Source organism: Spirillospora sp. NPDC052269, from assembly GCF_040679435.1.
Taxonomy (GTDB): domain Bacteria; phylum Actinomycetota; class Actinomycetes; order Streptosporangiales; family Streptosporangiaceae; genus Spirillospora.
This window is the reverse complement of sequence record NZ_JBFAUU010000012.1, coordinates 1-112,187: the sequence shown is the minus strand read 5'-3', so window position 1 is coordinate 112,187 and position 112,187 is coordinate 1. Positions and strand designations below refer to the sequence as shown.

Here is a 112,187-nt window from a genome sequence, read left to right as displayed (position 1 = left end):
GTTCGCCGTGGCTTCGCTGGTCGCCTTGGGTCGTGGATGTTCGCGTTGAGGGTCGACTGTTCGCTATGAGCGGTAGTGCGGAGAGCGGAAACCCCTTGAGCGGATGTGGCGTCCGGGTGATAGCACGGAGACATGAGGCTATTGGTTCTTGGCGGGACGGAATTCGTCGGACGGGCGGTCGTCGAGGAGGGCGTCGCCCGGGGCTGGGAGGTCACGGTCTTCAACCGGGGGACGCACGGCGCGCCCGAGGGGGTGGAGGCGCTGCGCGGCGACCGCAGCGCGCCGGACGGCCTGGACGCCTTGAAGAAGGGCGAATGGGACGTCGTCCTCGACACCTGGTCGTGGGCGCCGTCGGCCGTGCGGGACGCGGCGGAGCTGCTGGCCCCGCGCGCCGGGTCCTATGTGTACGTGTCGAGCAGGTCGGTCTACGAATACCCGGTGGCGGGCGACGGGGACGAGAACGCGCCGGTGGTCGAGGGTTCGCCGGACGAAGACCAGTACCACGACCGGGCCACGGACTATGCGCGGGTCAAGGCCGGGGGCGAGTTGGCCGCGGTCCGCGCGTTCGGTGACCGGGCACTGCTCGCGCGCGCCGGCCTGATCCTCGGCCCGTACGAGAACATCGGCCGGCTGCCGTGGTGGCTGAACCGGGCCGTCCGGGGCGGCGAGGTGCTGGCGCCCGGTCCGGCCGAGCTGAAGCTGCAGCTCATCGACGCGCGGGACCTGGCCAAGTGGGCGCTGGGCGCGGCGGCCCGGCAGGTCGGCGGCGCGTTCAACGTGACCAGTCCGATCGGGCACACGACGATGCGCGAACTGCTGGAGGCGTGCGTCCGGGTGACCGGCGCGGACGCCCGGCTGCGCTGGGCCGACCCGGACCCGATCCTCGCGGCGGGCGTCCAGCCATGGCAGGACCTCCCGATCTGGGTTCCTCCGGGTGAGTTGTACGAGTTCCTGCACCGGACGAACGTGGACAAGGCGCTCGGCGAGGGCCTGACCTGCCGTCCGGTCGAGGAGACCGTCGCCGACACCTGGGCCTGGCTCCAGGGCCTCGGAGGGGACGCGCCGCAGCGGGCCGACCGTCCGCGGGTGGGCCTGGACCCGAAGGTCGAGGAGCAGCTGCTCAGCGGGACGGCTTGAAGAGGTAGCCGCCGTCCCGGACCGCGTCGAACACGGCGTCCGCGGTCCGGTCCGCGCTGAGCCCGGACGAGTCGAGGACGTACTCGTCGTAGTGGCCGTCCAGGGCGTTGAACTGGGCGTGCAGGTCCCGGACGGGGCCCGGATCGGTGAGATGCCGGTCCGGGTCCCGCGCGGTGGCGCGCGCGACGACGGTCTCGACGTCCGGACGCAGGATCACGTAGTGGAACGGCGTTCCGCGCCCGGTGAACTTGTCCAGGAACCACGGCCCCATGACGCCGTCGCAGACCACCGTGTATCCGCCCGCCGCATAACCGAACGCCGCGCCGGCCACGACGTCCATCACGGTCTCGTTCTGCGCCTGCGACTCGGGCAGATACGGCATGATCAGCCCGCGCTTGATGAACGCCCAGAAGTCGTCGGTGTGCAGGTGGACGCTGTGCTCGAACCGCTCGGCGAGCAGTCCCGCGACGGTCGTCTTCCCCGCCCCGGGCGGCCCCGCCAGGATGATCACATTCCCCATCGCCCCATCCTCGCGCTCCCACCACCCACCCTGTCCACTCCGTTTCCCCGAAGCACACGGCCGTGTCAGTCGCGCTGCAGGCCGGCGAGCTTCTCCGGATTCACCTGGAAGCGGAGGTTCTGGATGCGGTCGTCGAGAAGGTCGTAGGTGACGACGCCGACCGGCTGCCCGCCGATCACCGAGAGCACGGCCAGCTCGCCGTTCACGGTCGCCGCCTCCAGCGTGACGCCCGCCGAGACCGGCTTGGCGAGCGTGCCGAGCAGCCAGCGCGCGACGTGGTCGGGCCCGTGCAGCGGACGGCGCGCCGCGGTGATCTTGCCGCCGCCGTCCGACCAGCAGGTCACGTCCGGTGCGAGCAGCTCCATCAGCGCGTTGATGTCGCCGCCGGACGCCGCCTCCATGAACCGCTCGGTGAGGACGCGGCGGCGCTCCGGGTCGTCGTCGTACCGGGGACGGCGGGCCAGCACGTGCTCGCGCGCGCGGTGCGCGACCTGCCGGACGGACGCCTCGGGCCGGTCCACGAACCCGGCGATCTCGGCGTGCGAGAACCCGAACACCTCGCGCAGCACGAACACCGCGCGCTCGACCGGGGACAGCGTTTCCAGGACGACCAGCATCGCGGTCGAGACGGTGTCGGCCAACTCGGTCTCCTCGGCGGCCCGGTCGGGCGCGGTCAGCAGCGGTTCGGGAAGCCACGGCCCGACGTAGGACTCGCGGGTCGCGCGGGCCGACGTCAACCGGTTGAGGGCGATGTTGGTGACCGTCCGCACCAGGTAGGCGCGGGCGTTCGCGATGTCGGAGCGGTCCGCCTTGTTCCAGGCGAGCCACGCGTCCTGGAGGACGTCCTCGGCGTCGGCGACGCTGCCCAGCAGCTGGTACGCGGTGCCGAACAGCAGCCGCCGATGCTCGGTGAACGGGTCGTCCGTCGGTTCGGGGATGGTCATCGGGGTGGCCGCCCTTCCGTCAGCGGGTGGTCCGGCCACCCTTGGAGAGGTAGGGGTAGACATTGAAGCGCCTGCTCATGCGGAAGGTCGGGATGGGGCTGCTGCTGACGGTCTCCTTGTAGCGGGCGGCCGCGCGCCCGGTGAGGATGAACCGGCGGGGCGTGTCGTCCGCGCGAACGAACTGGATGAGCGCGTCGCGGCGTCCGAGGCTGAGCGGCTGGTGGAAGTACCCGAACCGGAACGGCTTCGGGTCGCGACCGCGCAGCACCCGGAAGATGTTGTCCGCGGCATGCGTACCGGTCGGGATCCCGCTCTGGCACGTCCCGTGAATGTCGCCCCACTTCTGCTTGATGGCGGCGGCGTCGCCAATGGCGAACACGTCCGGATGCGACACCGAGCGCAGTTCCGCGTCCACGACGACGCGTCCGCTCTTGTCAGTGGTGATTCCCGCGGCGGCGGCTATGGCGGGCACGCGCACGCCGGTCGTCCACAGGGTCACGTCGGACTGGACGACCGTGCCGTCGGCGAGCTCGACGCCGTCCGGCAGGACCTTGCCGACGGCCTCACCGCTCCGGACGGAGACCCCGAGCCGCTCGAACACCTTCCCCAGGTAGGCGCGCGCCCGGTCACCCGTCATCGCGGCGGGCTCACCCCGGCTGACCAGTGTGACCTTCAGTTCCGGACGGCTCTCGGCGATCTCGGCGGCGGCCTCGACACCGGTCAGCCCGCCCCCGCAGACCGTGACGGTCGCGACGCCGGACTCGGTCAGGCGCGCGGCCAGCCGCTCCGGCTCGTCCAGGGTGAACGCGTGGTCGTCCGCGCCCGGGACAAGGGACGTGTCGGTGCGGCTGCCGAGCGCGAACACGAGCTTGTCGTACTCGAGAACACCCTGGTCATCAAGGGTGACGCGGTGTTCCTCGGTATCGACGGCGGTGACGCGGCCCTGCCGGAACACGACTCCCGAGCCGTCCAGGATGTCCGGGATCCGGTGGACGGGGAGGTCCTGCCCGGCGGCGGTCTGGTGGGTGCGCAGCCGCTCCACGAACCGGTCGGACGGGTTGACCAAGGTGACCGTGACGTCCTGGTCGCGGCGGGTGCGGTGGGCGGTCCGGACGGCGCACATCATGCCCGTGTACCCCGCGCCCACGACGACGATGTTCTTGCGCATCTTCCTCATCTCCCTGAGGACGTTCCCGTTGGACGCCCATGGGACAAACGGATCACGCCGTTCGTGACAGGTTCACAGGTGACCTGCGTCACGCGGGTAGATCGTCGGTCACGCCCCCGGACATATCCGTCCCCCGACGGCGTCGTCCCAGGTCAAAATGGGCCCCGGTATGGCTGGATACCAGCATGATCCGATCGCGACGATGGCGGAGGCACCGCCGTCTGGCCCCGCCGCTCGCCCTCCTCGGCGCCACCTTCGCGATGGGCGCCGCCGCGATCAGCCTGGGCGCCGCCGGAACCGGACGCGCCCCCGCGCCCGTGGCCGTCCCCCCGCCGTCGACCGCGACGCCGGCCGCCCTCGGGTCCGGCCCCCACGCGTCCAGCGTCGGCGTGAACCTGGCCATCCGCGGCATCCCGGCGATCGGCCAACCCGCCTTCTCCGGACGCCTGGGCACCGCGGGCACCCAGGACGCGAGCGACCGCGCCGACTACTCCCACGACCCCGACCACGTGAAATCCCTGGTCACGGTCGCGAAACCGTCGGGTCGCACGTCCGGCGGCGCATGGGCCGCCACGAGCGCTCCCAACGCGTTCGGCATGGCCCTCTCGCCGCGCGGCCCCGAACTGCTCCGGATCGCCACCCTCCACACCGACGCCCGATGCCGTCCCCCGCAGGTGCGGACCACCCTCACCAAGCCGACCGTCGCCGGCGTTCCGATCACCGCCGGCGAGACCCAAGTCCCGGTCACCGGCGCGCAGCTCGGCTACGGCCGCGTCTCGACCGGCCTCCTCATCGTGCGGATGACCCGCGTCCAGCGGACGACCTCGAACACCGCCGAGGCCCGCGCCGAGATCACCATCGACGGAACGCTGTTCGGCGAGAGCACCCGGATCTACTCGGGCCGGATCGCGCGCCTGGTCCTGGGCGACGTCCAGGCGCAGTGCCCCGGAACGGCCTCCTCCCCCGAACCGGCGGACCTGATCGTCCGCAAGACCGTGGACAAGGCCCGCGTGCACGTCGGCGGCCCTGTCCGCTACACCCTGACCGCCCAGAACGACGGCGGAACCTCCATGGACGCCCGCTTCGAGGACGACATGACCAGACTCCTCCGCCACGGCGTCTACAACGCCGACGCGACCGCCAGCAAGGGCCGGCTCACCTACCAAAGACCACGCCTGACCTGGACGGGCCACCTGTCCCCAGGCCAGGAGGCGAAGATCACCTTCACCATCACCGCCCGCCGCGTCGGCAAGATGCGCAACGTCGTCGTCTGGGACACCCCCTCGAACCGAGCGATCACCCAGGTGCTCCCCAAACACGCCAAGTAACCAACCCCACCCGCTCCGATGCCCGACCCGACCCGGGCGAGGCGGGGGACGCTGGCGAGGCCGCGATCCCGCCCGCCTGCCTCCACCCCATGAGGTCACGGATGAACCCAACGGTCTCGCCGAGCGCCGTCGCCGGACCCCTGCCCGTCCCCGCCCAGCTGCGCCGACGCCTCGGACGGCCTGACCAGGGCCGGCCCACCCACTGACCCACCCCAGCCCAAACCGCTCACAAGCACCCACAGCGACCGGCAGCCGGACAGTCCCAGGCCCCCCTTCAGAGCGCGCCCGTCCTCGGAGTTGGTGCGGCGACCACGTTCGACGACTGGGCGACCGCGAGGCCGAGCCTCCTTTAGAGCGCTCCGGTCCCCGGGGGTTGCCCAGAGCACGCTCCCGATCCGACGGCGACCGGGTAGTCGCGACGCCGAGCAGCTTCAGCAACGCGCGGGCCGTCAGGCTCGTCCTTCGCGCGCTCTCGATCGGAAAGCGCCCCCGATCGGCAATTGGGTGGTCGCGACGCCGAGCAGTCCCAGGAGCGCGCGGGCCGTCAGGCTTGTCCTGCGCGCGCGCTCGATCGGAAGGCGACCTCGGTCGGCAATTGGGTGGTGGCGGGGCTGAGCAGCTTCAGGAACGCGGGGCCGTCAGGTTTGTCCTTCGCGCGCTCCCGTCCGGAAGGCGGCCTCGGTCGGCAATTGGGTGGTCGCGAGGCCGTTCAGGCCCGGGAACGCGCGGGCCGTCAGGCTTGTCCTGCGCGCGCGCTCGATCGGACGGCGACCCCGATCGGCGACTGGGGCGTCGCGAGGCCGAGTAGCCCTGGAATGCGCGAGCCATCAGGTTTGTCCCTCGCGCGCTTCCGTCCGGAAGGTGCTTCTGTAGGCGGAGGGGGAGGTGCACATGATCCGGGTGAAGTGATGGCGGAAGGTGGCCGGGCTGTCGAACCCGACCACGGCCGCGATCTTCTCCACCGGGGTCGAGCCCTCCTCCAGCAGAGGCAGGCTGGCCATGATCCGTTGGTGAAGGACCCAGCGCAGCGGACTGGTGCCGGTCTGCCGGCCGAAGTGCCGGATGAAGGTGCGGGGCGCGAGGCAAGCGACCCGCGCGAGTTCGGCGATCGTCAGCGGGCTCGTCAGGTTGGCCAGGGCGTGATCCATGGCACGCGCGACAGCGTCGTCCGCCGCGGGCTCCGGAACGGCGGCCTCGACGAACTGCGCCTGCCCCCCATCCCTGTGCGGCGGAACGACCAGCCGCCGCGCGACCGCGTTGGCGACCCGCGCGCCGTGGTCCTTGCGGACCAGGTGCAGGCACAGATCAAGGACGGCCGCACTCCCCGCGCCGGTGATCACGTCATCGCCGTCCACGTACAGCACGTCCGGCGTGACGTCGATCTTCGGATGACGCCGTCGCAGCAGGTCGGCGTACCGCCAGTGAGTCGTGGCGGCCCGCCCGTCGAGCAACCCGGCGGCGGCCAGCGCGAACGCCCCGGAGCAGTTCGACACCACGCGAGCACCTCGCCCATGCGCCGTCCGCAAGGCGTCCACGAGCGCCCCCGGCACCTCACCCCGGACGTCGGGCACAGCCACCACGATCAAGGTGTCCGCAGTGGCGAACGTCTCCAGCCCCTGATCAGGCGTCATGGAGAACCCGCCGATCATCCGCAGCGGCCCCGGCGTAAGCCCGCAAACCCGCAGGTCGTACCAGGGCACACCCAGCTCAGGCCGCGAAAGTCCGAACACCTCGACGACCGCGCTCAGCTCGAACGGCGCCATCCCGTCAAAGGCCAGCACCGCCACCTCGTGCCCTCGCCCAACTCCGATCATGGCCAGATCTTAACGATCAACGGCATTCACGCCACTGTCCCGCTCCAGCCAAAGCGGCCACCATCGATCAGGACAGCCCGTCCCGAATAGACCTCCCTGCCAATGCGGCCCCCAACAACCCTCGGAACAACCCCAGTCAATGCGGCCCGTCCCCAACAGCCCGTCGGTTAATGCGACCCCTTCCCGGCAACCCCCAGAAGCACCCCCATCCCAACCGGCCCATCCCAACACCTGCGCGCCGCCTCCGCGGCTGCCGACTGCCCAGAAGGCCGCGGCTGCAACGCGTGACCGCCCACGTGCCGCGGCTGCAACGCGTGACCGCCCACGTGCCGCGGCTGCAACGCGTGACCGCCCACGCGCCGCGGCTGCAACGCGTGACCGCCCACGCGGCGCCGCTGCAACGCGTGACCGCCCGCGTGGCGCCGTGCAACACATGTCCACCATGTGCGGCTGCTGCAACGCGTGACCGCCATGTGTGGTCGCTGTGCCACGTGGCAGCCGGGCGCATCGCCGTTGTGGTGGCCGCCCCGAAAACTCCCCCTGGGCGTACAAGGAGCTTCGGGGCTCCGATCTTGCACAAATCAGTTAGGAGTCGATCGTGACCGTTGACGAGATCCAGACCGAGAGCGCCGCTGTGCGGTACTTCACCTCACGGCTGGCCCACGAGACCGACCCGTCGGACCTGTTCGCCCAGATGGAGGACGGGACGGACAAGGTCATCGTGGTGGACTCGCGGGCTCAGGAGGCGTGGGACATGGGGCACGTCGCGGGGGCCGTGCACCTGCCCCGGCCGGAGATCGCCGCTCGGCATGGCCAGGTTCTCGATCGGGACGCGCTCGTGGTCGTCTACTGCTGGGGACCGGGCTGCAACGGCGGGGTGAAGGCCGCCCTGGAACTGGCTCGGCTCGGCTACCGGGTCAAGGAGATGATCGGCGGGTTCGAGTACTGGGCCCGCGAGGGGTACCCGGTCGAGACCGCCGCCGGTGTCAGCCGTCGTTCTCCTGACCCCTTGACCGCTCCGGTGGCCGGCATCACCTGCGCCTGCTGACCCTGGCATCACCTCCTCCCATGGGCCGGACGAAGAGGACAGCCCTTCACCCGGAAATGATTTACCTGTCGCCCAGGAGCTCCCGGCCCCTCCAGGAACCGAAGGGGCCGGGAGCTCCACCGGCCGCGACCTGCGCCCGGGTCCGCCTCCCCCCGGAGCGGGAACCGGGCACAGGCGCGGCGGTGGACATGGACGCCGCCTCCGCACCCTCCGCGGCGGGCTCGGGGCAGGTCCACGTGACCATCGTCGCGGCCGGTCCGGCGCGCTTCCAGCCAGCGCCCAAACTGTGGATAACCTGTCCACAGGGAGGCTTTTCCTCGTGGACAGGCGGTCCGGCCGTCCAGTAGAGGCCCCTCTCCCCGCGGGCTCGCGGGGCGCCAGGCCCCAGACCCGCCCACAGTGGCCGAGGAGATGGGGATCACCTGCGCGCACGTGGGCAGACACCGCCGAAATGGTGCGTGTGACGTGAGCGTCCGTTCGAGATGGGCATAAGCAGGGGGCCTCCCGACGTTAGGATGAACAAATCGCTCTTATGACGCTCGCCCGAACTGCGGCGGCGTCACGACTGGCTCGTCCTTGCAGCGCACGAATCACGGCCGCCTCCCGGCCCCTGTGGTGCCTCCCGAGACGCGCCCCCTCTCGGAAGGTATTGCGTGACCGACGTTTCTGCTGCCCATGCCCCGTCCACCCCTGTGGAGGACGTCGCGGACACCGCGAGGGCCGAGGCACAACCCGGCTTCGCCGAACTCGGCCTGCCGGAGCCGCTCGTCGCGGCGCTCGCCCGCCAGGGCATCGAGTCCCCGTTCCCCATCCAGTCCGCCGCGATCCCGGACGTCATGGCCGGACGGGACGTCCTCGGCCGCGGCAAGACCGGCTCGGGCAAGACCCTGGCCTTCGGCCTGCCGCTGCTCGCACGCCTGGAGGGCCGCCGCGCTGAGCCGCGGCGTCCGCTGGGCCTCATCCTCGTGCCCACGCGCGAGCTCGCCCAGCAGGTCGTGACCAACCTGGAGCCCCTGGGCCGGTCCCTGGGCCTGCACTTCAAGACCGTCATCGGCCAGACGTCGATGTTCAAGCAGATCGACGCGCTGCGCCGCGGCGTCGAGATCGTCGTCGCCACCCCGGGCCGCCTCAAGGACCTCATGCGCCAGGGCGCCGCCGACCTGTCCGACCTCGAGATGGTCGTGCTGGACGAGGCGGACCACATGGCCGACATGGGCTTCCTGCCGGACGTCACCGACATCCTCGACGAGGCCCGCCTGGGCGGTCAGCGCATGCTGTTCTCCGCCACCCTGGACAAGGACGTGGACGTCCTCGTCCGGCGCTACCTGAACGACCCGGTCACCCACGCGATCGGCCCGGTGGACGAGCCCGTCGACACGATGGACCACCACCTCCTCCTGGTCGCGCCCAAGGAGAAGGCGGCCATCACGGCCGAGATCGCCAACCGCGAGGGCCGGACCATCCTGTTCGCGCGCACGAAGCACGGCGTGGACCGGCTCGCCAAGCAGCTCACCGACGCGGGCGTGCGCGCGGCCGGCCTGCACGGCGGCAAGTCCCAGGGTCTCCGCACGCGCACGATCGCCGAGTTCCACGAGGGCACGTTCGACGTCCTCGTGGCCACGGACGTCGCCGCGCGCGGCATCCACGTCGATGGCATCAGCCTCGTCATGCACGTGGATCCGCCGGCCGACCACAAGGACTACATGCACCGTGCCGGACGCACCGCGCGCGCGGGTGAGAAGGGCACCGTCGTCACGCTCGTCCTGCCCCACCAGGTGCGTTCGACCTCTGCGATGACCCGCCGCGCGGGCATCGAGGCCCCCAAGCACCGCGTCGCCTCCGGTGACGAGGAGCTGACCCGTCTCACCGGCGCACGGGAGCCGTCCGGTGTGCCGATCGTGGGTCCGGTCATCCCCGAGCGCCCGCGTCGTGAGCCGGGCCGGGGCCGCCGTGGCGGCCGTTTCAACGGTCAGCGTCGTTACGACGGCCCCCGTGGCGGCGGTCGTCGCGAGTTCGACCGCGAGGGACGCTCCGACGGCTTCCGCCGGGACCGTGACTCCGACGGCGAGCGGCGTGGCGGTGGCCAGGGGGGCTACCGCGGTCGCGACCGTGGCTTCGACGGCAACCGCGGTGGCAACGACGCCCGCGGAGAAGGATTCCGCCGCAACGATGACCGGAGCGAGCGCCCCAACGGGGACGACCGCCGCGACAACGGTTTCCGTAACGACCGTCGTGAGGGCGGCTACCGCGGCGACCGTTCCTTCGGGAACGACCGTCGTGAGGGTGGCTACCGCGGCGACCGCAACTTCGAGGGCGACCGCAGGGGGAACAACTTCTCCGGCGAGCGCCGCGAGTACTCCGGTGAGCGCCGTGATGGCGGCCGGGGTTCCCGTGGCGAGCACGGCTTCTCGGGCGACCGCCGTGGCGCTGGCGCCGGAGCCGGCGCCGGCTCCGGTGCCGGCCGTCGCAGCGGCTCCTACGGTGGCCCCCGCCGTGAGGGCTCCGACCGCAGCCGCGCGCGCTTCAACTAAGCGCCAGAAGGCCTAGACGGGCCGTCGACACTTCGGTGTCGGCGGCCCGTCCGCTATTTGTACTGGGAAAACATCACCTCGGACGGAGTTGTCCACAGTTCGGCGCCCAGTTGGCCCTCACCGTCCACTACCACCGAGGATGGAACCCGTCAGTCGTCGAGGGCCGGCACCCGCCGACCCCGAACCCGACGGGAGGTGATCAAGGCATGGAGATCGGCCCACTGGGGTGCGGTGAGATCGCGGGGCAGCGCCGCCGCCCGGAGCGGCTGGTCGTCCAGCCACTGGATGATCTCTGACTCCGCGGCGGGAGCGGCACGGGTGAGGATCTGCCGGAGGCCACGGCCCTTCCCCGTGAAGATCCGATGCACGAAGGACTGGTAGGACGCGCGCTGTTCCGTCCGGACGAGCGGCCGCGCACGCCGGTCGATCGTCATCAGCCCGCCGTCCACGTCGGGCCGCGGCCTGAACGCGGCGGCCGGGACGCGCTGGACGAGTGAGAACTCGTACCACGGCCACCATTGGGCCGTCATCAGCGTCGCTCCCCCCACGGCCGCCCGCCGCCGCGCGACCTCCCACTGCACCAGGAGAACGGCGTTCGTCCACCCGTCCGCATGCAGGACGCGGCGGAGCACCGAGGTCGTCAGGTGGAACGGAAGGTTGCCGACCAGCACGCATGGCCCGTTCGGCAGCCCGTGACGCAGGAAGTCACCACGGACGACCGTCGTGGCGGGCGAGACGAGCCGTCTGAGCGTGGCCGCGTGCCGCCGGTCGATCTCGACGGCGGTCAGCGGACGCCCGAGCCGCTCGAGCGGAAGGGTGAGCGCCCCATCACCCGCTCCGAACTCGAGCACCGGCCCGTCCGTCCGGGACACGAGATCAACGAAGGAGGCGATGACACGACGATCAACGAGAAAGTTCTGGCCGTACTCGTGACGGCCGGCACCATGAGTGCGCAAGGGGAGACTCCGGGCTTCGCAGGCGACCCGGGCAGCGCTGAACGCCGCCCAGCATGTCCAGTCGGTGCTGAAGCGGCGGAACCCGAAAACAGGTCAACCGCCGCTACGGGCGGCGGATCCTGATGAACGCAGCAAACGCTGCGCCTGCGCAACACATGAACCCAAGGCTATTCATCCTCCTTCCAAAACCGCAAAGCAATAACCCACCCCCAACCCGAGCCACGCCTACCAGGCCCGGGCGCCCCACAAGCCGTCGTTGCCAGGCAGGGCAGCTCGCCGTGGCCGGCCCCGCAGCGCCACACCACGCCGCGTTCGCCGCCGTCCAACCGGGCCCTGACGGACGCTGTTGAGCGTTTGGCGAAGGTCGCTGACGGGATGGTTCTGGCGCTGATCCGGTTCGCGCGGGTTCGTCACCGCGCCCCGGCGTGGCCAGCGCGATCACTGGTCCCTGGACGTTCGACCACCTAGGCTCACAGCTCGCGGTGGCTTGCCCCGCGGCGCCAGGCCGCGCCGTGTTCGCTGCCGTCCAACCGGGCCCAGATGGACGTTGTTGAGCGTTTGGCGATGGTCGCTGACGGGATGGTTCTGGCGCTGATCCAGTTTGCGCGCGGGTTCGTCACCGTGCCCCGGTGTGGCCAGCGCGATCACTGGTTCCCGGACGATCAACCACCTGCGCGCGCAGCCCGCCGTCGACAACACCGCAATCCGACCTGTCTCCGCAATCCGACCCGTCTTTGCACTGCGCCCGTGTCCGCATGGTCCGTGCCGTGTCCGTGCCGCGCCCGCGCCCGCGCCCGTGCTGCGCTGCGCTGTTTGTCTGTGCTGCGCTGTGCCCCTGGCTTGTAGCGCATCGCCCCATGACGTGGTGTTCCACATCGAGATGGGGCATGCCGAGCGTGCTGTGCTGGTCGCGTCGGTCCGGGCCGTACTGGGGTGTGCCGGGTTGGGGTGTGTCGTGCCGGGCGTGCTGGGCCGCACCGGGCCGGGCCGCACCGGGCCGGGCCGCACCGGGCCGGGCCGCACCGGGCCGCGCCGCACCGGGCCGTGCTGCGTTGGGCCGTGCTGCGTTGGGCCGTGCTGGGCTGGGCCGCGCTGGGCTGGGCTGTGCCGGGGCAGGGTGTGCTTGCTGGGTTGGGCGGTGGTGATGGTGGTCAGTGGGTGGGCGGTCGGGCGTGTGTGGGAGGGGCGCCAGGCCGGTGTGGTGGCTGGGGAGGCGTGGGTGAGGGGGTAGAGGGGTCAGCCTGCTTCTTCTTGGAGTTCGGTGGGGGGCGGGGCGGCGGCTTCGCGGAGCTTGTCCTGGAGGATTTGGAGGCCTTCCATGCCGTCCAGGGAGAGGGCGGTCAGTTCGTCCAGGGAGATGAGGGGCTGGTTGCGGAGCGGGGGGCGCCAGCCTTCTTCGGGGGTGTGGCTGCGGAGGACCTTGGCGGGGATGCCGCCGATGACGGAGTGGTCGGGGAACTCGCCGCGGACCACCGCGCCGCCCGCGACGGCGACGTTCCGGCCGAGCCTGGTGCCGGGGAGGATGATCGCGCCGGTGCCGATCCAGCAGCCGGAACCGATGACGACCGGGTTGTTCTCCGGCCACTGGCGGCCCACGGGCATGTCGAGGTCCGCGTAGGTGTGGTTCTGGTCGGTGATGTAGACGTTCGGGCCGGTGAAGACGTCGTCGCCGATCTCGATCGACTGGTGGCCGACGATGTGGGTGCCGCGGCCCAGCGAGCAGCCCCTGCCGATCTTCACGATGACGTCCGGACCGAGGTCCAGGCCGGGGACGAAGCCGGCGGAGATCGTCACGTGGGTGCCGACGAGGGTGTGGGCGCCGATGGAGATCCACGGTTCGCCGTAGATCGCGCCGGACGGGAAGCCGATGCACACGCCCTCGCCCAGGTGGGCGAAGCGGCGGCGGCCCGGGGTCTCGGGGGTGATCTCGCCGTGGCGCTGGATCCACTCCCAGCCCCGATGCACGGCCAGGTGCAGGCCCTGCCGGGCTCTGCGCTTGAGGAGCCCGGTGAGCTGCTGCCCCAGCGGACGCGATGTCGGCGACATGGCGCCACCGTACCGGTTGGTAGTAACCGCAAGGCCCGGCTAGCCCTGCATAGGTGGACGAACGCATCCGTCTGGGGAATTTCCCCACGGGTGGGCATGGAGAAGGACCCGGCTTGGCGGGTCCTTCTTCCGGAGTGGCGGGTTCGCCGGGCTATTTGGTGTGGGACGAGACTCGGTCGATGTGTTGGGAGTCGGCCGGGTCGGCGGCGGACTCGTCGGTCATCATTTCGGCCGTCTGGGCGGCGTTGCGGCGGGTGAGGACGACACCGGCGACACAGGCCGCCGCCGTTCCGGCGAGCAGGGCCACCATGACCGCGCGGGCCCGGCGGGCCGGACGGCGCGGTTCGATGCGGTGGGCCGTCTCGGAGAGCGCGGAGCTCACCTTCGGGCTCAGGTCCGATTCGACGTACTTGGCGGCATCACGCAGCCTCGGGGCGCTCCAGGCCCGGAAGGCCAGCATGCGCTCGGCGGCGGCCTCCCGGCCTTGCTGTGCCGCCGGGCCCATCCGCTCCCGCGCCGTGGAGGCGCCGTCGCGGCAGGCCGACATGCCCTGGCGGAACGACACCTGCGCGCGGCCGAGCCGAGAGTCGGCCTGTCGGCGTCGACGGATACTCATCTTTAGGGACACGCTAACCTCCCTGTTTGCGAGGTCCTGTCAGGCAGCCTTCCCATGCAGCGGGAGGTAAACCCTGAAAGAGTGATCAACGCGTTACTCAGGGTGGACAGGAACGCCGCCGGTGACATGCGCCGTGACCGGCTCAGACGCAAGCATCTCGATGAAGAGGGGGCCCGAGTGGCTGAGGAAATCTTTGCGACGCTGAACACCAACCAGGGCAAGATCGTGGTTCAGCTGTACCCGGAGCAGGCTCCGGAGACGGTGGCGAACTTCGTCGGCCTGGCGGAGGGGACCAAGTCCTGGCGGCACCCCGAGACGGGTGAGGACAAGACCGGCACCTCTCTCTACGCCGGGACGATCTTCCACCGGGTGATCGACGGCTTCATGATCCAGGGCGGTGACCCGCTCGGCAAGGGCATCGGCGGCCCCGGTTATGAGTTCAAGGACGAGTTCCACCCCAGCCTGAAGTTCGACAAGCCGTACCTGCTGGCCATGGCGAACGCCGGACCCGGCACCAACGGCTCGCAGTTCTTCATCACCACCAACGTGGAGCACACCCGCCACCTGACCAACCGCCACACGATCTTCGGCAAGGTGATCGAGGGCACCGGCGTGGTGGACGCGATCGTCAAGGTCCCGACCGGCCGCGGCGACCGTCCCGTCAACGACGTCGTCATCGAGTCGGTGACGATCGAGCGGCGCCAGTCGTAAGACTAGGTAGGGGGAGACGGCTCCGGTCCATCCGGACCGGAGCCCGCCCCCCGGACCTCACCCGGTCCGCGCTCCGGTTCGCCGGCACGCGGACCGGCCCCGCCGCCGCACCACCCCAGGCCCCACGGAGCCGCCACGATGAGCACCGACCAACAGCCCGCACCCGAGACGCCGGTCCCGACCTGTTACCGGCACCCGGGCCGGGAGGCACACCTCCGCTGCAACCGCTGCGACCGGTACATCTGCCCGGACTGCATGCGCGACGCGGCGGTCGGTCACCAGTGCCCGGAATGCGTCGCCGAGGGCAACCGGGGAGTGCGCCGGCCGCGCGCGGCCGCGCCGGGCAGGCGCCCGTCGGACCAGCCCGTGGTGACGTACGCGCTGATCGCGGTGTGCGTGCTGGCCTACATGGGCGAGATCGCCTCGAAGCGGGTCGTCCCGGACTACATGATGCTCGGCGCCTGGACGCGCCCGGACGGCAAGCTCGCCGCCGGCGTCCTGGACGGCGAGTGGTACCGGCTGATCACCTCGATGTTCCTGCACCAGCAGCCCACCGGCACGAGCTTCGGGTTCGCGCACATCCTGCTGAACATGTGGGCGCTGTACGTTCTGGGCCCGCCGCTGGAGATGGCGCTCGGCCGGGCGCGGTACCTGTCCCTGTACCTGCTGGCCGGGCTGGGCGGGAACGTCCTGCTGCTGCTCGTCGCGCCCTACACCGGCGCGGTCGGCGCGTCCGGCGCGATCTTCGGACTGTTCGGCGCGTTCTTCGTGGTCGCGCGGCGGAGCGGAGCGCCCACCGGGCCGATCCTGTTCCTGCTCGCGATCAACCTGATCTTCACCTTCTCGGTGAGCGGGATCTCCTGGGAGGGCCACGTCGGCGGCCTCGTGACCGGCCTCGCCGTCGCGTTCGTCTACGCCTACGCCCCGGCCGTCCGGCAGCGCTGGCTGCACATCGCCGCCCCCCTCGCCGTCCTGGCCCTGTTCGTCATCCTCATCGTCGTCAAGGCCGCCACCTTCACAGCGGCCGCAGGAACCGGCCTCACCTGAGCCCCTGGGCCCGCCGACGGCCCCGCCATGCCCTCATCCACCGCTGCCCGGCCGCCGACAGCCATGACCTGAGCGGACGCCCCGACGCCGGTCGGGACGACGACACGGCCGAGCTCATCTCGGCGGCCGGACGGATGCCCCGTCCAACTGCCGCCCGCACCGATTCGGGCGATCCCAAGGCTCCTGAGCCAGTCGTCGGCGAGCCATCGTCGGTGCCCCGGCCGGCCGCCCTCAGCGCCTCTGCTCAGCCGCTTCCACTGCCCCAGGGCCGCCCCTGCAGCCAGTGCCCCTGGCAGTTGCCGCCAGCGCCTCGCTTCGACCGCCTGGCCCGGCTCAACCGGACCTGGCCTGGCTTGGTCCGGCTCGGCCCCGCGCTGCCTGGGCTTGCCGCGCTGGCGACGCCCTTCGTCTGGACAGCTGTCCCCCGGCGGAGGTGGTGACGGCCTCATGGCTACCGGGGCAGGGGGCGCTCACCCTCCGGAGTCCCCAGCCTGTGGATGACGGAGACCGTTCCAGCCGGACGGCTTCTACGGCATCGGTCATCGGAGGGGGCGTGGCGGCAGGGAGTGAAGGGGTGGATGCGACGCTGCCCGCGCCCCGGACGGCGGGCGCGGGCAGCACTACAGGCCGCGGCTCCTCAGGGGAGACGCGGCTGGACGGGGCGCCGGAGAGGGACTATCCCCAGCCTGTGGATAACTTTCGTGGATTCAGGCCGTGAAGAAGTGGGTACCGGTCAGCGCCACTTGGTGGACAGACCGACACCCAGGATGATCGCCACGAAGCCGATCAGCAGGTTCCAGCTCTTCAGGCCGGTCATCAGCGGGATGTCGACGCCGGTGGCGGCGCTGACGTAGTAGACGGCGATCCAGGCCAGGCCGACCAGCCAGAGAACGACCATCGTCGGCGCGAGCCAACGGGGGCTGACCTCGGGCGCCTTGGACTTCTGCGGCGGCGTGTAGACGGCCTTCTTGCGCACTTTGGACTTGGCCACGGTGGGTTCTGTCTCCTCGGGCGGTCGGCCGGCGGCACCGGTCCGCGCATGGGTGGTTTGTCGGTTAGCGTAGTCGCTGGTGAGCAGCGTACGGCGTCGAGCGTGGGGAAGCATCATCCCAGCTCTCACGGTCCTGGCGGGAGCCTTGTTCGCGGCGAGCGCGAGCACGGCCCGCGGTACCGACCTGCGCGACACCGGGCGGACCCGGATCACCGAGCTGATCACCTCCGAACAGCGCCGCACGCTGGGCGAACGCGCCCACTACGACCGCCTGCGCAAGGACGTGGACGGCCTGTCCCGGGCCGCCGGAAGCGCCGACGCCCGCGTGAACCAGGCCCAGGGCGAAGCCGATCGCCTCGCCGGGCGCGCCGGAATGACCCCGGTCGGCGGGGACGGCGTGCGGGTCGCCCTGGACGACGCGCCGCGCGGCACCCAGGACGCGCCGCCCACCGGATCCAACCCCGACGACCTCGTCGTCCATCAGGCGGACGTGCAGGCCGTCGTGAACGCGCTGTGGGCGGGCGGCGCCCATGGCATGCAAATTATGGACCAACGGGTTATCGGCACCAGCGCCGTCCGGTGTGTGGGCAATACGCTGATCCTGCAGGGGGTGGTGTACTCGCCGCCGTTCCGGATCACCGCCGTCGGCGACCCGGACCGGCTCCGCGCCGCGCTGGACGCCTCCCCCGCGATCTCGGTGTACCAGCGGTACGTGCGCGCCTACGGGCTCGGCTGGTCGGTGCGGACGCTCCGGCGGGTCACGCTGCCCGCCTACACCGGGAACGTGACGATGAAGCACGCCACGGTGCCGCCGGACGCGGGCGACGACGCGGCCGGAGGCCGTCCGCCGGAGTGATCCGGAGGGGACGTCCCGGCCGCGCTGTCCGCCCGGACGTCCGGCGGCGCCCGCGGAGTGGGAAGGGGACGGGCCGGTGCGGGTGCTGATCCGCGGACTGGGCGAGCTGTGCATCACCGCGGGCCTGGTCCTGCTGCTGTTCGTGACCTACGAGCTGTGGGGGACGGGCCGCTACACGCACGAGCAGCAGGACAGGCTCTCCAAGGAGATGATGCGCTCCTGGGCGTCCGGGCGGCCCGCGGGGGCCGGGAAGATCACCACTGAGCGGGTCAGCCTCGGCAAGGGCCTGGCGATGATCAGGATCCCGCGGTTCGGGTCGTCCTACCACTACGTGGTGATCGAGGGCGTGTCGCTGGCCGACCTGCGCAAGGGCCCCGGCCACTACCCCGGCACGCAGCTGCCCGGCGAGGTCGGCAACTTCGTGGTCTCCGGCCACCGGACGACCTACTCCGCGCCGTTCAACCGGGTCGGCGAGCTGAAGCCGGGGGACGAGATCGACATCGACACCCGGGACGGCAAGTACGTCTACAAGGTCACCGAGAAGCAGGTGGTGGACCCGACGGACGTCCAGGTCACCGCGCCCGTGCCGTTCCACCCCGGGGCGCGGCCCAGCAAGCGGATGATCACCCTCACCACCTGCCACCCGATGTACTCGGCGGCCGAGCGCCTGATCGTGTTCGGCCAGCTGTCCGCCGAGTACCCGCGGGTCACCGGAAAGTAGGAGGACGGTCATGTACGCGCTGATCTGGCGGCTGCTCCCCGGCGGATGGCCGATGAAGACGGCGGTCGCGGCCGGGCTGGTGCTCGTGGCGGCCGCGATCCTCTGGTACGCCGTGTTCCCGTGGGTCGAGCCCCAGATCCAGTTCGACCACGGCGTCATGAACGGGACCCCCGCCACCACCCCGCCCACGTCCGGCAAGCCCGCCCCCTAGAAGACGAGCTTCGTGCGCTCAGCGGAGGCGATGCCAGGGACCGGGGTGGTAGGTCCCGCGCCGGTCGATCGTGCCGCCGCGCGCGTACATCCACTCGGCGCCCAGGCTGACCAGGGACGAGCATGAGACCGACCCCACCCCCTGGTGGTTCACGGCGTCCACGTACACCGTCGTCGGCGTTCCGGGCTCCTTCAGGGCGACGGTCATCCGGACGGCGCGCCCGTCCGGCCGGACGTCCCGCGCGCAGACCTTCACCTTGAGGTACTCGTGGCCCGTTCCGCGTGGCGGGCCCCAGTGGCCGTAGCCCGAAAGCCCCCGCACATCGTCGTAGTCGAACGCTCCGTACAAGGGCGTCGCCGGGGCGGGGAACACGAGCGGAACGCCGGAAATCAGGGTGCGAAAGAGCATGGGGGAGCCTTTCTGATCTCGGAGGGGTTCCGAGAGATTACGCTCCGCGCACACGCTCTCACCGCCGTTCGGCGTGTTGTGGGGAATCCGGGGAGAATGGTGGGGTGCGTGTTCTCGTCGTGGACAACCACGACAGCTTCGTCTTCACGATCGTCCAGTACCTGAGGGAGCTGGGCGCGGACTGCCGGGTCGCCGATCGCGACGACGTCTCCGTGGCCGACGCCCGGGACGTGGACGGCGTCCTCATCAGCCCCGGCCCCGGCCATCCCGCGGACGCCGGCGTCGCCCTCGACCTGGTCTGGGACGCCGTGGAGCGCGACGTCCCGCTGCTCGGCGTCTGCCTCGGCCACCAGGCGATCGGGCACGTCTTCGGCGCGACCGTCGACCACGCGCCACAGATCGTCCACGGGGAGACGAGCCCGATCGAGCACGACGGGACCGGGGTGTTCGCGGGCCTGCCGAACCCGTTCGCGGCCACGCGCTACCACTCGCTGGCCGTCCGCCCCGAGACCGTCCCGGAAGGCGTGCTGGACGTGACCGCGCGCACTCCCGACGGCGTCGTGATGGGCCTGCGGCACCGGTCCGCGCCCGTCGAGGGCGTCCAGTTCCACCCCGAGTCCGTGCTGTCCGCATGTGGCCACCGGCTCTTCCGGAACTGGCTCCTCACCTGCGGAGAATCTGCTTGATCAGGCCCCGCGGGGTTTGCGGCGATAATTCTGAGTGGCTCATGTAACGCCGATACCTCCGGGTACGAAGACATAGCGAGAGGGCTTCCGCCATTGCCCCCGAGTGGCGGAAGCCCTCTTCCATGTCCAGGCGCAGTCCAGGCGCAGCCCGGACGAAGGCCCTAGAGCCGAAGACGAGAAGACCCGGTCCCCAACGGGGACCGGGTCTTCGTCGTTCAAGCCGTCACTGCTGCGGCGGCGGCTGGTTCTGGTCGGGCGGCGTGGACGGCTGCTGCGGCGGCGTCACGATGATCGTCACGGACGAACCGGACGGCAGCTTGGTGCCCACCGCAGGGCTGACGTTCCACACCGCGCCCGGCGGGATCGTCGCGTCCGGCGAGGGCTGCTCCTGGACGACGCAGGTCAGGTGCATCCTCACCAGCCGCCGGCACGCCAGGTCCTTCGGCAGGCGCTGCAGGTTCGGCACCGCGACGTCCTGCGCCCCGGAGGAGACGAACAGCGTGACCGAGGAGTTCGGCGCGACCTGCTCGCCGCCCTTCGGGTCCGTCTTGATCGTCATGCCCTGCTGGACCTCGTTGGACGCGATCCGCTGGATGTCGACCTTGAAGCCGCGGCCCTCCAGGGTGCTCTTGGCGTCGGCCTCGGGTGTGCCGGTGACGTCCGGGACGTCCACCTTCTTCGGCGGCTCCGGCCCGCGGGACACCACGAGGGTGACCATCGAGCCCTTCTTCACCGTCGTGCCCTCGGCGGGGTCGGATCGGATGACCTTCCCCTTGTCGACGTCCTTGTTGAACTCCTTCTGCGGATCCGCGGCGACGGTGAAGCCCTGGTCCTTCAGCGCCTTGGTGGCGTCCTCGACGCTCATGTTGGCGACGGCCGCGATCTTGACGTTGTCGTTGCCGCCCTTGGGCGCGACCAGCCAGCCGAGCAGCGCCGCGGCCGCGAGCACGGCCACCGCCGCGCCGATCCACATGGCCGCCTTGCTGCCGCCACCCCCGCCGCCGTTGTTGCCGTGACGGCCGTTGCGGCCGTAGTCGGCGTCCTGCCGGTAGTCGCCGTACTGGACGGGCGGGAGGTCGTAGCCGTCCTGCCGCTGCACCTGCGTCGCACCCATGACCTGGGTGTGCTGCGGCTGGCCCGGCTGGACGGTCGTGGGCGCCGCGCTCAACATCATCGTGGACGCCGCGGTCGACGACACCGGCTGCCCGTGCAGGGCCCGCTGGACCTCCTGCCGGAACTCGCCGGCGTTCTGGTACCGGTCGTCCGCGGACTTCGCCATCGCCTTGAGCACGATCGCGTCCGCCCACTGCGGGATGTCCGGATCGATCTGGGACGGCGGCGTCGGCTCCTCCCGGACGTGCTGGTAGGCGATCGCGACCGGGGAGTCGCCGGTGAACGGCGGCCGCCCGGTCAGGAGTTCGTACAGCACGCAGCCGGTCGAGTAGAGGTCGCTGCGGGCGTCCACCCGCTCGCCGCGCGCCTGCTCGGGCGACAGGTACTGCGCGGTTCCGATCACCTGCGCGGTCTGGGTCATCGTGGACGCCGAGTCGTGCATCGCGCGGGCGATGCCGAAGTCCATGACCTTGACCTCGTGCTGCCGGGTCAGCATCACGTTGGCCGGCTTGATGTCGCGGTGCACGATGCCGCCGCGGTGGCTGTAGTCCAGGGCGCGCAGGATCCCGTCGGTGATCTCCAGCGCCTTCTGGGGCATCAGCGCACGGTTCTCGCGCAGCAGGTCGCGCAGCGTCGAACCGTCCACGTACTCCATGACGATGTACGGGATGTGGGTGTCGCCGATGGAGTCCTCGCCGGTGTCGTACACCGCGATCACCGACGGGTGGTTGAGGGACGCCGCGGACTGGGCCTCGCGCCGGAAGCGCTCCTGGAAGATGGGGTCGCGAGCCAGGTCAGGGCGCAGTGTCTTGACCGCGACCACGCGATCGAGCCGCTGGTCACGGGCGCGGTAGACCTCGGCCATGCCGCCGCGTCCGATCACGGACTCCAGCTCGTAGCGGCCGCCGAGCAGCCGAGGTTGACTCATCTGTGCACATTCCCTCGTACGTCGTCACCCTGTCCCCCGAACCTAGCCTTCCGCCGCGGGGACGCGGCGGAGCCGTGCTCGGAGTTGACGGAGTCGTGGCGCGTCCGGCCATGGCCGGGCCGGAACCCGGCCGGGTGGAGGCGCGCCCCGTCCTGGCTCCCCGAGAGGGTACCCGTGCTCACTTCTTCATCACCGCGCGCATGATGGCGGCGGCGATCGGGCCGGCGCCGTGAGCGCCGTCCCCGTCACCCTCGCTGATCACCGCGAACGCGTAGCGCGGGTGGTCGACCGGGCCGAAACCGACGAACCAGCGGGCGTTCGGGAAGCCCTTGCCCTGCTCGGCGGTGCCGGTCTTGCCCGCGATGTTGTCACCCTGGAGGTTCTTCGCGGTGCCCTCGGACACCACGGCGCGCATCATGTCCCGCAGCTGGCTCGCCGTGTCCGACTTCATGGCCTGGGAGAACACCTTCGGGGACGCCTTGTACACCTCGGACTGGTCCTTGGCGGTGGCGCGGTTCACGAGGTACGGCTGCATGATCTTGCCGTCGTTGGCGACCGCCTCGGCGACCATCGCCATCTGCAGCGGGGTCGCGCGGACGTTCTCCTGGCCGATGCCGGAGCGGGCGGTGGCGTCCTGACCGGTCGGGATGGACTTGCCGGTCGCCAGGTCGGAAATCGAGACCGGGACCTCGCTCTTGGCCGCCTTCACCAGGGGCTCGACCGGAACAGCCTGCCCGAACCCGAACTTGGACGCGCCCGCGTTCAGCTTGTCGATGCCGAGGTCCATCGCCATCTTGCCGAACGTGGTGTTGCAGGATTCGGCGAAGGCGCCCTTCAACGAGGCCTGGCCGGCGCAGCTTCCGCCGTCGTGTGAGTTCGGCAGCTCCTTGCCCGACTCCGGCAGGATCAGATGGCCGGTATTGACCTGCGAGCTCTCGGTCAGCCCGAGCTGCTCCATGCCGATCGCGGCGACGACCGTCTTGAAGGACGAGCCGGGCGGGAACGTCTGGCTCATCCCGTTGTCGAGCAGCGGCTGGTTCGTGCCGCGCATGGCGTCCAACTGTTCGAGCAGCTTGCCGCCCTTCTCACCCTTCTGCGGGGCCACGTCGGTGGGGTCGAACGAGGTGTTGGACGACAGCACCTTGATCGCGCCGGTCTTGATGTCCACCACGGCCGCCCCGGACCGCCGGGACGTCCCGTTCACCAGCTGCTGGTAGGCGATCCGCTGGGCCGCCGGGTCGATGCTCAGGTCGACGTTGCCGCCCTCGGGCTTCTTGCCGATGAACTGGTCGAACCAGCGCTGGTGGGTGATCCGCTTGTCGGTGCCCGAGAGCAGGCCGTTGTAGGCCAGCTCGATCTTGGAGCCGCCGCCGTTGAAGAACCCGGTGACGGGCGCGAAGATCTTGCCGTCCTTGTAGTTGCGGCCGTACTTGGGGTTGTCCTTGCCGGTCGGGGTGGACCAGGCGAGCACCTCGCCGCCCGCGGTGATCTGGCCGCGCGGGTTGTTGAACACGTTGCTGAGCTTGCGAGTGTTGTTCAAGTCGTTCTGCAGCTTGTCGGCCTGGCTGCCCTGCACGTAGTTCACCTGGGCCATCAGCCCGAAGAACAGCAGTCCGGCGAACACGGCGACCCGCCGGACCGGCTTGTCCATGTTCACGACGCGGCTTCTCCTCGCTGGGGGGCTTGGGGGCTACGGGGGAGGTGGGGCCGGGAAGGGGAGTCTGCGCGGCGGGCCCCCGGACGAGCGGACGCCGGGCGCGGGCCCGGCGTCCGGAGGGACCTCGGACAGGAGGTCATCGCAGGCTCACGATCTGCGTCATCCCCTCGTCCTGGATGGCCTGCGGCGCGGGCTTGCGCGCGTCGTGGCTCATCCGGACCAGGATCGCGATCAGGATCCAGTTCGCCATCAGCGACGACCCGCCCTGGGACAGGAACGGCGTGGTCAGACCGGTCAGCGGGATCAGCTTGGTCACCCCGCCGACGATCACGAACACCTGCAGCGCCAGGACGAACGAGACACCGCCCGCGAACAGCTTGAGGTACGGGTCGCGCGCGGCGACCGCGGTCTTCATCCCGCGCTGGACGATCAGCGCGTACATGAGCAGCAGCGTCATCAGGCCGGTGAGGCCGAGCTCCTCGCCCACGGAGTCGAAGATGAAGTCGCTGAACGACAGCGGCGTCAGCCACGGCTTGCCCTGGCCGAGCCCGGTGCCGAGCACCCCGCCTTGGCCGAGTGCGAACATGCCCTTCATCAGCTGGGCGCTGTCGGAGTAGTCGCCGCCCATCTTCGTGCAGGCCCACCAGCCCGGCCCGACGAGCCGGGTCTGCATCGCCGTGGCCTTCTGCCCGGCGGCCTCCTGCTGCACGGCCTTGGCCTCGAGGGTGATCTTGGCCTGCTTGAAGATGTCGGTGTTCGGGTTGACCGGAACGACCTTGCCGTTCTTCATCAGGCAGCCGCCGTCGAAGTACGGCCGGGGGTTCTGCCAGATGTCGATGCGCTGGTTCACGTGCGCCATGAACGGCAGCAGCGTGATCACGAACACCGCGACGGCCAGCAGGCCGACGCCGATCATCACCCAGGACACCCGCTGCGTGGCGATGTACAGCATCGACACGAACAGGCCGAAGTACAGCAGCGCGGTGCCGAGGTCCTTCTGCATGAACAGGACGCCGAGGCACAGGAACCAGATGACCATGACCGGGCCGAGGTCGCGGGCACGCGGCAGCGAGACCGGGCCGAGCTTCTTGCCGATCAGCGACATCGCCTGCCGCTTGTTCACCAGGTACCCGGCGAAGAACGCGACCAGCATCAGCTTGGCGAACTCGCCCGGCTGCACCGAGAACCCGCCGACGTTGATCCACACCCGCGCGCCGTTGATCTCCGCGCCGATGCCCGGCACGATCGGCAGCAGCAGCAGGATGATCGCGCCGAGGCCGATGAGGTAGGTGTAGCGCTGCGCCGTCTTCGGCGTGAACGACAGCTTCGCGTCCGGCTTGCTCACGTCGCGCATGATCGCGATCGCGGCCACGAACAGCGCGATCCCGACGAACGTCCAAATGAGCTGGCCGGGGGCGTTCGCCGCGTCCGGGATGACCTTCTTGCCGGCCTGCAAGGCGACCTTGCGGTCGTGGCTGGTGTCCAGGTCGAGCCGGTAGATCATGGCCAGGCCGATGCCGTTCAGCGCCACCGCGATCGGCAGCAGCAACGGGTCGGCGAACGGCGCGAACCGCAGTTGCGCGGCGTACGCGATCAGCGCCAGGACGACCAAGCCGCCGCCGTAGCCGAACAGGCCGCCCGGGATCATCCCGTCACGCGCGAGGCCGACCTCGGCGAACGCCGCCAGGGTCAGCACCATGGCGAACGCCAGCAGCGCCAGCGAGGCCGCGTTTCGGCGCTGGTACGGGATCTGCGCCTTGATCTGTTCCCCGAGAGCGTGCATATGCGCTACGACCTGCCCCTCGACGCCGTGGGACAGTCCTTGATCGTGCTGTGGCCCGCCCGGCACTGCTCCGCCCGGACGGTCAGCTCGCTGATCTTCTTGTCGGCCAGGGCCTGGCCGATGTAGGAGAACTTCCCGTCACGGATGGAGTTCTGGTCGGACGCCGGCAACTCGGCCACCGTGACCGTGCCCGGCCGGACGGTCGTGGACGGGCAGTCGCCCTGATCGAAGCCCTTCTTGATCGCGACCTTGCCGCCCTCGTCGCGCAGGCTGTACTTGCACACGGCCTTGGCGAGGTCGTCCAGCGCGGCCGGACTCTTCACCGTGTAGGTCGCCTTGACGGCCTGGGCGCGGTCCTGCGGCAGGTCGGACACCTTGATCGGCGGGTTCGGCTGCCGGTCGGCCTTGCTGGACAGGCTGATCAGCGGCATCTTCTGCGTCGTGCCGCGGTACAGCACGACGTTGCCGTTCTGCTCGCCGATGTAGTAGCCGGCGCGGGCGGTCTGGATGAAGAACACCCCGCCGCCGGCGACGGCGACGACGAACACGCCCGCCACCAGCACCAGCCAGAGCCAGCGGCGCGGGCCGCGCTGCGCGCGCTTGGCGGCGCGGCGCTCACGGCGTCCGGCGGGCTGGAACTCCTGCTCGGCGGCGAACTGGGGAGGCTCCTGGTAGCGCGGATCGGGGACGGTCGCCTGCGGACCGGTCCCGCCGGGCCCGCCCTGCGGGCCGCCGGGGTGCTGCATCGGCGGCGGCATCTCGTCCACCGCGACCGGCTGCTGCGGCATCGTGTCGCGCAACTGCGCGGCGCGGCTCGCCGGAGTGTCGCCGGGGCCGCCGGGCACACCCGGGCCTCCGGGCGGCATGCCGGGACCGCCCGGCGCGCTCGGGTCACCGGGGACCTGGGGCGGGGTCGCGCTCGCCGCCGCGCCGACGGCCCGTCCGGGACCGGGCGTCGGCGGCTGGTTGCCCTGCTCCACCACGTCCGCGCAGACACAGGTGATGTTGTCCGGCCCGCCGCCCCGGTTCGCCAGGTCGATCAGCTGCCGGACGGCGTGGTCCGGGTCGTCGGCCTCGGTCAGCACCTGGAAGATCGTCTCGGCGGTGACCACCGTGGACAGGCCGTCCGAGCACAGCAGGTAGCGGTCGCCCGCCTTGGCCTCGCGGAGCGACAGGTCCGGGTCGATCTCGCCGCGGCCGTCCATCGCGCGCAGCAGCAGCGAGCGCTGCGGGTGCGAGGCGGCCTCGTCCGGGCTGATCCGGCCCTCGTCGACCAGCGACTGCACCAGCGTGTGGTCGTGCGTGATCTGGAACAGGCTGCCGTCGCGCAGCAGGTAGGCGCGCGAGTCGCCGATGTGCACCAGGGCGATCTGGTTGCCCGCCCACAGCATCGCGGTGAGCGTGGTGCCCATGCCCTGCAGCGCCGGGTCGGACTCGACGATGCGGTGCAGGTTCTCGTTCGCCGACTTGACCGTGTGCTCGAGCGCGGCGAGCAGCTCGGCCGCCGGCATGGCCTTGTCCAGCTTGCGGATCTCGGAGATCGCGGCCGCGCTGGCGATCTCGCCGCCGACGTGCCCGCCCATCCCGTCGGCGACCGCGAGCAGATGGGCGCCCGCGTAGCCGGAGTCCTCGTTGCCCTCGCGCAGCATGCCCACGTCGGACCGGGCGGAGTAGCGGATTCCCAGAGTCATTTGCGCAGCTCGATCACGGTCTTGCCGATACGGATCGGGACGCCCGGCGGCACCGGCATCGGACGGGTCACCTTCGTGCGGCCCAGGTAGGTCCCATTGGTCGAACCGAGGTCTTCCACGATCCACTGGCCGTCCTGCGCGTAAATCCGGGCATGTCGGCTGGAAGCGTAGTCGTCGGTCACCACGAGCGTGGAGTCATTCGCACGCCCGATGGTGATCGGGACCCCGGTGAGGTCGATGATCGTCCCGGTCCGCTCGCCCTGGACGACCACCAGCCGGGAGGGACCTCCGCCCCCCCGCTGGCCCCCACGTGGCGGCGGCCCCTGCGGAGCTCCCTGGGGCATTCCCGGAGGCGGCCCCTGCGGAGGTCGCGCGGCGGCCTTCGGCGGTCGCGGCTGCGCGGCCCGGGTGGCGCGGTCCGCCGCGCGGGACGCGGCCTTCGTCGCGGCCTTCGACCCGAACAGGTCGGCGCGGATCACTCCGACGGCCGCGATGACGAACAGCCAGAGCACCGCCAGGAACGCCAGCTTGATCAGCGTGAGGGTGAAGTCGGACATCGGAGTCGGGGTTACTCCCTATCGCGGCGGAACACGAGTGTGGTGCGCCCCATCGTCACACGGGAGCCGTCCACGAGGGTGACCCGTCGGATCGGCTGACCGTTGACGAAGGAACCGTTGGTCGACCCTAGATCGACAAGCACGATCTCGGGACCTTCTACACGGATCTCGGCATGGTGCCGCGAAACCCCCGGATCCACCAAACGCAGGTCGCAGTCCGTGCCGCGGCCGAGCAGGGTGACCGGGGTGTTGATCTCGTAAGTGCTCTGGTGAGCCGGGCCGTTGTCCATCGTCGTGGTGACCAGCAGCCGCGGATTCCCGCCGAACGCGCCACCGGGCCCACGCGGGTAGTCCGACGGAGGCCGGCGGATCTCCCCGCCCTCCACCGTGGAACCGCGGATCACCCCGGACCGGATCCGGAACATGCCCGTCGCCAGGTCGTCCGCGTTCTCGAACCGGACGCGCACCGGGCCGACGAAGGAGTACCCCTGCTCCTTCGCGTACTCCCGGGCGAGGTTCGCCAGCTCCTGGCTCAGACTGTCGGCGTACACCTGGAGCCGCTGGCCGTCCTGCTGCGAGATCTCCACGACGAAGTCGTTCGGCACCAGGGTGCGGCCCGCCGCGACGATCGCGGCCCGGTCGTCCATCTCGCGCTGCACGGCGCTGGCCACCTCGACCGGCTGGAGCTCGGACTTGAACGCCCGGGCGAAGGCACCTTCGACCATGCCCTCGAGCCGTCGCTCGAAGCGCTGAATGACGCCCACGGGCACCTCCCTTCCCCACTGGTAGACGATCGTATCGGTGTCAAGGTTCGCTAGAAGTATCCGGTTGCCGAACCACCCCCCTGACCGTGCTAATCTCTTTTTGCACCCGGAAACGGGGCGACACCCAGGGCGGGTGGCGGAACGGCAGACGCGCACGGTTCAGGTCCGTGTGTCCGAAAGGATGTGAGGGTTCAAATCCCTCCTCGCCCACGTAGGGGTAGTGACGCAAGTCCTGCTCTCAGAGTGACGAAATGAGCCCGGTCGCGAAAGCGGCCGGGCTCTTCTTGTTGTCGTGGGTCTTGCGCTCCGATGGATGTATCGGATCAGTCGGGTGTTTTGGGCGCATGAGCTGGTGGGAGCGCGCTGCGTGGTGGCGTGTTGCGGTGTCTGGGCAGGCTGCCGTCGGGGTGGTTTTGGGTGAGGGGTTAGGCGGCGGCTTCGTCGTCGAGGTAGCCGGTTGGGGTCCAGTAGGCGACGGACTTGGTGGTTCGGCGTTTGGCGCGGCGGTGGGGGAGGCCGTCGGGGCCGGGGAGCGTGTTCAGCCAGGTTGTGATCTTGCGTTGGTTGGCGTGGGCGAGTTGGAAGGCCAGTAGGAGGCTTTGGGCGGCGATGCCGCGGATGCGTCGGCCTTGGGCTCGTTCGATGCTTTCGTGGGCGTCGTTCTTGGCGTAGCCGTGGAAGCCTTCGGAGCTGTTGCGTAGACGGGTGTGGACTTTGGTCCAGGTGGGGCTGCCGTAGGTGAGGGGTTGCCAGTGTTTGGCGCCGTGTTCGGGGGCCATGGTGACGCTGGTTTGGGCGCAGATCTTGGGTGGGCCGACCGGGCTGGGCTCGGGGGTGACCAGGGGTAGGCGGGGGTCGGTGCCGATGCTGGCGGGTTTGTGGGGGCATTGGAGGCGTCCGGCGGTGGCGGGGCACATGTAGCGCTGGTCGCCGTCGGGGGTGGGGCGGCCTTTGGGGGCCAGGGCGTAGGGGGTTCGGGCGTCGGCTCGGGTTCGCCAGGTGGTTTGGTCGATGTGGGCGGGGTCGTCGTCGCGGCGGTGGTGGTCGAGGGTGGCGGTCTTGAGTGGTTGGGGCATTTCGGGGCAGTACCAGGTGCCTTCGATGAGTTGGGCGCCGTGGGCTTGGGCTTGGATGCCGAGTTGGTCGGTGCGGTAGCCGTAGGTGGGCTGGAACCCCAGGGCGCGCAGAGGCAGTTGGTAGTCGTCGGGGCGGCAGTTGTTGTAGAGGGCGTCGGCGGCGACGAACCCGGCGGGGTGCCCGCGGCGGCGGACGTCGGCCAGGACGTGGATGCCGTTGGTTCCGGGGTCGTGCCCGGGCTTGGACAACTTCATCCCCATGACCAGGGCGGGGAGCCGGTCAGGGTCGCCGCAGCCGCGTGGTTGTGGGGCCTGCTGGTGGTGGGGGTTGCGGGCGATGGCCAGGGCGGCGTCGTATCCGAAGCCGGTCTTGGCGTCACGGCGTCGTCCCCGTCTCGGTTCCCGTCGTGGTGGACCAGGGCGGGCTGGGGTGCCGGGCAGGTCGGGGTCGCTGTGGTCGCCGGTGCGGACGTACCAGCCGGCGTCAGGGTCGGTGGAGGTGACCGGCCCCCGGGTGGCGGTGCCGCGGGCGAAGGTGGCGGTGAAGGTGGCGTCCAGGCCGAGTGATCCATCCCAGATGTCGTCCAGGCGGTTGCGGACGCAGGAGAGGGAGCCTTCGATGACCTGGTTGGTGATGCGGACCAGCCGCCGCTCGTTGGCCTGCAGCTGCTGTTGGTCGGCGGCGGCGAGGATCTGGTCAGCCTCGGCGCGGGCCAGACGCTGGTTCTTGGGCAGCGGTGAGGGATCGATCGCGGCGAGGATCTGGTGGAACAGGCGGCGGACGACGGCGTAGCCGGCTTCGAAACCGTGCAGGTTGTCGGGCCGTTCGGGGACGCCGAACCGGGTGCGCCAGCGTTCGGAGGTGCCCCAGTGCAGGATGTCGGTGGCCCGGTTGAGGTGGACCGTGCCGCCGGAGTGGCGGCACGCCAGGGTGAGCCCGACGAGAAGGCCCTCCACCGTGCACAGCCGGGGCCGTCCAACCGCGTGGGTGACCAGGTCCTGGAGCTCCTCGGCGATCCCGGTGTCGGCGATGAACTGGGCGGCTTCCTCGACTCGGGGGTCGAAGAAGACGGTTCGGTCGTGGCGGAGACGTGCCCAGCCGTGATCGGCGGTGTCGTCGCCGAATGGAGACGGCGGATCCTGCCCGGACGATCGGGTCATGGGCGTCCTCGCAGCAGCAGGGCCGCGTCGGCGGGCGCGGTGGGGCGGGCGTGGGGCAGCAGTCGGGTGAGGCTGTGCAGGGTCTCCAGTCCGGCGGCGGCGACGATGACGTCCAGGGGGACGCCGTCGTCGATCAGGGTGACCAGCCAGGTGGCGCGCAGGCGGCTGGTCTTCAGCGGCGGGACACCGGGCTGCCAGTGGGCGCGGGCGGTGAAGTTGGTGATCAGGTTCCCGCCCCGCGCGGTGGCGGTGGGCCGGAACAGATGGCCGCCGGTGGCGCTGCGGGTGGCGTGCAGGCGGGTGAGCCTGCCGGTCAGGACGTGTTCCCAGGGGCGGCGGCACACCACCATCCGCGCACGCCGCCCGCGGACGCCCACCACCACGCTGCCCCGCCCGTCCTGGTGTGCACTTTTCATATGCGCACCGTTCTGTTCTTGGTGTTGGTTGACGGTGTGAGGGGCTGGTGGGCGGATGTCGGCGGCGTGCAGCAGGGTGATCTCGCGGGCGTCCAGGCCGCAGCCCAGGCCGAGTGCGAGCAGCGTGATCAGTCCGTGCCGTAGTTCGTCGGTGGGCTGGCCGGTCGCCGCCGACCACAGCGCGGCCTGCTCGGCCGGGGTGTAGGGGCGTTGCGCGGCGGCGGCCGACAGTCTGGCCGCGGGGCCGGTGCGGCAGTCGCCGCCCAGCAGGGCCTCCCGCAGCCGCAGCAGCTTGGAGCGGTAGGTGCCGCGGGTGGCCTGGCCGAGTTCGGCGCAGCCGACCATGACGAACCGTTCGATGAACTCGCGTGTCAGCCACAGATGCACCTGGGCGGGGTGCCCCTCGGCGTCGGCGAACAGCGCCAGTTTGGCCAGCACCCCCAGCAGTTCACCCGGCGGGTAGCTGAGCGCCGGGGCTGCCTGGAGCACGGCGGTGCGGACCGGCCCGGAGACCCGCCGCCATCCGGGCGGGTCACCCGCCGGGGCGTAGGCGGCGACGATCCGCGCGACCGCGTCGGCCCCTCCACGCCCTGCCACCTGGGCACCGGCGCGTGACGAACCGAGCTTGGACGGGTGTCCGGGCCGGTGTGAGGGCTGGCGAGTGGACATGCTGCACCCCTGGGGTGATCGAGGGAGGCAGGGCTGCCTCCGATGATCAACTGCTGCCCATCCCCCAGGGGTGCTAATCAATTCGCCTTGCTGGTTGGGGGTTATCGGGTTGGTGGTTGGTTCACAATGACCGATGTGGCCGGGGATGATTCGCGGGCCAGGCGGCCCCGCGACTATGTGATCGACGGGGACTGGCCGCAGGCGAGGCTGGCCGACCATCACGGTGCGCACGTCGCCCAGTTGCTGGCGCTGCGGTTGGCCGCGGTGATGGCGGCGCAGCGGTGGAGTGCCAAGCGGCTCGGGGCGGTCAGCGGGGTGAACCGGCAGACCGTCGCGAACGTCCTGGCGGGGGCGGTGTGGGCCGATCTGTTGACGATCGCCAACCTCGAGCGCGCCCTGGGCGAGACGTTGTGGCCGGGGGTCGGTGACCAGGCCGGTGCGCCCGTGCTTCCGGCCGCCGCCGACGCCCCCTGACGGGAACACCGGGGAAGACGCTTCAAGGGGCGCTCCCGGAAAGACGCCCGGCCTGTTGTCGATCATGGCTGGTTGCACCGTTTCTTCCCGCGCGGGGACGGGTGTGTTCGGCAGACAACCCCAGGCGCGAACGCGTGCCTACCGCTGCTGCGAGCGGCGGCGGCGGTATCGTCGCAGGCGGACGGGCCTGGCGTATCTGATGTGAAAACGGGTGTGGTGGGTCTTCCGCTGGCCGTCGTCGAGGGTTCAGCTCGACGGCGGCCGTTTGACGTCCCAGGTCGGTGCGCGTGCGGATCGCGATTCCGGATCGACCGCGGGGACGTGCCCGCCGTCGCGTCGGCGATGTCGCCGGTGAGCCGGGACCGGTCGTCGCCCAAGTGAGCGGTGCCTGAGTGGTCTGCGTCGGGTTCGGGTCACGGGGCGCCTCGCAGGGTGCGGGCGGCCTGGTCGGGCTCTGGGACGTGGACGTAGCGGAGCACCCGCTCCAGCGCGGTCCAGGTGTCGTCGGTACCGACGGCCATGATGGTGGTGAGCGGGACCTGATCGTTGACCAGCCCCACCAGCCAGGTCGAACGCAGCCGCGCCATCGACAGTTTCGGAGTGCTGGGCGCGGGATGGGTCCGTGCCAGCAGTCCCGAGACCACACCGCCGGTGCGGCGGTGGCAGCGCGGCTGGAACACGAACACCATCTGCCCTGCCATCTGTTCGGTCTCCTGCCGCAGCGCCCGCTCCCACTCGCGGCGGCACACCACGTCCCGTTCCCGCGATCCCCGGGCCCGCACCACCACCGGATCGGCGACCTGGCTTCCGCGACGCACGTCGTGCCCGCGCACCTGGGCCACCTCGCCCGGCGTCAGGCCGCACCCGGCTCCCAGCGCGATCAGCAGTCGGCAGCCGCTGCGCAGCACCTGGCTCGGCTGGCCGCCCGCCCAGGACCACAGCAACGTCATCTCGGTACGGCTGTAGGGCGCGTGCGGGTCGCGGGAACTGAACTTGATCGGCGGCGCCGTCCCGCCCGAGCCGTCCTCGGCTCCCAACACCGCCTGCCGCAGCCGCCACGCTTCCCGCTCGCGTGCGGTGCGGGTGGACTCGGCCGCCTTGCCGCAGCCGACCTGGATGAACGCGGCGATGACCTCGGGCGACAGCACCGTCGACACCGTCACCGGGAAGCCCTGCTCGAAGGCGAACCACGCCAGCCGCCCGGCCGTGGCCAGCACCTGCACGGCATGGCCGGGGGTGCGGGGCCCCGACCGGGTCGCGATCTCCCGCACCGCCGGGGCGATCTGCTCCCACACCACCGCCGGGCAGCGCGCCGGACGCCACACCGCGATCTTCGCGCTGATCAGGTCGTTCCAGCGCAGCACCCCGGCCGGGGTCAGCGGCCCGCGCCTACCCACGGCGATCCCCGGCAAGAGCGGCTGTCGCCGAGCAGAAACAGCGGTCAGCGCGTGACGGCCCCCGCAGCGGGCGCGCCGCCGGTGGGCGCCTCCACCGGTGGACCACCGGATGGCCGCAGCTGTACGGCCGGCTGTACAGCCAGGGGCCGGTTGGTGCATGGTGCCGGTCATCGGGCATTGCGGTCTCCTTGCGTGTGCCCAAGATCAGGTCAACACGGGTCGGACAGCGCGCCGGCCACCGGCACCGGATCCGCCACCGGCGGTACGGTGCCGACACGGCTCTGCTGTCAGCTGGAAATCTGTGTCCTGGCCCTCCCGGGCCAGGTGAGCGCGGCGAGTCGTCTGGTGGGGGCCGTCGCCGAGTGGAGATCGGCGACGGCCGCTCGCCTTGATGGCGGCCGTCGGGCTATCTGGCCCTCCCCGAGCTCGAACCGGCACCGGCCCGCATCCGGGTATCAAGTGCCGACGAGGTCGCCGGGTGATCCGGCGAGGCGTCCGGGTGATGCTGGTAGCGGCCCGAACCATGCTTGCGGGCCCGGCCCGCGGCCGCCAGACCCTGCAGCAGCTGACGAACGGGCTCGCTGTCGACCATTCCGAACCCGGCCGCGATCTCCTGAGGCCGCCACCTGCGGTGCGCTCCAACCTTCAGGAACTCCAGGACCTCGCCTTCGCCGACCGGGCCGTCCACAGGACGGGACACGAAGCGACCGCCACCGAAATCACCGAAAGCGACATTGCCGGTTTCCCGGGCCGCGGCTTCGGTCGTGCTGTCAGCGGACGTCGCGGTGTCAGCGGCGTCTGTGGTGTCGGAGTCGCTCAAAAGGACGAGCAGGCCCCGTTCGCCCGTCTGCGGGGAGGGAGCCTCAGTCGCGTGGGGAGGCCGGGCGTCGCCCTCGATCCAGTAGGAGGCGTCGGGGTTCTTGGCCAGTCGGCCACGTCGATGCATGTACTGCATCAACGACCGGACGCTTTTGACGTTGGAAACCCCCAGGAGATCGGCGACCAGACGCGGCCGCCACGAGGTCAGGTCCGGACGCTGCCGCATCAACTGTTCGATCTCAGCGCACCGGGAGCCCTTCACCGAGCCCTTCCCGGGTGCCCGCGCAGCCCGGACCTTGGCCCGGCCACCGGACCGCCGCCCGGTGCCGGTGTCCGATACCGCCGGGGCCGATGACGAGGCGGGGGCGGGCCCGTGTCCCGGGCTGGGAGGTCGTGACATGGAACTCGAGTTGGAAGACGACGCGTCGTTTCTCGTGGGCCCGGTGGTCGCGGACCGGCCGTTCCGCGACAGGGCGGACGCCCGAGCTTCGACCTCCGCGATTCTGTCGTCGGTGTCCATGCCGGAGCCGGGGTTCGCGGTCTGCGCATCCGCCGGGCCGGTGTGCGCGCAAGTACAGGACGCCGGGGGAACCACGGCGTCGTCGGCGGCGCGCGCGAGAAGGCGTTCAAGGCAGGCATCGGTGCGCTGCAGGTCGCCGATCTCCTCCAGAACGACATCGAGGCGCGAGCGCAGCTGCGCGGTCTCGGCACGCAACGACTGCAACCTCGCCCGGACCAGTTCCTGGGTTCCGGTGACATGCTCGCCCACCGGCGAAGGCCGACTCTTGTCCTCCACACCCCGGACCATAACCCAGAGTGATCATTTGGTGACGCAAGCGCGCGGGTGTCGGCGAGGCATAAACCATCGGGCCGCCCGCATGATCCGCAGGGCCGCCGCCCCCATGGTGGCAGGTTTCCACCGTGGGGCCCTCGAAGGAAAGAAGGAGGCCCCAGGCCGCCTGGTGAGCGCCGAGCGCCGCCCAGGGGGCCTGACTGGCGAGGTTGCATTGATGGCCTCCCCGGACACGCGGTCTGCGGGACTCCAAGGGCGGGCCATTGCGCCCGGCTTGCCCCGTGGTCCAGCGCGTGGCCTGCCCGGCGGGGAGATGTAGCGGTGTGGGCGGGTCGTCCAGGCAGCGGTTCGCGTCGAGGTCGAATCGGCCGTGGGGGTTCCTATCTGGACACCTCAGCTCTCTCCGTTGCGCCGTTCCTCTTCACTGAGGCGCAGCTTCCGGGCCGTCACGACATGTGCACGCCGCCAAGGGCGAGTCGGTTCTGGTCTGGATGTAGAGCGTCTTGACCGGCCGGGGGTACGGGTCGGGCGCCCAGGCCGTAAGGCTCCTCAGCCTTCCAGGTGATAGTCACCCACAGTAGCGAGCCGCTCTTATTGAGTAACGGTGGATGGGTGTCCGCCGGGTCTCTCAACCGAGGAGGGTCGCGCATGACCACGACTCGACTGGACCAGGCAGGCCGTGAAGGTCGCGCTGCCCCGGTTGGGAGCCTGCGGGACCGATGCGGGCCGAGGGCTGGTGAGTGCCAGAAGTCGGGCCTGTCCCTGTGCGGCATTGCCGAGGACGTCGAGGTGAGAGATTGATGCGGCCGCGGCTGTTGGACGATGTGCGCTACGCCAAGTGCGACGGCGGGGTGTTCCTGGAGAGCGACTGGGGAGCCTGCACGATCTCAGGGGAACACGGCTACGCGTGGCTGACGCGTCTGGCGCCGTTCCTGACTGGAGAGCACACCCTCCAGGAACTGACCGGGCCGCTGTCGCCCGACCGCCGGGACCTGGTCGAACGGCTGGTCGGAGCGCTCGCGGAACACCGGTTCGTGGTGGACGCCCGCGACGAGGAGCCGCACGGCCTGAGCGTGGCCGAGCAGGAGATCTACGCTCCGGAGATCGCGTTCATCCGGTACGGCTTCGACTCGGCCGAGCGTCGGTTCGAACGCCTCCGGCAGGCGCGGATCACGCTCGTCGGTTCGGGTCCAGTGCTGGCCGCGCTGCTGCGCGCCGGCCTGCACAGCGGCTGGCGCACCGTCCGGGTGACCGACGTGGGCGACGAACCGGTGGACCTGCCGGCGGCGGTCGCCGAAGCCCGCCGCGACCTGGACCAGGTCGCCTTGGCCGATGGCTCCGAGCAGGCGTGGGACGACGCAGATGTGGTCCTGCACGTCCACGACGGCGACCGGACCGACGCCCTGGAGTCCATGGCGGCCGCCTGCGCCCGGCACGGCGTGGCACTCGGCCAGCTGTGGGTCCGGCGGGACGAAGCCTGGATGACGCCCGTCGGGACGATGGACGTCGCGTCCTCATGCTGGCGACGGCTCGCAGGACTGCCGCGGGGCCGCACATCACCGGCGGACGCGGCGGACGACGCGGACTGGCTGACGGGCGCGGTGCCCACGGTGCTGGCCGCGCATACGGCGCTGTCATGCTTCGAGCATCTCACCAGCATGACGGACACATCGAAGACCTCGACAGGTGCCGCGTCGGTGGACACATCGGTGACCGTGATCGACCTGCGGACGCTCGACACCAGGCGGCACCGTGTGTTCCCGTACTCCGGCCCTCACGCCCCAGGCCCGGACGTGGCGCCCCTCCCACCGCTGACGGCCGACGACCTGCTGTCGCGGGTGGCCGAGTACGTCGATGCCCGCACCGGGGTGCTGGGAACACTGGACTCCGGGGACCTGGCGCAGACGCCGCTGCGGGTGTGTCGGGCGACGGTGTCCGATCCGCGTGGAGCGCTACCAGCGTGGTCAGCCGAGCCCTCGGTGATCGGATGGGGCGAAACCGCGGACTCCACGCGGCTACGGACGGTGCTGGCGGGCTTGGCCACCTATCAGGCCCTCGCCGGGGCGCAGAAGGCGAAGGCTCCCTACGTCGCGCCGGTCGGGGTCGCGGCCGGCCTGTCGTGGCCGCAGGCCCTGGCGGCCGCTCTGGCGCAGCACTGTCAGGTGCTGCTGCGCCAGAACGATCCGGGCGACTTTCCCATGGCCACTGTGCTGCCTGATGCGCGGGTGGAGCAGCTGGTGGCGTTGCTGGAGGCGGCCGGTGAACGGGTGGAGGTCCGTGACCTCGGCGAAGTGCTCGGCCTGCCCGCATACGTGGCCGGCACCTCGCCCGAGCTGACCAGGTCCCGGGGAGACGGCTCGGTGATGTTCGCCGCCCCCGCTTGCGCGTCCAGCCCGGCCGCGGCGATGCGCGCTGCTTTGGAGCGGGCGCTGCTGGACTGGCAGTCCCGCACCGAGCGGCAGCCCTGGTACGCCGAGCCGCCGGTCCGCTGGTTCGAGGACGAGGAAGCCGACGACGGCGACGTCGAACGGTTCGCCGAGGCGATGACCGAGGCCCTCACCGAGGCGGGCTACAAGCCGACCGTCCACCCGCTGACCCACGACGCCCAGGTAGCCCGGTTGCTGCCGTTCGTAGCCCAGGTGGTGACCGACCTTGCTTGACGGCCTGATCGACGACCTGGCCGGTGGTGTGACCAGCGGCCTGCTGGGTTCGGGGGCGCTCTATGCCTCGCTGCGTGGGATGCCGGTGCCGCTGCACCTGCGAGTGGTGGCAACTGACAACGACGACACTGCCCCGTACGACGTTGCGCGGGCGGGCGGTACCGCCTGGCTTCCGGTGCGGCTGGAGTCCGCAGTGATCTTCATCGGTCCGCTGGTCGAGCCGTCGCGGCCTGGCTGCCCCACCTGCCTGCGCAGACGCCGCGACGGGAACCTGCCACATGGAGCGGCTCGCCGCGAGTTGCGCGAACGCTCCGACACCCGCCTCAACGGTGGACGGCGCGGCGGCCTGCCGCTGCTGCCGCTGGTCACCGAACTGGTCACCGCCCTGGTGCGCAACGAGCTGGAGACCGGTTTTGCCCATACCCGGAGCGGTGTGCTGCGAGTGTCAGCGTCCACCGGTGTCGTTACCCGCCACCGACTGCTCCCCGACCCGTGCTGCCCGGACTGCGCCGCCCCGGTTCAGGAGCGTCCGGTCGAGCTGAAGGCGGAACGTGCCCCCAAGCCCGACCCGGCGCTGCTGCGGACCGGCGAACTGGATGACAGTCTGGAAGAGAAGTACACGGACGCCGAGACCGGGCTGCTCAGCTCGGTCGCGACGTTCGACACTGGTCCGATCCTGTGGGCGGTGGCTTGTCGCGGCCCTGCCGGTGAAGGTGACGACAGTCGCCATGGCTACGGCCGCACCCGCGATGCGCATTCGGCGCGCCTGACCGCGATCGCCGAGGCCCTGGAACGCCACGCCGGCTCACGCTTGTGCGGCCGGAGCACTGTCCGGGCCGCTTACGCCGACATCGCCGACCACGCGCTGGACCCGCGCACCCTCGGTCTCTACCCCGACTCCTGGTACGACCAGGAGGGTTTCGATTACACCCGGTTCGCCCCGGAACGGCAGGCCAACTGGGTGTGGGGCTACTCCTTCGCCGCTGATCGCCCGATCCTGGTACCGGCCGCCTACGCCTACTACGGGGTGGGCAGTACGGACGAACCCGGCTGGGTGTACGAGTGCTCCAACGGTGCCGCACTGGGTGGCTGCCTGAGCGAAGCGATCCTGTACGGCCTCCTCGAAGTCGCCGAACGCGACGCGTTCCTGATCACCTGGTACGGACAACTCCCAATCCCCAAAGTCGATCTGGACTCGGTGGCCGACCGCCGCATCCCGCTTACCGTCGCACAGATCCGCCAGAACTTCGGGTACGAGGTGATGGCGTTCGCCATGCCGATGGAACAGCGCGTGCCGGCCTTCTGGGGTATGGCCGTGGACCGAACCGGAGGGTGGGGCCGCCCGTACGCCTTGTGCGGCGCTAGTGCCCACCTCGATCCCGAACAGGCCCTGCACACGGCCTTGATGGAGTCGCTCATGTTCATCCCGTCAGCGGGCTCAGGGCACCCGACCGACTCCGGCGACGACCCGACGCGGAACGAACAAGTGGAGGCCATGCTTCGCGATGGCGACCAGGTGCGTGAACTGAGGGACCACCACACTCTGTACGGCCATCCGGGCGCCTGGCCTCGGCTGGAATTCCTGCCGGTCGACGCGCCCGGCCGTCCATTGGCCGAGCTCGCCGAGCCATGGCCGACCCACCAGGACCTCACCGACGACCTGAGTGAACTCGTCGGCCGCTACCTGTCCACCGGCCTGGACGTGATCGCCGTGGACACCACCTGCCCCGACCTGAAGGCAGGCGGCCTGGCCAGCGCCAAGGTCATCGTCCCCGGCACGGCGTCGATGACGTTCGGTCACCGCTACCGGCGCGTCCACGACCTGCCCCGGCTGCTGACCGTGCCCCGCCTGCTCGGCTACCGCGACCACGACCTGCGCCCCGACGAACTCAACCCGCACCCCCACCCCTTCCCCTGATTCCTTCCGAACCTGCGCCCAGATCCAGGTCAGAGCGGCCCGACGGAGAAAGGAGGAGGACATGGCGAGCACCACAGGTCAGGCCACCCGCAGGTATCTGGAGGCCATCGATCAGCGGCAGCCGGGTCCAGTCGACTGGACCTTGGCCCCTCCCCGTTCCAAGCAGTACCGGGACACCACACGCACCGCGCTGCCCACGACCGGGCCTGATGCCTGGAGAGGGGACCTCCTGCGTGGCCTGCTCGGCCTGACCCGCATGTCCTGGAAGCACCCGACCAACGCGGCGGGCAGGGCCATCTCCGGCCTTCGGTCCGTGGAGGTCAGCCGTCCTGTGCCTTCTGGTGGCGCCCTGTATCCGATCGAGGCGTACCTGGCCGACGACATGGCGGTTCACCACTACGACACCGTCCACCACGCCCTGGAAACCGTCCGCGACGGCGACCACCGAAACGCGTTCCCGGCCACCGCGGCCGCCGACGCGGCCGTGATACTCAGCGCCGTCTTCTGGCGCAACGGCTTCAAATACCGCGACTTCGCCTACCGACTCGCCTGCCAGGAGACCGGTGCCCTGTGCGCCCAGGCACTCGTCCTGGCCGAGTCCCTTGGGCTGAACGCCTCGATCCACCTGGACTTCGACGGCGAACGAGCCGACTCGCTCCTGGGCCTCGATTCTACCGCCGAGGGCACGCTCGCCATCCTGACCTTCAGCCTGGGGACTGGCCACGCCCCCAGAAGAAGCGCCGGCGTGCCGTCGAACGGCCAGGACGTGGCCCAGCCGACCGACCCGCCCATCTCCATCACCCGGTCGCTGCCGCGCTTGGCCGAACTACACGCCGCGACGAGGACACCGTGCGCACCACCGTCATCAAGAAGCCGACAGGCCCCGACGCCCGGTGAGCCCGCCATCTCCCTACCGCAGGTCGCAGATCTCGACCTGGCACGCGGTATTCCTCACCGGGCGTCCCCGCTCAACGGCTACAGCCGCCGTCCACTCACCACCACCGAGCTGGCACAGATCCTGGCGGCGGCCCGCCCCGGCGCCCAGACCACCACCGACCTGCATGTGCTGGTCTGGAACGTCACCGACATGCCGGCCGGCGCCTACCGCTACGACCGCGACTGGCGCGCACTCACCGGCGGAGGTCCACCCGCCATCGAAGCCGGACCGCTGCGCGCCAACACCCGTCACGCCCTGTGCGGGGCCGCCGCCGCCCTGGTCCCTGTCGGCGCGCCGTTGATCGAAGCGGCCGAGCGCGGCGACCTCGCCTACCGCCTGCAACAAACCGAGACCGGCATGGTCGCCCATCGCGCGGCGCTGGCCGCCGCCGCGCTCGGACTGGCCGGCCGTATCCACTCCGACGGCACCAACCCCACCACCGACGCCGTCCTCGGGCTGGCCGACACCCCTCGCCGGTCCTTGAGCCTCCTGCTCGTTGGCCACCCCTATCCAAGCGGGCCGACGCTCATGTGTCGGTCTGACCGCGGGGTCACAGCCCCGACCGTTCACAACAGCAAGGAGTGACCAATCATGGAAGAGCTCATCAGCCAGCTCAACGACCTGCCCACCGGCCACGTCGAGGTTCTGGCAGCTGACGCCCAGCAAGCCACGGACGCCCTCGAGCCCTCGAGCTGCTGTGGAAGCAGCAAGGAGTAACGGCTCGTGATCCAAGCAGCGGGCGGATACCTGACATGTGTGGGTGTTCGCCCGCTGCGCCGCCGACAGCCCTGAAGGAGAGCATGTGTACGACGTGATCGTCGTGGGTGCGCGTTGTGCCGGAGCGGCCACCGCGATGCTGCTGGCCCAGGCCGGTCACAGAGTCCTGCTGGTCGACCGCGCCCGGTTCCCCAGCGACACCCCGTCCACCCACTACATCCACCAACCCGGTCTGGTGCACCTGCATCGCTGGGGCCTGCTGGAGAAGGTGCTCGCCACCGGCTGCCCGTCCCTGACACGTGCCCGTATCCACGCCCCCGGCGCCCGCCTCACCGGCCCGGCGCCCACGCTCGGCGCGGTCACCGGAGGCTGCGCACCCCGTCGCCACATCCTGGACCACATCCTGATCCGAGCCGCGATCCGAGCCGGCGCCGAATTCCGCCCCCGCACCACCGTCCTGGACCTGCACCGGCAGGACGGAGCCATTACCGGAATCGTCCACGGCACCCGGCACGCAAAGCAGTACGTGGAGCGCGCCCACCTGGTCGTCGGCGCCGACGGACGCAACTCCACCGTCGCACGCCTCGCCCGCGCGCCCTACCTCCAACAGGACCCCGAACTCACCTACACCTACTACACCTACTGGAGCGGCCTCCCAGACCAGGGCTTGCGTCTGTACCTCACGCAGGGAGCAGGAACCCTCTGCCTCCCCACCCACGACAACCTGACGCTCGTCGGGCTCGCGTTCTCCCGATCCGACGGCCCCGTCGCCAACCACGACCGCCAACGGGCCTACCTCGACCGGGTGCGGCGGACCTCCCCCGAACTTCAGCAGCAACTCGCAGACGCCCACCAGGAAGAACCCCTGTTCTGCTGCGCGGACCAGCCGAACTTCTTCCGCCACGCCCACGGGCCAGGCTGGACCCTGGTCGGCGACGCCGCACACACCAAGGACCCCATCAGCGCCAAGGGCATCACTGACGCCTTCATCCAGGCCGACATGCTGGCCGACCACCTGAACATCCCGCTCGACGACCACCACCTGGTGACCAAGGCGCTGACCCGGTACGCCCAGCAACTGCCTCGCGACTTCACCGCCGCCTATCAGCGCACGCTGCTCGCCGCCCGCATGGACATCAACCGCTACCACCAGGAAATGATCGACAAACAACACGACCCCACCTACCTCGACCGGTACCTCCGCACCTACGCGGGCATGCTCGAACCCACCCCATCCCCAGCAGACTGCGGTCGGCAGGCTCCGCGTGCCCCGGCAATAACGGTGGAAAACAAGGACTCTTAGCGTGGAATCCGGGCCGTTACAGGTGCACATCGCTGCTGGTCAGGGGGTTCCGTCAGTACCCCACGTAGGTCCTAGGGTCAGTGTGCTCGCAGAAAGCGCGAGCTGCTGGCCCTACTTCGTTTTTCCCGGGGGCGACCCCCGGAGCCCCCGATGTGGGGGGCTGCCGCCCCCCACGCCCCCCCTGTGGCTGAGCTCGCCGGGCTACGTTCCGGTTTCTGGGGGTCCAGGTTTTTGCGGCCTCGCCTTCGGCCTCGCCCTTGGCTCGCCTTCGGCCTCGCGGGCCACGGGCGGGCTGGCCGTCGGGGGTGAGCGGTGGCGCGACTGTCTGGCGTGCTTCCACGGCGGGTGGGCGCCTCTTCGTCGGGGACGAGGGGGCTGGCTTCGGGGGCTCGTCCCGGTCAGATGATTTCGAGGTTGGCCATCATGCCCATGTCCTCGTGTTCGGCGTTGTGGCAGTGGAAGAGGTAGCGGCCTCGGTAGGCGTCGAAGCGGGTGATGATCTCGGCTGTCTCGCCGGGGCGCAGGGAGATCGTGTCCTTGAGGCCGGCGTCCTGGGGGCGGGGTGCGCGGCCGCCTCGGGAGAGGACCTTGAAGCCGACCAGGTGGAGGTGGACGGGGTGGTGGACGTCCGCGACCAGTCGCCAGATCTCGGTGCTTCCCAGGGGGACGGTGACGTCGGTGCGGGTCGGGTCGAAGGGCTTGCCGCCGATGAGCCAGCCGTGGCCGCCGTCCATGCGTCCGGCGCGGAAGGAGAAGTCGCGGACCCGGGTGGCTTCGGCGCGGCGCCAGGTCGGGACGTCGTGGGAGAGGGTCTTGGGGACGCGGCTGTCGTCCTTGGCCTGGCGGGTCACCCGGAAGGCCATGACCTCGCGGGTGCGGCCCTTGCCCAGGCGGTTCCTGAGCCTGACGCGGGTGCCGACCTTGGTCTTCCCGAAGTCGATGATGACGTCGTAGCGTTCGGCCGGGGCCATCGGGAGTGTCTGGTGGGTGACGGGGCTTGCTAGAAGGCCCTGGTCCGCGCCGACTTGGACGAGGTCCAGCCGGCGGCCTTCGTCGGTGACGGCTTCCAGCTCGTAGTGGCGGGCGTTGGAGGCGTTCAGGATGCGGAGGCGGTGGCGGGCCGCGTCGACCTCGTGGACGGGCCAGGGGGCGCCGTTGACCAGGATGACGTCGCCCATGACGCCCGCCATGTAGTCCTCCTTGACGCCCGGCTTGTCGCGGAGGGTCTTGTCCAGGGACGGGTAGTTTAGGCTGCCGTCCGAGTTGAAGGCGCGGTCGGTGATCGCGAGGGGGAGTTCGCGGGGGCCGGCGGGGAGGCCAAGGGCTTCCTCGGCGTCGTCGCGGATGATGTGCAGGCCCGCCAGGCCGCGCCAGATCGCCGGGGCCGTGAAGTCCATGCGGTGGTCGTGGTACCAGAGCATCGTCGGGCGCTGGTCCATGGGGAACGTGTAGTCGCGGGTGAGGGTGGACTCGATCGCCTTCGGGTCGCGCATGCCCTTCATGCCGCTCATGTGCATGCCGGCCATGGCCTTGGGCTCTTGCCAGCCTTGGGGCAGGACGAGGTCGGTCGGGTAGCCGTCCGAGGCCGCCGGGGTTCGTCCGCCGTGGAGGTGGACGACCGTGGGGACGGGCAGCTCGTTGCGGTGGCGGACGGTGACGGGCCTGCCTCGGCGGGCCTCGATCGTGGGGCCGGGGAAGGTGCCGTTGTAGGTCCAGAGGGGTGTTTTGACCCCGGGCAGGATCTCGGCCGTCGCCTCCTGCTGGGTGATCTCGTAACGGTCGATGCCGTTCGCGGTGCCGGTCGGCTTCAGGACCGCGGGGAGCGGGAGCGGCACCTGGTACGGAGGCGGCAGGGGCACCTTGCTGGTCAGCTCGGCGCCGGTGCGCGGGGGACGGCGGGCCAGCGCGCCCGCGGTGGTCACGCCTGTGAACGCCACTAGGCCCAGTGCTCCGCCGATGCCCAGCACCTGGCGTCGTGCGATGTTGAGGTCAGCCATTGGTGGGCTCCTTCCGGCGCCAGACGTCGATGAACTGGACGACCACGGCGGCGATGGTGGCCACGCCCAGGGGGAGGTGCAGCCACAGGACGCCCGTCATCCCCGCGAAGTACTGGACGGTCTCGGCGAGCACGATGGCGAGCGTGGCGGCGAAGGGCCAGGCGCGGCGCAGGCGGACCCAGAGGACGATCGCGACGATCAGCTGGACGTAGCCGAGGGACGTGGTGAGGTTGGCGCCCGTCGCGTGCATGCGGAGTCCGTCGTAGTCACCGCTCAGGAGGATGCCGGCGAACACCGGTTGCCCGAAGATCGCCACCAGGTGGGTGCTGACCACGCCTCTGAAGACCCACCACGAGGGTCTCGTGGTGGCCGTCGGGGCGGGGTCGGCCTGATGGATCTCGGTGGTGACCACGATGACCCTCCTTCTTATTTGTCCTGGGTCATGACCGTCCCCGAAGATATGACTGTGAAGTACTGATGTCTAAGATCAATATTGCTATGGGGTTATGTACGTGTGCGCATGACGCCCGAGGAGGGGTCGGATGGATCTGAACGCGCTCAGGCAGTTCCTTGTGGTGGCCCGGCTGGAGCATCTGAGTCGCGCGGCCGAGGAGCTCCGGGTCGCGCAGCCGTCGTTGAGCCGGACCATCGCGCGGCTGGAGGGCGAGCTCGGGACGCCGCTGTTCGACCGTGCCGGGCGGCTTCGGCTGAACGACACCGGGAAGCTCTTCCGCGGGTACGTCGAGCGGTCGCTCGGGGAGCTCGAGGCGGGGCGGCGGGCCGTGGCCGAGGCGTCCGGTGAGGGGTTCGGCAGTGTGCGGCTGGCGTCGGAGACCTTCCTGACGTTCACGGGGGCGCTCGCGGCCTTCAAGCGGGCCTACCCGGACGTCGAGGTCGAGCTTCACCAGATGGCGGCGGCGGAGATGGCCCGCAGCCTGCTGGCCCAGGACATCGATCTCTGCGTCGCCTCGCAGCCGATCCCGAGTGAGGGGCTGGAGTCCGTCCGGTTGCTGGACGAGGAGGTCTGGCTGGTGACGCCGCTGGACCATCCGCTGGCGGGGCGTGAATCGGTGGGCGTCGACGAGCTGGCGGGGCAGCCGTTCATCTCCGCGCCCAAGGGGCACTGGCAGCGGCGGCTGCTCGATCGGCTCTTCGCGGCCCGCGACCTCACGCCCCGGATCGTCTGCGAGGGGGACGAGGTGGGCGCCATCGCGGAATTGATCAGGGCGGGGCTGGGGATCGCGCTCGTCCCCGCCTTCGCCCGGCGGTTCGCCACCGAGGAGATGCCCATCGCCTGGATCGGGGTGGACAGTCCCGAGTGCCGTCGGACGATGACCTTGTACTGGGGAGCCGGTCATCATCCGTCTTCGGCCGTCCGGCTGATGCGCACGACCATCAGTGACTGGAACTGGTCGCGGCCGGGTCAGGTGGAGAACGCGCTGACCAGGCCGGACTCGTAGGCGACGATCACCAGCTGGGCGCGGTCGCGGGCCTGGAGCTTGGTGAGCAGGCGTCCGATGTAGGTCTTCACGGTGGCCAGGCTCAGGTGCAGCCGTTCGGCGATCTCGGTGTTGGACAGTCCTCGCGCGACCAGGGTGAGGACCTGGCGCTCGCGGTCGGTCACGCCGTCGAGGGTTCGCGGGATCGGGCCGCCCTCCGGCGCGGGGTGGCGGGTGAACTCGGCGATGAGGCGGCGGGTCACCGTCGGGGCCAGGAGGGCCTCGCCCGCGGCGACGACGCGGACGGCGTTGAGGAGGTCGGCCGGCGGGGTGTCCTTGAGCAGGAATCCGGCGGCCCCGGCGCGCAGGGCCGAGAAGACGTGGGCGTCCAGGTCGAACATGGTCAGGATCAGGACCGCCGCCGCGTTCCCGGACCGGTGGATGTGGCGGGTGGCCTCGATGCCGTCCATGTGGGGCATGCGGACGTCCATCAGGACGACGTCGGGGCGCAGGGCGCGGGCTTGTTCGACGGCCTCGAGCCCGGTCGCGGCCTCGCCGACGACGGTGAGGTCGGGGGTCGTTTCGATGAGAGCGCGGAAGCTGCCGCGCAGGAGGGCCTGGTCGTCGGCGACCAGGACGCGGATCGGGTCGGTCACGGCTCGTCCCCGCGGGTGGTCGGGAGGGTGGCGGTGACCGTGAACCCGCCTTCGGGGCGGGGACCGGCGCTGAAGGTTCCGCCGTACATCGCGACGCGTTCCCGCATCCCGATCAGTCCGTGGCCGCCGGGGAGGACGGTGTCCGGACGGGGCGTTCCGTCGTTCGTGACCTGGATGCCCACTCGCCGGGACGAGACGTCCACTGTGGCCCGGCAGCGGGCGGGAGACGCGTGCTTCACCACGTTGGTGAGGGCCTCCTGGACGATCCGGTAGACGGTGAGCTGGAGCGCTTCTGGAAGATCGTATTCACCGGAGACGGCGAGTTCGACGTCCACCCCGGCGGTCCGGGCGTGCCCGGCCAGGTCGGTGAGGGCCTCCAGGCCGGGCGGGGGCGGATCGGTGGCCGTGGCGGTGTCGCGGCGCAGGACCTCCAGGAGCCGGCGCATCTCGGCGAGCGCGTCGCGGCTGGTCCGCTCGATCACGCGCAGGGCGTCGCGGGCCTCGTCGGGGCGGGCCTCGGCGATGTGGTTGGCGACGCCCGCCTTCACGGCGATCAGGCCCATGCCGTGCGTGACCACGTCGTGCAGTTCGCGGGCGATCCGCAACCGCTCGTCCGCGACGATCCGGCGGACGCGCTGCTCCTCCAGGCGCGCGGCGTTCCAGCGGCGGCGGCGCAGGAGGCGGCCGAGCAGGGCCGCGGCGGCGAGCAGTGCGCAGGCCGTGGTCGTCCAGGCCGCGGCGGCCGGTGTGCTGAAGCGGGGGTGGACGAGCTGGGCGATGACCGCGCCGGCGGTCGCGGCGGCCATGCATCCGCCGAGCGCGCGGGCGGCGCGGTGTGGCGGGTCGATGGCCGCGACCGTGAAGAGCGCCAGTGCCGCCGCGATGAACGGATCCCATAGGACGCCGGTCACGGCCGCCAGGGACGACAGGGCGGTCGCGGCGGTCAGGACACGGCGCGGCCACAGGCGCCGGACGGTCACGATCAGGCCCAGTGCGATCGCTGCGAGACACGATGCGAGGAAGTGCGGGGTGAAGCCGGGACGGTCCTTGAGCATGTTCCCGGCGACCACCACGTCGGCGGCGGTCAGCGCGAGCGCCAGGGGGATGTCGAGGGCGCGCGGCCTGGCCCGGCGGGCGTGCTGTGCCTGGGCTGCTTCGAAGTCGGCTTCGTCCACGTGGCGCACGTTATCGGCGCAGGTCATCCCGGGGCATCAGCCCAGAAGGGATCATCCCTGGGGATGATCGCCGCCTCGGTGGGGGTGGGTGGTGTCCTCGCTGGGGGGAGTCGTGGATGCCGGCCGTGGGGCGATTCGGTGGGCGGGGGCGCGCGGGCAGCCTGTGGCCATGTTCTCGACGCAGACCGATACTTCGACGTTCGTGTTTCCGGGGCGGTGGCTTGGCGGCGCCTCGCTGGTGCTCGGGCCCGTGCTGCTTCTCCTCGGGGTGCTCCTTCGGATTCGGTTCCCTTTCTTCTTCCCGGACCAGCTCGCCGCCTATGACGAGCATCCTGCGCTGATGACGGCGTCCTACAGCTTCTTCGCGGCCGGGACCGTGGCGTTGTGGCCCGCTGTCAGCGCCTTGGCCGTTCGTGCCGGGGGTGGTCGTCCGCAGTTGGCTTCGCTCGGTGGCGGGCTCGTCGTGGTGGGGCTGTTCGCCCGCACGTTCCATGCCGGGGCCGACCATTTGGCCTTCGGGCTCGTCGACTCCCAGGGGCGGCGGACGGCCACCGGCGCCGTCGCCGACTCCTACCAGGCGTTTCACATCTTCCAGTACACGTCGTTCGCGGTCATGCTGGGCTGGATCGTGCTGGCCGGTGGGGCTTGGCGGTCAGGGGTCCTCGGTCCCGTGCGCGCGTTCGCACTGGGGCTTGCGGCGTTGCTGCCGCTTGGTGTCCTGAAGGGGACGACGCCGTTGTCGGTCGTCGGCACGTTGGGGTTGTGCGTCGCGTTCGTGCCGCTCGGGATCGGGGTTCTGGTCGATGGGCCTCGGCCCGGGCGTCGATCGGTGCTGCGGTTCGGAGCGGGGGTGCTGGTGGTGCTGGTCCTCGGGTTCGTTTCCTCGTTGGGGTGAGTGGCGGGCTCGCGTGTTTGACTGGGATGCGAAGGGGGCGGCGTCGATGGCACGTGCGATCTACAACGGGACGGTTCTGGCCGAGACGGACCACGCGGTGTTGCTGGAGGGCAACGTCTACTTCCCGCCCGAGGCCGTCCACGACGAGTACCTCACCCGGACGCGTTCGTTCACGGTGTGCCCGTGGAAGGGCATCGCCCGCTACTACACCGTCCAGGTGGACGGCGGCGAGGCGCGGAACGCGGCCTGGTGCTACCCGCACCCCAGCCCGCTCGCGCGCAAGATCAAGAACCATGTCGCGTTCTGGGGGGACGTCCGCGTCGAGCCGTGACCGTCCCCCCGCGGCCGGGGTGGCGGGCGTTTTTGCTGGTCAGTGGGCAGATGAAGGTGTCAACAGGGTTCGTGATAGCTTCTAACGAAATTTTCGAGGTGTAGCTGGAGGTGGGACGGTGACGACGCCGCGCGAGCGGTACCGCGCTCAGGTTCGCGAGGAGGTCAAGCGGCACGCCTGGGAGCAGATCGCCTCGGCGGGCGCCTCCGCGCTCTCGCTGAACGCGATCGCCAAGCGGATGGGGATGAGCGGTCCGGCGCTCTACCGCTACTTCGCCGGCCGGGACGAGCTGATCACCGAGCTCATCCGGGACGCGTACCGGAGCCTCGCGGGCACCGTCCGGGCGGCGGCGGACGGCGGCGCGGACCTGGCCGGGCTGGCGCGCGCCTTCCGCGGCTGGGCACTCGACGACCCCCAGCGGTACTTCCTCGTCTACGGGACGCCCGTCCCCGGCTACCACGCGCCGGACGACACCACGCTCATCTCGGGCGAGATCATGACGGTGCTGCTGGGGGTCTCAGCGTCACTTCCGGAGCGTCCGGCCTCGCCGCTCGACGCGCATCTGGACGAGCACCGGCACTGGGCGGATCCGTCCGTCCCGTCCGCCGTCCTGCATCGGGCGCTGAGTTTCTGGACGCGCTGCCAAGGCGTCCTGTCCCTGGAGCTCGCCGGGCATTTCACCGGGATGGGCTTCGATCCGGAACAGCTCTTCGAGGCGGAGCTGGCGGATCTGCTGACGCCTTGAGGGGACCCGGGGTCTCGTCCTCGGGCCGCCTCGGTCGGTCTTTGGGTCAGGCGGCGAGGAGTTCGATGTGGCCGTTGTTCGTGGTCAGGTCGAGGTGGTGCTGCGCGGACGGGTCGTTCGGGACGCCGCCGACGTCGGGCTCGCCGTTGTGGGTGTGCGCGGTCACCCGGTAGTGCTCACCCGCGGGGACGGTCACGGTGATCGCGCCGTTGCTCGTCTTCGCCCGGACGTCCGCGTTCTTGGCCGCCGTGAGCTCGATGGCCCCGTTCGAGGTCTGGACGTCGATGGGGCCGCCGAGCCCCTCGCCCTCGATGCGTCCGTTGCTCGTACGCGCCGTGACGGATCCGGAGACGTCCTTCAGCTCGATATGGCCGGAGTGGGCGGTCACGCTCACCTGGCCCACGTGGGACAGCGTGATCGCCCCGTTGGACGTCCCGCCGGTCACGGGCAGGCCCGCCGGGACCTTGATGTCGTAGCTGACCGAGCAGTCCGAGATGCCGTGGCAGCCGGACAGGACCAGCACGCCGTTCTCCACACGGTGCGTCGGGCCGTCCGGGCGCTTGTCGCGGTAGTGGATCGTCCGCGCGAGGGACGCCTTCGCCGTTCCGCCGGTGACCGTCACGCTGCCCGAGGTGATGCCGTCCAGCTTCACGGCCGTCACCTTCGCGGTGAGGGCCGCGTCGTCCTTGTAGGTCTTGTCCGTGATCGGGTCGCAGGCGGTGACCGCGACGACGCCCGTCACGGCCAACCCGAGGCTGAGTAGATGGCGGCGCATGAACATCCTCCCGATTTTGTGATCATGAGAATGCTAGGAGGCGGCGGGTCGCCCCCTCGTCCTGCTGCGGGACCACCTTCTTCCTCCCCCTCAGGGTTGAGGACCCTGACCCGGGTCAGGGTCGAGGGGCGGCGGGGGTACGAGGGTGTGGTCTGCGCGGTTCCAGAGCATGGCCGCGGAGGGGATTCGCGCGGGTGCGGAGGGTGGCTAGCCTCGTTCTTTATGGTCGCCGAGCTTCCCCTGGCCGCCGAGGAACTGGTCCGGCGGCTCAACAGGGTGCTGGGGGTGTCCGTGGGGGGCATCTGGATGCGGGTCGAGCGGGTGGAGACGGGCGGGTCCCCGTCCCGGCCCGAGGTGAAGGTGCGGGTGATCGTCGCCGATGACACGGCCTCGCTGGGGGTCTGGGACGTCGACGTCCCGATCGACCCGCTCGACCTGGATCCCGAGGTGAGCCCCTCGGCGCTGGTGGCCATCCTGGGCGGGAACCTCCGGGAGTGGTGGGAGCTCAAGGGCGTCGAGCCTCGGATCGGACGCTGGGGACGGCCCGTCTGACCGTCCGCCCTCAGCGGCGGCGGAGCGTCGCGTGCGTCCTCAGGATCGCGGGGACCAGGGCGTAGACGACGGTCGGGACGACGATGGCGGTCAGCAGCAGCGTCCGGACGGGCATGGGGAGCGGGAGCAGCGCCGGGCCCAGGACGAGCTGGGTGGCCATGAGCATCGAGTAGACGGCCATCCAGGTGAACAGGGCGCGCAGGTGGATCGACGGCGGGGTGGCGGGGGCGGCCTGGGGGTTCATGGGGGGCTCCTCGATTCGGTTTCCAACTCGTTGGTTGGAGTTTGGCACAGACCGCGCCGAAATCCAACCCGTCGGTTGGAGATGGCGTAGGGTCGGGTCATGGCTTGGGATACCGAGAGGACCAGGCGGCTCATCCTTGAGGCCGCCGTCGAGGAGTTCGCCACGCATGGGCCCGAGGCCGCCCGGATGGATCGGATCGCTGGTCATGCGGGGGTGAACAAGGAGCGGATCTACTCCTATTTCGGCAACAAGCAGAAGATGTTCGCCGTGGTGCTGACCAGGGAGCTCCAGCGGCTGGCCGAGGCCGTGCCGCTGGACGAGGAGGTCGCGTCCGACCTGGGCGAGTACGCGGGGCGGGTCTTCGACTACCACCGGGAGCATCCGCACTTCGTCCGGCTGCTGCACTGGGAGGGGCTGCACGCGGCGGACGGGAAGGCGGTCGCGGCGGAGGGCGAGCGCACGGCGCACTACGCGGAGAAGATCGCGGCCCTGAGCGCGGCGCAGGCGGCGGGGCGCCTGAACGCCGAGGTGGCGCCCGAGGAACTGCTGTACGCCGTCATCGCGCTGGCGGGGTGGTGGTTCGCCACCCCGCAACTCCAGCCGATGCTGATGCCCGGACTCGACGACGATCTGGACGGGCGGCGGGCGGTGCTGGTGCGGCTCGTCCGGGTGCTGGGGGACGTCAGCTGACGTCCGGTGGCAGCCAGGCGACCACGGGGGCCAGGGCGGCGAGCATGCGGGACGGCGGGGTCACGCGCATGACGCGGTCGCGGACGGCTCGGGCGGGCGGCCAGCTGAGCCGCGCGATGGTCCCGACCAGGCGGGAGCGTTCGGCGATCATCTGGGTGCGCGGACGGCGGGCGCGGTCGTAGGCGGTCAGCGCCTCGGGGACGGACGGGTGGACGTCGAGCAGGGCGGCCAGGGTGACGGCGTCCTCGAGGGCCTGGTTGGCGCCTTGCCCGAGGTTCGGGGTCATCGCGTGCGCGGAGTCGCCGAGGAGGGCGACGCGTCCGCTGACGAAGGTGCGCAGCGGCGGCAGGTCATGGATGTCGTGGCGCAGGACGGCGTTCTCGTCGGCGGCGTCCAGCAGGGCCGGGATCGGGGCGTGCCAGTGGGCGAAGCGGCGGCGCAGCTCGGCCAGTTCGGTGTCCGGGCTGCGCCCGCCGGCGGGGACGCTCGCGACGGCGAACAGGTAGGTGCGGCCGTCGGGGAGCGGGGCGACGCCGACGAGTTCGCCGCGTCCCCAGTATTCGCCTCCGGAGCCCGACGAGTCGGCGTCGACGATGGTCCGCCAGGCCGTGCAGCCCGCGTAGCGGGGGTCGGGGGCGTCCGGCCAGAGGGTTCGGCGGACGGTGCTGCGGATGCCGTCCGCGCCCACGAGGAGGTCGGCCTCGAGGGTGTCGTTGACGCGGACGTGCCCGGTGCCGGCGTCGATCGAGGTGACCGTCGTGCCGGTCTCCAGGACGCCGGACGGGAGCGCCTCGCGGAGGAGGTCCAGCAGGGCGGCGCGGTGGATCATCACGACCGTGCCGTAGCGGCGCTCCATCTCGGCGGTGTCGGTGACGGAGAGCCAGCGGCCCGAGGCGTCCTTGATGCCCGCCTGGGTCTCGCTCAGGGCCTGGGCGCGGACCTGCTCGCCGACTCCGAGGACGTCCAGGGCGCGCAGGCCGTTGGGCCAGAGGGAGAGGCCGGAGCCCGCGTCGCCGAACGCCCCGGCCTGTTCCAGGACACGGACCCGCCACCCGCGCGCGGACAGGGCGAGGGCGGCGGCGAGCCCGCCGATGCCGCCGCCGGCGACGATCGCGGTCCGGTGGGGTGCGTCCATGACTGCTCCTCTACGTCTGTAGTGACGTTCGGTACTCTACTCTTGTAGAGGGAGATGGCGAGAGCGGAGGCGCGCGTGGCGGAGACCACCGGACGGGTCGTGGACGGCGTCGCGCGGCGGCGGCTGATCGCGGACGCGGCGATCGCGACGCTGGCGGCGTCCGGGCAGCGCGGGCTGACGCACCGGGCGGTCGACCAGGCCGCCGGGCTGCCGGAGGGGTCCTGTTCGTACTACTTCCGCACCCGGCAGGCGCTGCTCCAGGTGACGGTCGAGCGCCTCGTCGAGGTGGACACCGCCGATCTGGTCGCCCACTCGGAGATCTTCGGGGACGGCGCCGACCCGGCGAAGGTCGCCGAGGCCGCCGTGGAGGTCATCCGGTACTGGACGACCGCCGCGCGCGAGCGGACGATGGCGCGCTTCGAGCTGATGCTGGAGGCGGGACGGCGTCCGGAGCTGCAGGTCGTCTTGGACGCGGCGCGTGACCACTACCGCGAGCTGGCGCGGCGGATGCTCGCGGGCATCGGGGCGAGCGATCCGGACGGGCAGGCGCAGATGTTCATCGCCTGCCTGGACGGGCTGGTGTTCCGGCACCTGACCGGCGCGGACCCGCTCACCGCCGAGCCCGCCGAGCAGCAGCGCGTGCTGCTCGACGTGCTGAACGGCTTCGTCCACGGACGCGACGCGTCGTAACTCACCACCCGATCGGGCCCAGGCGGCGCGGTGGCGTGACGGACATCACCGTCACAGGAGGGCTGCGGGCGGCGTCGTTCGTACGGCAGGTTCGGCACGGACAGCTGGGGGGACGATCATGAACGAGAAGACGACGAAGGACGACGCCGCACGGGTGGACGCCGCGACCGAGGCGTTCGTCGCGTACCGCAATCTGCTGTTCACCGTGGCCTACGAGATGCTCGGGTCGGCCGCGGACGCCGAGGACGTCCTCCAGGAGACCTGGCTGCGCTGGACGGGCGTCGAGCTGGCGGAGGTTCGCGACCAGCGCGCCTACCTCGTCCGGATCACGACGAGGCAGGCGCTGAGCCGGCTGCGGACGCTCGGCCGCCGCCGCGAGTCCTACGTCGGGCCGTGGCTGCCGGAACCGCTGCTGACCACGCCGGACGTGGCCGACGACGTGGAGCTCGCCGACAGCGTCTCGATGGCGATGCTGCTCGTGCTGGAGACGCTCGGCCCGACCGAACGCGCCGTGTTCGTCCTGCGCGAGGTGTTCGACCTCGGCTACGACGAGATCGCCGAGGCGGTCGGCAAGACCCCGGCGACCGTCCGGCAGATCGCGCACCGGGCCCGCGCGCACGTGGCGTCGCGGCGTCCGCGCGAGGCGGTGTCGGCGGACGAGAAGCGGGACGTGGTGGACGCGTTCCGGCAGGCGACCGAGACCGGTGACCTGCAGGGACTCCTCGACGTCCTGGCGCCGGACGTCGTGATGCTGACCGACGGCGGCGGGGTCGTCCTGGCCGCGCTGGAGCCGTTCACCGGCGCCGACATGGTGAGCGGGCTGCTCACCCGCCTGTCCGGCTCGGTGAGGCTGGAGTCCGCCGAGGTCAACGGGCACCCGGCGCTGCTGCTGTACCGCGACGCAGAGCTCGACTCCGTGATCGGCGTGCACGTCCAGGACGGCATGGTCCAGGGGCTGTACGTCGTCCGGAACCCGGAGAAGCTGTCGGCCGTCGGACGCGAGACGACCCTGCGCCGCTGACCTGCGAGAACGGCCGCCCGGGGCTGGTGTCCCCAGGCGGCCGTTCCGCTACTCGGGGCGGACGTTGTGGTTGGAGGCGAACAGGTTCTCCGGGTCGTACTGGGCCTTGAGGGACGCGAGGCGCTTGCGGGTCTCGTCCGGGTAGACCGCGGCGACGTCCTCGTCGGTGGCGGTGGTCAGGAAGTTCGCGTACGCGCCGGTGACGTGCGGGGTGAGGCGCGTCCACGCCGCGTCCAGGCCGGGACGGGCGGCCTCGACGACCGGCGCCGGGCCCCCGATGGTGGTCACGAACATCAGCTCCGCGCCGCGGTGCGCGTAGGCGGTCGCGTCGGCCGGGACGCGGGACACGGCCGCGCCGACGCTGCGCACGGAGAAGAACGGCGATCCGGCCGCCGATCCGATCTCGCTGACAATGGACAGGAATTCCGGCACCGACTCGCCATCGACGAATGCCGCGCGTGTCACGAGACGGATTCCGGGAGGCGGGGTGCCGCCGTCCTCGAGCGTTTCTGAATAAGGCATCGGCTTCACATCATCGGACACCACTGTGCCCAGGCGGCGAATCGGGTCGATGGCCTCGGCGGCCTTCTCGGGATCGTCACCGTCAAAGGCGACGAGGATCTCGACCGGGGCGTTCGGGCCGCCCATGAAGGGATTGGCGAAGTTCACCGTGGAGGAGAGTTCCTCGGGCGCGGTGCGCAGGTGGTCCGCCCATCCCGCGAGGACGGTGGAGAGCTCCGCGGCCGCGAAGATGATCTTCCCGAAGAAGACGTCGGTGGTCGGGTGCGCGGCGAAGTCGAAGGACGTGACGATCCCGAGGTTGCCGCCGCCGCCGCGCAGCGCCCAGAACAGGTCCGGGTTCTCGTCCTCGCTCGCGCGCAGGACGTCCCCGGCGGCGGTGACCACCTCGGCCGCGACGAGGTTGTCCATGGCCAGGCCGTACTTGCGGACCTTCCAGCCGATGCCGCCGCCGAGGGTGAGCCCGCCGACGCCGACGCTCCGGGTGTCGCCGGACGAGAGCGCCAGCCCGTGCGGCGCGAGCGCGGACGCGACCTGCCCCCAGGTCGCTCCGCCGCCGATCCGGACGATGTGCCGGTCCGCGTCGACGACCTCGACGCCCGCGAGGCGGACGAGGTCGATCACGACGCCCTCGTCGTTCGTGCCGAATCCGGAGAAGGCGTGGCCGCCGCCGCGAACGGACAGGAACAGGTCCGCCTCCACCGCGAACCTGATTCCCGCGCGAACGTCGTCCACGTTTCCGGGACGCAGCACAAAGGCGGGACTTCCCGCCGCCAGAAGTGCGGGCGCGGCCGATGCGTACTCCGCGTCGCCCGGTTCGATGATGTCGCCGCCGAAATCGCGACGCAGGTTCTCGAGAGCCGAAGTCATGGCGTCCTCCCCGATCAGTTCTGCCGTTCGGTCGTACACATGACTCCGGCCGCCCGTGTTTTGTGACCAGATGGATCGCGTGACGTGCGCCACAAGTGCAATGTCACACGGAGGCGGATTCGGCCTCCGTCTTGGGCTGCGCGTCCGCGGTCTTCGGGGCGCGCGGACGCATCGCCAGCGTGAGGACGGCCAGCCCGGCGAAGAGCGCGGCGGCGACGAGGCCGGTGACGTGCAGGCTCGTGGTGAACGCCTCGCGCGCGGTGTGCAGGAGCGTCGCGCCCTGGCCCGCGGGCAGGTGGCGGCTCGCGGCGACCGCGCCCGCGAGGGAGTCGGACGTGCCGTCCGTCCCGTCGCGGTAGACGACCGCGGCCAGCACGCCGAGCAGCGCGAACCCGAGCGACCCGCCGAAGTAGTTGGCGGTCTCCGACATCGACGCGGCCGACCCGGCGCGCTCCGGCGGGACGGACCCGACGACCAGCCCGGTGCCGAGCGCGAACAGCGGCCCGGCGCCGACGGCGAGGACGGTGATCCCGACCATGACCAGCGCCAACGAGCCCGAACCGTGCACGGCGACCAGCAGCAGCGCGCCCGCCGCGGACAGGGCCAGCCCGCCCGCGATCGCCGTCTCCGGCTTCATCCGCTTGGCGTACACCGGGGCGGTCATCGTGCCGAGGGCCACGCCCAGGCCCATCGGCGCGAACAGCATCGCGGACGTGGCCGGGGAGTGCCCCAGGACGTTCTGCAGGAACTGGGTGACCAGCAGGCCCGTCCCGGCCATGGCGCATCCGGCGAAGGCCAGCCCGATGAGGACGGCCGTGAAGCGGCGGTTCCGGAGCAGCCGCAGGTCCAGCAGCGGCGTCTCCATCCGCAGCTGCCGCCGGACGAACACGACCCCCACGGCCACGCCGACGAGGAGCGCCACGCTCGGCACGACCGGCTCGTCCTGGATCGCGAGCTGCTTGAAGCCGTAGACCATGAGCAGCACCGCGACCAGCGACAGGACGACGCTGACCGGGTCGAGCCGTCCGGCCCGGTCGCTGCGGAACTCGGGGAGCAGGAAGGGGCCGGCGACGAGCACCACGGCCATCGCGGGCACGGCGATCAGGAACACCGACTTCCACGAGAACTGCTGGAGCAGGAACCCGGCCAGCACCGGCCCGAGCGCGCCGCCGGCGAACTGGCTGGTCGCCCAGATCGCGATGGCCTTCCCGCGCTGCCGCTCGTCCCGGAACATGCTGGTGATCAGCGCGAGCGTGGACGGCGTCAGCGTCGCGCCCGCCACGCCCAGCAGCAGCCGGACGACGATCAGCATCAGCGGGTTCACGGAGAAGGTCGCCACGACCGACAGGACCGCGAAGCCCGCGGCCCCGGCCAGCAGCAGTTTCCGGCGGCCGATCCGGTCGCCGAGCGTGCCCGCCGTGATGACCAGCCCGGCGACCATCAGCCCGTACCCGTCGCTGATCCACAGCTGCTCGACGTTGTTCGCGCCGAGGTCGGCGCTCAGTTTCGGCAGGGCCAGCATGAGGGCCGTCATGTCCATCGCGACGATCAGGGTCGGCAGGGCCAGGACGACCAGTCCCAGCCAGGTCCGGCGGTCGGCTCTCGTCTCGTTCTCGTTCGTCATGCCGGGTGGTCGGAGCCGATCCGTGCTCCTTGACATCCTGGGCACGACGCGACCGAAGATTTTCGAGCCCGGGAAATTTCTTCGGAGGATGTCAAGACGGCGGCTGCGGCTCCGACCTATGGGGCGAAGGGGCCCGCCAGGGTCCCGGCGACACGAGCACACGAGGAGCACCAGATGCAGTTCCTGATCAGCATGCACATCAACCCGGCCGTGCTGGACGCGCTGACCGACGAGGAGAAGCAGGCGATCGGCGAGGGCCACGGGAAGTTCATGGCCGATTGCAAGGCTTCCGGCGAGTTCATCCTCACGCAGGCGCTGACCGACCCGTCCCAGGCGGCGGTCGTGTCGGTGCGCAACGGCCAGCCGGTCGTGACCGACGGGCCGTTCCTCGAGGCCAAGGAGTTCCTGGGCGGCTACTACCTGGTCGACGTCGAGAACCGGGAGCGCGCGCTCGAGCTCGCCGCGCAGATCCCGGACGCCGCGATCGAGGGCCTCGCGGTCGAGGTCCGTCAGGTCATGTTCTCTGACGGACAATTGGAGGCGTGAGCGAATCGGCTGATCGGCGTCCGGAGTTCGAGGACCTGCTGCGCGAGCTGGCGCCGCAGGTCCTCGGCGCGCTCGTGCGCAGGCACGGGCAGTTCGAGAGCTGCGAGGACGCCGTCCAGGAGGCCGTCCTCGCGGCGTCGGTGCAGTGGCCTGCCGAGGGGGTGCCGGACAACCCGCGCGGCTGGCTGGTGGCGGTGGCGTCCCGGCGGCTCATCGACCAGATGCGCAGCGACCACGCCCGCCGCGAGCGCGAGTCGGCCCTGGCGACCGAGCAGGCCGCCGAGCCCGCCCCCGAGGACGTCCCGGGGGGCGACGACACGCTCGTGCTGCTGTTCCTGTGCTGCCATCCGACGCTGACGGCCGCGTCCCAGACGGCGCTGACGCTGCGCGCGGTCGGCGGGCTGACCACGGCCGAGATCGCCCGCGCGTTCCTGGTGCCGGAGGCCACGATGGCGGCCCGGATCAGCCGGGCCAAGCAGAAGATCAAGGCCGCGGGCAGCGCGTTCGCGATGCCGGAGGGCGCCGAGCGGGACGAGCGGCTGCGGGTCGTCCTGCACGTGCTGTACCTGATCTTCAACGAGGGGTACATCGCGTCCTCGGGGGGCGAGCTGTCCCGCGCCGACCTCGCGCGGGAGGCGATCCGGCTCGTCCGGATAGTGCACGCGCAGCTGCCCGGGGACGGCGAGGTCACCGGCCTGCTGGCGCTGATGCTGCTGACCCACGCACGCCGGGACGCCCGGACGACCGCGTCCGGCGACCTCGTCCCGCTGGACGAGCAGGACCGCTCGGCCTGGGACCGCGACATGATCGACGAGGGGAACGCGCTGGTCAAGACGTCCCTGGCGGACACGACGCTCGGGCCGTACCAGTTGCAGGCCGCGATCGCCGCGACGCACGCGGGCGCCACGAGGGCCGCGGACACCAACTGGAAGCAGGTGTACGCGCTCTACCTGGTCCTCGAGCGGATCGCGCCCAACCCGATGGTCACCCTGAACCGGGCGATCGCGCTGGCCGAGGTCGAGGGCCCGGAGGCCGGGCTCGGCCTGCTCGCCACCCTGGACGGCGACGAGCGCATGGCCGGGCACCACCGGCTGCTGTCCGTCCGGGCGCACCTGCTGGAGAAGACCGGCGACACGTCCGGGGCGTACGAGCTGTACCGGCGTGCGGCCAAGGCCACCGCGAGCCTCGCCGAGCAGCGGTACCTGGAGCGCAGGGCGAGCCGCCTGAAGGAATGACCTCCCGGCCGGGGCCCGCACGCGACCCATGTCACAGCGTGCCGGTGTCACACGCGGCGCGGCTGTGGTGTCTCGGGTACGTCGAGACAGGACCACGAGTCGGGTTGGTGAGGTCATGCGGGTATTCATCGCAGGTGGGAGCGGAGTCCTCGGGCAGTTGCTGGTGCCGTTGCTCGTGTCGCGCGGGCACGAGGTGACCGCGACGACGACCGGGACCGGCAAGCTGGGACGGCTGCGGGAGCTGGGCGCCGAGGCGGTCGTGATGGACGGCCTGGACGCGTCGTCGGTGCACGACGCGGTCGCCGCCGCGAAGCCGGACGTGATCGTCCACCAGATGACCGCGCTCGGTGTCACCCACGCCGGGACGAACATGAGGTCCGACCGGTACTTCCGGAACACCAAGCGGCTGCGCACCGAGGGGACCGACCATCTGCTGGCCGCCGCCGAGGCGTCCGGCGTGCGGAACTTCGTCGCGCAGAGCAACGCGGGCGGGAACGGGCCGCGCGAGGGCGGCTGGAAGACGCCGGAAGAGGGCCCGATGGACCTGAGCTCCGTCACGGCCCCGCTCGAGGCGGTGGAGTCGCTGCGCCACACCGAGAAGGCCGTGCTCGACGCGGGCGGGGCGGCGCTGCGCTACGGCTGGTTCTACGGGCCGGGCGCGTCCGACGACCAGGCCGAGCTGGTGCGGAAGCGGAAGTTCCCGGTGATCGGCGGCGGGACGGGCGTCTGGTCGTGGATCCACCTGGACGACGCGGCGCGTGCGACCGTCCTGGCCGTCGAGCAGAAGGCGCGCGGCGTGTACAACATCGTCGACGACGAACCGGCGGCGGTCGGCGAGTGGCTTCCCTACCTGGCCGAGTGCGCGGGCGCGAAGCCGCCGATGAGGTTCCCCGCGTGGCTGGGCAAGCTGGTGGCCGGGGACGTCGCGGTGTCGATGATGACCAGGTGCCTCGGCTCGAACAACGCCAAGGCCAAGGGCGAGCTGGGCTGGGAGCTCGCGTATCCGTCCTGGCGCGAGGGCTTCAAGGACGCGCTCGCGTGACCAGGGGCGGGGAGTTCCAGGAGCCGGCCGGGAGGTTCCTCGACGCGTTCCGCGAGGGTGACGTCGACGCGCTGGCCGAACTGCTCGCCGCGGACGTCCAGATGGTCAGTGACAGCGGCGGCGAGGCGCCGCAGTGGGGCAAGGGCATCGCCGGCGCGGCGAACGTGATCCGGCTGCTCGCCGCGATGTCCGGGCCGCTCGCGTCGGTCGGCATCGCCGTGGAGCCGCGCCCGGTGAACGGCGAGCCGGGCGCGATCTTCCGCGATCCGGGCGGCCGGATCCTCAACACCTGGTCGATCGACATCCTGGACGGGAGGATCCAGGCCATCCGGACGGTCATCAACCCGAGAGTGCGGGACCCGCAGGGGGCTCCCGCACTCTCGGCTTGAAGGCCAGGTCAGACGCCTGCCGGCTCCTCCATCGCGGACGGCGCGGGCGCGACGGGACGGCGGCGGAACGGCATCCACCAGTTGGCCTTGCCGAACAGCTCCATCACCGCCGGGACGAGCACCAGCCGGACGATCGTGGCGTCCACGAGGACGGCGACCGACATGCCGAGCCCGATCTGCTTCACCGCGACGTCCGGGCCGAGCGCGGTCGTCATGAAGACCGCGATCATGATCGCCGCGGCGGCGGTGATGACCTTGGCCGTGCTGGCCAGGCCGCTCGCGACGGACGCCCGGGTGTCGCCCGTCCGGACGTAGTCCTCGCGGATCCGCGAGATCAGGAAGACCTCGTAGTCCATGGACAGCCCGAACAGGACGGGGAACATCATCATCGGCGCCCAGCTGGTGATAGGCATGCTGGTCGGGAATCCGAAGAACCTCCCGAGCCATCCCCACTGGACGATCGCGACGAGCACCCCGTACGCGGCGCCGATCGACAGCAGGTTCATCACCGCGGCCTGGAGCGCGATCGTCACCGACCGGACCAGCGCGACCAGCAGGATCAGGGACAGCGCGAGCACGACCGCGATCATCAGCGGCAGTCGCGCGGCCACCGAGTCGTCGAAGTCGATCGTGACGGCGTTCGGGCCGCCGATCCGGACGTCCTTCCCGCCCGGTGTCCTCGGCAGGACGTCGTCGCGCAGCCGGTGCACGATGCCCGGGGTGGCCTTGTCCTGGAAACCGGTGTCGGGGAAGGCCATGAAGAGGGCGGCCCGCCCGTCCTGGCTGATCCGGGGCGGGGTGACGTAGGCGATGCCCTTGGCCTTCCCGACGGCCTCGACGACGGGACGCAGGTCGGTGTCCCGGGACGCGATCGGCGTCGCGAAGACCAGCGGCGCGTTGTAGCCGGGGCCGAAGCCCTCGGACAGGATCGTGTAGGCGGTGTAGCTGCCGCGGTCGTGCGGCTGGACGCTGGCGTCCGGCATGCTCAGCCGCATCGACAGCGCGGGCGCGGCGAGCACCAGCAGGCTCGCCCCGGCCAGGACGGCCGCGATCACCGGGCGGCGCTGCACGGCGGAGGCCCAGCGCTCGGCGGGCGTCCGGCGGGCGCGGTCCGCGCCGTCCGCCGAGGCCCCGCGCCGCCGAGGCAGCCGCAGTGAGTTGATCTTGTAACCGGTGAAGCCGAGGAACGCCGGGAGCAGCGTCACCGCGGCGGCCATCGTGACCAGCACGGTCGTGGACGCGGCGATGGCGACGCCCGTCATCAGCGGCTGCCCCATGGCGAGCAGGCCGAGCAGCGCGATCACGACGGTCGTCCCGGCGAACAGGACCGCGTGCCCGGCGGTCGTGACGGCCTTGACCGTCGCGGCCTCGGGACGGTCGCCGTTCTTCAGGGCCTCCTTGTAGCGGGTCACGATGAACAGCGCGTAGTCGATGCCGACGCCGAGGCCGATCAGCGCGGCCACGATCACGGTGAAGTCCGGCGCGTGGAACAGGTACCCGACGAGCTTCATCAGCGCGATCCCGCCGACGATCGCCATCAGCGCGGTGACGATCGGCAGGCCCATCGCGACCAGCGAGCCGAAGGCGATGAACAGGATCACCGCCGCCGCCACCAGGCCGACCACTTCGCCCGGCGCCTGTTGCGGCGCCTCGGCCTTCTGGGCGAGGTCGCCGGCGAGCGCGAACGTCACGCCGCCGCCGGACGCGTCCTTGGCCGCCGTCACCAGCGGCTTCACCTCGCTCGCCTTCACGTTCTGGTCGGTCAGCGGGATGGTCGTGCGGGCGATCCGCCGGTCCTTGGTGACCAGCGCCGGGTCCTTGTACGGCGAGACGACCGGGCCCGTGACGGGCGAGGCGTCCATCGCGGACACGATCTGGTCGATCTTCTGCCGGGCGGCCGGGTCGTCGACGCCCCGGTCCGCCCTGATCGCGAGGGTCAGCGTGTCACCCTGCTGGTCGGGGAAATGCCGCTGGATCAGCTTCTGCGCTTTGGCGGATTCCGATCCGCCGCCGGAGAAATCGTTGTCGGAGGCTGCCCCGAAGCCGAACCCGGCGACCGCCACCGCGAGAACGCCGACGATCCAGGCCAGCAGGACCAGGCGTCTGCGCCGGTAGCAGAAGCGGGCGAGCCCTGCCAGGACACCGCCCTCGCGAGGGGTCTCGGTCGTCATCATCAATCTCCTTGTGCCGTTGTAGGCGGCCGGTCGGAATTGATGATTCCGCTCGAATTCGTGCGAGTCGTCCGCCTGGCGCAGGTAATTCGGGCTACGGCATGCGCCGCATTTCCCGGCCGTCTCTACTCCGGGCGCCGACGGTGTACTGCGTCTGCGGTAGCGGCGTTTCGTCCGCGCGCAGGAGGTGTGAATGCCCGCTTCTCGTTAGGTTGCGGCTATGAGTACCGCTCTGTCCGCCGTCTGGTCCAGGCACAGGGACTGGCTGATCGCCGTCCTCCTGGCGGGGGCACTGCTGATCACCGCCGCGGGCGAGGGGCACGCCGCCGTCGGCCTGGATCTCTGCGGCTACGCGCTGATCGTGGTCAGCGGCCTCTCGATGGCCTTCGTCCGCCGCGCCCCGATCCCCGTGCTCTTCACCGCCTGGACGTGCGTGGCGGGCTACCAGGCGGTCGGCTTCGAGGTGCCCGCCGTCGCGTACCTGTTCGCGACGTACGCGGCGGTCCGGGCCGGGCACCGGCTGGTCGCCACCGCGGCGAGCGTGATGCTGCTGCTCACGCTGCCGATGGCGGCCCTGGTCTCGCCGCACAACTGGTCGGTGGGCGAGTCGTTCGTGCAGGCCCGGGGCGTCCTGGAGATCGCGTGGCTGATCGCCGCCGGGGCCGCCGGGGAGGCGCTGCGGCAGGCCGAGCGGCGCGCGGACGAGGCGGAGCGCACCCGCGAGGAGGCCGCGCGGCTGCGGGCGAGCGAGGAGCGCCTGCACATCGCGCGGGAGCTGCACGACTCGCTCACCCACCAGATCTCGATCATCAAGGTCCAGTCCGGGGTCGCCGTCCACCTCGCGCGCAAGCGCGGCGAGCGGGTGCCCGAGGCGCTGCTGGCGATCCAGGAGGCCGGACGCGAGGCGACCCGCGAGCTGCGCGCGACCCTGGAGACGCTGCGGGACGACTCCGACGCCCCGGTGTACGGCCTCGACCACGTCCCCGAGCTGGTCGAACGCGCCTGCGGGACGGGCCTTGAGACGAGGCTGACGATCGAGGGCGAGCCGCAGGACGTGCCGTCCGCCGTCGACCGGACGGCCTACCGGATCGTCCAGGAGTCGCTGACGAACACCGCGCGGCACGCGGCCGCGACGACGGCGACGATCCGGATCGACTACCGCCCGGGGTCGCTGGCGATCCGCGTCGACGACGACGGCCGGGCCACGCCCGGCCACGTCCCGGTCCCCGGTGTCGGGCTGCTCGGCATGCGCGAACGCGTCACCGCCCTCGGCGGGCGCCTGCGCGCCGAGCCCCGCAGCGAGGGCGGGTTCAGCGTCGAGGCCGAATTGCCCGTAGTGTCCACGTTGTGATCCGTGTCCTGCTGGTGGACGACCAGCCGCTGCTCCGCGGCGGGTTCCGCGCGCTGCTCGACGCCGAGGACGACATCGAGGTGGTGGCCGAGGCCGCCAACGGCGCGGAGGGTCTCGCCCTCGCTCGGGAGTGGCTGCCGGACGTCGCGCTCATCGACGTCCAGATGCCGGTCATGGACGGCATCGAGGCGACCCGCCGCATCGCCGCGGACCCGGCGCTGGCCGGGGTGCACGTCGTCATCCTGACCAACTACGGCTTCGACGAGTACGTCTTCAACGCGCTGCGCGCCGGGGCCGCCGGGTTCCTCGTCAAGGACATCGAGCCGGAGGACCTGCTGCACTCGGTGCGCGTCGCGGCGCGCGGCGACGCGCTGCTCGCGCCGTCCATCACCCGGCGCCTGATCAGCCAGTACGTCACGCAGCCGGTCCGCACGGGCGTCGGCGAGGGCCTGGACGAGCTGACCAACCGCGAGCGCGAGGCCGTCGCGCTGGCCGCGCAGGGCCTCGCGAACGACCAGATCGCGGCCCGGATGGCGATCAGCCCGGTGACCGCCAAGACCCACATCAACCGCGCGATGATGAAGCTCCAGGCGCGCGACCGGGCGCAGCTGGTCGTCCTCGCCTACGAGTCCGGCCTGGTCACACCGCGCGGCTCGTGAGCGCCGCCCACCGAGTGAGCGCCGCCCACCGAGTGAGCGCCGCCCACCGAGTGAGCGCCGCACGCCGCGCGCTCGGGGCGGTGGGCGAGCGTCGCCAGGATGCGCAGCGCCGCCTCGGACGGTGAGCCCTCCTCGACCGTGTGCGCGATGAGCGCCTGGTCCGGGTCGTCCGGGAGGCGGAGCGTCTCGTAGCTGAGGTCGACCCGGCCGACGGCCGGGTGCAGGTAGACGTACCCTCCGTGGGTCTTGTCCCTGACCTGCTGCTTCTCCCACGCGGCCCGGAACTCGGGGCAGGTCTCGGTGAGCTCCTCCACGAGCGCGGCGGTGCGCGGGTCGTCCGGATGCCGGGACGCGTCGAGCCGCAGGTAGGCGGCGATGTCGGCGACCTTGCCGGGCCAGTCCTCGTAGAGCGCGCGCATGCCCTCGTCCTGGCAGACGAGACGGGCGAGGTTGCGCCGCTCGGGCGGCAGCGCGCCGAAGTCGGTGATGAGCGCGGCGGCGAGGTGGTTCCACGCGAGGACGTCCGTGCCCCGGCCGACGACGTACGCGGGGACGTCGGACGCCGCGTCCAGCAACCGCCGCAGCCCCGGCCGGACGGTCTGCGGTGCGGACGGCGCGTCCGTCCCCGACCACGGCCGCGCCAGCCGGAACAGGTGCTCGCGCTCGACCGGGTCCAGCCGCAGCGCGCGGGCGACGGCGTCCAGGACCTCTTCGGAGAAGTGCAGCGTGCGGCCCTGTTCGAGCCGGACGTAGTGGTCGACGCTGACCCCGGCGAGCAGGGCCAGCTCCTCGCGGCGCAGCCCCGGGACGCGGCGGCGGCCGCCGTGGTCGGGCAGCCCCAGTTCGTCCGGCCGCAGCCGCGCCCGCCGTGACCTCAGGAACTCGCCCAGCTCCGCACGCCTGTCCAATGCCATGACCCCAGTATCGCCGGGCGTGATCGCCGCATCCTGGTCGCGTCATGCCCAGGCACGAGACGGCACTGGGTAGACCGCTTCCGCCGGACGACAGTGGTGGTCATCGGAACTCACCGAGCAAGGAAGAACGGAACTGATGACTGACCGCAAGGCACTGACCGGCACTGTTCGCTTCGGCAGCACCGACATGGACGTCACCCGCCTCGGCTTCGGGTCGTGGGCGGTGGCAGGGGCGGGCTGGACGTTCGGCTGGGGCGAGACCGACGACGCCGACTCGATCGAGGCCATCCGGCACGCGATCCGGTCCGGGGTCAACTGGATCGACACCGCCGCCGTCTACGGCCTCGGCCACTCCGAGGAGCTGGTCGGCAAGGCGATCGCCGGGCTGCCGGAGGCCGACCGCCCGTACGTGTTCACCAAGGCCGGGCTGGTCTGGGACCCGGAGAACCCGTCGGCCGCGCCCCGCCGGATCATGAAGCCCGCCAGCGTCCGCCGCGAGATCGAGGACTCGCTGCGCCGCCTCGGCGTCGAGCGGATCGACCTCTACCAGGTGCACTACCCCGACACCGGCGAGTCCCTGGAGTACGCGGGCGGCGGCTTCGGCGCGGTGTCGCCGAACGCCACGCCGCTGGAGGAGTACTGGCAGGTCATGGCCGACCTGAAGGCCGAGGGCAAGGTCCGCGCGATCGGCCTGTCGAACCACTCGGCCGAGCTGCTGGACGCCGCCGAGGAGATCGCGCACGTGGACGCGATCCAGCCGCCGTTCTCGGCGATCAACCGCTCGGCCGCCGCCGAGATCGCCTGGGCGAGGGAGCACGGCACCGCCGTGATCGGCTACTCGCCGCTCCAGTCCGGCCTGCTCACCGGCACGTTCTCCGCCGAGCGCGTCGCGGGCCTGCCCGCGGGCGACTGGCGGACCGGGCACCACGACTTCACCACCGGCCTCGCCGCGAACCTCCAGGTCGCGGAGGCGCTGCGGCCGATCGCCGAGCGGCACGGCGTCAGCGTCGCGGAGGTCGCGATCGCGTGGGCGCTGGCCTGGCCGGGCATGACCGGCGCGATCGTCGGCGCCCGCTTCGCCCGGCAGGTGGACGGCTGGATCGGCGCGGCCGACGTGAAGCTGACCCAGGACGACCTGGACGAGGTCTCCGCCGCCATCGACGCCTCGGGCGCGGGCACCGGCCCCGCCCGCCCGTGAAACAGCGAGACGTGAAGGAACAGGACATGACTCTCTTCGTGGTCGCGGAGCTCCGGTCGGTTCGCGGACAGGAGGACCGGCTCCGCACGGCGCTGGAGGCGATGATCGAGCCGTCCCTGGACGAGCCGGGCTGCCTCGCCTACCAGCCGTACGCCGACCCCAACGACGCGTCCCGCATGGTCGTCGTCGAGGAGTGGACCGGCCAGGACGCCCTGGACGAGCACTTCGCGACGCCGCACTTCGAGCACGCCGTGAAGGTATTCGAGGGGATCCTCGCCGAGCCCATGACCGTCCGCCGCCTGGCCGCCGTCGCAGGTTGATGTCGTCACGGGCTGATGAGGCCGTCGCCCAGGGACGTGCGCCGGTACAGCACCTGGCGTCCGTCCCGGGCCCGGCTCACCAGCGCGGTCGCGTGCAGGACCCGCAGATGCTGCGACACCGCGCTCGGTGTCACCCGCAGGCGGCGGGCGATCTCGATCGTCGGCAGGGGCTCGGCGAGCAGGGTCAGCAGGCGGACCTTGGACGCGCCGAGCAGCGCGTTCAGGGCGGGCAGGTCGGGAGGCGGCTGCGGCTCCCAGAGGGTGCCGACGCCCCGGCACGGATAGGCCAGCGCCGGCGGCTCGTCCGGGCTCAGGGGCGGGGCCGGCTTGTGGACGAAGACCGACGGCATCAGCAGGAGGCCGCGCCCGTCCGCGACGACGTGGCGATGGCTGATCATCCTGCTGATGTGCAGCACGCCGTCCTGCCAGCGCAGGTTCGGGTGCATGTCGGCGAACAGCAGGCGCGCGCCGCCCACGGCGAGCCGGCGCGCGCGGTAGGTCATGTCCGCTTCGAGGACGAGCCGCATCTGCCGCCAGTGCGGCCTGACGGCGAGCTCCCAGAACCGGTGCAGGACGTCGCAGATCGCGTCGAGGAGGCGTGCCGTGTCCGGATCGCGCAGCGGCTCGGGAAGGCCGTCGGGCGCGTGCGCGGCCGCCAGATCGCGCCGGACGACGGCACCGGGCGTCCGCCGGACGATCTCCAGTTCGGCCTCGAAGCCGGGTTCGAACTCGTCCGGACGCGGCGTCAGGAAGTCGGGCAGCGTCCGCCGATCGCTGACCAGCGCGCACAGAAGTCGCAGGTCAGAGGCCTCAAGCCCGGCCAGGACGGCCCGGCGCCACGGAAGGTGCAGGGCGGACAGGCCCGGGTCGCGCAGCACGCGCAGGCTGACGACGGTCTCGTGCAGCGGCGAGACGGCGAACCTGGTGTCCGCGAGGTCCCCGACGCCCAGCTCGAAACCGATCATTAAGTCCCACGCTACATTGATTGGCCCGTGCGTCCCGAGGCCGTGAACTCGGTGTCATGACGTTGACCCTCCCCCGAGCGGACGCGGGCCGCGGCGTGATCCTGCTCCTCGCCCTCACCTGCGGCGTCGCCGTGGGGAACGTGTACTTCCCGCAGGCGATCAGTCCGTCGGTCGCGTCCGGGCTGGGCGTCTCCCCCGACGAGGCCGCGCTGGTCGTGACGGCGACGCAGTTCGGGTACGCGGCCGGGATCTTCCTGCTGGTGCCGCTCGGCGACCGCGTCCCGCACCGGCGACTGGTCGTGACCCTGCTCGCGCTGACCGGGCTCGGGCTGCTCGCCGCCGGGACCGCGCCCGGGGTGACGCCGCTGGCCGCCGCGTCCGTGGGCGTCGGCGCGGCCACGGTCGTCGCGCCGATCCTCGGGCCGATGGCCGCGGGCCTGGTCGGACCCGACCGGCGGGGAACGGTCAGCGGGATCCTGCTCGGCGGCTCCATCGGCGGCATGCTGCTGTCCCGGACGCTCGGCGGGTTCGCCGGCGAGTCGCTGGGCTGGCGCGCCCCCTACTTCGCGGCGTCCGCGCTCACCTTCGCGTCGGCGCTCGTCCTGGTCAGGGCGCTGCCGCACACCCGGCCGTCCTCACGCGAGCGGTATCCGACCCTGCTGGCCGCGCCCCTCCGCCTCCTGCGCACCGAACCGGAGCTGCGACGATCCTGCTTCTACCAGGCCGCGATCTTCGGCGGGTTCTCCGCCGCTTGGACGGGTGTCGCGCTGCTGCTGACCGGTCCCGCCTACGGCCTCACGACACGGGCCGTCGGGCTGCTCGCGCTGGTCAACGCGGCGACGATGTTCTGCACGCCCCTCGCGGGACGCCTCGCCGACCGTCGCGGCGCGGACCTGGTCAACCGCGTGAGCATGCTCGCCGTCGTCGCGTCCGCGCTCGTCCTCGCACTGGGCGGCTTCGGCGGGACGACCGGCCTCGCCGCGCTGGTCGCGGGCTTCCTGATCCTGGACGTCGCGATGCAGTCCGGCATGGTCGCGAACCAGGTGCGCGTCTACGCGCTGCGCGACTCCGAGCGCAGCCGCCTCAACACGGCCTACATGACCTGCGCCTATCTCGGTGGAAGCCTCGGCTCCTGGTTCGGCGCGCACGCCTTCGCGCGCTTCGGCTGGAACGGCGTGTGCGCGCTCGTGGCGGTCTTGGCTGTGTTGGCGCTGGCGAAGTCCGCGCGGTCTTCCGAGGGGATCCAGTAGCGGTCCTGGTCCCAGGGGACGTAGGCGTCCTCGATGTGCGCGACGAGCAGCGGCAGCGCGGGATGCCGGTCCAGCTCGTGCCACATCAGCGACCACGGGTACACGGGAGCCGGGTCGGTGAACGAGACGCGGACGACGTCCGGGTGCGAGGGCAGCCGCGTCCCCTCCCCGACGAAGGTGTACCGGGACGGCTCGGAGGCGATGCGCTCGACCAGGCCCTCCAGCCCGAAGTCGGGCCCGGACGTGTCGAACCCGATGCCGAACTCGTCCCCCAGCGCGCGGTAGAACCACGCCCACTCGCTGTCCTCCCTGATGCCCGGCATCCACGCCGTCGTGCCCGCGAGCGCCGACAGCGGCAGCCGCTCCCTCCCGGCGAACCGATGATCGCGCCGGACGAGGATCTGGAGCGGTTCGAGCAGGGCGGGGACGCGGCGGACGCCGTCCGGCAGCCCGGTGGCGCGGCCGAACAGCGCGTCGGTGTCGCCCGCGAGCAGGGCGGGCAGCCCGGCGGCGAGCCCGCCCGAGGACACGATCGACAGCCCGGTGGACGGCACGGTCTCGTGGAAGTCCCTCGCCAGGTCGATCGACGCCAGCCAGGTGTGGTGGACGTCCACGCGGAGGGTGGCCAGCCGCTCCCCGGCGAGCGCCGCCATCCGGTCGGAGAGGCCCACCAGCGCGCGGGCGGAGTCGAGCAGCGCGCGTCCGGTGGAGGTCGGGTCGGCCCCGCCGCGGCCGCGGACGATCAGCAGCGTGCCGAGCCGGTCCTCCAGCTTCGCGACGCGCTTGGACACCGCCTGCTGGCTGACGCCGAGCCGGTCGGCGGCGTGCCCGAACGAGCGCTCCTCCACCACGGCCACGAAGGCGCGGACCGCCGCGACGTCCAGGTCCATTCAGCTCCTTGTACAACTCTTGGTTGTGATCGATCCGCATGTTCATTGTTGGACAGCATGATCCTCGTGCAGATGAGATGCCACGAGCGAATCGAATCTACAACCTGGGGGAGTGGAAGCGTGGACTCCTTCGTGCACCTGCACGTCCATACCGAGTACTCGATGCTCGACGGCGCGGCGAAGGTCGGCGCGCTGGTCGCCGAGGCCGCGCGGCTCGGGATGCCCGCTGTCGCGATGAGCGACCACGGCAACGTGCACGGGGCCTACGAGTTCCACAGGACGGCCGAGAAGGCGGGCGTCCGCCCGGTCGTCGGCGCGGAGCTGTACGTCGCGCCCGCGTCGCGGTACCGCCGCGAGCCGGTGTTCTGGAGCGACGACCTGTCGTTGCGGAAGTCGGACGAGCGGACGGGCGCGGGCGGCGACGTCTCCGGACGCGGCCTCTACACGCACATGACGGTCTGGGCCGAGCACGCGGACGGCCTGCGCAACCTGTTCCGGCTCCAGTCGCGCGCCTGGCTGGAGGGCCGCGCGGCGAAGTACCCGCGCGTGGACGACGAGCTGCTCGCCGAGTACGCGCCGGGCCTGATCGCGACGACCGGCTGCCCGTCCGGGGAGGTGCAGACGCGGCTGCGCCTCGGCCAATACGACGCGGCGGTCGCGGCCGCCGCCCGCTACCGCGACGTCTTCGGGAAGGACAACTTCTTCCTCGAACTGATGGACCACGGGCTGCCGATCGAGCGGCGCGTCCGCGACGACCTGCTGCGCCTCGGACGCGACCTCGGGATCCCGCCGCTCGCCACCAACGACTCGCACTACGTCACCGAGGACCAGTCGGACGCGCACGACGCGCTGCTCTGCATCGGCACCGGCAAGCGGATCGCCGACGCCGAGCGGTTCCGGTTCTCCGGCAGTGGCTACTTCCTGAAGGACGCGGCGCGGATGCGCGCGATGTGGGACGACCAGGTGCCCGGGGCCTGCGACAACACGCTGCTGATCGCGGAGCGCGTGGGCGACTACGGCCCGGTGTTCGCGCACCGCGACCTGATGCCCGAGTTCCCCGTCCCGGACGGCGAGACCGAGGCGTCCTGGCTGCGCGCCGAGACCCTGCGCGGCGCGCGGCGGCGGTACGGCGGCGACCCGGCGCCCGAGGTGCTGGAACGCATCGACTACGAGCTGTCGGTCATCGAGGACATGGGCTTCCCCGGCTACTTCCTCGTCGTCGCCGACATCTGCGAGTACGCGCGCAAGAATGGCATCGGCCTCGGCCCGGGACGAGGTTCCGCGACCGGCTCGATCGTCGCGTACTGCATGGGCATCACCGAGCTGGACCCCATCGAGCACCAGCTGATCTTCGAACGGTTCCTCAACCCCGAGCGGGTCACCATGCCCGACATCGACCTGGACTTCGACGACCGCCGCCGCGACGAGATGATCGACTACGTCACGCGGACGTACGGCGCGGACCGGGTCTGCCAGATCGTCACGTTCAACACCATCAAGGCCAAGGCGGCCGTGAAGGACGCCTGCCGCGTCCTCGGCCTGCCGTACGCGCTCGGCGACCGGATCACCAAGGCGTTCCCGGCGGCGGCCGGGGGCAAGGAGATCCCGCTCTCGGCCGTCCACGACGAGGCGCATCCCCGGCACGGCGAGGCCGCCGAGCTGCGCCACATGTACGACACCGAGCCGGACGTGCGGCGCATCGTGGACACCGCACGCGGCGTCGAGGGCCTGACGCGCGGCACCGGGATCCACGCGGCGGGCGTGATCCTGTCGTCCGAGCCGCTGCTCGACGTGCTGCCGCTCGTCCGGCCGAAGGCGGACGGCCCGGTCGTCACCGGCTTCCCGTTCACGCAGGCCGAGGACATGGGCCTGCTGAAGATGGACTTCCTCGGGCTGCGCAACCTCACGGTCATCAACGACGCGATCGAGGGCGTCCGCGCGAACCGCGGCTTGGACGTCGACATCCACGATGTCCCGCTGGACGACGCGGCGACCTACGAGCTGCTCGCGCGCGGCGACACCATCGGCGTGTTCCAGCTCGACGGCGGCGGGATGCGGACGCTGCTGAAGCTGATGCGCCCGACGACGTTCAACGACATCGCGGCGGTGTCGGCGCTGTACCGGCCCGGCCCGATGGAGATGAACGCGCACACGAACTACGCGCTGCGCAAGACCGGCAGGCAGAAGGTCGAGCCCATCCACCCGGAACTCGGGGACGCGCTCGAACCGATCCTCGGCGACACCTACCACCTGGTCGTGTTCCAGGAGCAGGTCATGGCGATCGCGCAGCAGCTCGCCGGATATTCGCTGGGCGGGGCCGACATGCTGCGGCGGGCCATGGGCAAGAAGAAGAAAGAAGTCCTGGACGCCGAGTGGGAGCGATTCTCCGCGGGCATGCGCGAGCGCGGCTTCTCGGACGAGGCGGTCAAGGCCGTATGGGACGTCCTGGTGCCGTTCAGCGGCTACGGCTTCAACAAGTCGCACACCGCCGGATACGGCCTGGTCTCCTACTGGACGGCCTACCTGAAGGCCAACTTCCCGGCCGAGTACATGGCCGCGCTCCTCACGTCCGTCGGCGACGACAAGGACAAGATGGCCGTGTACCTGTCGGACTGCCGCAGGCTCGGCGTCCGGGTGCTGCCGCCGGACGTCAACGAGAGCGAACTCGGCTTCACCGCCGTCGGCGAGGACATCCGGTTCGGGCTCGGCGCGATCCGCAACGTCGGCGCGGGCGTCGTCGAGTCCATCACCGGGACGCGCCGGGAGTCCGGGCCGTATGGCGGGTTCGCGGACTTCCTGGCCCGCGTCCCGGCGGCGGTCTGCAACAAGCGCGTCATCGAGTCGCTGGCGAAGGCGGGCGCGTTCGACTCGTCCGGGCACGCGCGGAAGGCGGTCGTCGCGGTGCACGAGCAGGCCGTGGACTCCGTCCTCGACCTGAAACGGCACCAGGCGCACGGCCAGGACGCGCTGTTCGGCGGCGGCTCACCGGATCCCGGCGGTGACGACGGCGGGACGGGCCCGCTCGTGACCGTCCCCGACCTCGACGAATGGGACAAGGCGACGCTGCTCGCGCACGAGCGCGACATGCTCGGCCTCTACGTCTCCAGCCATCCCCTGGACGGCGCGGAGTCGGTGCTCCAGGCGCATCGCGACCTGTCGCTCGCGGACCTGCTCGCGTCCGGGCGGACGGACGGGCCCGTCCGGGTGAGCGGGATCATCGCGGGCCTGCAGCGGAAGGTGACCAAGCAGGGTTCGCCGTGGGCCGTCGTCACGCTGGAGGACCATCACGCCGCGCTCGAATGCCTCGTGTTCCCCAAGACGTACATGCTGTTCGGGGAGCTGCTGGCCGAGGACCGGGTCGTCGCGCTCCAGGGCCGGGTCAACGCGCGGGACGACGCGATCAGCGTCTACGTGGAGGACGTCGCCGTCCTCGAGGTCGACACCGCGTCGGAGCATCCGCCGGTGCTCCTGGCGGTCGCGGAGCCGCGTGTCACGCTGACCCTCGTCCGGGAGCTGCGGCAGGTCCTGACCGCGCATCCGGGACGGGCTCCGGTGCACCTTCTCCTCCGGCGGCGCGGGGCGAAGGACGTGCTGTTCGACCTGCCGGACTTCACGGTCGAGCCCGGCCCGTCCTTCGCGGCGGACGTGAAGTCGCTGCTCGGCGCGCAAGCCCTCGACCCGGCCGGGTGAGGGCCGGGTCGAGGGCGGGACCGGGGAACGGGTCCGGGAACGGGTCCGGGGTCAACGCGCCCGCTTGAGGGAGGTGGCGGCGAGGACGGCCCCGGCGGCGGCCAGCGCGGCGTTGACGCCGATCGCGACCCGCAGGCCGGGCAGGACGTCCGCGCTCGTGGAGCTCGCGATGACGATCGCGCTCATGATCGGGGTGCCGAGCGTGATGCCGATCTGCTGGGTCATGGTCGCGACGCCGGTGGCGCGGCCCTGGTCGGCGTCCGGCAGCCCGGACGTCGCGGTGACCATGAAGGCGACGATCATCAGCATGTTGCCGACGCCGCCGACGAAGGTCGCGGCGAGCAGCAGGACGATCCAGCCGTGCGAGGCGCCGAGCGCGATCAGCGCCGCGGTCGCGGCCGCCTGCACCAGGCCGCCGGTGAGGATGGTGGCGCGGGTGCCGATCCGTCCGACGACGCGTCCGCCGAAGGTGCCGCCGAGGACGGTGCCGAGGCCGAGGACGCCGAACGCCAGCCCGGTCATGAGCGGGGAGTAGCCGAGGACCTTCTGCAGGTAGAGCGTGAGCAGGAAGACCAGCGAGGTCTCGGTCACGAAGGCGACGAGCCCGGCGGTGTTGCCCCAGATGACCGTGCGGCGCTTGAGCAGGGCGGTCGGGACGAGCGGCTCGGCGGCGCGCTTCTCGACGAACCAGAAGGCGACGACCAGCACGGCGCCGGCGATGAGCGAGATGAGGGTGGCGGGGGAGGTCCATCCGTGCTCGCCGGCCTGGGTGAGGCCGAACACCAGCAGCAGCAGCAGGCCGGCGGTCACGGACGCGGCGCCGGGCAGGTCCAGGCGCGGCCGGTCGGCCGGACGCTCGTCACGGATCATGCGGGGGGACAGCGCGACGACCAGCACGGCGACCGGGACGTTGATCAGGAAGGCCCAGCGCCAGGAGAGCAGGCTGGTCAGCAGCCCGCCGAGGATCGCGCCGGCGGTGAACCCGGCGGACATCAGCGCGCCGTTCAGCCCGAGCGCGCGCTCACGCAGCGGCCCCTCGCGGAACGCGGTGGTCAGCAGGGCCAGTCCGCAGGGGGTGACGGCCGCGGTCGCGAGTCCTTGCAGGACGCGCGCGGTCAGCAGCACCTCGGGACTCGTGGCGAGCCCGCCGAGCAGCGACGACGCTCCGAGGACGGCCATCCCGCCGATGAACAGCCGCTTGCGTCCGACCATGTCGGCGACGCGTCCGAACAGCAGGGTGAAACCGGCGGCGGAGAGCGCGAACGCGGTGGCGATCCACTGCAGGTTCGCCAGCGAGAAGCCGAGGCCCTTCCCGACCTCGGGCAGCGCCACGTTCAGGATCGAGAAGTCCACGGCGACCATGAACTGCGCGCCGAGCAGGAGGGTGAGCAGCAGCCGCTGCCGCCCGGTCATGCGGGCCGGGGACGCCGTGGGAAGGGGTGTGGGGGGCGCCGTGGTGGACGCGGCCATGGGATGCCTCCGGAGCGGTTAACGGATCTGTGGTTCCGTTAGGATGGGATGAACGTACCACCCGTCACGCCTAAATGGAACTGGAGACCCGTTATGGCTGAACTGGAGACCGCGCCCGGCACGCAGCGCCCCGGCGGGAGGACCGCGCGGGTGCGCGCCGCGGTGCTGCGCGCGGCCGAGGACGCGCTGATCGAGTGCGGGTTCGACGGCATCGACCTGGCCGAGATCGCGCGCCGCGCCGAGGTCGGCAAGACGACCGTCTACCGGCGCTGGGAGAACCCGCGTGCGCTGGTCGCCGACCTGCTCGTGGACATGGCCGAGCAGTCCGTCGCGCGCACGGAGACCGGCTCGCTGGACGGTGACCTGTGCGCGAACGCCCGGCTGGTCGTCAGGACCCTCACCGACGAGCGGCAGGGCGCGTTGTTCAGGGCCGTGATCGCCGCCGCGGCCGGAGAGGAGCGCACCGCCGAGGCGCTGCACCGCTTCTACGCGACACGCATCGCCGAGTGGGTGCCGTGCGTGACGCAGGCCGTCGAGCGGGGCGAGGTTCCGGAGGGCACGGACGCGCCCGAGGTCATCCGCGCCGTCTCGGCTCCGCTGTACTACCGCTTCCTGGTCAGCGGAGATCCCCTGGACGAGGCGGTCGCCGACCGCGCCGCGCACGCCGCCTGCTGCGCCGCCAAGGCCGGTGCTTATGTCGAACCTAAGAATGATGTTGCAGAATAAATAGGCCCGACCTAAGATTTTGCTCCATGACGTTGAGGCTGATGACCGTGCACGCCCACCCCGACGACGAGTCGAACAAGGGCGCCGCGACGCTGGCGAAGTACGCGGCCGAGGGGGTGGACGTGCTGGTCGTCACCTGCACGGGCGGCGAGCGCGGCGACGTCCTCAACCCCGCGATGAACCGTCCCGGCGTCCTTGCGAACCTGGCCGAGATCCGGCGCGCGGAGATGGACACGGCCCGGACGATCCTGGGCGTCGAGCAGCGATTCCTCGGCTTCGTCGACTCTGGCTTGCCCGCGCCAGGCGAAGCGCTCCCGGATGACTGTTTCGCGCGCACGCCCTTGGACGAGGCCACCGGACGACTCGTCGCGGCTATGCGCGAGTTCCGTCCGCACGTGGTCGTCACCTATGACGAGACCGGCGGCTATCCGCATCCCGACCATGTGCGCACGCACGAGGTGACCGTCGCGGCGTTCGACGCGGCGGGCGACGGCGACCGTTTCCCCGAGGCGGGCGAAGCGTGGCTGCCGCTCAAGCTGTACTTCCACGGCGCTCTGTCGAAGGCGTGGTTCGAGGCACTGCACGACGGGATGACCGCGCGCGGCCTGGAATCGCCGATGGCGGACGTCCTGAAGGAGTTCCCCAAGGACGTCCCCGTGCCGGAGTTCACCACGCGCGTCCCGTGCGCGGAGTACTTCGCAACCAGGGACGAGGCACTGCTCGCGCACGAGACGCAGGTCGATCCGAACAGCGGGTTCATGCTGCACGACCGTGACGTGGAACGCGACGTGTGGCCGACCGAGGACTACTTCCTGGCGAAGGCCGCCGCCTCCGTCCAGGTCGTCCTGCCTGAGGACGACCTGTTCGCGGGCGTCCGCTAAGGGAGGGTGACGGGCAGCAGTTCGGGACGCTTCGCGCTGCGGCCGTCCCCGGACGAGCGTCCCCGGACCCGCCGCCACACCCACGGCCCGAGGAACGATCCAGCCCACATCACCTCGGCCCCGGCGCGACGCCACGCAGGCAGGACCGGCATCGGCGGCAGCGGATCGGTCCAGCTCGCGTCGCTGCCCGGCAGGTTCAGCGCGTGCGCGGCGGAGGCGGCGATCCGCGCGTGCCCGGCGGGCGAGGCGTGGAGCCGGTCGGCGTTCCAGTTGCGCAGGTCGTTGACGGACGGCCGTCCCCAGGTCTCCACGAGGACGGTGCCGTGCCGCTCGGCCATCGCGCGCACCCGGTCGTTGAACGCCATGACCCGGGGCCGCAGCCGCGCCACCAGCGGCGCGATCGCGCCGACGTCCGGGAAGGTGAAGGTGAGCACGGTCGCCCCCGACGCGGCGAACGCGCCGAGCATCGCGTCCAGGTCGGCGGCGACCGCGTCCGCGTCGCACCCCGGCCTGATCAGGTCGTTCATCCCGGCCGTCACGGTGACGAGGTCGGGCTTCAGGGCGAGCGCCGCCTCCATCTGCCCGGCCCGGATCGCGCCCGCGAGATGCCCCCGGACGGCCAGGTTCGCGTACCGGAAGTCCGGCCCGGACAGGGCGGCCAGCTTCTCGGCGAGCCGGTCGGCCCAGCCCCGGTAGCCGGAGGCCTCGTCGCCGTCCATCAGGCCCTCGGTCTGGCTGTCGCCGACCGCGACATAACGCAGGTAGGACATGCTCTTCACTCCACTCGGGCGTTGTGGCGGCGGGCGAGGACGGCCAGGGCCCGCTCGCCCCACCGCAGGTTCTCCCGTTCGAACTCCAGGCCGCGCATGAGGGTCAGGTAGGGGCCGACGCGCTCGGCCTCGGCGAGGTGCTCGTCCTCGGTGCGGCCGTCGAGCATCCGCGCGCGGAGCCGCTCGAACCGCGCGACCTTGGCCTCGGCCCAGGCCATCCGCTCGCGGACGGCCTCCATCACGGCCTCGACGTCCCCGTCGTCCACCGCCTGCACCTTGACCATCAGCTCGTCCCGGATCGCTCCCGGACGCGGCGGCGCGGCGGTGAACTCGCGCAGCGCGCGGCGGCCCGCGTCGGTGAGCGAGAACAGCCGCTTGTTGGGGCGTCGTTCCTGCTGGACGATCCGCGCCTCGATCAGGCCCTCCCCGGACATCCGCTCCAGCTCACGGTAGAGCTGCTGGGGCGTGGCCATCCAGAAGTTGGCGACGCCCGCGTCGAAGTTCTTGGCCAGGTCGTAGCCGGACGCCTCGCCGTCCAGGAGGGCGGCCAGCACCGCGTTGCGCAGGGACATGCGTCCGATCGTACCCGGCGATTATTCAATTTGTTGATTAGGTCGCCGGATCCCCCGACCCTTCAGGAGAACATGCGCAGCCGGGCGTGGACGCTCTGCAGGAGCCCGATCGCGGCGAGGTTGGCGATCGTCGCGGAGCCGCCGTAGGACACGAACGGCAGCGGGACGCCGGTGACCGGAGTGATCCCCAGCGTCATCCCGATGTTCTCGAAGCCCTGGAACGCGAACCAGCAGACCACGCCGGTCGCCAGCAGCCGCCCGTACGGATCGGCGCAGGCCGTCGCGATCCGCAGCCCGCGCCACAGGACCACCCCGAGCAGCAGCACCAGCAGCGCTGCGCCCGCGAAGCCGAGCTCCTCGCCCGCGACGGTGAACACGAAGTCGGTGTGCTGCTCGGGGACGAAGTGGCCGCCGGTCTGCTGGCCGTTCAGCACGCCCTGCCCGAAGATCCCGCCCGATCCGACCGCGATCTTGGCCTGCCGCGCGTTGTACCCCGCCCCGGCCGGATCGGCGGACGGGTCGGCGAAGGCGATGAACCGGTTGATCTGGTACTGCTTCAGCAGGTGGAACTGCCACACCGCGAGCGCGCCCACCACGGCCGTCGCGACCAGCCCGAACAGCCGGATCCGCTGGACGCCCGCGAGCGCCAGCACGCCGAACACGATCACCGACAGCACCATGATCGTCCCGAGGTCGGGCTGGAGCAGGACGAGCCCGATCGGCACGGCCGCCGCCCCGAGCGCGATCACCTGCTCGCGGTCGGCGGGCACCTCCTCGCCGTCCCGCAGCTCGCCGAGGACCGCCGCGAGCAGCATGATCAGCCCGACCTTGGCGAACTCCGACGGCTGGAGCTGGAACCCGCCGCCGACCTGAATCCACGAGTGGTGCCCCTTCACCCTCGAACCGAGCGGCGACAGCACCGCCAGCAGCGCCACGCAGGACACCCCGTACGCGATCGGCGCGTAGGCGCGCAGCGTCCGGTAGTCGGCGGCTTTGACCAGCGCTAGGACGACCAGCCCGACGGCGACGGTGAGCAGGTCCTTCTTCAGCAGCGCGGACGGGTTGCCGATCTGGTCCGGCGCGCTGCGCGCCGCCGACCACACCAGCAGGGCCCCGAGCGCCGTCAGGGCGAGCACCGCGCCGAGCAGCACCAGGTCCCAGCGGTGGGTGAGCTCGGTCCGCACGTCGTCGGCCGCGACCGCCATCCGCCACCCCCGATGATCAGTGATTGCGCAATTGATTGATTATTGCGCCGGGGGGTGCCGGAGAGGCGGGAAGGCCGCAGATCAGGGCGTGGCGTCCCCTGTTTCTAGTGCGCGGGGAAGGTCCAGATTCTGGTCACGCCGCTCGCGCCGCCGCTGACGAAGGACTGGCCGTCCGGGCCGAAGGTCACGCACTCGACCTTCTTCGGATCGCCGCTCACGGACGCGATCTGGCGCGCGGTCGGGACGTGCCAGAGCCGGACCGTGCCGTCCTCCGCGCCGCTCGCGAGGACCGTGCCGTCCGGGCTGAACGCGACCGAGGTGACCCGGCCGGTGTGGCCCTCCAGCTTCCGGCCCGAGGAGTCGTCCGGCGGGCCGAGGGAGATCGTGGAGTCGGAGCCGGTCGCGACCGCCATCGTCCTGCCGTCCGGGCTCAGCGCGGTGACCGAGGACCCGATCTCGGCCGCGAGGCTGGGGACGCCGCGGGTGGCGCCCTTGGCCGGGGTGTCGGTGACGCGCGTCCGCGTGACCTTCCCCTGGTCGACGCGCAGGACGTCCCGTCCGTCCTGGCTGAACAGCAGGCGGAAGCCGGTGCCGCCTGTGACGGCCGGCCCGGACTTCACGATGCGCTTCGCGGCGACGTCCCAGACCTGAAGCGCGCCGTCGTCCCCGGCGTAGGCGAGCAGCCGTCCGTCCGGGCTGAGGGCGACGGCCCGGGGGCGCGTGCCCGCCGGCAGGCTGCCGACGGCCTTCCCGGTCGACGCGTCCCGCACCATGAACGCGCCGTTCCGGGTGGCGCCCGCCGCGATCCGCCCGTCCGCGCTGAGCGTCTGCGGACGCGTCCAGTCGTCGAACTGGAGGCTGGTGGACGAGCCCTTCCCGGTGGCCAGGTCCCACTGCCAGAGCTGGTCGAACGCGGCGCCGGTGAGCCGCTTCCCGTCCGCGCTGTAGGCGAGCTGCAGCATGTCGACCGCCGTGTTCGGCAGCGTGCTCGGCACGGGCGTCCCGAGCGGCGTCGCCGGGACCGCGCCCTCGCCCGCCGCGCCGCTCTCCGGCCACAGCAGCACGGCCGTCGGAACACCCACGACCGCCACGGCGGCCGCCGACGCTCCCCCGATCAGCAGCCCTCGTCGCGAAACTCGCGGTACCTCAACCCGCGTCGACACCGGCGGCAAGACAGGCGGCAAGACAGGCGGCAAGACAGGCGGCGGGACGGGCGGCAAGACGGGCGGCGGGACGAGCGCAGGCGGCGGCTGATGCGGTTCCGGGGCGGTCAGGCGTTCGAGGAGCTGCGGGACGGTCGGACGCGTCGCCGGATCCTTCGCGACGCACGCGGCGACGACGTCGCGCAGGTCCCCGGTCAGGCCGTCCAGGGTGGGCGGGCCGCTGGTGATGCGGTGCACGATCGCCGGGATGGTCGGCGCGTCGAACGGGCCGTGCCCGGCCGCGGCGTAGGTGAGCAGGCAGCCGAGCGAGAACACGTCGCCGGGCGGGCCGGTCTCCTCGGCGCACACCTGCTCGGGCGACATGAACGAGAACGTCCCGACGACGACACCCGCCGAGGTCAGGGACGTCGCGTCCGCCGCGCGCGCGATGCCGAAGTCGATGATGCGCGGGCCGTCCGGCGACATGATGACGTTGCCGGGCTTCAGGTCGCGGTGCACCAGGCCGCTGCCGTGGATCGCCGCCAGCCCCTCGACCAGGCCCGCGCCGAGGCGGCGCACCTCGTGCGGCGGGAGCGGACCCTGCCGGACGACCACCTGCCGCAGCGACGGCCCCGGGACGAACGCGGTGACCATCCACGGCGACTCGGCCTCGGGATCGGCGTCCACGACCTGCGCGGTGTGGAACCCGCCGACCTTCCGCGCCGCCTCGATCTCCCGCGCGAACCGCGACCGGAACCGCTCGTCCGCCGCGAACTCGGCGCGGATCAGCTTCACCGCGACGCGCCGTCCGCCCGGCGAGACGCCGAGGAACACCTCGCCCATACCGCCCGCGCCGAGCCGTCCGGAAAGCCGGTACGGGCCGACCTCGCGCGGGTCCTCGGGGCGCAGCGGCTGCATCAGCGGACCTTCCACAGGTAGACGTCGGTGTCGGCGCTCGACCCCTCGCCGGAGCCCGCCGCGACCAGCGAGCCGTCCGGGCTGACCCGCACCGACTCGATCGCGGACGACGGCCCGGTCAGCGTCCCGGCCGGGGCGCGGGTCGCGAGGTCGAACAGCCGGACGGTCCGGTCGGTGCTCCCGACGACGAGCCGGTGCCCGTCCGGGGTGAACGCGAGGCCGTGGATCACGCCGCCGCCCACGACGATCGTCGCGGTCGTCCGCCCGGCCGGGTAGTCCCAGATCCGGACGATCCCCTCGTTCCCGCCGCTCACGAGCGTCCGGCCGTCGGGGTGGAACGCGAGCGCGCGGACGCTGTCCTTGTGCCCGGTCAGCGTGCCGGTGCGGCGTCCGGTCACCGGGTCGTACATCAGGACGCTGCTGCCGGGCGCCTTCTTGTAGAAGCCGTCGGTGACGGCCGCGACGGTCCGTCCGTTCGGGCTGAACGCGACGGCGTCGACGCCCGCGTGACCGCTCCCGGTGAGCGTGCGCAGCTTGCGGCCGCTCGCCGCGTCCCAGATCCGGACGTCGGGGTTGGAGCCCGCGAGGAAGCGCCCGTCCGGGCTGTACGCGAGCCCGCTCACGCCGAACTCATCGGTGGGGAGGGTGTGCTTGAGAGTGCCGGTCCCCGCGTCCCACAGCCGGACGGTCCCGTCGAGCGCCGAACTGGCCACGGTCCGCCCGTCGGGGCTGTACGCGACGCCGAGCACGCTGGACGTGTGGCCGCGCAGCGTCTGGACGGAGCGTCCGGCCGCGACGTCCCAGATCATGACGGTCGAGTCGTCGCTGCCGCTGGCCAGGAACCGTCCGTCCGGGCTGAACGCGACGCTCCGCACGCCCTGCGAGTGCCCCTTGAGCGTGCTGGACGGCGGAGTGAAGGCGACCAGATGCGGCGTCCGCGCCTCCGGCTTCTTCTTCGAGCCGTCCGAGCCGCTGAGCAGCAGCGCCGCTGGGATCCCGAACGCCGCCGCGACCACCGCGCCTCCTCCGATCAGCAGCCCCCGCCTCCGCACGTCGACGGGTTCGCATGAAGGCCGCGCCGGGACGTACTCGTGCGTCGCGACCGGCGTGGCCGCCGGTCGCGTGACGCCCTCCTCGGCGACGGTCTCGGCGGCGACGGCGGGTGTGGTGAGCAGGGCGGCCAGGCTCGGCTTCGGGAGCGCGCCCGCGCCCGGGTCGGTGAGGTGCGCGAGCACCTGCCCGACGGTCGGACGCGCCGCCGGGTCCTTCGCGAGGCAGACCGGGATCAGCGCGCGCAGCGGCTCCGGGACGTCGTCCACCTGGGGCGCGTCGTTGAGGACGCGGTGCACGATCGCCGGGATGGTCTCGGCGTCGAACGGCCCCCTCCCGGTCGCCGCGAAGACGAGCAGGCAGCCCAGTGAGAACACGTCGGCGGGCGGCCCGGCCGGACCGGCGAGCACCTGCTCGGGCGCCATGAACGCGTAGGTCCCGACGACCACGCCGTGCGACGTCAGGGACGTCGCGTCGGCGGCCCGCGCGACCCCGAAGTCGATGATCCGCGGGCCGTCCGCCGCCATGATGACGTTCTCCGGCTTGAGGTCGCGGTGCACCAGCCCGCAGGCGTGGATCGCGGTCAGGCCCTCGGCGAGCCCGGCGGCGAGCGCGCGCAGGTCGTCCCGGCCGAGCGGGCCCTTCTCGGCGACCACCCGGCGCAGCGACGGGCCGGGGATGAACGCGGTCGCCAGCCAGGGCTCGGGCGCGTCCGGATCGGCGTCCACGACCTGCGCGGTGTGGAACCCGCCGACCTTCCGCGCCGACTCGATCTCGCGCGCGAAGCGGCGGCGATAGCGTGGGTCCTCGGCGTGCGCGGCCTCGATGACCTTCACCGCGACGCGGCGTCCGCCGGGCGAGACGCCGAGGAACACACGGCCCATCCCGCCCAGGCCGAGGCGGGATTCCAGCCGGAAGGGTCCGATCTGCCGGGGATCACCGGGCCGCAGGGCTTCCACGGGGATGTTCTAGCAGACGCAGTTGTCCTTTAGGTGCTGTTTGTGACGGAGTCCATCCGGTCCGTAGGCCCTGATGCCGTCACCCGGCGGCCGCGGCGTCGCGCAGGGCGGTCAGCAGGGCGTCGGTGGTCGGCGCGCCGGACGGCAGCGTCCGCTCACCGACCGTGAAACGCGGAACGCTCGTCACGCCCTCCGAACGCACCAACCTGATCGCCTCCCGGACCTCGTCGCCCGAACCGCCCTCCTCCGGCGCCGGCCACGGGACGCCGAGCTCCCCGGCGATCCGGGCCAGGTCGGCGGGGTCGGCGACGTTGAGGCCGTCGGAGAAGTAGGCGCGGAACATGCGCGCGGCGGCCTCCTCGCCCTTCCCGTGCCGCGCGGCGGCCGCGAGCAGCCGGTGCGCGTCGAGGGTGTTGGCGAACACGGCGGTGTCGAAGCGCATCGTGAACCCGTCCTTGGCGGCGAGCACGGTCATCCCGGCGGTGGCCTTCTCGGCCTCCGGGCCGAACGCGCGGCGGTGGACCTCGCTCAGCGGCTCCCCCTCGGCCGGGGCGTCCGGGGCGACCTGGAACGGCCGGTACACGACCTCGGCCTCACCGCCCTCGGCGCGGAACCGCTCCAGCGCGTTCTCCAGCCGGGCATGGGCCACAGCGGACCATGAGCACGCGACGTCCTGGATCATCTCGACACGGACCTTCATGACGACTCCTTCTTGGCCGAACGACGGTTGATCAACAGTAGGGAAGGCAGGAGAGCGGCCACGACCAGCGACAGCGGCAGCAGGTAGGTGAGCTGGAAGGCGTGCGCGAGGGTCGGCGCGGCGGCCTCGCGGGCGGCCCCGGACATGCCGTGGATGGCCTGGATCCCGCCATCCGGCAAGCGGGCCGACAGCAGCGCGGAGACCGAAGCCGTCCCGACCGCTGCCATGGTGGTCGTCACCAGGTTGACGGTGGTGCTCGCGACGGGCGCCAGGTCGTGCGAGACGCCCTTGGTCACGGCCGTCATGGCGGGCATGATCGCCGCGCCGCCGCCCGCGCCGACCAGCATCATCGCCCCGGCGATGCCCCAGTACGAGCCGTCCGCGGTGAGCAGGACCGACAGCAGCACGAACCCGGACGCGGCGATCGTGATCGCCACCGGGACGATCCGTCCGGCCCCGATCCGGTCCGCCAGCCGCCCGGCGATCTGCATGGCCACCCCGGACGCGAACGCGCCCGGCATCGCCAGCAGCCCAGCGTGCGTCGCGGACTCGCCGCGCACCAGCTGGAAGTACAGCGGCGCGAGGATCAGCGTGCCGAAGTACCCGGTGCAGAACACCGCCATCGTGGCGGTCGCGGCGGAGAACGTCCGCGTCCGGAACAGCCGCAGGTCGATGAGCGGGTGCGCGGAGAACCGCGCCCGCACCGCGAACGCCGCCGCGAGCGCCAGCCCGATCGCGATCCACACGAACGGCGTCGCGCCGGACGCGCCGTCCCCGAACCGGGTCACGCCGTAGATCAGCGCGGCGAGACCGGGGGAGAGCAGCAGGAGCCCGGGGACGTCCAGCGCCCGCCGCGCGCCCGGGACGTCGGCCGGGAACAGCCGTCCGGCCAGCAGCAGGATCGCCAACCCGACCGGCAGGTTGATGAAGAACATCCAGCGCCACGACACCTGGTCGATCAGCCAGCCGCCGAGCGCGGGCCCGGCGAGCGGCCCGACCAGGATCGCCAGGCCGTTGGTGCCCATCAGCTTGCCGAGCTCCTCGGGCTTCGCCGCGCGGATCAGGATGGTCATCCCGGCGGGCATCACCAGCCCGCCCGCCAGGCCCTGCACCACCCGGAACGCGATCATCGACGGGACGTCCCAGGCCAGCCCGGCCAGCACGGACCCGAGCGCGAAGCCCGCGACCGCCGTCAGGTACAGCCTTCTCGCCCCGAACCGTCCGACGGCCCACGCCGCCGTCGGCACCATCGCGCCGAGCGCCAGCGAGTACCCCGTCGCGATCCACTGGATCGTCGCGAGCGACGCGTCGAACGTCTGCGACAACCGGTTGATCGCGACGTTCACGACCGTGGTGTCCAGCGAGACCATCACCCCGCCGAGCACCAGGACCAGCGCGATCGTCATCGGCCGCGGTCCCGCGGCGGTCTCGGACCCGGCCCTTCGCGTCATCGTGGCGGCCATCGTCAGACCACCTCGTACGGACGGACGGCGCGGGCGTCGCGCAGCGCGCTTCCCCACCAGCCGAGCTGGTCCAGCATCCGGTCCGCGGCGGCCCGCGCGTGCGGGCAGGCGGCGTCGAACGTCATCCACGGGTTGTGCATGCTCACCACGTTCCGGACGGTCGTCGCGTGCAGCTCGGCGAACACCTGGCGCAGGTGCTCCACCGCGCGCAGCCCGCCCGACATCCCGCCGTACGACACGAACGCGACCGGCTTGGCCAGCCACTGCGTCCGGTGCGCGTCGATGAACTCCTTCAGCCCGCCCGGGTAGCTGTGGTTGTACTCGGGCGTCACGACCACGAACGCGTCCGCGCGCTCCAGCGTCTCGCCCGCCTTGGCGAACACCCGCGCCGCCTCGCTCGCCGACAGCCGTGCGTCCCCGTCCCCGTCCTCGGACGCCGTCGTCCTGGCGAGGTCGATGACCTCGGTCTCCATGTCGTCCCGGGCACGGGCGACCCCGGTGAACCACTCGGCGATCGTGGGCCCGTACCGTCCCCGCCGGGTGCTCCCGATGATCGCCGCCACCCGCAGCGGCGGAGCCGGGGGCGACGGTGACGGTCCTGCGTGCGGGCTCTCGCTCATGGCCGCGTGCTCCAGGGGTCGCGCGCCCCGCCGATCGGGGCGACACGCTCCACCCTGCGACCTCAAGATTGCTTGAGGTCAACCCTCAAGTGCGCGTGACGGTCATCTCACCAGCTCCCGCCGCCCCCCGGCGGCGTCCACTGGAAGGCCGCGTCGCCCTGCCGCAGCAGGGCCGTCGGGCCGAGCAGCCCCGCCGCGCGGATCGCCGCGTCCCGGGCCGCGACGGCGAGCGGATTGCTCAGCCTCGTCAGCCGCGCGACCCCCGCCGACCGCTTCACGATCGCGGACGTCCTGGGCAGCCGCGCCCCGGTGTACGCCGCCAGCCCGCCGCCGTCCGTCACCTCGTGCGCGAGGACGATCGCGTCCTCGACGGCCTGGCACGCGCCCTGCCCGAGATTCGGCGTCATCGGATGCACCGCGTCGCCGAGCAGCGCGACCTTGCCCCGGTGCATCGCGGGCAGCGGCCGACTGAGATGGCGGACGTCGTTCCGCAGGATCGGCCCGGCCTTCCCGACCAGCTCGGGGATCGGCGCGTGCCAGGTCCCGAACAGCCTCGTGATCTCGGCCTTCTCTCCGTCCGACGCGGACGTCCCCGCGGGAACCGCTGCCGTCATGTAGCAGTACACGCGGTTCTCCGTGAGCGGCATGACGCCGAAGACCAGCCCGCGTCCCCAGGTCTCGGACGGCATCGGAGGCTCGTCGGCGGCCACGACGAACCGCCACGCCGTCAAGCCCGCGTACCGAGGCTCGGGATGATCCGGGAAAACGGCTTCGCGGATCGCCGAGCGGATGCCGTCCGCCGCCACGACCAGGTCGGCCCGCAGCTCCCGGCCGTCGTCCGTCCGGACGATCCCGAGGTCCGTATCGACGCCGGTCACGGACGTGCCGAGCAGCATCTCGGCCTGGCCCAGCCGTCCGGCGAGCAGGTCCACCAGTGCCGATCGCATCAGCACGACGGTCGGGTCGCCGTACCGGGCGGCGGCGGCCTCCGCGCTCGTCCGGCAGAGCCAGGCCCCGTTCGGCCGCCGGACCCCGGCGTCCCCCTGGAACGTCGCCAGCGCCCGAACCGGGTCACCGAGCCCGAGCGTGTCCAGGGCGCGCAGCGCGTTCGGCCCGAGCGCCAGGCCCGCGCCGACCGGGTCCAGTGAGGGCGAGCGTTCTACCAGTGTGACCTTCCAACCCTTGCCGCCGAGTGCCGCCGCGGAGGTCAACCCGCCGATGCCGCCGCCCACCACGATCGCCGTACGCGTGGTCATGCCGGCCTCCCGTTCACTACGTCTGTAGTTCGCTTAGATCGCACTGTAGCTCGGGGTTCACTACACCGGTAGTTTGGGGTGGTGACATCACGAGCCGAGCTGGTCGCCGACGCCGCCATCGCCCTGCTGGTCGACCGGGGCATGCGCGGCCTCACCCACCGCGCCGTGGACGAGGCGGCCGCCCTCGCCCCCGGCTCGACCTCCAACATCGCCCGGACGCGGCTCGCGCTGCTCGAACTCGCCCTCACCCGGCTCTCCGAACTGGAGGGCTCCACGCTGCTCGCGGATTTGCCCGTCCCCCCGAGCCTCACCCGCGAACAGCTCACCGAGATCGTCGCGCACGCCCTCGACGTTCAGCTCACCGCCGCCCCCCGCCGCACGCTCGCCCGCTACGAACTCGCCCTCGAAGCGAATCGCCGGCCCGAACTCCGGGAGATCTACGACCACACCGGCCGCCGCTTCCGCGAACCTCTCGTCGCCCTCGTCACCGCCGCGGGCTCTTCCGATCCGGTTCGCCACGCCCGCCGTCTGGTCGCCTTCCACGAAGGCGTCCTCTTCGACGCCTTGGCCGGCGCGGGCGATGTGCCGTCCCTCGACGACCTCCGCCGGGCCACGGCCGACTTCCTGGCGGGCATCCTCCCCTGACCGTCCCCCCGCCCCGCCGATCGGGCGACAGGCTCCACCCCGCGCCCCCAAGATCGCTTGAGGTCGAGGTCGATCCTCAAGCGCGCGTGACGGTCATCTCACCAGCCGCCGCCTCCGCCACCACCGCCTCCGTCGTAGTGGCCGCCTCCGTCGAAGGTCCCGCCGATTCCGTCCTTGCTGATGTCGAGCGGGCTGTAGTCACTGTGCTGGGGGTGCCTTCTGATCAACGGATGGCGGCGGAGCCGACGGGCGCCGGAGAGGTCCGGGTCGGGCGCGGCGAAGATCTTCTGGAGTCGTTCGTCCGCGATGGCGGACGCCCCGAGCATCGCCACCCACTCGAGCGGCGCGTCCGGGGCGAGTTCGGCCCTCCTGCGCCGCCCGCGCGGGGTGTGGAACCGCCCCCACAGCAGGCCCTGCCCCACCAGCTCCCGCCGGACGTCCGCGACCGCGTCCGACCCGGCCACCATGCGCCTGACCTCGCCGAGCATGGCGCCCGTGGACGGCAGCGACGCCAGCGCCTCCGCCGTCACGGGATCGAGTGCGGCGTCCTCGGGCCCCGGAAGGACCGCGGTGACCCGGTGCCGCGCCGGGGCGATCCGGATGTGGCCGTCCTGGGTCGCGCGGAGGAGCGCGACGAGCGCGACGCGGTCCCCGCCCCCGCACAGGTAGGCCGTCTCGTAGAGGTCCATCGCGCCTCCCGCCGCCAGGGCCGCGCTCATGTCGAGATCGCGCCGATTCCAGCGTCGCGCTCCGGGAGACGTCCGGCAAGACCCCGCGACTAGGCTGGTCAGGTGGATCGATCCGGTGCGGGGCAGGACGAGCGGGACATGCTCGCGGGCGTTCTCGAACGTCAGCGGGACACACTGGCGATGGTGTGCGCGGGGCTGAGCGGGAGCCAGATGGCGACCCGCTCCGTCGACCCGTCGACGCTCACGCTCGCCGGTCTCGTCGGCCACATGGCCGAGGTCGAACGCGCCTGGTTCCGGCGCGTCTTCGCAGGTGAGGACGTTCCGTTGCGATGGTCCCGGTTCCCCGGCGACGACTTCGGATTCGACGGCACGGCCGACGCCGCCTACGACGCCTGGTACGAGGAGTGCGCGCGGTCCCGCGAGATCGTCACCGCCGCCCCCGGCCTGGACGCGACGGGCCGCCACCCCCGGCGCGGCCCGGTTTCGCTGCGCTGGATCCTCTTCCACATGATCGAGGAATACGCCCGCCACAACGGCCACGCCGAGGCCCTGCGCGCCGCCATCGACGCCGTCCCCCTCGCCGCGGACAACTGAGACCGGAACTACTCGCCGGTGACGCCGTCGATGCGTTCGCGCAGCAGGTCGGCGTGGCCGTTGTGCCGCGCGTACTCCTCGATCATGTGCGTGACGACCCAGCGCAGCGCGTAGGTGTCGCCCTTCCACTCGACGGGCTCGTCCAGGTCGTGGGATGCGACGACCGCGCGCGCGTTGTCGCACTCGGCACGCCACACGGAGAACGCCTCGTCGGGGTCGGCGTCATCGACGAGAAAGTCGGCGATCTCGCCGTTCACTCGCGGCCAGTAACTCCCGCTTTCGTCGCCGCCGACCACGGCGCGGAACCAGCTCCGCTCGACCTCGGCCATGTGCCGGACGAGCCCGAGCAGCGACAGCTCGGACGGGGCGAGTTCCTTGCGCCGAAGCTGGTCGGCGTCCAGGCCCTCGCACTTCATCGCGAGCGTGGCGCGCTGCCAGTCGAGGAATCCGGCCAGCGTGGCGCGCTCGCCGGCGGTCCGCGCGGGTTCGAGCCGTCCGTTCTCCGCCAGTGTCCGGACGACCCGGAACCGCTCGGTCACGACGATGGTGTCGTCGTCCACGGTGAAGTCCGGGTCGTCCATCTGCGCGCGCATCTCCGCGCCGTGCCAGAACCGCTCGTGCTCCGCCCGCCACTCGGCGACCGACCGGTAGCCCTCGCCTTCGTCGCGGGCGTGCTCCCAGTCGACATCCGCTAGCCGGACGGTGTCGACCGCGACCGTCTCCAGCACCGCCAAGGGCCGTTCGAACGAGTCGACCATGACCCCGAGCCGTCCGGCCTCGGGCAGGGGCTCGTCCTCGGCCTCGTACTGCACGACCAGGCCGGTCGTGGTCGTCTCCGCGCCGGAGAGGATCGCGGCGACGAGCGTGTCGCGCAGCGGTCCCGGAAACGCGAACAGCAGTCGCGGCAGCTCGTCCACTTCACTCACGCTTCCGGACGCTAGCGCACCGCCACCGGGCCGTACCTACGGGACGAACAAGGAGAGCGTCTCCGCGACGCAGGCGGCGCGCCGCTCGCCCTCGACCTCGACCGTCACCTTGATCGTCGCCAGCCGTCCGGCCGGGGAGTTCTTGATGTCGACCAGCTCGGCGCCGCCGCAGATCTTCGAGCCGACCCGCACGGGCGCGGGGAAACGCACCCGGTTGAGCCCGACGTTGACGGCCATGGACAGCCCCTCGATCTGGAAGATCTCCGGAACGAGCGCGCTGACCAGGGACAACGTGAGGAAGCCGTGCGCGATGGTCGAGCCGAACGGGCCCTCCGCGGCCGCCCGCTCGGGGTCCACGTGGATCCACTGCCGGTCGTCGGTCGCCTCGGCGAACAGGTCGATCTGCTTCTGCTCCACCGTCCGCCACGGGCTGTGACCCAGATGCTCGCCCTTGGCGGCGGTGAACTCGTCCACACTCGCGAAACGCCTCATGGGACGATCCTTGGGCGTCCGCCCGACCTGCGGCAATGCGGCACCCGACAAACCCGCACCACTTCCTCTTGTCCCCACGCCTCACAGCAGGCGCAGAAGCGCGGTCGTGGCGGCGGCGGCCAGCACGGTCGCCATGAACGGCGCCTTCCGCCAGGCCAGGACGCCTCCGACCAGCACACCGACAGGACGCGCCGCGTCTGCCGGACCGCTCCCCTCCGTCAGCGCGGTGACCGCGACCAGCGCCGTCAGCAGGACGACGGCGGACGTGTCGAGCAGCTTCTCGGCGGTCGGCGGGAACGTGATCCGCTTCCGCAGCAGCGGCCCGGACAGGCGGATCAGGTAGGTCCCGACAGCGAGCGTGAGCATCGCGGCGACGATCATGCTTGCCCCCGCTCGACGACCTTGCGGTTGAACAGCGGAAGCACGGCGAGCGCCGCAAGGCTGGCCAGCAGCGGAAGCCCCACGGGCAGCACCGGCACGCACACGAGCGCGATGACGGCGCCCAGAAGCGCGGGACGGCGTGCCCGCGCGTCCCGCAGTGACGGCAGGATCAGCGCCAGGATCACCGCCGGGAACATCGCGTCCAGCCCGAGCGCGTTCGGATCGCTGACCGCCGAGCCGAGTCCCGCGCCGAGCAGCGCCCCCAGCGGCCAGCACAGCAGGACGCCGATACCGCACGTCCAGTAGGAGCGCGCCGGGTCCTTCCGGGTGAGCGCGAACACGACGGCCTCGTCGTTCATCAGGTGGACGCCGAGCAGCCGCCGCCATCCGCTCCCGAGGACGTCCGGCAGTGCCAGCCCGTACGGCAGGTGCCGGGAGTTGACCAGCAGCCCGGCGAGCACGGCCGCGATCGGCGAGCCGCCCGCCCCGACGATCCCGACGAACAGGAACTCCGACGATCCGGCGAGGACGAGGGTCCCCATCACCACCGGGAACCAGAACGGCAGCCCGGAGGCGACCGAGATCGCGCCGTAGGACACCGAGGTGACGCCCACGGCCAGGCACACCAGCACGATGTCCCGGTCGACTGTTCTCCATATCGAACGCACGTAGTCCAGATTGAACGATTTGTGCCCTGTTCGTCAAATCGAACCTTGTTCTCTAAGATGAACATCCATGAGCGAGCAGCCCGCCCGTACGCCCATGGAGTTCATCGCCGCGGCGCTGCGCCGCGAGCGCACCCGCACCGGCCGGTCCCTGACCGAGATCGCGCGCCGCGCCGGGGTCGCCAAGTCGACGCTGTCCCAACTCGAGTCGGGCGCGGGCAACCCGAGCGTGGAGACGCTGTGGGCGCTCGCCGTCGCGCTGGACGTCCCGTTCGCGCAGCTCGTCGCGCAGCCCGTCCCCCGGGTCCAGGTGATCAGGGCGGGCGAGGGGCCGACGATCGCCTCCGACCGCGCCTACTACCGGGCGACCGTCCTGGCGTCCTGCCCGCCCGGCGCCCGCCGCGACGTCTACCAGATCACCGCCGAGCCGGGCCCGCCCCGCGCGTCCGACCCGCACATGCCCGGGGTCGTCGAGCACGTTGTGATCAGCACCGGCCGCGCCCTGGTCGGCCCCCTGGACGACCCCGTCGAGCTCGCCCCCGGCGACTACATCGCCTACCCGGGCGACCTCCCGCACACCTTCCAGGCGCTGGAGCCCGGCACCCGCGCCACCCTGATCTCCGAACACACCTGATCCGGCCCGCCATGCGGCCCGCCATGCGGTCCGTCTTCCGGTCCGTCTTCCGGTCCGTCTTCCGGTCCGTCGTAACGGGATTCGCAAAAGCCGTTACGAATGGTCGATCAAGGCCCGTCCGGAAAAGCGGCACCGGCTCGGACCTAATGCCCCTCCCGCGCTCCCGCCACGCCGCGCTCCCGTGCAGCTCAGGCCCCATCTGACCTGTTCTGGTCAGTTCGCCCCCGCCCGGCGGAAATTCGTCGGAACCTGAGTCACTATTCGTCCGGAACGATGGTGAACAGGGGGCAAGGGGGCATGTTGCGGTGACTTCTGTATTCTCCAATGCCGCGCTGGACGACGACACCCGGCGGGGGCTGCTCTTCCAGGGCGAGGTGTTCGTCTACGCGGCCACCCCGGCGTCGCTGGCGCTGGTCGACTTCGCCCGGGAACTGGTCGCCGAGGCGTTCGGCGACCGGGACCCGGAGACGGCGCAGCACGAGATGGAGGTCGGCGAGTTCGCCGCGCTGCTCGCCGACCTGAAACCCCGCTTCATCCACCATCCGCGCTGCCGGGTCCTGCTGCCCGCGCTGCTCGAGGAGATGGGCTGCGACCCGTCCCGGACCTACTTCGACGTGCCCCGGCTGCGCACCTCGACGTCCGACGACTACCTGACGACCGGCATCTCCTACGCCTTCCACCCGCACCGGGACTGCTGGTACTCCGCGCCGTTCAACCAGGTCAACTGGTGGATTCCGGTCTTCGACATCGTCCCCGAGAACGCGATGGCGTTCCACCCGCGCTACTTCGACCGCCCGGTCAAGAACGGCAGCGCCCGCTACGACTACGCCGAATGGAACCGGACGAGCCGCCTGTCCGCCGCCAGCCATATCGGCACCGACACCCGCGAACAGCCGAAACCCGAGGAACCCGTCGAACTCGACCCGCAGATCCGGGTCGTCCCCGAGGCCGGCGGCCTGCTGGTCTTCTCCGGCGCGCAGTTCCACTCGACCGTCCCGAACACCTCGGGCAGGACGCGCTTCAGCATCGACTTCCGCACCGTCCACCTGGACGACGTCCGCGCCCATCGCGGCGCCCCGAACGTCGACGCCGCCTGTACCGGCACCACCCTGCGCGACTTCGTCCGCGCCTCGGACTCCGAGCGCATGCCCGAGGACCTGGCCGTCGACCACGAGAAGCGCGCCCTGGACAACCCCCTCCGCATAACTTGACCGTTCGTTACAGAAACCGCTAACGTCCCAGCCATGGGACGAACCAGGGAGTTCGACACCGAGGCCGTGGTCGAGCGCGCCGTGGAGGTCTTCTGGCGGCTCGGCTACGAGGCCACGTCGATTCAGGACCTCGTCGCCGCGACCGGGCTCGGCCGCGGGTCGATCTACGCCGCCTTCGGCAGCAAGGACGGCCTGTACGCGGCGGCGCTGAAGCAGTACTCCGAGCGCTCCGGCGCGGCCATGGCCGAACGCCTGGACCGGGACGAGCCGGTCCGCGTCGTCCTGCGCGACCTGTTGTTGCACCTGGTCGACCAGACCGTGGACGACCCCGAGCGGCGCGGCTGCCTGATCACCAACAGCGCCGTCGAGCGCCTGCCCCGCGACCGGACGGCGGCCCGCGTCGTCGGCACCTCCCTGGACCGGACCGCCGAGGCGATCACCCTCGTCCTACGCCGGGCCCGCGAACGCGGCGACCTCCGCCCCGACGCCGATGTCACCGCGATCGCCGACTTCTTCGTGACGACGATCCAGGGGCTGCGCGTCCAGGGCAAGGCGGGCGCCGACCGCCGCCGCCTCACCGCCGTCGTCGACACCGCCCTCGCCGTCCTCTGAACCGCCCCGCCCCCGCCACGCGCTTCCGCGCGCCCTTTTTGTGTAACGCTCAGTCAAGATTGGAACCGAAGCAATGACGACCGCAGCCCTCCTCGGCACCGGGATCATGGGCGCCGCGATGGCCCCGAACCTCACCCGCGCCGGCATCACGCTCACCGCCTGGAACCGCACCCGAGCCAGGGCCGAGGGCCTCGCCGAGCACGGCGCGACCGTCGTGGACACGGCCGCCGAGGCCGTCCGGGACGCCGACGTGATCATCACGATGCTGACCGACGGCGACGCCGTCCTCGCCGCGATGAAGGCCGCCGCCCCCGCCCTGCGCCCCGGCCAGATCTGGGCGCAGATGAGCACCGTCGGCACCGAGGCCGTCGCCCCGCTCGCCGCGTTCGCCGCCGAACACGGCCTGACCTTCGTGGACGCCCCGGTCCAGGGCACCCGCCAGCCCGCCGAACAGGGCAAACTCGTGATCCTCGCCGCCGGCCCCGAGCAGGCGCGCGCCGAACTCGCGCCCGTGTTCGACGCCGTCGGCATCAGGACCGTCTGGCTGGACGAGGACGGCGCGTCCGGCGCGGGCACCCGACTCAAGCTCGCCGCCGTCGCCTACGGCATCACGATGACCTCGATCGCCGCCGAGTCCCTCGCGCTCACCAAGGCGCTCGGCCTCGACCCGGCCCTGTTCGCCGAGGTTGTCACTGGTGGCCCGATGGACAGCCCCTACCTCCAGGCCAAGCTCCGCTCCGTCCTCGCCGGCGACTTCACGCCCAGCTTCACCGTCCGGAACGCCGAGAAGGACACGCGCCTGATCACCGAGGCCGCCGCGTCCGTGAACGTCCGCCTCGACATGGCCGAGGCCGCCCGCGCCCGGTTCCGCCGCGCCATCGAACAGGGCCACGGCGAGCTCGACATGTCCGCCACCTACCACGCGAGCTTCTCCTGATCGCGGCTTGACGTGAGGCCGGGCTCGGGGAGACTGGCGGGGTGATGGTCAAGACGCTGCGGCCGCGCGACTACAACGAAGCTCTGCATGTCGGGCACTTCTTCCGCAACAAGCGGGTGCCCGTGGTGATGGACCTGACCGACCTCCCGGAGGACGTGGCCCGCCAGTTCGTCGACTTCGCCGCGGGCCTGGTCTTCGGCCGCGGCGGCGACATGGAACGCCTCGACACCAGGGTCTTCCTCCTCGTTCCCGGCAGCATCAACCGCCAGGCCGTCGTTCTGCCCTGGGACCTGACCTCGCACTGACCCGTGAGCCCGGTCGGGACGCCCTGATGTCGAGCCCCATCACCGCGCCCCGACCGAAGCCGTGTGGTGCACTCCATCCCCTCGCCGCGTCACAAAGATCGGACCACCGGCGTCAGGTATGCGAACGGCTACGAAACCCGGGAGCACACCATGGCGGCTCGTTCGACCAATCCGACCACGGCCAAGCCCACTGACCACTTCGGTCTGGCAGGCAGGACGATCCTCGGCGAATCGACGCTGCCGTCCGCGATCCAGAACCTGGTCATCCTCCGCGCCGGCCAGCTCAACGGCGACACCCACGCGTGGAGCCGAACCGCCGCGCAAACTGGTGAGACCCGCATCAACCTGCTGACCACCTGGCGCGACTCGAAGGCGTTCACAGAGCCAGAACGAGCAGCCCTGGACCTGACCGAACAGGCCACCCGCATCGCCAAAGGCGGCGCCGCCACCGAAACCTGGACGGACGCCGCCAAGCACTACACCAAGAACGAACTCTCGGACCTGCTGATGTTGATAGCCCTCATCAACACCACCACCGGCATGAACGCCATCACCCGCCGCCGCCGCACCGAGCAGCCGTCCACGCGTCAGGAGGGCTCAGCGCAGGGCAGGTCGTAGGCCAGTGGTGGACGCGAGCAGCCAATGGTCGCACGGGCCTCGAGCGGCCCGGCCTCCGACGTCCGTATCCGGTCAGGGGTCATTTCTGTGACTTTTCCGCTGCCCTCCGTGGACGTTGAATCCAGGAACACGGCCGAGCGAGCAGGCAGGAGCATCATGAAGATCACGGGCATGACGTCCTACACCATCGATGCCGCGGCCCCGGACCAGGCGGTCTCCCTGGTCGGGAACGGCGATGGCTCGATGAGCGTGTTCGCGACTGCGGGCGGCCAGATCCAGGCGGCCCGCATCAAGCCCGGCGCCGCCCCGGACGGCTTCTCGCCCGTGACCGTCGGCGGCAAGTCCGTGGCGGCCGCCGGCGCCCCGGTCGCGCAGCGGGTCGGCGACGGTCGGGTGGGAGTGTTCTACCGCGACGGAGACGGCCGGTTGATGCTGCTGGGCGACACGAAGGGCGGTCCGGGCGTCTGGAACGCCCCGGTCAACCCGGCGGGCGCGCTGATGACCGGCGATCCGATCCTCGGCCGCAACGCCGACGGACGGCTGGAGACGTACTTCGTCGGGACCGACGGCGCCCTGTGGCATACCTGGACGGGCGACGCGGGCCTGGAGAGCGCGGGATGCGCCCAGTTCGGCGGCGGCAACATCCGCGACATAGCGGTCGCCACCACCTCGGACGGTCGTCAGGTGCTGTTCCACGCCAACATGTCCGGCGAACTCTGGGTGATCCAGCAGACCGGTCCCAACGGCTCCTGGGGAGACTTCTCCAACCCCATCACCAGCGTCACCGGCCCCCTGGTCGCCGCTCCGGAGACCACCGCCCCGCTCATGGCGGTCTACGGCGCCAACTCCTCTGGCGCCGACAACGTCCTGTCGTTCACTCAACAGAACGCCGACCTCTCCTGGACGCCGTCCGCCGAACTTCCGTACGACGAGACCGCACGTCCCAACACCGACCCGGCCGTCCGCCCCGTCCTGCTACCGGGCCCGAGCAAGCTCCTGGTGGCGGCCGTGGTCTACGGCGGCACCCTCTGGGTGCTGGAGCAGCCCGCCGACCCCACCGTCCGATACGGAGCGTGGACGACCCAGGTCTTCGAGACCGCCGCAGTCGACAAGCTCATAGCCGCCGCCTTCTGGGGCTCCTACCTCAACGTGGTGGCGGGATCCTCCAAGGCAGGCCTGACCCACTACCAGTTCACCTTCACCGCCTAGCCCAACCCCGCCACAGGACGGCGCAACCCGGCAGGCAGCACCTAAAGGCCGAGCTCGCCGTCCTTGATGCGAGCAACGAACCCCCGAGCCTGCTCAACAGAAAAGGCCAGCGCCGAACCACCCACGTCCTTGGAGTCCCGCACGCACACGGCCGCCGTGAATCATGCGAGTTCGACGCATTCGCCTTGCTGAGTGCTACGGCTACTCTTCCGCCAGACGGGACGTGGATCGTTGCTGGTCATGGCCACGAAACTCTCCGTTCCTCGTGCTGATCGTCCGGACAGAGCCGGTCGTGCTAGAGGTCGAGCTCGCCGTCCTTGATGCGGACGCCCAGCGCCCGCGCCTGTGCGCAGGTGAAGGACAGCGTTGGGCCACCGGTGTCCTTGGAGTCGCGTACACCCACCTGGCCTGGGAATCGGGCGAGTTCCACGCATCCGTGACCAGCGTCGCTGTGGACACTCTTGCGCCAGACGAGCCGGGGAGTGTCGCCTGTGGTGGCCATGGAGTTCTCCGTTCCTCGTGCCGGTCGTGTGGACGGAGCCGGTCGTGCTCAGAGGTCGAGCTCTCCGTCCTTGACGAGGGTGACCAGCGCGCGTGCATGGCTGGGGGAGAAGACCAGTGCTGGGCCGTCCGCGTCCTTGGAGTCGCGGAGGCAGATGGTCGCCGCGATGCGTGCGAGCTCGACGCACTCGGCGCCCTCTCCCTGGCTATGGGATGACTTCCGCCACGACGCGGCAGCGAGGGCGGAGCGGGGCGGGGCGTTGTGCTGCATGGTCCTCACCTCTGGATTCGAAGAGGGGGGCAGCGCTTCTGGAGGTCGAGCTTGCCGTCTTTGATGTGGGTGACCAGCGCCCTCGCATGGCTAGGGAAGAAGGTCAGCGCTGGGCCGTCCGCGTCCTTGGAGTCGCGGAGGCAGACGGTCGCCGCGATGCGTGCGAGCTCGACGCACTCGGCGCCTTCCGCCTGGCTGTAGGACGACTTCCGCCACGACGCGGCAGCGAAGGTGGAGCGGGATGGTGGGTTGTGCTGCATGGTCCTCACCTCAGTGTCCGAAGAGCCTGATGTGTCTAAAGGTCGAGCTCGCCGTCTTTGATGCGGACAGCCAGCGTTCGGGCTTCCGCAGGGGAAAGGACCAGCCCTGGGCCGCTCCTGTCCTTGGAGTCCCGCACGCAGACAGTTATTGCGACGCGCGCGAGCTCAACGCAATCGGCTCCCTCGCCTTGGCTGTAGGACGACTTCCGCCACGACGCGGCGGAGAGGCCGGAGCGGGACGGGGCTTGGTGCTGCATGGTCCTCACCTCAGTTCACTGAGCAGGTCCGCCAGCCACTCCAGGGTCGCGTCCCTTTCCAAGGCCGCACTCTGAAGATGCTGGAACCTCAGACTATGAGCCTCAAGGTCTTTCGGCTCCTCCAGATACAGCGCATTATTGCCCAGTTCGATGTAGACCACCGACGGATCCAAGTCGTAGTCCATCAGCATGTAGGCGTAGGTCAGCCCACCGTGCAGCCCCGCCTCGAACGGAATGACCTGCACGATGATGTGGTCCGACTCGCCAGTGTCGATCAGCCGCTGAATCTGCTCGGCCTGTTCCGCCGTGGTGCCGAATGGTCGCCGCAGTGCACTCTCGTCGATGATCGCCCACAGCATGGGCGGGTCGGGGTGCTCAAGGAGCTTCTGCCGGTTCATTCGGTACTCCACTCGGCGACCGATCTCGATGGGGTCGCGGAGCATGGAGCGACGGATGACTTCGCGGGTATAGGCGGGGGTTTGTAGCAAGCCCGGGATCACCAGGGGCTGGTAGGTGTAGATCCTCTTGGCCTCGGCCTCGAACCCGGCGAGGCTGCTGGCGAAGAGACCAGCGAACTCAGTGGTCTCCCACCAGCCGCGCTGGCGAGATTCCCGGGCGAGGTTGATCAGCGATTCGCGCTTGGCCTCGTCCTGGATCTTGTAGAAGTCGAGTAGGTCGCGGACGTCCCGCGGATTGGGGCGGCGCCAGTCGCCTTGCTCGATGCGGCTCATCTTGCCCTGTGACCACTCCAGGGCGCGCCAGACCTCCTCTGCGGTGTGGCCGGACGCGTCCCGGAGACCGCGGAGTTCGCGGGACAGGCGTCGGCGACGGATGGACGGGCTTCGACGGTCAGGAAGAGCGGTCATCGGCCTCTCCGTCTGTGCGGCTGAGTGATTTCGGGTTGGTCGGCGGTTGCCGATGCCTACGGGGGCGGACATTCGCTCATCTATCGGACGACTTCCGAGTTGGAGCTTCCACTTGGGACGACATCGCTTCATGATGTGACCAGAACAGTACCAAGCGTGATCGGAGCCTTCGGGGCGTTCGAGATGTTTGGGGCGACGACTTTCGAGTGTGTCGGCGCTGCCAGGTCGGGAGGGCAGAGCCCTTGACCGGCGATAAGAGAAGAGAGAAACAAGCCGCCGTGTGGCCGGGTGCAGGAGTCCAGGCCCGCCCGGCCACACGGCTTCACCCCCACATGGGAGGCGAGGATGAGCATACGCGGACCGGTCATCTTCCAAGCTGAGACCGACGCACGCGGTGAGGTCCCGCACGACGCTGTTCGTGCGGCCGTCGGACGGATCGCCGCGCGGTATCCGCAGGTCGTCGCGTGGTACGGCAGAAGCACAGGCCACTGGTGGGCCATGATCGGCGGTCGGCTCCTGGAGGCGTGCACGCCCTGGGAACTCGAAGCCGCGATCCACCACGCGACGTTCGCGCAGGGCGAGGGACGTGCGCTGCACTCGGCGACGTCCGTGCCGGTTGCGGACGTCCCTCGTCCGAGGGGGACGCACACGGACGGGCTCTGCACCTGCGGGTGTGTGCAGGAGGACGTTCGGCCTGGCCTTCTCGGACGGATCGCTGGGCTGCTTCACTCGCCGGACGGAGGCAGGGATGCCGCCTGAGCGCGTGGACATGTGCGGCGACCTGCCGTGCCTCGGAACCAAGGAGTTCGCGTCCGACCCCGAGCAGGCGAGCCGGGCCCGCGCGTGGGTCTCCGGAGCGCTCGGCCCGAACCATCCCGCCTACGAGAACTGCGAGCTGCTGGTGTCGGAGGTCTTCACCAACGCCGTCCGGTACGGCGACGGCGACGTCGTCGAGGTCAGCGCCTACGCCGACGACCAGCGCGTCCGCGTCGAGGTCGTGGACGCGGGCGGCGACACCCTGCCGCACCTCGTGGACGACCCGGACGGCGAGACCGGACGCGGCCTGGTCATCATCCGGGCTCTGACCGACACCTGGGGATGCCGCAAGCTCCCCGACGGACGCCTCCGCGTCTGGTTCGTCCTGGAACCCGTCCCGGACGCGTCGTAGAGACCAGCCCCGGCGGCGTACTTCGCCGTCGGGGCTTCCACGCGCGCGAAGACCGGACGCATATCGACGCCACCTGCATGAGGGCATCACCCACCGGTGGGCCGAGGCGACGCTGGCTCGCAAGGAGGACTCGGCCGAAGGCGGGTCGTAGGACAGAGAAGCGCCCAGTCGTCGTCAGGACTTCTACGGGAGGGCGACCGCCCGCAGGTAGGCCTGCACGTACTCCTCGACGACGTCCTCGATGGACGGCAGCTCGCCGTACAGCGGGGCGACCACCGGGCGTAGGAGCAGGTGGGTGACCAGTGGGGAGAACAGCTGCCCGAGCAACACCGTGAACGGCAGCGGGCGCAACCGTCCGGCTTCGAGGTGCGGAAGCAGCAGCTTGGTCAGGGAGTCGAACAGCCGCGGGAAGCTCTTCGCCATCGTCCGGGCGGCGGGGCCGTCCGGACGGCTGAACACGTCCGCGAAGGCCGCCGGGACGACGCGCGGCTCGCGCTCGAAGTCCGCGGCGAGGGCCTGGAGGATCGCCCGGACGGTGTCCTCGAGGGTCTCCGGCGGGTCGGCCGCGAGCGTCGCCAGGTCCGGCAGCGGGGTGTGCTTCTCGAAGACGGCGGCGAGCAGGCCGTCCCGCCCCTCGAAGACGGTGTGCAGGCTGGGCAGCGAGCACTCGGCCCGGACCGCGACATCGTCCAGCGTGACACCGCCCAGGCCGCGTTCGGCCACCAGCCAGGCCGCCGCCTCGATCGCGCGTTCCCGCACCTGAGGCCGTCCGCCCGGGTCGACGCCCGTCTGCCGGACGGCCTCGTCCAGTGCGGCCCGGGAGCCGCCGAGCCGTCGCAGCAGCGTGCTGCGCGAGATGCCGGCCGTCGTCGCGATCGCCGTCAGCGGGACGTCCGCGACGTCCTGGCCCCGCTCCTTCGCCGCCGAGATGGCGGCAACCACCAGATCGTTCATGTGGAACATCTTAATACTTGACACCTGAGACTGCTCCATAGATTCTATGTATCGCAGTTCCAATCCGAGGGGCCGAGGAGCCGACTCCAACGCCTCGCTAAGGAGTTCCGCATGCTTCGCAACGTGCTCACCCTGCCCAGCGGCAGGGTCGCGAAATGGGTCGTCCTCGCCCTCTGGGTGGCCCTGCTGATCCCGGCCTTCACGTTCGCCGGCAAGCTCGGCGACGTTCAGAAGAACGAGGTCTCGGCCTGGCTGCCCGCGAAGGCGGAGTCGACCAAGGTCGTCGAGCGGTCCGAGAAGTTCCTGCCGTCCGGCATGACGCCCGCGGTCGTGATTTACAACCGGCCCGGCGGCGTCACCGCCGCCGACATGGCCAAGGCCCAGGCGGACGCCGAGGCCTTCACGAAGACCGGGCCTGTCGTGGGCCGGCCACAGGGTCCGGTGAAGTCCGAGGACGGCAAGGCCATCCAGACCGTGGTCCAGGTACAGATGGACAAAACGGGCTGGGAAGGCGTCCAGAAGGTCGTCGACTCGATGACCGACATCGGCAAGAAGGACAGCGGCGGCCTGGGGTTCCATGTCACCGGTCCGGCCGGGTACGCGGCCGACTCGATGAAGGCGTTCAGCGGCGGAGGCGCCCTGACGGCCATCACCGCCCTGGTCGTGATCGCGATTCTGCTGCTCACCTATCGCAGCCCGTTCCTGCCCTTCCTGCCCCTGCTGTCCGCCTTCGGAGCCCTGAGCGCGTCGGAAGCGGTGGTCTACCTGCTGGCGAAGCACGCCGGACTGACCGTCAACGCGCAGACCAGCTTCATCCTCACCGTCCTGGTGTTCGGCGCCGCCACCGACTACGCGCTCCTGCTCACCTCGCGCTACCGGGAAGAGCTGCTGCGGAACGAGGACCGGCACAAGGCGATGGCCGAGGCCCTGCGCCGCAGCAGCCCGGCGATCATCGCCAGCGCGGCCACCGTCGCGATCAGCCTGACCCTGCTGATGCTCGCCACCCTCCGCTCCACCCAGGGCCTCGGCCCGGCCAGCGCCATCGGCATCGTCGTCGGGCTGCTCGCCATGGTCACCCTGATGCCGGCGCTCCTGGTCATCTTCGGCCGCTGGATCTTCTGGCCGGTCAAGCCGGTGCACGGAGCGCCCGCCAAGAACAAGGAAAGCCTCTGGACCCGGATCGGCACCGTCATCTCCGGCCGCCCGCGGACGGTCTGGATCGGGACCGCCCTCGTCCTCGGCGCCATGGCCGTCGCCGTGGTCGGGCTCAAGGCCGACGGACTCTCCAGCACGGACCAGTTCACCAACAAGCCCCCGATGGCCGTCGGCCAGGAGATCCAGGCCCGTCACTTCCCGGCCGGTTCGGGCGACCCCGTCTACATCGTGGCCAAGGCGTCCTCCGCGGACCGGGTGGGGAAGGCCCTGGCCGGCGTCCCCGGGGTCGCGAACGTCGCACCGCCGCTGGTCAAGGGCGATGAGGTCCTCGTCGCCGGAGACCTGAAGGCCGCTCCCGGCAGCGCGGCCGCGATGGACACCGTCAAGCGGATCAGGACCGCGGTCCACGGGATCGAGGCGGCGGACGCCCAGGTCGGAGGCAACGCGGCCACCACTCTCGACACGCAGAACGCGGCCACCCACGACTCGAAGCTGATCATCCCGATCGTGCTCGGCGTGGTGTTCCTCATCCTCGCGCTGCTGCTCCGGGCGATCGTCGCCCCACTGCTCCTGATGGTGACGGTGGTGCTCTCGTTCGCCGCGACCCTCGGCGTGAGCAGCCTGGTGTTCGACCACGTGTTCCACTTCGCCGGGGCGGACGCCTCCTTCCCGCTCCTGGCCTTCGTGTTCCTGGTCGCCCTGGGCGTCGACTACAACATCTTCCTGGTCACCCGCGTCCGGGAGATCGCCGAGGAGGAGGGCAGCACCCGGCGCGGCGCGCTGAAGGGCCTGTCCGCCACGGGCGGCGTGATCACCTCGGCGGGCCTGGTGCTGGCCGGCACGTTCGCGGCGATGGCCTCGCTGCCCCTGGTGTTCGCGGCCGAGCTCGGCTTCGCGGTGGCGTTCGGCGTCCTGCTCGACACCATGATCGTCCGGTCGGTGCTGGTCACCGCGCTGACCCTGGACGTGGGCCGCTGGATGTGGTGGCCCAGCAAGCTCTTCCGGCGCCACGACGCCGCCCCCGCGGCACCGGCCGTCACCCCCGACCGCGAGCCCGTGCTCGAAGCCAGGTGACGACCTTCCAACACGCGGAACGCCCCGCCGGGACCGGCGGGGCGTTCCGCGTTTTCGCGTGCCGGAATCAGGCCGCCACCGCCTTCGGACGGCGGAGCAGGCCGATCGCCGTGCCGAGGAGCCACCAGCTGAAGACCGCGCCCATGAGGGCGGTGGTTCCCCAGCCGTTGGCGGCGTAGAAGTGCGCGGGCGTGTTGCCGAAGAACATCGACGGCATGAAGGCCAGGTTGACCAGGGCGAGGGCGCAGGTCAGCAGGCCCGCCCAGCGCGGCAGGATGGACGTCCGGAGGATGGCGTGGCCGGCCGATCCGAGGAACATCGCGAGCAGCATCCGGTCGATGGTCCCGTAGAGGATGTAGGTGCCGTTGACCGTGATGGTCGGGTCGATCGGATGGTCGGACGCGATCACCGCTCCGGCCTCCAGCCCGGACGAGACGAGCGTGACGACGACGTAGGCGAGTCCGATGCCCCCGGCGAACCGTCCGATCCAGGCGTTCTCCGGACTGGCCTGACTGATGAGCTCCCGGAAGAACATCGTGAAGGCGAGGATGAACCCGAGCCCCAGCACCCCGATGAGCAGCCGGCTCAGAACGTTCGAGGCGGGCGGCGCCCCCGAGTAGACGAAGTACAGCGGGACTTCAACGAAGACCGCCACCGCGGCGGCGAGTCCAGCGGTTCCGGTGAGACGGCGGGCGAGGAGGAGGTTCATCGCGTTTCCCATCAACGTGTGAGTGGAACGCTTCGAAGTCTTCGCCCTCCAACACCCCCAGCCACTGGACCTGAGCGCCCACCCACCGGGGACCTGACCCCCCAATCCCGAGTGGGCCCCAGCCCAGCCCCCGCCGAACAAAAGGCCGGGCCGCGGCGTCCCACAGGTGATCAACTTGGGGGGAGTGTGCAGCATGCACGTCTACATCAGCGCTGACATGGAGGGCGTCACCGGACTCGTGGACGCGGACGACGTCCAGCCGGGCGGCCGCGACTACGAACGCGGCCGGATCATGATGACCGAGGACGTCAACGCGGCGATCCGCGGCGCATTGACCGCCGGCGCCACCGCCATCACCGTCAACGACGCGCACGGCCCGATGCGCAATCTCCTGCCCGACCTGCTGCATCCCGTCGCCCGGCTGGTCCGCGGCAAGCCCAAGAACATGATCATGCTCGAGGGACTGGACGCCACTCATGACGCGGTGCTCTGCATCGGCTTCCATTCCCGCGCCGGCACCCTGGGCGTGCTGAGCCACAGCTTCATGGGCCATGAGATCGAGGACATCTGGCTGGACGGCCGGCCCGTCGGCGAGATCGGACTCGCGCACGCGACCGCCGCCGCACTCGGCGTCCCGGTCGTCCTGCTGTCCGGGGACGACACCGCCTGCGCGGAGATGACCAAATGGGACCCCGCCGTCACCTGCGTGGCCGTCAAGAACGCGGGCGACCGCTTCTCCGCCGAGCTGGTCCCCGTCGACGAGGCACGTCAGGCGATCGAGACGGCTGCGGCCGACAGCCTCAGCGCCCCTCGCGGTCCCGCCCCTGCCGCTGACTCCGAGGACTCCACGCTCACCGTCCGCTGGCAGTCGGCCTCGGTCGCCTCGACCCTGCTCGGCATCCCCGGCGTGACCGCGACCGACAGCCGCACCGTCCAAGCCAGTGGCGCCCTGCCCGACCTGTACCGGCTCTTCGGCGTCTGGATGCGGGTGGCCGCCTCCCTCACCAACCAGGCGCCCTACTGCTGAAACCCGCGTTTCGGCCGCGCCCCGGCATCGCGCTCACTGACGGAGTCGCCGCCGGGGCGCCCTCGCGCCCTTCGGGTCAGATGCGACCGAAGAGGTGGTTGGCGGGGGCCTTGGGGTCGTCGCCGTAGAAGAACTCGACGACGGCGTCGTGGTACTCGGGACGGCCCAGACCGTCCGCCCCGGACGCGGCGAGCCGGCCGAAGACGGCGGCGCAGTCGGTGTCCGGGACGCGCATCCCGGCGCCGAAGACCTGGCTGAACTCGGCCAGCGTGATCAGGCCGTCGCGGTCGGAGTCGCCAAGGTCGAAGACCAGGTCGGCGACCCACTTGATCTGCTCGGAGTACCGGGACCGGTCGGTCAGGGCGGCGTGGAACCCCTCGGTCATCTCGGCGGCGTCCACCGCGTCGTCCCCGTCGGCGTCGTACGGAGCGATGATCTCCATCCAGAACCGGTCCATCGACTCGTTGAGCTGCCGGGCGTGCGGCGAGTTGGGCGGGATCCCCTTCGCCTCCACCGCGCGCTCGGCGATCTGAACGATGTCCTCGCGGCTCAGGACTCCGTCACCGTCCACGTCGGCGCCCTGGAACCACTGCTGGAACTTGCGTGTACGCAGATCACTCATGCACTCGACCATATGCACTCAGTCACACTCTAATTACCAAGAGTGGTCAAATGATGAGTCGACACCTTTGCCTGGACCGCCGTCGCGCCGCGGCGACGACGGTCCAGGCTCGGCCGATGTCACCAGCCGCCGTCGCCGTCCCCGTCGTCGGAGAAGTCGTTGTACTCGTTGTATTCGATGTTGGTGACCTCCTGGATCACCTGCTTCGGCTCGTCGTCGTCCAGCATCTCGTTGATGAGCGCACCGCCGACCAGGCCCGCCGCGCCGGCCGCGGCCACGCCGCCCCAGCCGGGCCCGCGCCGCTCCCGGTGGTCGTCACGGTCGTAGTCGTGGTGGTGATGGTCGTCGTAAACGGGCTGTCCGTAGCCGGGCGCCGGGTAGCCGGGGGCCGGGTATCCCTGCTGCGGCGCGGGATATCCCGGCTGGGCCGCCGGGTATCCGGGCTGGCCGGACGCCATCTGCTGCTGGTACACGGCCCAGCGCTGCGCGCAGGCGGGGCAGGCGGTCACGTTGCGCGCCGCACCCCACTGCGGCGTCCACAGGATGGAGTGGACGCCCGGACCGTGCGCGGCGTCGAAGAAACACGTCATGGAGGCAACTCCCCGGATCGAGTTATCTGCGACAAGTGTCGTAGATGATTCGAAGTTGATCAAGCCGATCCTGTCAGGTCGGACGGCGTGGGGAGGGCGCGTCAGAGGAAGGGAAGCCCGAGCGCCCGGTCCAGCTGCAGCGCGGCGGCGGCGAACGGCCCGGTCGTCAGGCTGCTGCCCAGCAGCGCCACCGGACCGGTCACCGGATTCCGCGCAGGCGGCGCGGCCAGCAACGCCCGCACCCGCTCGACCGTCTGCGACTCGGCGAACCCGGGAAGGTCCCGAACGACCCCACCCCCAGCCCCCTCGCCCAGCCGACCCGCCGTGCCTGCCAAAGCGACCTTCGCGATTGTCTGGGCGACCAGAACCCGATCGCCTGTGGCGTCCGCCGTCTCCTCGTCCGCCCAACGCTCGAGCGCCAGCCGCAACCGCGCCTCCAGCGGGCGCAGAAACGGCAGGACGGCACTGGTCAGCGCCCCGACCAGCAGATACCGGTGATGGGCGTGCCGCAGATGCGTCTCCTCATGCCGGAAGACGACCGCCAGCTCGGGCCCGCTCAACCTCCGAAGCAACCCGCGCGAGACCAGCACGCCTCCGTCGCGCCGCCCCGGGACGGCCATGGCCACCGGCTCATCGCATTCGAGCACCCCGCGGCTCAGCCGCCGCGCCTCCCGCGTCCCCGAGACATTCCGCCGGACGACCCGTCCCGCGACAACACACGCGAACGCGAACAAAGCCACAGCAATAACGCCGAACGCGGACGGAACCGGCTCGTCGTCCCCGAACAGCATCCACTCGGGCAGCCGGTCCGCCGCGTCCGGAGCCAGCGTCGCCCCGTAGTTCACCGCGACGAACAGGGCCGTCCCGACGGCGGACGTCGTCGCCGTGCCCGCGACCGTCACCAGGATCCGCGCCGTCCAGACCGGATGCAGCGGCACCCGCGTCCACCCGAGCAGGACCGCCGGCGGCAGCGTCACCGCGACCGGCAGGAAAGTGAACAGATTCACCGCGCCCCCTCGGACGGCTGCTCGCCTACGATCGGTAGACCGTCGCCAACGCCCAGCAGACCGACACCCGGCGGACCGACGCCCGGCAGACCGTCGCCCGGCAGACCGTCGCCAACGCTCGGCTGCTCGCCGACGCCGACCGGCAGATCGTTCAGGACGACCCGGAGGATCCGCGCCTGCTCCCCGCTCAACGTCTCGACGAACCGGCTCAGTACGTACTGCTGGTCGCTGGCCAGCCGCAGATGCTCGTGCATGCGACCGGCGACGACGTCCGCCTCGTCCACCGCCAGCCGGTACTCGTACTGACGCCCGACCCGGACGCGCTGGACCATCCCCTTGTCTAGGAGCCGGTTCAGGATCGTGTTCAACGTCGACCGCGTGGGCGCGCCGACCATGCGCTCGCACAGGTCGACGGTGCTGATGAAGGCGTCCGCGGCGGCGAGGACGGCCAGCACCTCGGCCTCCAGTCGCCCGAGAGGACGTCGCGCCACCCTGAACCCCTCTCCGTCCACGTCCGGGCCCGAACAGGACCAGTCGGAAACGACCGAATTCTGCCGGACCAATGGCCGGAGCGTGGAGAACTCCTCCGAGACGAGAGCTTAGACAGCCCGTCCATCGGATACATATCGTAACGATTAGCTACATAACGTAGCCCAGGAGGCTGTCATGGACCTCGATGAGCGCACGCTGCAAGGCGCGGGGGCCGCCGCCGCGGCCACCCGGCTGGCCGAACAGGACGTCATCGCCGTGATCCTGGTCTGGGTCGACACCAGCGGCATCGCCCGGGTCAAGGCCGTCCCGCTGTCCCGGCTCGAACACGCCGCCACCTGGGGCATCGGCGTCCCGCCCGGCCTGGACGCCTTCCTCCTGGACGACTCGGTCGTCACAGGCCGGTACGCGGGCGGCCCGCCCGTCGGCGACCTCCGGCTCCACCCCGACCTGGACCGCCTGGTCCCCCTGGCCGCCCTCCCCGGCTGGGCCCTCGCCCCCGCGGACCGCTACACCCAGGACGGAACCGTCCACCCCCTCGACTCACGCTCCCTGCTCCGCCGCGAGATGACCCGCCTCGCCTCCCAGGGCTGGGCCGCCCGCGCCGCCTTTGAGATGGAATGGGTCGTCTCCGACAAGGGCTGGGACGAGTTCACCCCCGCCTGCAACGGTCCGGCCTACGGAATGACCCGCATCAGCGAGCTCTCCGACTACCTCCGCGACGTCCTCGTCGCCCTCGACGGCTCCGGCGTCCCGGTCGAGCAGATCCACCCCGAATACGCCCCCGGCCAGTACGAACTCACCGTCGCCGCCGAAGACCCGCTCGGCGCGGCCGACACCGCCGTCCTCGTCCGCGAGACCATCCGCGCGATCTCCCTGCGCCACGGCCTGGTCGCGTCCTTCTCACCCAAGGCCGAACTCACGTCCCTCGGCAACGGCGGCCACGTCCACCTGAGCCTCTGGCGCCGCGGCACCGACGGCGCCGCCTCGACCAACGCCATGGCGGGCGGGGACGGCCCGTCCGGCATGACCCAGGCCGGCGAGGCGTTCGCCGCCGGAATCCTGCGCCGTCTCCCGGCGCTCCTCGCGATCGGCGCCCCGTCCATGGCCAGCTACCTGCGCCTCGTCCCGTCCGGCCGCGCCGGCGCCTACGCCTGCTGGGGCCCCGAGAACCGGGAGGCCGCCCTCCGTTTCATCACCGGCGCCCACGGCGAACGCCACCGCGCCGCCAACCTCGAGGTGAAGTGCTTCGACCCGTCCGCCAACCCCTACCTGGCCCTGGCCGCCCTCCTGGCCGCCGGACGCGCCGGACTGGACGCCCGCGAAACCCTCCCCGCCCCGGTGACCACCGACCCGGCGGCCCTCCCCACCCGAGAACGCGAAACCGCCGGCATCACCCCACTGCCAACGACCCTGAGCGAGTCCGTCGCCGCCTTCGAAGCCGACCCCGTCCTCCGCCAGGCCCTGGGCGACGCCGTCATCGACACCGTCTCAGTCGTCCGCCGAGGCGAGATAGCCCTCCTGGACGACGCGACCCCCGAGCAAATAACCGCCACCACCCGCTGGCGCCACTGATCAGGGCCCCATCGACGACGTCGGCGGGGCCCTGATCAGTGGCGGAGGATCGGGGATCTGAACCCCGGACGGGCGCTAAACCCAAACCGCACCAGCAGAGCCCTCAGACGCGTGCTTTGTGGTGATCCGCCATCCACCCGATTCCTGTTTCCACAGGTCAGAAGGTGTGCCAGCGCGTTCATGATCACATGCAGGATGGCGTCCTCCGGGCTCCGGAACCGCTCGGGCCTTCGACGGACGCTTGAGGTTCCGAAGTGCCGGGGAGCCGGCTTGGTCATGATCTTGGTGACACCTGACCGGTAGGTGTTCGATCAGGAAGAAGACCTCCGGGCATAGTGGAGTTTGCACGCTTCACCCACACCCGGAGGTCTTGACGGGTCACGCTAACGCCCGGCTGACGTTTCATGGCAGATGCCTGCTGGTTCGTCGTGTCGTGGAGGACGGTCGTCCGGTCGCGCACGTGGCCGCGGAGCTGGGTGTCTCACGCCAGTGCGCGCACCGGTGGGTGGGCCGCTACCAGGCCGAGGGCTGGGACGGGCTGGCCGACCGGCGCAGCGGACCCCGCTCCTGCCCGTCACGAACCCCCGCCGAGGTCGAGCAACGCATGATCGCCGCCCGGCAGCGGCTGCGGGCAGGCCCCGACCACATCGCCGCGACCACCGGAGTACCGGCCCGCACGGTCCCCCGGATCCTGCGCCGCCACAACATGCCCGTGCTGGCGGCCTGCGACCCGCTCACCGGACAGCAGATCCGAGCCTCCCGCCACAGCACCCGCCGGTATGAGCATCCAGCGCCGAGCGACATGATCCACCTGGACGTCGGCGCACAGTGGTCGGAGGTTGTCGCCGTGGTCGGTGCCGCTGAGGTTGTCCGGGCACGTGGTGGGGCGACGTCGGTCGATTGTCTGCCGGCGATGTCGCACTTGGTCAGCCAATGGCACCGATGCCCGTCCCGGGCGGAGGTCGACGGGGAGCCCGGCCACGCCGGCCGACCGGTAGCGGGCCTGTTCGACGGCTGGACTCGGTCACGGAGCCACGGTGTCCAACGGAAACTGGGGTGCGGGAGAACCTGGTCCTTGGCTATCCGAGCGTGCTGAGCAAGGGCTCCCCTGGCCTGGCACCCGCGTCCGTCCGCGCATCCCGCGATCAAGTTGCAGCCACTCCACCCCTCGGGTAGCGTCTCTCCTCGCGCCTAGAGGGATGCAGGACGCCGCTGAGCGGTGGCCGGCCCGGAGAGCGTGACCATCACTGATCATGCAGATTCGATCCGTCGTGCCCGCATGTTCTGATGGCGTCGGAAAAGCTCGATTTTGCGAATCGGTGCGGATCTGGTGAAATAGAAGTGCTGCAGGGAACGGCCGCGAAAGCGGACGGGAACCGCGGAATCGGGATCGGCCGGAAATTGACAAGCCGGGCGGAACTGATAAAGTAAATGAGTCGCCACGGAGCGAAGGCCGCAGAGA

109 protein-coding genes, 1 tRNA gene and 2 pseudogenes are annotated in these 112,187 nt (G+C 71.1%); 52 read left to right on the top strand and 60 right to left on the bottom strand.

All coding sequences use genetic code 11. The features are described 5' to 3' along the window. The first annotated feature begins 132 nt into the window (after positions 1–132). Positions 133–1,137 carry an NAD-dependent epimerase/dehydratase family protein gene (locus tag AB0L06_RS25750; RefSeq protein ID WP_500233653.1) on the top strand — a complete coding sequence of 335 codons (1,005 nt, stop codon included), beginning with the start codon at positions 133–135 and terminating at the stop codon, positions 1,135–1,137. Here AB0L06_RS25750 and AB0L06_RS25745 read toward each other — a convergent pair. The 3 genes from AB0L06_RS25745 to AB0L06_RS25735 form a co-directional block, all read right to left on the bottom strand. After that, the gene (locus tag AB0L06_RS25745) at positions 1,121–1,657 is read right to left on the bottom strand and encodes an AAA family ATPase (protein WP_500233652.1); all 537 of its coding nucleotides are present in this window, start codon (positions 1,655–1,657) and stop codon (positions 1,121–1,123) included. The genes AB0L06_RS25750 and AB0L06_RS25745 overlap by 17 nt on opposite strands. A 65-nt stretch (positions 1,658–1,722) precedes the next feature. Beyond that, the gene (locus AB0L06_RS25740) at positions 1,723–2,601 is read right to left on the bottom strand and encodes an RNA polymerase sigma-70 factor (RefSeq protein WP_500233651.1); all 879 of its coding nucleotides are present in this window, start codon (positions 2,599–2,601) and stop codon (positions 1,723–1,725) included. A gap of 19 nt (positions 2,602–2,620) precedes the next feature. Then, complete coding sequence (locus AB0L06_RS25735; RefSeq protein ID WP_500233650.1) at positions 2,621–3,769, bottom strand: NAD(P)/FAD-dependent oxidoreductase; 1,149 nt, start codon at positions 3,767–3,769, stop codon at positions 2,621–2,623. 185 nt (positions 3,770–3,954) lie between these two features. Here AB0L06_RS25735 and AB0L06_RS25730 point away from each other — a divergent pair, with 185 nt between their 5' ends. Continuing rightward, positions 3,955–5,097 carry a DUF7927 domain-containing protein gene (locus tag AB0L06_RS25730; protein ID WP_500233649.1) on the top strand — a complete coding sequence of 381 codons (1,143 nt, stop codon included), beginning with the start codon at positions 3,955–3,957 and terminating at the stop codon, positions 5,095–5,097. A gap of 827 nt (positions 5,098–5,924) precedes the next feature. On the opposite strand, the gene AB0L06_RS25725 is transcribed toward AB0L06_RS25730, so the two are convergent. After that, positions 5,925–6,911 carry a helix-turn-helix domain-containing protein gene (locus AB0L06_RS25725; protein ID WP_500233648.1) on the bottom strand — a complete coding sequence of 329 codons (987 nt, stop codon included), beginning with the start codon at positions 6,909–6,911 and terminating at the stop codon, positions 5,925–5,927. A gap of 598 nt (positions 6,912–7,509) precedes the next feature. On the opposite strand from AB0L06_RS25725, the gene AB0L06_RS25720 reads away from it, so the two are divergent. Together AB0L06_RS25720 and AB0L06_RS25715 are read left to right on the top strand one after the other, a co-directional pair. After that, positions 7,510–7,959, top strand: coding sequence for a rhodanese-like domain-containing protein (locus tag AB0L06_RS25720; protein WP_500233647.1), 450 nt, complete (start codon positions 7,510–7,512; stop codon positions 7,957–7,959). A 653-nt stretch (positions 7,960–8,612) separates the two neighbouring features. Beyond that, positions 8,613–10,490 carry a DEAD/DEAH box helicase gene (locus tag AB0L06_RS25715; protein WP_500233646.1) on the top strand — a complete coding sequence of 626 codons (1,878 nt, stop codon included), beginning with the start codon at positions 8,613–8,615 and terminating at the stop codon, positions 10,488–10,490. Positions 10,491–10,639: 149 nt separating this feature from the next. Here the strand turns inward: AB0L06_RS25715 and erm are convergent, their stop codons facing one another. The 3 genes from erm to AB0L06_RS25700 form a co-directional block, all read right to left on the bottom strand. Next, the gene (erm, locus tag AB0L06_RS25710) at positions 10,640–11,446 is read right to left on the bottom strand and encodes a 23S ribosomal RNA methyltransferase Erm (protein WP_500233645.1); all 807 of its coding nucleotides are present in this window, start codon (positions 11,444–11,446) and stop codon (positions 10,640–10,642) included. Between the two features lie 1,236 nt (positions 11,447–12,682). Beyond that, the gene (locus AB0L06_RS25705) at positions 12,683–13,492 is read right to left on the bottom strand and encodes an acyltransferase (RefSeq protein WP_500233644.1); all 810 of its coding nucleotides are present in this window, start codon (positions 13,490–13,492) and stop codon (positions 12,683–12,685) included. A 151-nt stretch (positions 13,493–13,643) separates the two neighbouring features. After that, the gene (locus tag AB0L06_RS25700) at positions 13,644–14,108 is read right to left on the bottom strand and encodes a hypothetical protein (RefSeq protein ID WP_500233643.1); all 465 of its coding nucleotides are present in this window, start codon (positions 14,106–14,108) and stop codon (positions 13,644–13,646) included. Positions 14,109–14,285: 177 nt separating this feature from the next. On the opposite strand from AB0L06_RS25700, the gene AB0L06_RS25695 reads away from it, so the two are divergent. Both AB0L06_RS25695 and AB0L06_RS25690 read left to right on the top strand, forming a co-directional pair. Further along, positions 14,286–14,819: a peptidylprolyl isomerase gene (locus AB0L06_RS25695; RefSeq protein WP_500233642.1), complete on the top strand. Its 534-nt coding sequence runs from the start codon at positions 14,286–14,288 to the stop codon at positions 14,817–14,819. Positions 14,820–14,957: 138 nt separating this feature from the next. Next, positions 14,958–15,866 (top strand): rhomboid family intramembrane serine protease, encoded by a 909-nt coding sequence (locus AB0L06_RS25690; protein WP_500233641.1) that lies wholly within the window; start codon positions 14,958–14,960, stop codon positions 15,864–15,866. Positions 15,867–16,599: 733 nt separating this feature from the next. Here AB0L06_RS25690 and AB0L06_RS25685 read toward each other — a convergent pair. Then, the gene (locus AB0L06_RS25685) at positions 16,600–16,857 is read right to left on the bottom strand and encodes a cell division protein CrgA (protein ID WP_500233640.1); all 258 of its coding nucleotides are present in this window, start codon (positions 16,855–16,857) and stop codon (positions 16,600–16,602) included. A gap of 79 nt (positions 16,858–16,936) precedes the next feature. Between AB0L06_RS25685 and AB0L06_RS25680 the strand changes: the two genes are divergently transcribed. From AB0L06_RS25680 to AB0L06_RS25670, 3 genes are all read left to right on the top strand, one after another. Beyond that, positions 16,937–17,713, top strand: a complete 777-nt coding sequence (locus AB0L06_RS25680; protein WP_500233639.1) for a DUF881 domain-containing protein — start codon at positions 16,937–16,939, stop codon at positions 17,711–17,713. A gap of 76 nt (positions 17,714–17,789) precedes the next feature. Further along, positions 17,790–18,434, top strand: a complete 645-nt coding sequence (locus AB0L06_RS25675) for a class E sortase (RefSeq protein ID WP_500233638.1) — start codon at positions 17,790–17,792, stop codon at positions 18,432–18,434. A gap of 10 nt (positions 18,435–18,444) precedes the next feature. Beyond that, a complete protein-coding gene (locus AB0L06_RS25670) occupies positions 18,445–18,645 on the top strand; it encodes a hypothetical protein (RefSeq protein ID WP_500233637.1) in 201 nt (66 codons plus the stop codon). Positions 18,646–18,663: 18 nt separating this feature from the next. Here the strand turns inward: AB0L06_RS25670 and AB0L06_RS25665 are convergent, their stop codons facing one another. Beyond that, positions 18,664–19,053, bottom strand: a complete 390-nt coding sequence (locus AB0L06_RS25665; RefSeq protein WP_500233636.1) for a hypothetical protein — start codon at positions 19,051–19,053, stop codon at positions 18,664–18,666. A 104-nt stretch (positions 19,054–19,157) separates the two neighbouring features. On the opposite strand from AB0L06_RS25665, the gene AB0L06_RS25660 reads away from it, so the two are divergent. After that, positions 19,158–19,739 (top strand): anthranilate synthase component II, encoded by a 582-nt coding sequence (locus AB0L06_RS25660; RefSeq protein WP_500233635.1) that lies wholly within the window; start codon positions 19,158–19,160, stop codon positions 19,737–19,739. Positions 19,740–19,962: 223 nt separating this feature from the next. Here the strand turns inward: AB0L06_RS25660 and pknB are convergent, their stop codons facing one another. From pknB to AB0L06_RS25630, 6 genes are all read right to left on the bottom strand, one after another. Continuing rightward, complete coding sequence (gene pknB / locus AB0L06_RS25655) at positions 19,963–21,780, bottom strand: Stk1 family PASTA domain-containing Ser/Thr kinase (RefSeq protein ID WP_500233634.1); 1,818 nt, start codon at positions 21,778–21,780, stop codon at positions 19,963–19,965. 178 nt (positions 21,781–21,958) lie between these two features. Beyond that, entirely contained in the window at positions 21,959–23,431 is a 1,473-nt protein-coding gene (locus AB0L06_RS25650; protein ID WP_500233837.1) for a penicillin-binding transpeptidase domain-containing protein, read from the bottom strand. Positions 23,432–23,573: 142 nt separating this feature from the next. Next, complete coding sequence (locus AB0L06_RS25645; RefSeq protein WP_500233633.1) at positions 23,574–25,220, bottom strand: FtsW/RodA/SpoVE family cell cycle protein; 1,647 nt, start codon at positions 25,218–25,220, stop codon at positions 23,574–23,576. 5 nt (positions 25,221–25,225) lie between these two features. Beyond that, a complete protein-coding gene (locus AB0L06_RS25640; RefSeq protein WP_500233632.1) occupies positions 25,226–26,911 on the bottom strand; it encodes a Stp1/IreP family PP2C-type Ser/Thr phosphatase in 1,686 nt (561 codons plus the stop codon). Next, positions 26,908–27,468: an FHA domain-containing protein FhaB/FipA gene (locus AB0L06_RS25635; RefSeq protein ID WP_500233631.1), complete on the bottom strand. Its 561-nt coding sequence runs from the start codon at positions 27,466–27,468 to the stop codon at positions 26,908–26,910. Before AB0L06_RS25635 ends, AB0L06_RS25640 begins: the two co-directional genes overlap by 4 nt. Positions 27,469–27,479: 11 nt before the next feature. After that, positions 27,480–28,232: an FHA domain-containing protein gene (locus AB0L06_RS25630; protein ID WP_500233630.1), complete on the bottom strand. Its 753-nt coding sequence runs from the start codon at positions 28,230–28,232 to the stop codon at positions 27,480–27,482. 127 nt (positions 28,233–28,359) lie between these two features. Here AB0L06_RS25630 and AB0L06_RS25625 point away from each other — a divergent pair. Then, positions 28,360–28,442 (top strand) — tRNA-Leu (locus AB0L06_RS25625). A 215-nt stretch (positions 28,443–28,657) separates the two neighbouring features. On the opposite strand, the gene AB0L06_RS25620 is transcribed toward AB0L06_RS25625, so the two are convergent. Both AB0L06_RS25620 and AB0L06_RS25615 read right to left on the bottom strand, forming a co-directional pair. Further along, entirely contained in the window at positions 28,658–30,469 is a 1,812-nt protein-coding gene (locus AB0L06_RS25620; RefSeq protein ID WP_500233629.1) for a hypothetical protein, read from the bottom strand. Next, positions 30,466–31,482, bottom strand: coding sequence for a hypothetical protein (locus tag AB0L06_RS25615; RefSeq protein ID WP_500233628.1), 1,017 nt, complete (start codon positions 31,480–31,482; stop codon positions 30,466–30,468). The genes AB0L06_RS25620 and AB0L06_RS25615 overlap by 4 nt, the downstream gene beginning before the upstream one ends. Positions 31,483–31,689: 207 nt before the next feature. Between AB0L06_RS25615 and AB0L06_RS25610 the strand changes: the two genes are divergently transcribed. Continuing rightward, positions 31,690–32,028 (top strand): hypothetical protein, encoded by a 339-nt coding sequence (locus AB0L06_RS25610; protein WP_500233627.1) that lies wholly within the window; start codon positions 31,690–31,692, stop codon positions 32,026–32,028. A gap of 413 nt (positions 32,029–32,441) precedes the next feature. Here AB0L06_RS25610 and AB0L06_RS25605 read toward each other — a convergent pair whose 3' ends face one another. Next, positions 32,442–33,425: a site-specific integrase gene (locus AB0L06_RS25605; RefSeq protein WP_500233626.1), complete on the bottom strand. Its 984-nt coding sequence runs from the start codon at positions 33,423–33,425 to the stop codon at positions 32,442–32,444. 406 nt (positions 33,426–33,831) lie between these two features. Further along, positions 33,832–35,040, bottom strand: a complete 1,209-nt coding sequence (locus tag AB0L06_RS25600; RefSeq protein WP_500233625.1) for a hypothetical protein — start codon at positions 35,038–35,040, stop codon at positions 33,832–33,834. Between the two features lie 797 nt (positions 35,041–35,837). Between AB0L06_RS25600 and AB0L06_RS25595 the strand changes: the two genes are divergently transcribed. The 5 genes from AB0L06_RS25595 (at position 35,838) to AB0L06_RS25575 (ending at position 42,572) form a co-directional block, all read left to right on the top strand. Then, a complete protein-coding gene (locus tag AB0L06_RS25595; protein WP_500233624.1) occupies positions 35,838–37,697 on the top strand; it encodes a hypothetical protein in 1,860 nt (619 codons plus the stop codon). 28 nt (positions 37,698–37,725) lie between these two features. Beyond that, positions 37,726–39,615, top strand: a complete 1,890-nt coding sequence (locus AB0L06_RS25590) for a TOMM precursor leader peptide-binding protein (protein WP_500233623.1) — start codon at positions 37,726–37,728, stop codon at positions 39,613–39,615. 61 nt (positions 39,616–39,676) lie between these two features. Further along, entirely contained in the window at positions 39,677–41,137 is a 1,461-nt protein-coding gene (locus AB0L06_RS25585; RefSeq protein WP_500233622.1) for a SagB family peptide dehydrogenase, read from the top strand. A 6-nt stretch (positions 41,138–41,143) separates the two neighbouring features. Beyond that, positions 41,144–41,269, top strand: a complete 126-nt coding sequence (locus AB0L06_RS25580) for a hypothetical protein (RefSeq protein ID WP_500233621.1) — start codon at positions 41,144–41,146, stop codon at positions 41,267–41,269. Between the two features lie 85 nt (positions 41,270–41,354). Next, the gene (locus tag AB0L06_RS25575; RefSeq protein ID WP_500233620.1) at positions 41,355–42,572 is read left to right on the top strand and encodes an NAD(P)/FAD-dependent oxidoreductase; all 1,218 of its coding nucleotides are present in this window, start codon (positions 41,355–41,357) and stop codon (positions 42,570–42,572) included. Positions 42,573–42,970: 398 nt separating this feature from the next. Here the strand turns inward: AB0L06_RS25575 and AB0L06_RS25570 are convergent, their stop codons facing one another. Then, the gene (locus tag AB0L06_RS25570) at positions 42,971–44,569 is read right to left on the bottom strand and encodes a multicopper oxidase family protein (RefSeq protein ID WP_500233619.1); all 1,599 of its coding nucleotides are present in this window, start codon (positions 44,567–44,569) and stop codon (positions 42,971–42,973) included. Further along, positions 44,562–44,981, bottom strand: coding sequence for a hypothetical protein (locus tag AB0L06_RS25565; RefSeq protein ID WP_500233618.1), 420 nt, complete (start codon positions 44,979–44,981; stop codon positions 44,562–44,564). Before AB0L06_RS25565 ends, AB0L06_RS25570 begins: the two co-directional genes overlap by 8 nt. A 130-nt stretch (positions 44,982–45,111) precedes the next feature. Between AB0L06_RS25565 and AB0L06_RS25560 the strand changes: the two genes are divergently transcribed. After that, positions 45,112–46,029, top strand: coding sequence for a LysR family transcriptional regulator (locus AB0L06_RS25560; RefSeq protein WP_500233617.1), 918 nt, complete (start codon positions 45,112–45,114; stop codon positions 46,027–46,029). On the opposite strand, the gene AB0L06_RS25555 is transcribed toward AB0L06_RS25560, so the two are convergent. Together AB0L06_RS25555 and AB0L06_RS25550 are read right to left on the bottom strand one after the other, a co-directional pair. After that, positions 45,993–46,664: a response regulator gene (locus AB0L06_RS25555; RefSeq protein WP_500233616.1), complete on the bottom strand. Its 672-nt coding sequence runs from the start codon at positions 46,662–46,664 to the stop codon at positions 45,993–45,995. The two genes, AB0L06_RS25560 and AB0L06_RS25555, sit on opposite strands and share 37 nt — an antisense overlap. Continuing rightward, a complete protein-coding gene (locus tag AB0L06_RS25550; RefSeq protein WP_500233615.1) occupies positions 46,661–47,839 on the bottom strand; it encodes a sensor histidine kinase in 1,179 nt (392 codons plus the stop codon). Before AB0L06_RS25550 ends, AB0L06_RS25555 begins: the two co-directional genes overlap by 4 nt. 169 nt (positions 47,840–48,008) lie before the next feature. Here AB0L06_RS25550 and AB0L06_RS25545 point away from each other — a divergent pair, with 169 nt between their 5' ends. The 3 genes from AB0L06_RS25545 (at position 48,009) to AB0L06_RS25535 (ending at position 49,810) form a co-directional block, all read left to right on the top strand. Further along, positions 48,009–48,734, top strand: coding sequence for a hypothetical protein (locus AB0L06_RS25545; protein WP_500233614.1), 726 nt, complete (start codon positions 48,009–48,011; stop codon positions 48,732–48,734). Positions 48,735–48,780: 46 nt separating this feature from the next. Further along, positions 48,781–49,065, top strand: coding sequence for a DUF427 domain-containing protein (locus AB0L06_RS25540; protein WP_500233613.1), 285 nt, complete (start codon positions 48,781–48,783; stop codon positions 49,063–49,065). A 118-nt stretch (positions 49,066–49,183) separates the two neighbouring features. Then, positions 49,184–49,810 carry a TetR/AcrR family transcriptional regulator gene (locus AB0L06_RS25535; protein ID WP_500233612.1) on the top strand — a complete coding sequence of 209 codons (627 nt, stop codon included), beginning with the start codon at positions 49,184–49,186 and terminating at the stop codon, positions 49,808–49,810. A 46-nt stretch (positions 49,811–49,856) separates the two neighbouring features. Here the strand turns inward: AB0L06_RS25535 and AB0L06_RS25530 are convergent, their stop codons facing one another. After that, complete coding sequence (locus tag AB0L06_RS25530; RefSeq protein WP_500233611.1) at positions 49,857–50,591, bottom strand: DUF4097 family beta strand repeat-containing protein; 735 nt, start codon at positions 50,589–50,591, stop codon at positions 49,857–49,859. Between the two features lie 216 nt (positions 50,592–50,807). Here AB0L06_RS25530 and AB0L06_RS25525 point away from each other — a divergent pair, with 216 nt between their 5' ends. After that, positions 50,808–51,137, top strand: coding sequence for a hypothetical protein (locus AB0L06_RS25525; protein ID WP_500233610.1), 330 nt, complete (start codon positions 50,808–50,810; stop codon positions 51,135–51,137). 10 nt (positions 51,138–51,147) lie between these two features. On the opposite strand, the gene AB0L06_RS25520 is transcribed toward AB0L06_RS25525, so the two are convergent. Continuing rightward, positions 51,148–51,381: a putative antibiotic biosynthesis monooxygenase gene (locus AB0L06_RS25520; protein WP_500233609.1), complete on the bottom strand. Its 234-nt coding sequence runs from the start codon at positions 51,379–51,381 to the stop codon at positions 51,148–51,150. 99 nt (positions 51,382–51,480) lie between these two features. On the opposite strand from AB0L06_RS25520, the gene AB0L06_RS25515 reads away from it, so the two are divergent. After that, a complete protein-coding gene (locus AB0L06_RS25515) occupies positions 51,481–52,071 on the top strand; it encodes a TetR family transcriptional regulator (protein ID WP_500233608.1) in 591 nt (196 codons plus the stop codon). On the opposite strand, the gene AB0L06_RS25510 is transcribed toward AB0L06_RS25515, so the two are convergent. Then, positions 52,064–53,206: an FAD-dependent monooxygenase gene (locus AB0L06_RS25510; protein WP_500233607.1), complete on the bottom strand. Its 1,143-nt coding sequence runs from the start codon at positions 53,204–53,206 to the stop codon at positions 52,064–52,066. The genes AB0L06_RS25515 and AB0L06_RS25510 overlap by 8 nt on opposite strands. A gap of 75 nt (positions 53,207–53,281) precedes the next feature. Between AB0L06_RS25510 and AB0L06_RS25505 the strand changes: the two genes are divergently transcribed. Next, positions 53,282–53,896, top strand: a complete 615-nt coding sequence (locus AB0L06_RS25505; protein ID WP_500233606.1) for a TetR/AcrR family transcriptional regulator — start codon at positions 53,282–53,284, stop codon at positions 53,894–53,896. A 118-nt stretch (positions 53,897–54,014) separates the two neighbouring features. After that, positions 54,015–54,917, top strand: coding sequence for an RNA polymerase sigma-70 factor (locus AB0L06_RS25500; protein WP_500233605.1), 903 nt, complete (start codon positions 54,015–54,017; stop codon positions 54,915–54,917). Between the two features lie 48 nt (positions 54,918–54,965). Here AB0L06_RS25500 and AB0L06_RS25495 read toward each other — a convergent pair whose 3' ends face one another. Together AB0L06_RS25495 and AB0L06_RS25490 are read right to left on the bottom strand one after the other, a co-directional pair. After that, positions 54,966–56,306, bottom strand: coding sequence for an FAD-binding oxidoreductase (locus tag AB0L06_RS25495; RefSeq protein ID WP_500233604.1), 1,341 nt, complete (start codon positions 56,304–56,306; stop codon positions 54,966–54,968). Between the two features lie 103 nt (positions 56,307–56,409). Further along, on the bottom strand, positions 56,410–57,930 hold the full coding sequence (locus AB0L06_RS25490) for an MFS transporter (RefSeq protein ID WP_500233603.1): 1,521 nt from the start codon (positions 57,928–57,930) through the stop codon (positions 56,410–56,412). Between the two features lie 174 nt (positions 57,931–58,104). Between AB0L06_RS25490 and AB0L06_RS25485 the strand changes: the two genes are divergently transcribed. From AB0L06_RS25485 to AB0L06_RS25470, 4 genes are all read left to right on the top strand, one after another. After that, positions 58,105–58,476, top strand: a complete 372-nt coding sequence (locus AB0L06_RS25485) for a YciI family protein (protein ID WP_500233602.1) — start codon at positions 58,105–58,107, stop codon at positions 58,474–58,476. Beyond that, positions 58,473–59,711, top strand: coding sequence for an RNA polymerase sigma factor (locus tag AB0L06_RS25480; RefSeq protein WP_500233601.1), 1,239 nt, complete (start codon positions 58,473–58,475; stop codon positions 59,709–59,711). Before AB0L06_RS25485 ends, AB0L06_RS25480 begins: the two co-directional genes overlap by 4 nt. A gap of 115 nt (positions 59,712–59,826) precedes the next feature. After that, entirely contained in the window at positions 59,827–60,753 is a 927-nt protein-coding gene (locus tag AB0L06_RS25475; protein ID WP_500233600.1) for an NAD-dependent epimerase/dehydratase family protein, read from the top strand. Continuing rightward, the gene (locus AB0L06_RS25470) at positions 60,750–61,142 is read left to right on the top strand and encodes a nuclear transport factor 2 family protein (protein ID WP_500233599.1); all 393 of its coding nucleotides are present in this window, start codon (positions 60,750–60,752) and stop codon (positions 61,140–61,142) included. Before AB0L06_RS25475 ends, AB0L06_RS25470 begins: the two co-directional genes overlap by 4 nt. Positions 61,143–61,150: 8 nt before the next feature. Here AB0L06_RS25470 and AB0L06_RS25465 read toward each other — a convergent pair whose 3' ends face one another. Then, on the bottom strand, positions 61,151–63,313 hold the full coding sequence (locus AB0L06_RS25465) for an MMPL family transporter (RefSeq protein WP_500233597.1): 2,163 nt from the start codon (positions 63,311–63,313) through the stop codon (positions 61,151–61,153). A gap of 220 nt (positions 63,314–63,533) precedes the next feature. Between AB0L06_RS25465 and AB0L06_RS25460 the strand changes: the two genes are divergently transcribed. Both AB0L06_RS25460 and AB0L06_RS25455 read left to right on the top strand, forming a co-directional pair. Then, on the top strand, positions 63,534–64,664 hold the full coding sequence (locus AB0L06_RS25460) for a sensor histidine kinase (RefSeq protein ID WP_500233596.1): 1,131 nt from the start codon (positions 63,534–63,536) through the stop codon (positions 64,662–64,664). Next, positions 64,661–65,323 (top strand): response regulator, encoded by a 663-nt coding sequence (locus AB0L06_RS25455; RefSeq protein WP_500233594.1) that lies wholly within the window; start codon positions 64,661–64,663, stop codon positions 65,321–65,323. Before AB0L06_RS25460 ends, AB0L06_RS25455 begins: the two co-directional genes overlap by 4 nt. On the opposite strand, the gene AB0L06_RS25450 is transcribed toward AB0L06_RS25455, so the two are convergent. Further along, positions 65,287–66,237 carry a helix-turn-helix transcriptional regulator gene (locus AB0L06_RS25450; RefSeq protein WP_500233593.1) on the bottom strand — a complete coding sequence of 317 codons (951 nt, stop codon included), beginning with the start codon at positions 66,235–66,237 and terminating at the stop codon, positions 65,287–65,289. The genes AB0L06_RS25455 and AB0L06_RS25450 overlap by 37 nt on opposite strands. A 136-nt stretch (positions 66,238–66,373) precedes the next feature. On the opposite strand from AB0L06_RS25450, the gene AB0L06_RS25445 reads away from it, so the two are divergent. Both AB0L06_RS25445 and AB0L06_RS25440 read left to right on the top strand, forming a co-directional pair. Beyond that, positions 66,374–67,435, top strand: a complete 1,062-nt coding sequence (locus AB0L06_RS25445) for an aldo/keto reductase (protein ID WP_500233592.1) — start codon at positions 66,374–66,376, stop codon at positions 67,433–67,435. 26 nt (positions 67,436–67,461) lie between these two features. Beyond that, entirely contained in the window at positions 67,462–67,755 is a 294-nt protein-coding gene (locus tag AB0L06_RS25440) for a putative quinol monooxygenase (RefSeq protein ID WP_500233591.1), read from the top strand. Positions 67,756–67,760: 5 nt separating this feature from the next. On the opposite strand, the gene AB0L06_RS25435 is transcribed toward AB0L06_RS25440, so the two are convergent. After that, positions 67,761–68,720, bottom strand: coding sequence for an ArsR/SmtB family transcription factor (locus tag AB0L06_RS25435; protein ID WP_500233590.1), 960 nt, complete (start codon positions 68,718–68,720; stop codon positions 67,761–67,763). Between the two features lie 56 nt (positions 68,721–68,776). On the opposite strand from AB0L06_RS25435, the gene AB0L06_RS25430 reads away from it, so the two are divergent. Then, positions 68,777–69,970, top strand: a complete 1,194-nt coding sequence (locus tag AB0L06_RS25430) for an MFS transporter (RefSeq protein WP_500233589.1) — start codon at positions 68,777–68,779, stop codon at positions 69,968–69,970. A 326-nt stretch (positions 69,971–70,296) separates the two neighbouring features. Here AB0L06_RS25430 and AB0L06_RS25425 read toward each other — a convergent pair. Next, positions 70,297–70,860, bottom strand: a pseudogene (locus AB0L06_RS25425) (LysR family transcriptional regulator); the annotation flags it as partial. A gap of 72 nt (positions 70,861–70,932) precedes the next feature. Between AB0L06_RS25425 and dnaE the strand changes: the two are divergent. Further along, entirely contained in the window at positions 70,933–74,550 is a 3,618-nt protein-coding gene (gene dnaE, locus AB0L06_RS25420) for a DNA polymerase III subunit alpha (protein WP_500233836.1), read from the top strand. A gap of 51 nt (positions 74,551–74,601) precedes the next feature. Here dnaE and AB0L06_RS25415 read toward each other — a convergent pair whose 3' ends face one another. After that, positions 74,602–76,020, bottom strand: a complete 1,419-nt coding sequence (locus tag AB0L06_RS25415) for an MFS transporter (RefSeq protein WP_500233588.1) — start codon at positions 76,018–76,020, stop codon at positions 74,602–74,604. 93 nt (positions 76,021–76,113) lie between these two features. On the opposite strand from AB0L06_RS25415, the gene AB0L06_RS25410 reads away from it, so the two are divergent. Further along, the gene (locus AB0L06_RS25410) at positions 76,114–76,746 is read left to right on the top strand and encodes a TetR/AcrR family transcriptional regulator (protein ID WP_500233587.1); all 633 of its coding nucleotides are present in this window, start codon (positions 76,114–76,116) and stop codon (positions 76,744–76,746) included. A gap of 26 nt (positions 76,747–76,772) precedes the next feature. After that, positions 76,773–77,627, top strand: a complete 855-nt coding sequence (gene mca / locus AB0L06_RS25405) for a mycothiol conjugate amidase Mca (RefSeq protein WP_500233586.1) — start codon at positions 76,773–76,775, stop codon at positions 77,625–77,627. Here the strand turns inward: mca and AB0L06_RS25400 are convergent. The 9 genes from AB0L06_RS25400 to AB0L06_RS25360 form a co-directional block, all read right to left on the bottom strand. Further along, complete coding sequence (locus AB0L06_RS25400) at positions 77,624–78,397, bottom strand: SGNH/GDSL hydrolase family protein (protein WP_500233585.1); 774 nt, start codon at positions 78,395–78,397, stop codon at positions 77,624–77,626. The two genes, mca and AB0L06_RS25400, sit on opposite strands and share 4 nt — an antisense overlap. A gap of 5 nt (positions 78,398–78,402) precedes the next feature. Further along, complete coding sequence (locus tag AB0L06_RS25395; RefSeq protein ID WP_500233584.1) at positions 78,403–78,969, bottom strand: PadR family transcriptional regulator; 567 nt, start codon at positions 78,967–78,969, stop codon at positions 78,403–78,405. 62 nt (positions 78,970–79,031) lie between these two features. After that, positions 79,032–80,174, bottom strand: coding sequence for a rod shape-determining protein RodA (gene rodA, locus AB0L06_RS25390; RefSeq protein ID WP_500233583.1), 1,143 nt, complete (start codon positions 80,172–80,174; stop codon positions 79,032–79,034). 104 nt (positions 80,175–80,278) lie between these two features. After that, complete coding sequence (locus AB0L06_RS25385) at positions 80,279–82,234, bottom strand: WD40 repeat domain-containing serine/threonine protein kinase (RefSeq protein WP_500233582.1); 1,956 nt, start codon at positions 82,232–82,234, stop codon at positions 80,279–80,281. Beyond that, on the bottom strand, positions 82,234–84,243 hold the full coding sequence (locus AB0L06_RS25380) for a WD40 repeat domain-containing serine/threonine protein kinase (protein ID WP_500233581.1): 2,010 nt from the start codon (positions 84,241–84,243) through the stop codon (positions 82,234–82,236). The genes AB0L06_RS25385 and AB0L06_RS25380 overlap by 1 nt, the downstream gene beginning before the upstream one ends. 79 nt (positions 84,244–84,322) lie before the next feature. Then, entirely contained in the window at positions 84,323–84,943 is a 621-nt protein-coding gene (locus AB0L06_RS25375) for a DsbA family oxidoreductase (RefSeq protein WP_500233580.1), read from the bottom strand. Further along, a complete protein-coding gene (locus AB0L06_RS25370) occupies positions 84,940–86,349 on the bottom strand; it encodes an MDR family MFS transporter (protein WP_500233579.1) in 1,410 nt (469 codons plus the stop codon). The genes AB0L06_RS25375 and AB0L06_RS25370 overlap by 4 nt, the downstream gene beginning before the upstream one ends. Positions 86,350–86,408: 59 nt before the next feature. Next, entirely contained in the window at positions 86,409–87,026 is a 618-nt protein-coding gene (locus AB0L06_RS25365; RefSeq protein ID WP_500233578.1) for an NADPH-dependent FMN reductase, read from the bottom strand. Positions 87,027–87,133: 107 nt separating this feature from the next. Continuing rightward, positions 87,134–88,282, bottom strand: coding sequence for an FAD-dependent monooxygenase (locus AB0L06_RS25360; RefSeq protein ID WP_500233577.1), 1,149 nt, complete (start codon positions 88,280–88,282; stop codon positions 87,134–87,136). An 81-nt stretch (positions 88,283–88,363) separates the two neighbouring features. Here AB0L06_RS25360 and AB0L06_RS25355 point away from each other — a divergent pair, with 81 nt between their 5' ends. Beyond that, a complete protein-coding gene (locus tag AB0L06_RS25355) occupies positions 88,364–88,927 on the top strand; it encodes a TetR/AcrR family transcriptional regulator (RefSeq protein WP_500233576.1) in 564 nt (187 codons plus the stop codon). Positions 88,928–89,025: 98 nt separating this feature from the next. Here the strand turns inward: AB0L06_RS25355 and AB0L06_RS25350 are convergent, their stop codons facing one another. Continuing rightward, positions 89,026–89,646, bottom strand: coding sequence for a TIGR04222 domain-containing membrane protein (locus tag AB0L06_RS25350; RefSeq protein ID WP_500233575.1), 621 nt, complete (start codon positions 89,644–89,646; stop codon positions 89,026–89,028). Between the two features lie 72 nt (positions 89,647–89,718). On the opposite strand from AB0L06_RS25350, the gene AB0L06_RS25345 reads away from it, so the two are divergent. Further along, positions 89,719–90,210, top strand: coding sequence for a DinB family protein (locus AB0L06_RS25345; RefSeq protein WP_500233574.1), 492 nt, complete (start codon positions 89,719–89,721; stop codon positions 90,208–90,210). Between the two features lie 8 nt (positions 90,211–90,218). On the opposite strand, the gene AB0L06_RS25340 is transcribed toward AB0L06_RS25345, so the two are convergent. The 4 genes from AB0L06_RS25340 to AB0L06_RS25325 form a co-directional block, all read right to left on the bottom strand. Continuing rightward, a complete protein-coding gene (locus tag AB0L06_RS25340) occupies positions 90,219–91,136 on the bottom strand; it encodes a mycothiol transferase (RefSeq protein ID WP_500233573.1) in 918 nt (305 codons plus the stop codon). Positions 91,137–91,172: 36 nt separating this feature from the next. Next, on the bottom strand, positions 91,173–91,628 hold the full coding sequence (locus AB0L06_RS25335; RefSeq protein ID WP_500233572.1) for a MaoC family dehydratase: 456 nt from the start codon (positions 91,626–91,628) through the stop codon (positions 91,173–91,175). A gap of 81 nt (positions 91,629–91,709) precedes the next feature. After that, positions 91,710–91,994 carry an AzlD domain-containing protein gene (locus tag AB0L06_RS25330; protein ID WP_500233571.1) on the bottom strand — a complete coding sequence of 95 codons (285 nt, stop codon included), beginning with the start codon at positions 91,992–91,994 and terminating at the stop codon, positions 91,710–91,712. Between the two features lie 11 nt (positions 91,995–92,005). Then, positions 92,006–92,677 carry an AzlC family ABC transporter permease gene (locus tag AB0L06_RS25325; RefSeq protein ID WP_500233570.1) on the bottom strand — a complete coding sequence of 224 codons (672 nt, stop codon included), beginning with the start codon at positions 92,675–92,677 and terminating at the stop codon, positions 92,006–92,008. A 67-nt stretch (positions 92,678–92,744) separates the two neighbouring features. On the opposite strand from AB0L06_RS25325, the gene AB0L06_RS25320 reads away from it, so the two are divergent. The 7 genes from AB0L06_RS25320 to AB0L06_RS25290 all read left to right on the top strand — a co-directional run bounded on the left by AB0L06_RS25320 (position 92,745) and on the right by AB0L06_RS25290 (position 98,200). Next, positions 92,745–93,308, top strand: coding sequence for a helix-turn-helix domain-containing protein (locus AB0L06_RS25320; RefSeq protein WP_500233569.1), 564 nt, complete (start codon positions 92,745–92,747; stop codon positions 93,306–93,308). A 305-nt stretch (positions 93,309–93,613) separates the two neighbouring features. Next, a complete protein-coding gene (locus AB0L06_RS25315) occupies positions 93,614–94,519 on the top strand; it encodes a phytanoyl-CoA dioxygenase family protein (protein WP_500233568.1) in 906 nt (301 codons plus the stop codon). Positions 94,520–94,552: 33 nt separating this feature from the next. Continuing rightward, positions 94,553–95,131 (top strand): TetR/AcrR family transcriptional regulator, encoded by a 579-nt coding sequence (locus AB0L06_RS25310; protein WP_500233567.1) that lies wholly within the window; start codon positions 94,553–94,555, stop codon positions 95,129–95,131. 73 nt (positions 95,132–95,204) lie between these two features. Further along, positions 95,205–96,068 (top strand): NAD(P)-dependent oxidoreductase, encoded by an 864-nt coding sequence (locus tag AB0L06_RS25305; RefSeq protein WP_500233566.1) that lies wholly within the window; start codon positions 95,205–95,207, stop codon positions 96,066–96,068. 44 nt (positions 96,069–96,112) lie between these two features. Beyond that, positions 96,113–96,373 (top strand): cell division protein SepF, encoded by a 261-nt coding sequence (locus tag AB0L06_RS25300; protein WP_500233835.1) that lies wholly within the window; start codon positions 96,113–96,115, stop codon positions 96,371–96,373. A gap of 150 nt (positions 96,374–96,523) precedes the next feature. Further along, entirely contained in the window at positions 96,524–96,991 is a 468-nt protein-coding gene (locus tag AB0L06_RS25295) for a carboxymuconolactone decarboxylase family protein (RefSeq protein WP_500233565.1), read from the top strand. 156 nt (positions 96,992–97,147) lie between these two features. Then, positions 97,148–98,200, top strand: a complete 1,053-nt coding sequence (locus AB0L06_RS25290) for a DUF8189 domain-containing protein (RefSeq protein WP_500233564.1) — start codon at positions 97,148–97,150, stop codon at positions 98,198–98,200. A gap of 41 nt (positions 98,201–98,241) precedes the next feature. Here the strand turns inward: AB0L06_RS25290 and AB0L06_RS25285 are convergent, their stop codons facing one another. The 6 genes from AB0L06_RS25285 to AB0L06_RS25260 all read right to left on the bottom strand — a co-directional run bounded on the left by AB0L06_RS25285 (position 98,242) and on the right by AB0L06_RS25260 (position 100,355). Then, entirely contained in the window at positions 98,242–98,343 is a 102-nt protein-coding gene (locus AB0L06_RS25285; protein ID WP_500233563.1) for a DUF397 domain-containing protein, read from the bottom strand. A gap of 152 nt (positions 98,344–98,495) precedes the next feature. Next, positions 98,496–98,702, bottom strand: coding sequence for a DUF397 domain-containing protein (locus AB0L06_RS25280; RefSeq protein WP_500233562.1), 207 nt, complete (start codon positions 98,700–98,702; stop codon positions 98,496–98,498). A gap of 48 nt (positions 98,703–98,750) precedes the next feature. Beyond that, on the bottom strand, positions 98,751–98,972 hold the full coding sequence (locus tag AB0L06_RS25275; RefSeq protein WP_500233561.1) for a DUF397 domain-containing protein: 222 nt from the start codon (positions 98,970–98,972) through the stop codon (positions 98,751–98,753). Positions 98,973–98,977: 5 nt separating this feature from the next. Next, positions 98,978–99,232 (bottom strand): DUF397 domain-containing protein, encoded by a 255-nt coding sequence (locus tag AB0L06_RS25270; RefSeq protein WP_500233560.1) that lies wholly within the window; start codon positions 99,230–99,232, stop codon positions 98,978–98,980. 35 nt (positions 99,233–99,267) lie between these two features. After that, complete coding sequence (locus AB0L06_RS25265) at positions 99,268–99,489, bottom strand: DUF397 domain-containing protein (protein WP_500233559.1); 222 nt, start codon at positions 99,487–99,489, stop codon at positions 99,268–99,270. A 5-nt stretch (positions 99,490–99,494) separates the two neighbouring features. Next, the gene (locus AB0L06_RS25260) at positions 99,495–100,355 is read right to left on the bottom strand and encodes a helix-turn-helix domain-containing protein (RefSeq protein ID WP_500233558.1); all 861 of its coding nucleotides are present in this window, start codon (positions 100,353–100,355) and stop codon (positions 99,495–99,497) included. Between the two features lie 345 nt (positions 100,356–100,700). Between AB0L06_RS25260 and AB0L06_RS25255 the strand changes: the two genes are divergently transcribed. Together AB0L06_RS25255 and AB0L06_RS25250 are read left to right on the top strand one after the other, a co-directional pair. Then, positions 100,701–101,114: a hypothetical protein gene (locus tag AB0L06_RS25255; protein ID WP_500233557.1), complete on the top strand. Its 414-nt coding sequence runs from the start codon at positions 100,701–100,703 to the stop codon at positions 101,112–101,114. Next, a complete protein-coding gene (locus AB0L06_RS25250) occupies positions 101,104–101,523 on the top strand; it encodes an ATP-binding protein (protein WP_500233556.1) in 420 nt (139 codons plus the stop codon). The genes AB0L06_RS25255 and AB0L06_RS25250 overlap by 11 nt, the downstream gene beginning before the upstream one ends. A 183-nt stretch (positions 101,524–101,706) precedes the next feature. On the opposite strand, the gene AB0L06_RS25245 is transcribed toward AB0L06_RS25250, so the two are convergent. Beyond that, the gene (locus AB0L06_RS25245; RefSeq protein ID WP_500233555.1) at positions 101,707–102,477 is read right to left on the bottom strand and encodes a TetR/AcrR family transcriptional regulator; all 771 of its coding nucleotides are present in this window, start codon (positions 102,475–102,477) and stop codon (positions 101,707–101,709) included. A gap of 111 nt (positions 102,478–102,588) precedes the next feature. Here AB0L06_RS25245 and AB0L06_RS25240 point away from each other — a divergent pair, with 111 nt between their 5' ends. Next, entirely contained in the window at positions 102,589–104,706 is a 2,118-nt protein-coding gene (locus AB0L06_RS25240; RefSeq protein ID WP_500233554.1) for an MMPL family transporter, read from the top strand. 67 nt (positions 104,707–104,773) lie between these two features. On the opposite strand, the gene AB0L06_RS25235 is transcribed toward AB0L06_RS25240, so the two are convergent. Then, complete coding sequence (locus tag AB0L06_RS25235) at positions 104,774–105,415, bottom strand: hypothetical protein (protein ID WP_500233553.1); 642 nt, start codon at positions 105,413–105,415, stop codon at positions 104,774–104,776. A gap of 193 nt (positions 105,416–105,608) precedes the next feature. Between AB0L06_RS25235 and AB0L06_RS25230 the strand changes: the two genes are divergently transcribed. Beyond that, positions 105,609–106,442, top strand: a complete 834-nt coding sequence (locus tag AB0L06_RS25230; RefSeq protein ID WP_500233552.1) for a M55 family metallopeptidase — start codon at positions 105,609–105,611, stop codon at positions 106,440–106,442. A gap of 76 nt (positions 106,443–106,518) precedes the next feature. Here the strand turns inward: AB0L06_RS25230 and AB0L06_RS25225 are convergent, their stop codons facing one another. The 4 genes from AB0L06_RS25225 to AB0L06_RS25210 all read right to left on the bottom strand — a co-directional run bounded on the left by AB0L06_RS25225 (position 106,519) and on the right by AB0L06_RS25210 (position 109,152). Next, entirely contained in the window at positions 106,519–107,064 is a 546-nt protein-coding gene (locus tag AB0L06_RS25225; RefSeq protein ID WP_500233551.1) for an EF-hand domain-containing protein, read from the bottom strand. Positions 107,065–107,183: 119 nt separating this feature from the next. Then, positions 107,184–107,654 (bottom strand): hypothetical protein, encoded by a 471-nt coding sequence (locus AB0L06_RS25220; protein ID WP_500233550.1) that lies wholly within the window; start codon positions 107,652–107,654, stop codon positions 107,184–107,186. A gap of 101 nt (positions 107,655–107,755) precedes the next feature. Next, positions 107,756–108,661 carry a M56 family metallopeptidase gene (locus AB0L06_RS25215; protein WP_500233549.1) on the bottom strand — a complete coding sequence of 302 codons (906 nt, stop codon included), beginning with the start codon at positions 108,659–108,661 and terminating at the stop codon, positions 107,756–107,758. After that, entirely contained in the window at positions 108,658–109,152 is a 495-nt protein-coding gene (locus AB0L06_RS25210) for a BlaI/MecI/CopY family transcriptional regulator (protein WP_500233548.1), read from the bottom strand. The genes AB0L06_RS25215 and AB0L06_RS25210 overlap by 4 nt, the downstream gene beginning before the upstream one ends. A gap of 175 nt (positions 109,153–109,327) precedes the next feature. On the opposite strand from AB0L06_RS25210, the gene AB0L06_RS25205 reads away from it, so the two are divergent. Together AB0L06_RS25205 and AB0L06_RS25200 are read left to right on the top strand one after the other, a co-directional pair. Then, entirely contained in the window at positions 109,328–110,725 is a 1,398-nt protein-coding gene (locus AB0L06_RS25205) for a type I glutamate--ammonia ligase (RefSeq protein ID WP_500233547.1), read from the top strand. A 370-nt stretch (positions 110,726–111,095) separates the two neighbouring features. Beyond that, positions 111,096–111,608 (top strand): annotated as a pseudogene (locus AB0L06_RS25200) (leucine zipper domain-containing protein); the annotation flags it as partial. Between the two features lie 368 nt (positions 111,609–111,976). Here the strand turns inward: AB0L06_RS25200 and AB0L06_RS25195 are convergent. After that, positions 111,977–112,187, bottom strand: a 211-nt coding sequence (locus tag AB0L06_RS25195; protein WP_500233546.1) for a hypothetical protein, incomplete at its 5' end; no start/stop codon positions are given.

Coding starts and splice junctions, on each gene's coding strand:
- AB0L06_RS25750 (WP_500233653.1), top strand. CDS start 133: ATGAGGCTATTGGTTCTTGGCGGGACGGAATTCGTCGGACGGGCGGTC.
- AB0L06_RS25745 (WP_500233652.1), bottom strand. CDS start 1,657: ATGGGGAATGTGATCATCCTGGCGGGGCCGCCCGGGGCGGGGAAGACG.
- AB0L06_RS25740 (WP_500233651.1), bottom strand. CDS start 2,601: ATGACCATCCCCGAACCGACGGACGACCCGTTCACCGAGCATCGGCGG.
- AB0L06_RS25735 (WP_500233650.1), bottom strand. CDS start 3,769: ATGCGCAAGAACATCGTCGTCGTGGGCGCGGGGTACACGGGCATGATG.
- AB0L06_RS25730 (WP_500233649.1), top strand. CDS start 3,955: ATGATCCGATCGCGACGATGGCGGAGGCACCGCCGTCTGGCCCCGCCG.
- AB0L06_RS25725 (WP_500233648.1), bottom strand. CDS start 6,911: ATGATCGGAGTTGGGCGAGGGCACGAGGTGGCGGTGCTGGCCTTTGAC.
- AB0L06_RS25705 (WP_500233644.1), bottom strand. CDS start 13,492: ATGTCGCCGACATCGCGTCCGCTGGGGCAGCAGCTCACCGGGCTCCTC.
- AB0L06_RS25700 (WP_500233643.1), bottom strand. CDS start 14,108: ATGAGTATCCGTCGACGCCGACAGGCCGACTCTCGGCTCGGCCGCGCG.
- AB0L06_RS25690 (WP_500233641.1), top strand. CDS start 14,958: ATGAGCACCGACCAACAGCCCGCACCCGAGACGCCGGTCCCGACCTGT.
- AB0L06_RS25670 (WP_500233637.1), top strand. CDS start 18,445: ATGTACGCGCTGATCTGGCGGCTGCTCCCCGGCGGATGGCCGATGAAG.
- AB0L06_RS25665 (WP_500233636.1), bottom strand. CDS start 19,053: ATGCTCTTTCGCACCCTGATTTCCGGCGTTCCGCTCGTGTTCCCCGCC.
- pknB (WP_500233634.1), bottom strand. CDS start 21,780: ATGAGTCAACCTCGGCTGCTCGGCGGCCGCTACGAGCTGGAGTCCGTG.
- AB0L06_RS25650 (WP_500233837.1), bottom strand. CDS start 23,431: ATGGACAAGCCGGTCCGGCGGGTCGCCGTGTTCGCCGGACTGCTGTTC.
- AB0L06_RS25645 (WP_500233633.1), bottom strand. CDS start 25,220: ATGCACGCTCTCGGGGAACAGATCAAGGCGCAGATCCCGTACCAGCGC.
- AB0L06_RS25640 (WP_500233632.1), bottom strand. CDS start 26,911: ATGACTCTGGGAATCCGCTACTCCGCCCGGTCCGACGTGGGCATGCTG.
- AB0L06_RS25635 (WP_500233631.1), bottom strand. CDS start 27,468: ATGTCCGACTTCACCCTCACGCTGATCAAGCTGGCGTTCCTGGCGGTG.
- AB0L06_RS25620 (WP_500233629.1), bottom strand. CDS start 30,469: ATGACCCGATCGTCCGGGCAGGATCCGCCGTCTCCATTCGGCGACGAC.
- AB0L06_RS25595 (WP_500233624.1), top strand. CDS start 35,838: ATGCGGCCGCGGCTGTTGGACGATGTGCGCTACGCCAAGTGCGACGGC.
- AB0L06_RS25585 (WP_500233622.1), top strand. CDS start 39,677: ATGGCGAGCACCACAGGTCAGGCCACCCGCAGGTATCTGGAGGCCATC.
- AB0L06_RS25580 (WP_500233621.1), top strand. CDS start 41,144: ATGGAAGAGCTCATCAGCCAGCTCAACGACCTGCCCACCGGCCACGTC.
- AB0L06_RS25570 (WP_500233619.1), bottom strand. CDS start 44,569: ATGGCTGACCTCAACATCGCACGACGCCAGGTGCTGGGCATCGGCGGA.
- AB0L06_RS25560 (WP_500233617.1), top strand. CDS start 45,112: ATGGATCTGAACGCGCTCAGGCAGTTCCTTGTGGTGGCCCGGCTGGAG.
- AB0L06_RS25545 (WP_500233614.1), top strand. CDS start 48,009: ATGTTCTCGACGCAGACCGATACTTCGACGTTCGTGTTTCCGGGGCGG.
- AB0L06_RS25540 (WP_500233613.1), top strand. CDS start 48,781: ATGGCACGTGCGATCTACAACGGGACGGTTCTGGCCGAGACGGACCAC.
- AB0L06_RS25530 (WP_500233611.1), bottom strand. CDS start 50,591: ATGTTCATGCGCCGCCATCTACTCAGCCTCGGGTTGGCCGTGACGGGC.
- AB0L06_RS25525 (WP_500233610.1), top strand. CDS start 50,808: ATGGTCGCCGAGCTTCCCCTGGCCGCCGAGGAACTGGTCCGGCGGCTC.
- AB0L06_RS25520 (WP_500233609.1), bottom strand. CDS start 51,381: ATGAACCCCCAGGCCGCCCCCGCCACCCCGCCGTCGATCCACCTGCGC.
- AB0L06_RS25515 (WP_500233608.1), top strand. CDS start 51,481: ATGGCTTGGGATACCGAGAGGACCAGGCGGCTCATCCTTGAGGCCGCC.
- AB0L06_RS25510 (WP_500233607.1), bottom strand. CDS start 53,206: ATGGACGCACCCCACCGGACCGCGATCGTCGCCGGCGGCGGCATCGGC.
- AB0L06_RS25500 (WP_500233605.1), top strand. CDS start 54,015: ATGAACGAGAAGACGACGAAGGACGACGCCGCACGGGTGGACGCCGCG.
- AB0L06_RS25495 (WP_500233604.1), bottom strand. CDS start 56,306: ATGACTTCGGCTCTCGAGAACCTGCGTCGCGATTTCGGCGGCGACATC.
- AB0L06_RS25490 (WP_500233603.1), bottom strand. CDS start 57,930: ATGACGAACGAGAACGAGACGAGAGCCGACCGCCGGACCTGGCTGGGA.
- AB0L06_RS25485 (WP_500233602.1), top strand. CDS start 58,105: ATGCAGTTCCTGATCAGCATGCACATCAACCCGGCCGTGCTGGACGCG.
- AB0L06_RS25475 (WP_500233600.1), top strand. CDS start 59,827: ATGCGGGTATTCATCGCAGGTGGGAGCGGAGTCCTCGGGCAGTTGCTG.
- AB0L06_RS25465 (WP_500233597.1), bottom strand. CDS start 63,313: ATGACGACCGAGACCCCTCGCGAGGGCGGTGTCCTGGCAGGGCTCGCC.
- AB0L06_RS25460 (WP_500233596.1), top strand. CDS start 63,534: ATGAGTACCGCTCTGTCCGCCGTCTGGTCCAGGCACAGGGACTGGCTG.
- AB0L06_RS25450 (WP_500233593.1), bottom strand. CDS start 66,237: ATGGCATTGGACAGGCGTGCGGAGCTGGGCGAGTTCCTGAGGTCACGG.
- AB0L06_RS25445 (WP_500233592.1), top strand. CDS start 66,374: ATGACTGACCGCAAGGCACTGACCGGCACTGTTCGCTTCGGCAGCACC.
- AB0L06_RS25440 (WP_500233591.1), top strand. CDS start 67,462: ATGACTCTCTTCGTGGTCGCGGAGCTCCGGTCGGTTCGCGGACAGGAG.
- AB0L06_RS25435 (WP_500233590.1), bottom strand. CDS start 68,720: ATGATCGGTTTCGAGCTGGGCGTCGGGGACCTCGCGGACACCAGGTTC.
- AB0L06_RS25430 (WP_500233589.1), top strand. CDS start 68,777: ATGACGTTGACCCTCCCCCGAGCGGACGCGGGCCGCGGCGTGATCCTG.
- dnaE (WP_500233836.1), top strand. CDS start 70,933: ATGAGATGCCACGAGCGAATCGAATCTACAACCTGGGGGAGTGGAAGC.
- AB0L06_RS25415 (WP_500233588.1), bottom strand. CDS start 76,020: ATGGCCGCGTCCACCACGGCGCCCCCCACACCCCTTCCCACGGCGTCC.
- AB0L06_RS25410 (WP_500233587.1), top strand. CDS start 76,114: ATGGCTGAACTGGAGACCGCGCCCGGCACGCAGCGCCCCGGCGGGAGG.
- mca (WP_500233586.1), top strand. CDS start 76,773: ATGACGTTGAGGCTGATGACCGTGCACGCCCACCCCGACGACGAGTCG.
- AB0L06_RS25400 (WP_500233585.1), bottom strand. CDS start 78,397: ATGTCCTACCTGCGTTATGTCGCGGTCGGCGACAGCCAGACCGAGGGC.
- AB0L06_RS25395 (WP_500233584.1), bottom strand. CDS start 78,969: ATGTCCCTGCGCAACGCGGTGCTGGCCGCCCTCCTGGACGGCGAGGCG.
- rodA (WP_500233583.1), bottom strand. CDS start 80,174: ATGGCGGTCGCGGCCGACGACGTGCGGACCGAGCTCACCCACCGCTGG.
- AB0L06_RS25385 (WP_500233582.1), bottom strand. CDS start 82,234: ATGCAGCCGCTGCGCCCCGAGGACCCGCGCGAGGTCGGCCCGTACCGG.
- AB0L06_RS25375 (WP_500233580.1), bottom strand. CDS start 84,943: ATGAAGGTCCGTGTCGAGATGATCCAGGACGTCGCGTGCTCATGGTCC.
- AB0L06_RS25370 (WP_500233579.1), bottom strand. CDS start 86,349: ATGACGATCGCGCTGGTCCTGGTGCTCGGCGGGGTGATGGTCTCGCTG.
- AB0L06_RS25365 (WP_500233578.1), bottom strand. CDS start 87,026: ATGAGCGAGAGCCCGCACGCAGGACCGTCACCGTCGCCCCCGGCTCCG.
- AB0L06_RS25360 (WP_500233577.1), bottom strand. CDS start 88,282: ATGACCACGCGTACGGCGATCGTGGTGGGCGGCGGCATCGGCGGGTTG.
- AB0L06_RS25350 (WP_500233575.1), bottom strand. CDS start 89,646: ATGAGCGCGGCCCTGGCGGCGGGAGGCGCGATGGACCTCTACGAGACG.
- AB0L06_RS25335 (WP_500233572.1), bottom strand. CDS start 91,628: ATGAGGCGTTTCGCGAGTGTGGACGAGTTCACCGCCGCCAAGGGCGAG.
- AB0L06_RS25330 (WP_500233571.1), bottom strand. CDS start 91,994: ATGCTCACGCTCGCTGTCGGGACCTACCTGATCCGCCTGTCCGGGCCG.
- AB0L06_RS25320 (WP_500233569.1), top strand. CDS start 92,745: ATGAGCGAGCAGCCCGCCCGTACGCCCATGGAGTTCATCGCCGCGGCG.
- AB0L06_RS25310 (WP_500233567.1), top strand. CDS start 94,553: ATGGGACGAACCAGGGAGTTCGACACCGAGGCCGTGGTCGAGCGCGCC.
- AB0L06_RS25305 (WP_500233566.1), top strand. CDS start 95,205: ATGACGACCGCAGCCCTCCTCGGCACCGGGATCATGGGCGCCGCGATG.
- AB0L06_RS25300 (WP_500233835.1), top strand. CDS start 96,113: ATGGTCAAGACGCTGCGGCCGCGCGACTACAACGAAGCTCTGCATGTC.
- AB0L06_RS25295 (WP_500233565.1), top strand. CDS start 96,524: ATGGCGGCTCGTTCGACCAATCCGACCACGGCCAAGCCCACTGACCAC.
- AB0L06_RS25290 (WP_500233564.1), top strand. CDS start 97,148: ATGAAGATCACGGGCATGACGTCCTACACCATCGATGCCGCGGCCCCG.
- AB0L06_RS25280 (WP_500233562.1), bottom strand. CDS start 98,702: ATGGCCACCACAGGCGACACTCCCCGGCTCGTCTGGCGCAAGAGTGTC.
- AB0L06_RS25275 (WP_500233561.1), bottom strand. CDS start 98,972: ATGCAGCACAACGCCCCGCCCCGCTCCGCCCTCGCTGCCGCGTCGTGG.
- AB0L06_RS25270 (WP_500233560.1), bottom strand. CDS start 99,232: ATGCAGCACAACCCACCATCCCGCTCCACCTTCGCTGCCGCGTCGTGG.
- AB0L06_RS25265 (WP_500233559.1), bottom strand. CDS start 99,489: ATGCAGCACCAAGCCCCGTCCCGCTCCGGCCTCTCCGCCGCGTCGTGG.
- AB0L06_RS25260 (WP_500233558.1), bottom strand. CDS start 100,355: ATGACCGCTCTTCCTGACCGTCGAAGCCCGTCCATCCGTCGCCGACGC.
- AB0L06_RS25255 (WP_500233557.1), top strand. CDS start 100,701: ATGAGCATACGCGGACCGGTCATCTTCCAAGCTGAGACCGACGCACGC.
- AB0L06_RS25250 (WP_500233556.1), top strand. CDS start 101,104: ATGCCGCCTGAGCGCGTGGACATGTGCGGCGACCTGCCGTGCCTCGGA.
- AB0L06_RS25245 (WP_500233555.1), bottom strand. CDS start 102,477: ATGAACGATCTGGTGGTTGCCGCCATCTCGGCGGCGAAGGAGCGGGGC.
- AB0L06_RS25240 (WP_500233554.1), top strand. CDS start 102,589: ATGCTTCGCAACGTGCTCACCCTGCCCAGCGGCAGGGTCGCGAAATGG.
- AB0L06_RS25235 (WP_500233553.1), bottom strand. CDS start 105,415: ATGAACCTCCTCCTCGCCCGCCGTCTCACCGGAACCGCTGGACTCGCC.
- AB0L06_RS25230 (WP_500233552.1), top strand. CDS start 105,609: ATGCACGTCTACATCAGCGCTGACATGGAGGGCGTCACCGGACTCGTG.
- AB0L06_RS25225 (WP_500233551.1), bottom strand. CDS start 107,064: ATGAGTGATCTGCGTACACGCAAGTTCCAGCAGTGGTTCCAGGGCGCC.
- AB0L06_RS25220 (WP_500233550.1), bottom strand. CDS start 107,654: ATGACGTGTTTCTTCGACGCCGCGCACGGTCCGGGCGTCCACTCCATC.
- AB0L06_RS25205 (WP_500233547.1), top strand. CDS start 109,328: ATGGACCTCGATGAGCGCACGCTGCAAGGCGCGGGGGCCGCCGCCGCG.